The 115,343-nt window shown below is 67.7% G+C and carries 103 protein-coding genes (1 of these 103 only partly in view); 73 read left to right on the top strand and 30 right to left on the bottom strand.

Annotated features, from left to right (window positions below; all coding sequences use genetic code 11):
• On the top strand, positions 1-39 hold the 3' end of the coding sequence (locus JE033_RS02135; protein ID WP_090148477.1) for a YceI family protein. Its footprint begins 519 nt before the window's first position; 39 of the gene's 558 nt are visible here — the last part of the coding sequence; its start codon lies off the left edge, out of view; the stop codon is at positions 37-39.
• Positions 40-95: 56 nt separating this feature from the next.
• On the opposite strand, the gene JE033_RS02130 is transcribed toward JE033_RS02135, so the two are convergent.
• The 3 genes from JE033_RS02130 to JE033_RS02120 are packed head-to-tail and all read right to left on the bottom strand — an operon-like array spanning position 96 to position 2,902.
• Positions 96-1,163 (bottom strand): FUSC family protein, encoded by a 1,068-nt coding sequence (locus tag JE033_RS02130; RefSeq protein ID WP_090148481.1) that lies wholly within the window; start codon positions 1,161-1,163, stop codon positions 96-98.
• Complete coding sequence (locus tag JE033_RS02125) at positions 1,160-2,209, bottom strand: phosphatase domain-containing protein (RefSeq protein ID WP_346728705.1); 1,050 nt, start codon at positions 2,207-2,209, stop codon at positions 1,160-1,162. The genes JE033_RS02130 and JE033_RS02125 overlap by 4 nt, the downstream gene beginning before the upstream one ends.
• 9 nt (positions 2,210-2,218) lie before the next feature.
• Complete coding sequence (locus tag JE033_RS02120; protein WP_090148486.1) at positions 2,219-2,902, bottom strand: DedA family protein; 684 nt, start codon at positions 2,900-2,902, stop codon at positions 2,219-2,221.
• A gap of 263 nt (positions 2,903-3,165) precedes the next feature.
• On the opposite strand from JE033_RS02120, the gene JE033_RS02115 reads away from it, so the two are divergent.
• The 4 genes from JE033_RS02115 to cydC all read left to right on the top strand — a co-directional run bounded on the left by JE033_RS02115 (position 3,166) and on the right by cydC (position 9,182).
• Positions 3,166-4,620, top strand: coding sequence for a cytochrome ubiquinol oxidase subunit I (locus JE033_RS02115; RefSeq protein WP_090149712.1), 1,455 nt, complete (start codon positions 3,166-3,168; stop codon positions 4,618-4,620).
• Positions 4,621-4,629: 9 nt separating this feature from the next.
• Entirely contained in the window at positions 4,630-5,658 is a 1,029-nt protein-coding gene (gene cydB / locus JE033_RS02110) for a cytochrome d ubiquinol oxidase subunit II (protein WP_090148489.1), read from the top strand.
• A 105-nt stretch (positions 5,659-5,763) separates the two neighbouring features.
• Complete coding sequence (gene cydD / locus JE033_RS02105) at positions 5,764-7,470, top strand: thiol reductant ABC exporter subunit CydD (RefSeq protein WP_200329164.1); 1,707 nt, start codon at positions 5,764-5,766, stop codon at positions 7,468-7,470.
• Positions 7,470-9,182, top strand: a complete 1,713-nt coding sequence (cydC, locus tag JE033_RS02100) for a thiol reductant ABC exporter subunit CydC (RefSeq protein WP_234037056.1) — start codon at positions 7,470-7,472, stop codon at positions 9,180-9,182. The genes cydD and cydC overlap by 1 nt, the downstream gene beginning before the upstream one ends.
• Here cydC and JE033_RS02095 read toward each other — a convergent pair.
• Complete coding sequence (locus JE033_RS02095; RefSeq protein ID WP_200329162.1) at positions 9,157-9,975, bottom strand: aminotransferase class IV; 819 nt, start codon at positions 9,973-9,975, stop codon at positions 9,157-9,159. The two genes, cydC and JE033_RS02095, sit on opposite strands and share 26 nt — an antisense overlap.
• A complete protein-coding gene (locus JE033_RS02090) occupies positions 9,972-10,694 on the bottom strand; it encodes a maleylpyruvate isomerase N-terminal domain-containing protein (RefSeq protein WP_200329160.1) in 723 nt (240 codons plus the stop codon). Before JE033_RS02090 ends, JE033_RS02095 begins: the two co-directional genes overlap by 4 nt.
• 34 nt (positions 10,695-10,728) lie before the next feature.
• On the opposite strand from JE033_RS02090, the gene JE033_RS02085 reads away from it, so the two are divergent.
• Positions 10,729-12,147 (top strand): anthranilate synthase component I family protein, encoded by a 1,419-nt coding sequence (locus tag JE033_RS02085; RefSeq protein ID WP_234037055.1) that lies wholly within the window; start codon positions 10,729-10,731, stop codon positions 12,145-12,147.
• Positions 12,148-12,168: 21 nt separating this feature from the next.
• Here JE033_RS02085 and JE033_RS02080 read toward each other — a convergent pair whose 3' ends face one another.
• The gene (locus JE033_RS02080; RefSeq protein WP_200329158.1) at positions 12,169-12,708 is read right to left on the bottom strand and encodes an SRPBCC domain-containing protein; all 540 of its coding nucleotides are present in this window, start codon (positions 12,706-12,708) and stop codon (positions 12,169-12,171) included.
• Between the two features lie 248 nt (positions 12,709-12,956).
• On the opposite strand from JE033_RS02080, the gene leuS reads away from it, so the two are divergent.
• The 4 genes from leuS to holA all read left to right on the top strand — a co-directional run bounded on the left by leuS (position 12,957) and on the right by holA (position 20,390).
• A complete protein-coding gene (gene leuS / locus JE033_RS02075; protein WP_200329156.1) occupies positions 12,957-15,497 on the top strand; it encodes a leucine--tRNA ligase in 2,541 nt (846 codons plus the stop codon).
• A 265-nt stretch (positions 15,498-15,762) separates the two neighbouring features.
• On the top strand, positions 15,763-16,797 hold the full coding sequence (locus JE033_RS14605) for a ComEA family DNA-binding protein (RefSeq protein WP_234037054.1): 1,035 nt from the start codon (positions 15,763-15,765) through the stop codon (positions 16,795-16,797).
• Positions 16,794-19,349: a ComEC/Rec2 family competence protein gene (locus tag JE033_RS02065; RefSeq protein ID WP_234037053.1), complete on the top strand. Its 2,556-nt coding sequence runs from the start codon at positions 16,794-16,796 to the stop codon at positions 19,347-19,349. Before JE033_RS14605 ends, JE033_RS02065 begins: the two co-directional genes overlap by 4 nt.
• Positions 19,350-19,358: 9 nt before the next feature.
• Entirely contained in the window at positions 19,359-20,390 is a 1,032-nt protein-coding gene (gene holA, locus JE033_RS02060) for a DNA polymerase III subunit delta (RefSeq protein WP_200329154.1), read from the top strand.
• A 74-nt stretch (positions 20,391-20,464) separates the two neighbouring features.
• Here the strand turns inward: holA and rpsT are convergent, their stop codons facing one another.
• Complete coding sequence (rpsT, locus tag JE033_RS02055; protein ID WP_200329152.1) at positions 20,465-20,725, bottom strand: 30S ribosomal protein S20; 261 nt, start codon at positions 20,723-20,725, stop codon at positions 20,465-20,467.
• Positions 20,726-20,895: 170 nt separating this feature from the next.
• Entirely contained in the window at positions 20,896-21,813 is a 918-nt protein-coding gene (locus JE033_RS02050) for an MOSC domain-containing protein (protein WP_200329150.1), read from the bottom strand.
• 92 nt (positions 21,814-21,905) lie between these two features.
• Here JE033_RS02050 and lepA point away from each other — a divergent pair, with 92 nt between their 5' ends.
• The 6 genes from lepA (at position 21,906) to JE033_RS02020 (ending at position 29,075) form a co-directional block, all read left to right on the top strand.
• Positions 21,906-23,759, top strand: a complete 1,854-nt coding sequence (gene lepA, locus JE033_RS02045; protein ID WP_090148513.1) for a translation elongation factor 4 — start codon at positions 21,906-21,908, stop codon at positions 23,757-23,759.
• Positions 23,756-24,682, top strand: coding sequence for a DUF1990 family protein (locus JE033_RS02040; protein ID WP_234037052.1), 927 nt, complete (start codon positions 23,756-23,758; stop codon positions 24,680-24,682). Before lepA ends, JE033_RS02040 begins: the two co-directional genes overlap by 4 nt.
• 48 nt (positions 24,683-24,730) lie before the next feature.
• Positions 24,731-25,957 carry a radical SAM family heme chaperone HemW gene (gene hemW, locus JE033_RS02035; protein ID WP_090148518.1) on the top strand — a complete coding sequence of 409 codons (1,227 nt, stop codon included), beginning with the start codon at positions 24,731-24,733 and terminating at the stop codon, positions 25,955-25,957.
• A 143-nt stretch (positions 25,958-26,100) separates the two neighbouring features.
• A complete protein-coding gene (gene hrcA / locus JE033_RS02030; RefSeq protein WP_090148521.1) occupies positions 26,101-27,138 on the top strand; it encodes a heat-inducible transcriptional repressor HrcA in 1,038 nt (345 codons plus the stop codon).
• Positions 27,139-27,192: 54 nt separating this feature from the next.
• On the top strand, positions 27,193-28,296 hold the full coding sequence (gene dnaJ / locus JE033_RS02025) for a molecular chaperone DnaJ (protein ID WP_090148524.1): 1,104 nt from the start codon (positions 27,193-27,195) through the stop codon (positions 28,294-28,296).
• Between the two features lie 2 nt (positions 28,297-28,298).
• On the top strand, positions 28,299-29,075 hold the full coding sequence (locus JE033_RS02020) for a 16S rRNA (uracil(1498)-N(3))-methyltransferase (protein ID WP_200329148.1): 777 nt from the start codon (positions 28,299-28,301) through the stop codon (positions 29,073-29,075).
• Between the two features lie 16 nt (positions 29,076-29,091).
• On the opposite strand, the gene JE033_RS02015 is transcribed toward JE033_RS02020, so the two are convergent.
• A complete protein-coding gene (locus JE033_RS02015; protein ID WP_200329146.1) occupies positions 29,092-30,480 on the bottom strand; it encodes a cation:dicarboxylate symporter family transporter in 1,389 nt (462 codons plus the stop codon).
• A 183-nt stretch (positions 30,481-30,663) separates the two neighbouring features.
• On the opposite strand from JE033_RS02015, the gene JE033_RS02010 reads away from it, so the two are divergent.
• The 8 genes from JE033_RS02010 (at position 30,664) to era (ending at position 36,840) form a co-directional block, all read left to right on the top strand.
• Positions 30,664-31,197: a hypothetical protein gene (locus JE033_RS02010; protein ID WP_200329144.1), complete on the top strand. Its 534-nt coding sequence runs from the start codon at positions 30,664-30,666 to the stop codon at positions 31,195-31,197.
• Complete coding sequence (locus JE033_RS14870) at positions 31,194-32,021, top strand: ATP-binding protein (protein ID WP_200329142.1); 828 nt, start codon at positions 31,194-31,196, stop codon at positions 32,019-32,021. The genes JE033_RS02010 and JE033_RS14870 overlap by 4 nt, the downstream gene beginning before the upstream one ends.
• Positions 32,018-32,740, top strand: coding sequence for a response regulator (locus tag JE033_RS02000; protein WP_200329140.1), 723 nt, complete (start codon positions 32,018-32,020; stop codon positions 32,738-32,740). The genes JE033_RS14870 and JE033_RS02000 overlap by 4 nt, the downstream gene beginning before the upstream one ends.
• 31 nt (positions 32,741-32,771) lie before the next feature.
• Entirely contained in the window at positions 32,772-33,122 is a 351-nt protein-coding gene (locus tag JE033_RS01995) for an HIT domain-containing protein (RefSeq protein WP_090148539.1), read from the top strand.
• A gap of 79 nt (positions 33,123-33,201) precedes the next feature.
• Positions 33,202-34,158 (top strand): PhoH family protein, encoded by a 957-nt coding sequence (locus JE033_RS01990; RefSeq protein WP_234037196.1) that lies wholly within the window; start codon positions 33,202-33,204, stop codon positions 34,156-34,158.
• Positions 34,155-34,616 carry an rRNA maturation RNase YbeY gene (ybeY, locus tag JE033_RS01985; RefSeq protein ID WP_090148542.1) on the top strand — a complete coding sequence of 154 codons (462 nt, stop codon included), beginning with the start codon at positions 34,155-34,157 and terminating at the stop codon, positions 34,614-34,616. Before JE033_RS01990 ends, ybeY begins: the two co-directional genes overlap by 4 nt.
• Complete coding sequence (locus JE033_RS01980) at positions 34,613-35,902, top strand: hemolysin family protein (protein WP_090148544.1); 1,290 nt, start codon at positions 34,613-34,615, stop codon at positions 35,900-35,902. Before ybeY ends, JE033_RS01980 begins: the two co-directional genes overlap by 4 nt.
• A complete protein-coding gene (gene era / locus JE033_RS01975) occupies positions 35,899-36,840 on the top strand; it encodes a GTPase Era (protein ID WP_090148546.1) in 942 nt (313 codons plus the stop codon). Before JE033_RS01980 ends, era begins: the two co-directional genes overlap by 4 nt.
• 50 nt (positions 36,841-36,890) lie before the next feature.
• Here era and JE033_RS01970 read toward each other — a convergent pair whose 3' ends face one another.
• A complete protein-coding gene (locus JE033_RS01970) occupies positions 36,891-38,711 on the bottom strand; it encodes a DUF2207 domain-containing protein (RefSeq protein WP_200329138.1) in 1,821 nt (606 codons plus the stop codon).
• Positions 38,712-38,917: 206 nt separating this feature from the next.
• Between JE033_RS01970 and leuA the strand changes: the two genes are divergently transcribed.
• The 7 genes from leuA (at position 38,918) to JE033_RS01935 (ending at position 48,410) form a co-directional block, all read left to right on the top strand.
• Positions 38,918-40,687 (top strand): 2-isopropylmalate synthase, encoded by a 1,770-nt coding sequence (gene leuA / locus JE033_RS01965; protein WP_200330967.1) that lies wholly within the window; start codon positions 38,918-38,920, stop codon positions 40,685-40,687.
• Between the two features lie 226 nt (positions 40,688-40,913).
• Positions 40,914-41,546: a Holliday junction branch migration protein RuvA gene (gene ruvA, locus JE033_RS01960; protein ID WP_200329136.1), complete on the top strand. Its 633-nt coding sequence runs from the start codon at positions 40,914-40,916 to the stop codon at positions 41,544-41,546.
• On the top strand, positions 41,543-42,547 hold the full coding sequence (gene ruvB, locus JE033_RS01955; RefSeq protein ID WP_200329134.1) for a Holliday junction branch migration DNA helicase RuvB: 1,005 nt from the start codon (positions 41,543-41,545) through the stop codon (positions 42,545-42,547). The genes ruvA and ruvB overlap by 4 nt, the downstream gene beginning before the upstream one ends.
• A gap of 113 nt (positions 42,548-42,660) precedes the next feature.
• Positions 42,661-43,107 carry a preprotein translocase subunit YajC gene (gene yajC, locus JE033_RS01950; protein ID WP_234037051.1) on the top strand — a complete coding sequence of 149 codons (447 nt, stop codon included), beginning with the start codon at positions 42,661-42,663 and terminating at the stop codon, positions 43,105-43,107.
• 60 nt (positions 43,108-43,167) lie between these two features.
• Positions 43,168-44,955: a protein translocase subunit SecD gene (gene secD / locus JE033_RS01945; RefSeq protein WP_200329130.1), complete on the top strand. Its 1,788-nt coding sequence runs from the start codon at positions 43,168-43,170 to the stop codon at positions 44,953-44,955.
• Positions 44,956-44,957: 2 nt separating this feature from the next.
• On the top strand, positions 44,958-46,004 hold the full coding sequence (gene secF / locus JE033_RS01940; protein ID WP_200329128.1) for a protein translocase subunit SecF: 1,047 nt from the start codon (positions 44,958-44,960) through the stop codon (positions 46,002-46,004).
• A 159-nt stretch (positions 46,005-46,163) separates the two neighbouring features.
• The gene (locus JE033_RS01935) at positions 46,164-48,410 is read left to right on the top strand and encodes a bifunctional (p)ppGpp synthetase/guanosine-3',5'-bis(diphosphate) 3'-pyrophosphohydrolase (RefSeq protein ID WP_090148569.1); all 2,247 of its coding nucleotides are present in this window, start codon (positions 46,164-46,166) and stop codon (positions 48,408-48,410) included.
• Here JE033_RS01935 and JE033_RS01930 read toward each other — a convergent pair.
• Together JE033_RS01930 and JE033_RS01925 are read right to left on the bottom strand one after the other, a co-directional pair.
• Complete coding sequence (locus JE033_RS01930) at positions 48,407-48,976, bottom strand: hypothetical protein (RefSeq protein ID WP_200329126.1); 570 nt, start codon at positions 48,974-48,976, stop codon at positions 48,407-48,409. The genes JE033_RS01935 and JE033_RS01930 overlap by 4 nt on opposite strands.
• 213 nt (positions 48,977-49,189) lie before the next feature.
• Positions 49,190-50,425 carry a DUF349 domain-containing protein gene (locus JE033_RS01925; protein ID WP_200329124.1) on the bottom strand — a complete coding sequence of 412 codons (1,236 nt, stop codon included), beginning with the start codon at positions 50,423-50,425 and terminating at the stop codon, positions 49,190-49,192.
• Positions 50,426-50,590: 165 nt separating this feature from the next.
• Between JE033_RS01925 and JE033_RS01920 the strand changes: the two genes are divergently transcribed.
• From JE033_RS01920 to JE033_RS01870, 11 genes are all read left to right on the top strand, one after another.
• The gene (locus JE033_RS01920; protein WP_200330965.1) at positions 50,591-51,877 is read left to right on the top strand and encodes a replication-associated recombination protein A; all 1,287 of its coding nucleotides are present in this window, start codon (positions 50,591-50,593) and stop codon (positions 51,875-51,877) included.
• Between the two features lie 268 nt (positions 51,878-52,145).
• The gene (gene rpsD, locus JE033_RS01915; RefSeq protein ID WP_090148577.1) at positions 52,146-52,775 is read left to right on the top strand and encodes a 30S ribosomal protein S4; all 630 of its coding nucleotides are present in this window, start codon (positions 52,146-52,148) and stop codon (positions 52,773-52,775) included.
• Positions 52,776-52,932: 157 nt separating this feature from the next.
• On the top strand, positions 52,933-53,148 hold the full coding sequence (locus JE033_RS01910) for a hypothetical protein (protein ID WP_090148580.1): 216 nt from the start codon (positions 52,933-52,935) through the stop codon (positions 53,146-53,148).
• 53 nt (positions 53,149-53,201) lie between these two features.
• Positions 53,202-55,856: an alanine--tRNA ligase gene (gene alaS, locus JE033_RS01905; RefSeq protein ID WP_200329122.1), complete on the top strand. Its 2,655-nt coding sequence runs from the start codon at positions 53,202-53,204 to the stop codon at positions 55,854-55,856.
• A 2-nt stretch (positions 55,857-55,858) separates the two neighbouring features.
• Complete coding sequence (ruvX, locus tag JE033_RS01900; protein ID WP_200329120.1) at positions 55,859-56,347, top strand: Holliday junction resolvase RuvX; 489 nt, start codon at positions 55,859-55,861, stop codon at positions 56,345-56,347.
• Positions 56,344-57,441, top strand: coding sequence for an endolytic transglycosylase MltG (gene mltG, locus JE033_RS01895; RefSeq protein WP_200329118.1), 1,098 nt, complete (start codon positions 56,344-56,346; stop codon positions 57,439-57,441). The genes ruvX and mltG overlap by 4 nt, the downstream gene beginning before the upstream one ends.
• Entirely contained in the window at positions 57,442-58,305 is an 864-nt protein-coding gene (locus tag JE033_RS14865; protein ID WP_200329116.1) for a shikimate dehydrogenase, read from the top strand. It begins immediately after the preceding gene.
• A 32-nt stretch (positions 58,306-58,337) separates the two neighbouring features.
• Complete coding sequence (gene aroC, locus JE033_RS01885) at positions 58,338-59,534, top strand: chorismate synthase (protein ID WP_200329114.1); 1,197 nt, start codon at positions 58,338-58,340, stop codon at positions 59,532-59,534.
• A gap of 13 nt (positions 59,535-59,547) precedes the next feature.
• Complete coding sequence (locus JE033_RS01880) at positions 59,548-60,363, top strand: shikimate kinase (protein WP_200329112.1); 816 nt, start codon at positions 59,548-59,550, stop codon at positions 60,361-60,363.
• The gene (aroB, locus tag JE033_RS01875) at positions 60,360-61,439 is read left to right on the top strand and encodes a 3-dehydroquinate synthase (protein WP_200329110.1); all 1,080 of its coding nucleotides are present in this window, start codon (positions 60,360-60,362) and stop codon (positions 61,437-61,439) included. The genes JE033_RS01880 and aroB overlap by 4 nt, the downstream gene beginning before the upstream one ends.
• Positions 61,440-61,644: 205 nt before the next feature.
• Positions 61,645-64,242 (top strand): DUF11 domain-containing protein, encoded by a 2,598-nt coding sequence (locus JE033_RS01870; RefSeq protein WP_200329108.1) that lies wholly within the window; start codon positions 61,645-61,647, stop codon positions 64,240-64,242.
• Positions 64,243-64,369: 127 nt separating this feature from the next.
• Here the strand turns inward: JE033_RS01870 and JE033_RS01865 are convergent, their stop codons facing one another.
• Positions 64,370-65,779, bottom strand: coding sequence for an AAA family ATPase (locus JE033_RS01865; RefSeq protein ID WP_200329105.1), 1,410 nt, complete (start codon positions 65,777-65,779; stop codon positions 64,370-64,372).
• 56 nt (positions 65,780-65,835) lie between these two features.
• Here JE033_RS01865 and JE033_RS01860 point away from each other — a divergent pair, with 56 nt between their 5' ends.
• Together JE033_RS01860 and JE033_RS01855 are read left to right on the top strand one after the other, a co-directional pair.
• Positions 65,836-67,827 (top strand): vWA domain-containing protein, encoded by a 1,992-nt coding sequence (locus tag JE033_RS01860; protein WP_200329103.1) that lies wholly within the window; start codon positions 65,836-65,838, stop codon positions 67,825-67,827.
• Between the two features lie 98 nt (positions 67,828-67,925).
• Positions 67,926-68,789, top strand: coding sequence for a hypothetical protein (locus JE033_RS01855; protein ID WP_370567882.1), 864 nt, complete (start codon positions 67,926-67,928; stop codon positions 68,787-68,789).
• Between the two features lie 6 nt (positions 68,790-68,795).
• On the opposite strand, the gene JE033_RS01850 is transcribed toward JE033_RS01855, so the two are convergent.
• Positions 68,796-69,362, bottom strand: coding sequence for a thioesterase family protein (locus JE033_RS01850; protein WP_200329099.1), 567 nt, complete (start codon positions 69,360-69,362; stop codon positions 68,796-68,798).
• A 131-nt stretch (positions 69,363-69,493) separates the two neighbouring features.
• On the opposite strand from JE033_RS01850, the gene efp reads away from it, so the two are divergent.
• Entirely contained in the window at positions 69,494-70,057 is a 564-nt protein-coding gene (gene efp / locus JE033_RS01845) for an elongation factor P (RefSeq protein ID WP_090148613.1), read from the top strand.
• A gap of 6 nt (positions 70,058-70,063) precedes the next feature.
• Entirely contained in the window at positions 70,064-70,480 is a 417-nt protein-coding gene (nusB, locus tag JE033_RS01840; protein ID WP_090148616.1) for a transcription antitermination factor NusB, read from the top strand.
• Between the two features lie 108 nt (positions 70,481-70,588).
• Here the strand turns inward: nusB and JE033_RS01835 are convergent, their stop codons facing one another.
• Positions 70,589-71,419: an endonuclease domain-containing protein gene (locus JE033_RS01835; RefSeq protein WP_200329097.1), complete on the bottom strand. Its 831-nt coding sequence runs from the start codon at positions 71,417-71,419 to the stop codon at positions 70,589-70,591.
• Between the two features lie 313 nt (positions 71,420-71,732).
• Here JE033_RS01835 and pyrR point away from each other — a divergent pair, with 313 nt between their 5' ends.
• The 9 genes from pyrR (at position 71,733) to JE033_RS01790 (ending at position 82,644) form a co-directional block, all read left to right on the top strand.
• Complete coding sequence (gene pyrR / locus JE033_RS01830) at positions 71,733-72,341, top strand: bifunctional pyr operon transcriptional regulator/uracil phosphoribosyltransferase PyrR (RefSeq protein WP_200329095.1); 609 nt, start codon at positions 71,733-71,735, stop codon at positions 72,339-72,341.
• Positions 72,338-73,309, top strand: a complete 972-nt coding sequence (locus JE033_RS01825) for an aspartate carbamoyltransferase catalytic subunit (protein WP_090148620.1) — start codon at positions 72,338-72,340, stop codon at positions 73,307-73,309. The genes pyrR and JE033_RS01825 overlap by 4 nt, the downstream gene beginning before the upstream one ends.
• Positions 73,306-74,706, top strand: a complete 1,401-nt coding sequence (locus JE033_RS01820) for a dihydroorotase (RefSeq protein WP_200329093.1) — start codon at positions 73,306-73,308, stop codon at positions 74,704-74,706. The genes JE033_RS01825 and JE033_RS01820 overlap by 4 nt, the downstream gene beginning before the upstream one ends.
• Entirely contained in the window at positions 74,703-75,257 is a 555-nt protein-coding gene (locus JE033_RS01815) for a hypothetical protein (protein ID WP_200329091.1), read from the top strand. Before JE033_RS01820 ends, JE033_RS01815 begins: the two co-directional genes overlap by 4 nt.
• A 35-nt stretch (positions 75,258-75,292) precedes the next feature.
• On the top strand, positions 75,293-76,498 hold the full coding sequence (gene carA, locus JE033_RS01810) for a glutamine-hydrolyzing carbamoyl-phosphate synthase small subunit (protein ID WP_200330963.1): 1,206 nt from the start codon (positions 75,293-75,295) through the stop codon (positions 76,496-76,498).
• A 4-nt stretch (positions 76,499-76,502) separates the two neighbouring features.
• Positions 76,503-79,793: a carbamoyl-phosphate synthase large subunit gene (gene carB, locus JE033_RS01805; RefSeq protein ID WP_090148625.1), complete on the top strand. Its 3,291-nt coding sequence runs from the start codon at positions 76,503-76,505 to the stop codon at positions 79,791-79,793.
• A complete protein-coding gene (gene pyrF / locus JE033_RS01800) occupies positions 79,790-80,659 on the top strand; it encodes an orotidine-5'-phosphate decarboxylase (protein WP_200329089.1) in 870 nt (289 codons plus the stop codon). The genes carB and pyrF overlap by 4 nt, the downstream gene beginning before the upstream one ends.
• Positions 80,660-80,730: 71 nt before the next feature.
• Positions 80,731-81,615 (top strand): guanylate kinase, encoded by an 885-nt coding sequence (gene gmk, locus JE033_RS01795; RefSeq protein WP_200330954.1) that lies wholly within the window; start codon positions 80,731-80,733, stop codon positions 81,613-81,615.
• A gap of 27 nt (positions 81,616-81,642) precedes the next feature.
• Complete coding sequence (locus JE033_RS01790) at positions 81,643-82,644, top strand: DMT family transporter (protein WP_336661945.1); 1,002 nt, start codon at positions 81,643-81,645, stop codon at positions 82,642-82,644.
• On the opposite strand, the gene JE033_RS01785 is transcribed toward JE033_RS01790, so the two are convergent.
• On the bottom strand, positions 82,641-83,291 hold the full coding sequence (locus tag JE033_RS01785; protein ID WP_370567933.1) for a DNA-3-methyladenine glycosylase: 651 nt from the start codon (positions 83,289-83,291) through the stop codon (positions 82,641-82,643). The genes JE033_RS01790 and JE033_RS01785 overlap by 4 nt on opposite strands.
• A gap of 177 nt (positions 83,292-83,468) precedes the next feature.
• Here JE033_RS01785 and JE033_RS01780 point away from each other — a divergent pair, with 177 nt between their 5' ends.
• Complete coding sequence (locus tag JE033_RS01780) at positions 83,469-84,038, top strand: DUF308 domain-containing protein (RefSeq protein WP_336661947.1); 570 nt, start codon at positions 83,469-83,471, stop codon at positions 84,036-84,038.
• 15 nt (positions 84,039-84,053) lie between these two features.
• Here the strand turns inward: JE033_RS01780 and JE033_RS01775 are convergent, their stop codons facing one another.
• Both JE033_RS01775 and JE033_RS01770 read right to left on the bottom strand, forming a co-directional pair.
• Complete coding sequence (locus JE033_RS01775) at positions 84,054-84,593, bottom strand: YaeQ family protein (RefSeq protein ID WP_200329084.1); 540 nt, start codon at positions 84,591-84,593, stop codon at positions 84,054-84,056.
• A gap of 11 nt (positions 84,594-84,604) precedes the next feature.
• A complete protein-coding gene (locus tag JE033_RS01770; RefSeq protein WP_200329082.1) occupies positions 84,605-87,091 on the bottom strand; it encodes an ATP-dependent DNA ligase in 2,487 nt (828 codons plus the stop codon).
• A 69-nt stretch (positions 87,092-87,160) separates the two neighbouring features.
• Here JE033_RS01770 and JE033_RS01765 point away from each other — a divergent pair, with 69 nt between their 5' ends.
• The 3 genes from JE033_RS01765 (at position 87,161) to JE033_RS01755 (ending at position 90,533) form a co-directional block, all read left to right on the top strand.
• Positions 87,161-88,186 carry a Ku protein gene (locus JE033_RS01765; RefSeq protein WP_200329080.1) on the top strand — a complete coding sequence of 342 codons (1,026 nt, stop codon included), beginning with the start codon at positions 87,161-87,163 and terminating at the stop codon, positions 88,184-88,186.
• A gap of 95 nt (positions 88,187-88,281) precedes the next feature.
• Positions 88,282-88,827, top strand: a complete 546-nt coding sequence (locus JE033_RS01760; protein WP_090148643.1) for a PadR family transcriptional regulator — start codon at positions 88,282-88,284, stop codon at positions 88,825-88,827.
• A 5-nt stretch (positions 88,828-88,832) separates the two neighbouring features.
• Complete coding sequence (locus JE033_RS01755; protein WP_200329078.1) at positions 88,833-90,533, top strand: AarF/UbiB family protein; 1,701 nt, start codon at positions 88,833-88,835, stop codon at positions 90,531-90,533.
• Here the strand turns inward: JE033_RS01755 and JE033_RS01750 are convergent.
• The gene (locus JE033_RS01750; protein ID WP_200329076.1) at positions 90,530-91,690 is read right to left on the bottom strand and encodes a Cmx/CmrA family chloramphenicol efflux MFS transporter; all 1,161 of its coding nucleotides are present in this window, start codon (positions 91,688-91,690) and stop codon (positions 90,530-90,532) included. The genes JE033_RS01755 and JE033_RS01750 overlap by 4 nt on opposite strands.
• 285 nt (positions 91,691-91,975) lie before the next feature.
• Between JE033_RS01750 and JE033_RS01745 the strand changes: the two genes are divergently transcribed.
• The 3 genes from JE033_RS01745 (at position 91,976) to JE033_RS01735 (ending at position 93,612) form a co-directional block, all read left to right on the top strand.
• Positions 91,976-92,617, top strand: coding sequence for a phosphatase PAP2 family protein (locus tag JE033_RS01745; protein WP_200329074.1), 642 nt, complete (start codon positions 91,976-91,978; stop codon positions 92,615-92,617).
• 56 nt (positions 92,618-92,673) lie between these two features.
• Positions 92,674-93,087, top strand: coding sequence for a Rid family hydrolase (locus JE033_RS01740; protein ID WP_200329072.1), 414 nt, complete (start codon positions 92,674-92,676; stop codon positions 93,085-93,087).
• Positions 93,088-93,192: 105 nt separating this feature from the next.
• Positions 93,193-93,612 carry an arsenate reductase ArsC gene (locus tag JE033_RS01735; RefSeq protein ID WP_090148656.1) on the top strand — a complete coding sequence of 140 codons (420 nt, stop codon included), beginning with the start codon at positions 93,193-93,195 and terminating at the stop codon, positions 93,610-93,612.
• Between the two features lie 46 nt (positions 93,613-93,658).
• On the opposite strand, the gene JE033_RS01730 is transcribed toward JE033_RS01735, so the two are convergent.
• Both JE033_RS01730 and JE033_RS01725 read right to left on the bottom strand, forming a co-directional pair.
• The gene (locus tag JE033_RS01730) at positions 93,659-94,240 is read right to left on the bottom strand and encodes a DapH/DapD/GlmU-related protein (protein ID WP_090148659.1); all 582 of its coding nucleotides are present in this window, start codon (positions 94,238-94,240) and stop codon (positions 93,659-93,661) included.
• Positions 94,237-95,160 (bottom strand): helix-turn-helix domain-containing protein, encoded by a 924-nt coding sequence (locus tag JE033_RS01725; protein ID WP_200329070.1) that lies wholly within the window; start codon positions 95,158-95,160, stop codon positions 94,237-94,239. Before JE033_RS01725 ends, JE033_RS01730 begins: the two co-directional genes overlap by 4 nt.
• Before the next feature lie 183 nt (positions 95,161-95,343).
• Here JE033_RS01725 and JE033_RS01720 point away from each other — a divergent pair, with 183 nt between their 5' ends.
• Both JE033_RS01720 and JE033_RS01715 read left to right on the top strand, forming a co-directional pair.
• On the top strand, positions 95,344-96,378 hold the full coding sequence (locus tag JE033_RS01720) for an alcohol dehydrogenase catalytic domain-containing protein (RefSeq protein ID WP_200329068.1): 1,035 nt from the start codon (positions 95,344-95,346) through the stop codon (positions 96,376-96,378).
• 106 nt (positions 96,379-96,484) lie between these two features.
• On the top strand, positions 96,485-97,132 hold the full coding sequence (locus JE033_RS01715; protein ID WP_200329066.1) for a LysE family translocator: 648 nt from the start codon (positions 96,485-96,487) through the stop codon (positions 97,130-97,132).
• 21 nt (positions 97,133-97,153) lie between these two features.
• Here the strand turns inward: JE033_RS01715 and JE033_RS01710 are convergent, their stop codons facing one another.
• The 6 genes from JE033_RS01710 to JE033_RS01685 form a co-directional block, all read right to left on the bottom strand.
• Positions 97,154-97,843, bottom strand: coding sequence for a response regulator transcription factor (locus tag JE033_RS01710; protein WP_200329063.1), 690 nt, complete (start codon positions 97,841-97,843; stop codon positions 97,154-97,156).
• Positions 97,840-99,057 carry a sensor histidine kinase gene (locus JE033_RS01705; protein ID WP_200329061.1) on the bottom strand — a complete coding sequence of 406 codons (1,218 nt, stop codon included), beginning with the start codon at positions 99,055-99,057 and terminating at the stop codon, positions 97,840-97,842. The genes JE033_RS01710 and JE033_RS01705 overlap by 4 nt, the downstream gene beginning before the upstream one ends.
• A gap of 64 nt (positions 99,058-99,121) precedes the next feature.
• Complete coding sequence (locus JE033_RS01700) at positions 99,122-99,943, bottom strand: ABC transporter permease (protein ID WP_200329059.1); 822 nt, start codon at positions 99,941-99,943, stop codon at positions 99,122-99,124.
• Between the two features lie 27 nt (positions 99,944-99,970).
• Positions 99,971-100,873 carry an ABC transporter ATP-binding protein gene (locus tag JE033_RS01695; RefSeq protein WP_200329057.1) on the bottom strand — a complete coding sequence of 301 codons (903 nt, stop codon included), beginning with the start codon at positions 100,871-100,873 and terminating at the stop codon, positions 99,971-99,973.
• Positions 100,874-100,970: 97 nt separating this feature from the next.
• Positions 100,971-102,335 carry an FtsX-like permease family protein gene (locus JE033_RS01690; RefSeq protein ID WP_200329055.1) on the bottom strand — a complete coding sequence of 455 codons (1,365 nt, stop codon included), beginning with the start codon at positions 102,333-102,335 and terminating at the stop codon, positions 100,971-100,973.
• Positions 102,332-103,075, bottom strand: a complete 744-nt coding sequence (locus JE033_RS01685; protein WP_200329053.1) for an ABC transporter ATP-binding protein — start codon at positions 103,073-103,075, stop codon at positions 102,332-102,334. The genes JE033_RS01690 and JE033_RS01685 overlap by 4 nt, the downstream gene beginning before the upstream one ends.
• A gap of 248 nt (positions 103,076-103,323) precedes the next feature.
• Here JE033_RS01685 and JE033_RS01680 point away from each other — a divergent pair, with 248 nt between their 5' ends.
• From JE033_RS01680 to JE033_RS01640, 9 genes are all read left to right on the top strand, one after another.
• Complete coding sequence (locus tag JE033_RS01680) at positions 103,324-103,533, top strand: heavy-metal-associated domain-containing protein (RefSeq protein WP_200329051.1); 210 nt, start codon at positions 103,324-103,326, stop codon at positions 103,531-103,533.
• A gap of 125 nt (positions 103,534-103,658) precedes the next feature.
• The gene (locus tag JE033_RS01675) at positions 103,659-104,486 is read left to right on the top strand and encodes a hypothetical protein (RefSeq protein ID WP_234037050.1); all 828 of its coding nucleotides are present in this window, start codon (positions 103,659-103,661) and stop codon (positions 104,484-104,486) included.
• A 48-nt stretch (positions 104,487-104,534) separates the two neighbouring features.
• Positions 104,535-106,802 (top strand): cation-translocating P-type ATPase, encoded by a 2,268-nt coding sequence (locus JE033_RS01670; RefSeq protein ID WP_200329047.1) that lies wholly within the window; start codon positions 104,535-104,537, stop codon positions 106,800-106,802.
• A 49-nt stretch (positions 106,803-106,851) separates the two neighbouring features.
• Positions 106,852-107,124 carry a YHS domain-containing protein gene (locus tag JE033_RS01665; protein ID WP_090148678.1) on the top strand — a complete coding sequence of 91 codons (273 nt, stop codon included), beginning with the start codon at positions 106,852-106,854 and terminating at the stop codon, positions 107,122-107,124.
• Positions 107,125-107,285: 161 nt separating this feature from the next.
• Positions 107,286-108,437 carry an FAD-dependent oxidoreductase gene (locus tag JE033_RS01660; RefSeq protein WP_200329045.1) on the top strand — a complete coding sequence of 384 codons (1,152 nt, stop codon included), beginning with the start codon at positions 107,286-107,288 and terminating at the stop codon, positions 108,435-108,437.
• Positions 108,438-108,480: 43 nt separating this feature from the next.
• On the top strand, positions 108,481-110,598 hold the full coding sequence (locus JE033_RS01655; protein ID WP_200329042.1) for a heavy metal translocating P-type ATPase: 2,118 nt from the start codon (positions 108,481-108,483) through the stop codon (positions 110,596-110,598).
• Positions 110,577-110,888, top strand: a complete 312-nt coding sequence (locus JE033_RS01650; protein WP_090148682.1) for a metal-sensitive transcriptional regulator — start codon at positions 110,577-110,579, stop codon at positions 110,886-110,888. Before JE033_RS01655 ends, JE033_RS01650 begins: the two co-directional genes overlap by 22 nt.
• Positions 110,889-111,114: 226 nt before the next feature.
• Complete coding sequence (locus tag JE033_RS01645) at positions 111,115-112,536, top strand: MFS transporter (RefSeq protein WP_200329040.1); 1,422 nt, start codon at positions 111,115-111,117, stop codon at positions 112,534-112,536.
• 44 nt (positions 112,537-112,580) lie between these two features.
• Positions 112,581-113,078 carry a universal stress protein gene (locus JE033_RS01640; RefSeq protein WP_090148684.1) on the top strand — a complete coding sequence of 166 codons (498 nt, stop codon included), beginning with the start codon at positions 112,581-112,583 and terminating at the stop codon, positions 113,076-113,078.
• Positions 113,079-113,238: 160 nt separating this feature from the next.
• Here JE033_RS01640 and JE033_RS01635 read toward each other — a convergent pair whose 3' ends face one another.
• The 3 genes from JE033_RS01635 to JE033_RS01625 all read right to left on the bottom strand — a co-directional run bounded on the left by JE033_RS01635 (position 113,239) and on the right by JE033_RS01625 (position 114,961).
• A complete protein-coding gene (locus JE033_RS01635; protein ID WP_200329038.1) occupies positions 113,239-113,835 on the bottom strand; it encodes a dihydrofolate reductase family protein in 597 nt (198 codons plus the stop codon).
• Positions 113,836-113,923: 88 nt separating this feature from the next.
• Positions 113,924-114,682, bottom strand: coding sequence for a hypothetical protein (locus JE033_RS01630; protein ID WP_200329036.1), 759 nt, complete (start codon positions 114,680-114,682; stop codon positions 113,924-113,926).
• A 51-nt stretch (positions 114,683-114,733) separates the two neighbouring features.
• A complete protein-coding gene (locus JE033_RS01625; RefSeq protein WP_200329034.1) occupies positions 114,734-114,961 on the bottom strand; it encodes a hypothetical protein in 228 nt (75 codons plus the stop codon).
• Positions 114,962-115,343 lie beyond the last annotated feature (382 nt).

Below are 115,343 nucleotides of genomic sequence, written 5' to 3'. Positions count from 1 at the left end.
ACGATCACGCTCGATGTGCAGGCGGCGCTCGTCAAGTAGCCGACGACACTGCTGGAATCGCCGTCACCGCGGAAGCGGGGCGGCGATTCGTCGTTTCAATCGAGTTCGCCGGTGATGCGCCCGCGCACGCGGCGCAGATCCTCCAGCAGAGAGCCGATGAGTACCCAGTGCTGCTCATTCGGCCTCGGGATGGTGAGGGGAGTGGTCAGCGCGAGTGGCTCGACCGCGCCCTCGCCCCTCGTGCCGCCCTCGACGAGGAGCTCGAGATCGTGCGCGGCACGTCGCATCTCCTCCGCCATGCCGATGACGAAGGGGTCGTCGGTGAGCTCGGGGGCGTAGAGATCGGCGAGCGCGCGAGCCATGCCGACGATCTGCGTGACGATGCGCTGCAGGCGCTCGAACTGTGCGTCGTCCTCCGCGAGACCCTCGCGATAGCGCCGACTGCGAGGATTGAACCTGAGGCTCTCGCGGGCCTGGCGCAGGAGGGCGTGGACGCGGGTGCGCTCCTCTTGCAGCCCCCTGGCGTCGGCGAGCATCTCGGCGAGCCAGGGCCGGTTGCGCGGTTCGTCGAGCGCGTCGGCGATGCGACGCAGCACCTCGGCCGAGTGCTGCGTGAGGTCGACGATCGCGAGATGCACCGAAGACGTGCGCACCGGTGCGACGACGAGCGCATTCAAGGCCACGCCGATCGCGGCTCCGATCGCTGTCTCGATGAGGCGCTCGGCGCCGTAGTGCAGTTCGAGGCCGCCGAGCGCGATCATGAGCAGAGCGCTGATCGCGACCTGATTCGCGGCCGAAGGCGTCATGCGCAGCAGCCACCCGACGCCCATCGCGACGATGATGGCCGCGATGAACAACCACGACTGCGGACCGAAGAGCGCGCCCGCGCCGATGGCCACGCCCACGCCGACGAGCACGCCGACGACGCGCTCGATTCCGCGGGTGAGCGACTGATCGACGTTGTCCTGCATGACGATCAGCGCGGCGATCGCTCCGAAGATCGGCAGCTGCTCCGGAAAGATCGCGAGGCAGATGAACCAGGTCAGGATCGCCGCGGCGGCGCCCTTGGCCAGCTGCCACCAGGCGGGCCGCACCGACACCGTGAACCGCCCGGTGAGATCGCGCTCGAACCGGCGCCACGGGCGGGTCGCGGGTCCGGTCACAGAAGTCCCAGCTTGCGCAGCTCCTCGCGCAGTGTTGCCCCGTCTGGGCCGTACACCCAGGGCACGCCGCTCGTGCTCCGGTGCAGCCGCGCCTTCGAGCGCCCGCCGGCGAGCACCGCTTCGCCGACGGAGAGCTGACGGATGAGCACCGCCGCGACGCTCTCGGGGTGGGCGGTCGCGAATTCGTGGTACAGCGCCTCGTCGTGCTGCCCGTCGTCGCCGATCAAGATCCAACGGATCCCGGGGAACTCTCTCACGATGCGTCGCAGTTCGCGTCGTTTGTGCTCTCGGCCGCTCCGGAACCAACGATCATGCGTCGGGCCCCAATCGGTGAGCAGGAGCGGCCCCATCGGATAGAGATTGCGCGCCAGGAAGCGGCTGAGCGCGGGCGCTGCGTTCCAGGCCCCGGTCGAGAGGTAGACGACGGGGGCGCCGGGATGCTCGGCCATCAGGTGATCGAGCATCACCGCCATGCCGGGTGTCGCCGAACGCGCATGCTCGTCGAGCACGAAGCTGTTCCACGCCGCTACGAACGGGCGGGGGAGAGCGGTGAGCAGGATGGTGTCGTCGATGTCGGAGATCACCCCGAACTCGGCCTCCGGCGCCACCACGTTCACGGGGGCATCGGCCGCCTCGCTGTCGCCGGCTTGAAGGGTCACGGTGTGCCAGCCCCGTTCGAGCTGCACCGGCACGATGGCATCGATGACCCCGCCGCGATCCGCCGTCACTTCGGTGACGGGCTCGCCGTCGATGAGCACGCGCACCGTCTGATGCGGCACCGAGAGGCTCGTGAAGGTGCGCCAGCCGCGCACGCGCGATACCTCGGCCACGTCCGGCCGGAAGCGGGTGTGCTCGCGACTCTCCGGCTTCAGGTACAGCACGCGTCCGAGCACGCGCACCCATTCGGTCGTGCCGTAGCCGATGTACGGAATCACGGAGGGCTTCTTCCCGCGCGAGATCGCTCGGCGGGCGCGGCGCCCGTGCAGCCAATCCTCCAGGCGAGCCGCGAAGCGGGGTCGAGGGTCTGGCTGGGGTGGCGAAGTCACCAGGACAGTCTAGGGCGTCGGGGTGTGCGGATCCTCAGACGATTCGTCTGCGCCGGCGACGTCGAGGTGGCGTTGCTCGCGGCGCAGGAACCACTTCTTGATTCCCCAGATGGCGAGTGCGACAGCGGCGGCGAGACCGGCGAAGACGAACCCGGCGCCTTTGACGCGTGCTGCGAGTTGGTCGTATCCGGCGGCGGCGCCGACGCCGAGCGAGACGACGATCAACGACCAGACGATGCTGGCCGCTGCGGTCCAGACCAGGAACCGGCGATAGCGCATTCCCGCCATGCCGGCGGTCAACGGCACGAGCGAGTGCAGCACCGGCAGGAATCTCGAGAGGAACACCGCGACCCCTCCGCGTTCCCCGAGGTAGTGCTCGGCGATGCGCCAGTTGCGCTCGCCGAGTCTCCGTCCGGCACGGCTGGCCCGGATTCGGGGTCCGATCCATCTGCCGAGGAAGAAGCCGATGCTCTCTCCGGCAACGGCGCCGAGGATCAGGGCGATGACGAGCCAGATGAACTGAGCGGGCGTGGTCACTCCGATGGCGGACACCAGCGCGATGGTGTCTCCAGGCACGATGAGGCCGACGAAGATCGACGTCTCGAGCATCATGCCGACGCCTGCGAGCAGCGTGCGCAGGACCGGGTCGAGGTCGCGGATCCATTCGATCAACGTGCTCAGGAAGTCGGTCACGCCACCGAGTGTAACGACGACGTCGCAAGGAACATCGGGCACGGGCGGGTGCGAGGTCGTTTCGACGTCGAGAGATATACCGTTCGGCGCCGAGTGAAATATGCTTCGAAGCCGAACCAGATTCGCAGGAAACTCACAGAAACGGTAAAATCGAGTCAGTCGGCATCCGGCCGATGGCTCCGGCGAGAATGACATCTCGTAGCGGACCTCACTAAGGGAGTGCACCCTTGGTGGGGCGCGCGACCTTCGTTCTGGAGCGTGACATGAACGAGTTCTTTGATCCCCTGACGCTATCGCGATGGCAGTTCGGGTTGACGACGCTGTACCACTTCATCTTCGTTCCGCTGACGATCGGCATGTGCCTGCTCGTCGCCATCCTGCAGACCGCGTGGGTGAAGACGGGCAAGATCAAGTACCTGCGCCTCACCCGTCTGTTCGGCAAGATCTTCCTCATCAACTTCGCGATGGGCGTCGTGACCGGCATCGTGCAGGAGTTCCAGTTCGGCATGAACTGGTCGAACTACTCCCGCTTCGTCGGCGACATCTTCGGCGCCCCCTTGGCGATGGAAGGCCTCATCGCCTTCTTCTTCGAAGCGACCTTCATCGGGCTGTGGATCTTCGGGTGGGACAAGCTGCCGAAGAAGATCCATCTGATGACGATCTGGTTCGTCTGGCTCGGCACCGTCGCCTCGGCCTATTTCATCCTCGCTGCGAACGCATTCATGCAGAATCCTGATGGATTCACCATCAACGAGGAGCGCGGGCGAGCCGAACTCGACAGCATCGGCGCCGTGCTCACGAACCCGGTCGCCGTGACGCAGTTCCCGCACACCATCTTCGCCGCCGTGATGTTCGCGGGAGTCGTCGTCGTCTCGACCGCCGCCTGGCACCTGCGTCGTGGGCAGTACCTCGACGAGATGCGGACAGCGCTCCGCTTCGGCGCGTGGACCAACATCGCCGCCTTCATGGGCGTCGGGCTCACGGGCCACTCGCTCGGCATGGTCATGACCGAGACGCAGCCGATGAAGATGGCCGCTGCGGAAGCGCTCTACGAGAACGCCTCCGGCGCTGACGCGTCGTTCTCCGTGTTCAGCCTCGGCACCCCCGACGGGGCCCACGAGATCTTCTCGATCCGCATCCCCTATCTGCTGTCCTTCCTCTCGAACGGCACGTTCAACGGGTCCGTCGAGGGCATCCGCGATCTGCAGGCCGAATACACCGCGCAGTACTGCGGCGCCGATTCGCTGCTCACGTGCCCGACCGACGGTCAGTTCGCACCCATCATCTGGGTCACCTATTGGGCGTTCCGCTGGATGATCGGCCTCGGCGCACTCGCTGCGCTCGTCTCGGTCGTCGGGCTCTGGATCACCCGGAAGAGCATGGACCTTCCCGACTGGGTGTGGAAGGTCGCGATCTGGACCGCGCCGCTCCCGATGCTCGCCTCGCTCGTGGGGTGGGTCTTCACCGAGATGGGCCGGCAGCCGTGGATCGTCTTCGGCGTGATGACCACCGAACAGGGCGTGTCGCCCGGAGTTCCCGGATGGGCGGTGCTGATCTCCCTGCTCGTCTTCACGATCGTGTACGGCGCCCTCGCCGTCGTCGAATTCAAGCTCATCACGAAGGCGGCGAAAGAGGGCCCGCCCGAGATCGCGCTGAGCTCGGACGCCGACGGCAAGCCGGGCGACGCCGACCACCAGCAGCTCGCCACGGTCTACTAGGAGACGGACATGGAACTCACCACACTCTGGTTCTTCATCGTCGGGGCGATGCTCATCGGCTACTTCGTGCTCGACGGATTCGATTTCGGCGTTGGCATGTCGCTGCCGTTCCTCGGGAGGGACGACCGCGACCGGCGTCTCATCATCAACACGATCGGTCCCGTCTGGGATCTCAACGAGACGTGGCTCATCGTCGCGGGCGCCTCGCTCTTCGCCGCGTTCCCCGAGTGGTACGCGACGATGTTCTCCGGCTTCTACCTGGCGCTCCTCGTGATCCTCGTCGCCCTGATTCTGCGCGGGGTCTCGTTCGAGTACCGGCACCAGGGCAAGGGTCGCGAATGGACCCGGTGGTTCGATCAGTTCATCTTCTGGGGTTCGGTGGTGCCGCCGCTCCTCTGGGGCGTCGCGTTCGCGAACCTCGCCCAGGGGCTCCCGATCGCGCCGATGGAGAACGGCGGCTGGATCTACCAGGGCACACTGCTCACTCTGCTGAACCCCTACGGGCTGCTCGGCGGACTCACGATGCTCCTCATCACGTTCGCGCACGGTCTGGTGTTCATCTCGCTGAAGACCGCGGGTGACATGCGAGTGCGAGCTCGCTCGCTCGCCACGAAGGTCGGTGCCGCGGCGATCATCGCGGGAGCGACGTTCCTCGGATGGACGATCATGCAGCACACCGATAGCCCGACGCTGTGGGTGATCGTGCTCTGCTCAGCGGTCGCCGCACTCGCGCTCATCGGGGGTTGGGCCGCGAATCTCGTCGGACGAGAAGGGTGGGCCTTCACCGGCAACGCGATCGCCATCGCGTTCGCTCTGCTCGCGATCTTCATGGCGATGTTCCCGAATCTCATGGCATCGAGCATCGACCCCTCGTACTCCATGTCGATCGTCGGCGCCGCGAGTTCGCAGAAGACGCTCGAGCTCATGACGTGGGTCGCGGTCTTCACCCTTCCGCTCGTGCTCGCGTACCAGGCGTGGACGTACTGGATCTTCCGGAAGCGGTTGACCCGTGAGGCGATTCCCGTAGGTGCGCACTGACTCGGTGCGCAGGGCCCGGGGTTTCATCTGATGTGACTCCCCGGGCTCCCGTAGACTGCCTCGAGCGGTTGTGACTTCCGCCGCCCATCGACACTCAGGAACCTCGTGAAACCCTTCGACCCGAGATTGCTCCGGTATGCGCGCGCTGCGCGCGGCGTGCTGATCATCGGCGCCGGGCTCGGTCTGCTGCGCACCTGCGCGGTGCTGGCCTGGGCGTGGTGCCTGGCGCAGGCGGTCACCGCTGCAGCTCTTCCCGTAATGGACGGCATTCCCGGGGTGCGGGGCAGAATCGACGAGGGAGCGTTCGATACCGGTCAGCTTCCCTGGCTCATGCTCGGCGCGCTGGTCGCGGTGTGCGTGCGTTCCATCGCCGGTTGGGGCATGGACGCCGTCGCGGCGCGCGGTGCGGTCCGCGTGAAAGCTCAGCTCCGAGCGGCGGCGCTCGATGCGCTCGACGCCCGCTCGCCCCAGCGGGATGACGGGCCGGGCGACGCCGAACTGGCGACGTCGCTCGGCCGCGGGCTGGACGCGCTCGACGGCTACTTCTCCGGGTACATCCCGCAGCTCCTGCTCACGGGTGTCGCCACTCCCATCCTCATCCTCGCCGTCCTGCTCGCAGATCCGCTCAGCGGCCTGATCGTGGTCGTGGTGTTCCCGATCATCCCGGTCTTCATGATCCTCATCGGTCTTGCGACGCAGGCAGTGCAGGATCGGCAGTGGGAGCAATTGCAGCGCCTCTCATCGTCATTCCTGGACGTCGTTGCCGGCCTCGCCACTCTGCGGATCTTCGGCAGGCAGGGCCGGCAGGTCGCGCGCATCACCCGCGAGACCGATGAGTACCGCTCGCGCACCATGAGCGTGCTGCGCGTCACCTTCCTCTCGGGATTCGTGCTCGATCTCGCCGGCACCTTCTCGATCGCGCTCGTCGCGGTGACGGTCGGAACCCGGCTGGTGAGTGGCGAGTTCCCCCTCGGGCTCGGCCTCTTCGTGCTGCTGCTGCTCCCCGAGACCTTCGTGCCGATCCGGCAGGTCGGTGCTGCGTTCCACGCGTCGACCGAAGGCCTGGCGGCTGCGTCGCGGGTCTTCGCGATCATCGAGGCGGCTGATTCGCGCCCGAACGGGGCAGCATCCCCTGAGGGCGGTGACGCTCGCGACGCGCGGCGCTCGGCTGACGGGCGACAGCCCGGACTGAGTTTCGACGCGGTCAGCGTCGTCAGGGGAGGCCGGCGCGTCGTCGGCCCCGTGTCGTTCGATGTCGCTCCAGGAGAGATGGTGGCGATGTCCGGACCATCCGGCGCCGGAAAATCGACGTTGGTCGCGGTGCTGCTCGGCTTCGTCGAGCCGATCCGCGGGCGTATCGTCGCACCCGGTGCGCTCGCGTGGTCGGGCCAGCGTCCCGGCCTGCTGCACGGCAGCATCGCCGAGAACGTGGCGCTCGGGTCGGACGAACCCGATCGCGCGCTCGCGCGGCGCGCGCTCGACGCCGTCGGTCTCGAGCACCTCGACCTCGGCCTCGAACTGGGCGTCGCAGGCGCCGGCGTGTCCGGTGGTCAGGCCCAGCGCATCGCCGTGGCCAGGGCGCTGTATCGAGCATGGCGGCTCGACTGCGGCGCGCTCGTGCTCGATGAGCCCAGCTCTGCCTTGGACTCGTCGAGCGAGGCGTTGGTGTGCGCCGCTCTTCGCGCGGAGGCGGATGCCGGGCGGGCCGTGCTCGTCGTCAGCCATCGGGAAGCTGTGCACCGGGCAGCCGATCGCGTGGTGCGCATCGATGCGAGTCATCCGGAGCCGAGCATTGCGGGGGTGGACGCCTGATGCGCGCGATGCAGACCGAAGCAGTCACCCGTCGGCAGCGGCGGGCGGTACTCGATCGGGCCATGCCGAGCCGGTCGCGGCGTCTTCCCGGCATTCTGCTCGGAGTGATGGCAGATGCGAGCGTCGTCGGCCTGCTCGGGCTGAGCATGTGGCTGATCGTGCGGGCGGGGGAGCAGCCCCCGATCCTCCATCTCACGTTCGCGATCGTCGGCGTGCGAGCGCTCGCGATCGGTCGCGCCGCCTTCCGGTACGCCGAGCGGCTCACGAGCCACGATGCGGCGCTCGCTCAGCTCGCCGTGCTGCGGTCGCGCACCTTCGCGTCACTCGTGCCGAGGGTGCCGGGCGCACTGGAATCGCACCGGCGGGGAGAAGTGCTCGCAGCGTTCGTCGACGACGTCGACCAGCTGCAGGACGAAGCGCTGCGGGTGCGCCAGCCGCTCATCGTGAGCGGCATCGTCACAGGTCTGAGCGTGATGGTCGTCGCACTCATATCGGTGCCGGCCGCGCTCGTGCTGCTCGGCGCGCTCGTGATCGGCGGCGGCGTGGCAGTCGCGCTGGCGAACCGGCTCTCCGGCGCGCAGGATCGGGAGCTGAGCGCCGCACGAGCCGCAGTCGTCGACGCGCTGCTCGAGCGCTTCTCCGCGGGCGAGGTGCTCCTGGCCTTCGACGCCGTCGAGATGCAGCGCGCGCGGATCGCCGCTGCCGAGCAGCGCCTCGCGACCCTCCAGCTCCGCCGCGCGCGCTCGGCCGGCCTCACGGCTGCCGTCCTCGGGTGCGCTGCTGGAGCGGCCTCGCTCCTTGCAATCGTCGCGATGCTGCCGACGTTGGGCGATGGGCTCTCCGCGCCGCTCTTCGCTGCTGCCGTCGTCGTTCCCGCCGCCGTCTTCGAGGTCTTCGCGCAGGTTCCCGCAGCTCTGTCTGCCAGGCGCACGGTGCAGGCGAGCGCCGATCGCGTCGCCGATCTCACGGAGGGCGCGTTGCCGAGCGAACTCGTCGCCGACTCGGGAGATGCCGATGAACCGTCTCCGGTGGGGCGCGAAGCGGTTCGCGCCCCCGTCGGAGCGCCGCTGATCGAAGTGCGCGGGCTCGCCGCCAGGTACCCGGGGGCCGCGAGCGATGCGATCAGCGGCGTCGATTTCGTTCTCGATGCGGGCGAGACGCTCGTCGTTCGCGGCGCGAGCGGAGCGGGCAAGAGCACCCTCGCGCTCGCTCTCGTGAGATTCCTCGAATCGCGCGGGGAGTACCGCGTGCGAGGCCTCGATGCACGGGCGCTGCCTGCCGACGCCGTGCGCGAGATCGTGGGTCTCTGCGAGCAGCGGCCGTACCTCTTCGACTCCGATCTGCGCCAGAATCTCAAGTTCGCCCGCGACAGCGAGGAGCGCGGTACCGCGAGTGACGACGATCTCTGGGCGGTGCTGGATCGCGTCGGTCTCGCCGAGTGGGCGCTCGAGCGCGGCGGCCTCGATGCGCGGCTGGGTGCGGACGGAGCATGGATCTCCGGCGGTCAGGCGCAGCGGATCGCGCTCGCTCGCGCCATCCTGGCCGATTTCCCGGTCGTCGTGCTCGACGAGCCGACCGCGGGCGTCGATCGCGAGCTCGCCGACCGACTGGTGCTCGACCTGCTGGGGGCAGTGCCCGATGATCGGGCGGTGATCCTCATCACACATACCGAGCTGCCGCAGGAGATCAGCGCCTCGCGCGTGGATCTGTGATCGGCTCCCAGCGGCGATCGAGCATCTCGCGGAAGTGCGCCAGTCGTTCCTGATCGTGCGGTGCGCAACGGGCACCGTCGAGGTGCGACACCGGTCGGATGCCGTGGAGGGCGTTGACGGCCCAGACCTCGTGGTGCAGCAGCTCGTTCAGCGTCGCGACCCGCGGCTCGAGCTCGGCAGCTTCGCGGATGAGCGCTTCCGTGATCGACGGGACGCGGTCGGGGAGTGCAGAAACGGCGCCCCGGTGCGTTTCGCGGTTCCACCAGATCAGGCTGGTCGTCGCTCCCTCGAGCACGCGACCGTCGCGATCGAGGAGGAGCGGCTCGGCCCCGAGCTCGTGCCTGAGTGCGGCGTAGCTGGCGATGTTGGGCCCCTTCCGGCGAGCGCGCGGCAGCGGCCCGCTCGGACACGATCGGAGTGCGATCGTGAGCTGCAACTGCGGCAGTTTCCGGATCGCGAGAGCGAGTCGGGGTTCGCGAATACTGTCGTTCGGGCCGGGTTCCCATAGTTCGAACCGAGGAAACCCGTCACCGCTTCTCGCGAGTCGGCTCCGCGCCGAATCGAGAAACGCGGAGACGCGACCTCTGACCTCCGCGGGGTTCGCCTCTGCCGACGCGTCGAGCCAGGCGGCGTGGGCCGTCTGCGCGAAGCGCTCGAGGTGGCGCGCGAAACCGCGCACCGCTGCGTCGACGTGTGCGCCCGCTTCACCGCCCCTGACCGCTCCGCGCACGCGGAACGAGTCGGCGGCGAGAAGCCTGCCCGTGGCCCCGTCGGTGCCGCTCTCCGGGGTCACCGATCCCGGTCCCGGCTCTGGGCACTCGTGCTGCGATCTTCACGCGGGCGCGCGAGCACGGAATAGCCCGATCGAAGCTCCCCGCGTCCCGTAAGGGCGCGCAGCACCTCCCGGCCGTCTCCGTTGCCGACCGCGAGGGCTCCGGCGAGCCGCATCGTGCTCAGAAGCGGAGCGGTCGGAGGCTCGGCGAACTCGTCGGGCGGGCCCGTTCGGGTGCTCGCGGTGTCAGACGCGGCACGCACCGCCTCGCAGATGTCGAGGCCGTGCACGATCAGCTCGAAGGTGCGAGTCCGCAGGTACGCGCTCAATCGCATCCCGCCGACGACCGTGCTGACGATCGGGTCTCCGGCGTCTCGCACGGCGCCGAGTACGCGAGCAGCGATCTCGGCGAAGCGCAGAGCCGGGTCCTCGCCGAGCGCCGTGCCCGCCTCGACGCCGCGGGCGCTCACCGAAGCGCCGCTCGCCGCAGTCGCGCCGGACGCACGGGCGAAGTACTGCTCGGCGCCCCCGACGGCATCGACCTCGAGCGGTGCGGCGAGCCCCCGCTCGACCGTGAGGAGCGCGCGACTCGTGTGCCCGACGAGCGCGCGCAGATCCCAATCGCCGAGTCCAGGGGAACGCCAGCGAGTATCCGGCACGCCGTCGACCACGCTCACGGCCCACGCGGTGGCAGCAGCGAACTCCGTGCGCGACTCAACGATCCCGTCTCCCTCGTGCATGTCGTGAGCGTAGCACCGGCGGTACGCTGAGACGATGCCCGATCCGATGCGTGAACCGGTCGCTCGCGCCGTGCGTGCGCGCGTGAGCGCCGTCGAGATCGCACGCCGCTTCGCCGACACCGGGTCGCCCTGGTTCTGGTTCGACGGAGCCGGGGCAGCACCGGGGGAGCCGCGGGTGTCGACGCTCGGGATCGCGGGCGAGGTGCGCCTCGCCGCCCCGGGAGGCGAACGTGCCTTCCTCTCGGATCTGCGGGACGAGTCGGACGCCGTGTCGCCCGCCGGTGACCACGCCTCGGACACCGCTGGAGACGCGCCGGTATGCGGCGCTCGTCGGGCAGCCGTCGGTTTCGCAGGGGGATGGGTCATCGCGCTCACCTACGAATTCGGCGTCGCGCTCCTCGGGCCGGCCGTGGCGTCGGACGTGGAGCCCGGGACCCCCGCCGACCCTGCCGCCGTTGCGCTCCGGTGCGATGTGGTCGTGGCCGTCGATCACGACTCCGGAGCCGTCGAATTGCGCGGACCGAGCACCGCCGCGGTCGATGCGTGGCTCGCGGAGCACGGAGAGCATCTGCGCGCCCGGGAGCGAGGAGCGGAGATGCCGGCGCCGGCGTCTGATCCCGAAGCATCCCCGGCCCAGTGGCGCAGCGGGGATGCCGACTACGCTGCGGCGGTCGAACGCTGCCGGGACGCCATCCGGGCGGGCGACGCCTACGTGCTCTGCCTGACCGACACCGCCGAGGCCACGGGGGTGTTCGACGCCATCGAGGTGTACCGACGCCTGAGCGGGTCAGGAGCGCCGGTGCGGGGCGGAATCGTCGACGCGGGCTCGCACGTGCTCGTCAGCGCGAGCCCGGAGCGGTTTCTCTCGGTCCGCGGTGCGACGGTCTCGACGCACCCGATCAAGGGCACCCGTCGTCGAGGAGGGTCGCCGAGCAGCGATCGTGCGCTCGCGGCAGCACTCGCGGCCGATCCGAAGGAGCGCGCGGAGAACCTGATGATCGTCGACCTGATGCGCAACGACCTGAGTCGCGTGTGCGAGCCGGGCTCGGTGCGCGTCGACCGGTTTCTCGATGTCGAGACCCACGCTCATGTGCATCAGCTCGTGAGCACGGTCTCCGGCACCTTGGCGGGCGGCCAGGGCATCTGGGACGCCATCGTCGCCGCGTTTCCCGGCGGTTCCATGACGGGTGCCCCGAAGCTCCGGGCCGTGCAGCTGCTGCAGCGGTTGGAGGGCGGGCCGCGCGGGTTCTACTCCGGGTGCTTCGGGTGGATCGATCGCCGGGGCGACGCGGAGCTCGCGATGACGATTCGCAGCGTCGAGATGCGGCGGGGCGATCGGCCTGTGGTCGCTGTCGGCGCCGGGGGAGGCATCACCATCGATTCAGTCGCCGCCGACGAGGTCGCGGAGAAGCACCTCAAGGCCGCCGCGCTGCTCTCTGCGCTCGCCCGCTGATCGGACTCGGGCGCGGCCCGCTCAGACCTCGCGCTCGACCAGTGCCGCGAGTGCCGCGGTCACCATCGTCCAGCCGTCGACGAAGCCGAGCTCCTCATGCCTCGCGCGGTCGTCCGCGCTCGCATGACGCGCCGTGGCCCGGTACGCCGTGCCCTCCGGGTGGTCGGTGAGGGTGAACTCGGCGGTCACGGCAACGGGTGCCGGAGCAGCGGGCCGCCACTGGGCGTCGAGCGCATTCGTGAAGACGATGCGCCTCGAGGCCTCGACGGTCACGAACACGGCATTCATGTGCGGCTCGAAGGCCCTTCCGTCCTCGCTCATGCTCGTGATGAGCGCGCCGCCCGGCACGAGTTCGAGCCGTTCGACGCGTGCCGTCATGGGGGCGGGGATCCACCAGCGGGCCAGGCGATCCGGATCCGTCCACGCGCGCCACACGATCGCACGGGGAGCGCGGATGATGCGCGTGATCGAGAGATCGCGCTCCGCATCGAATGCGGCGGCGAAGGGCGTCTCGACGGGCGACGGCTCGATCGTCTCATCGGGCTGTGGCGAGAGTGACATGCGAGCTCCTCTGCTGCGCGCCCGGCTCGCGCACCCGAGTGGGCGGCGGATCGCCGGGGTGCTGCCCAGTATGCGCCCAGCGCGGTGACCCCGCCACCCCGCCGGCGCGCGACGCCTCGACGCTCCGCCGCCGGCGCCGTCCCGCTCAGCGCGCGGGCGCTGGGCGCTCCACCCGCTCGGTACCGGGTATTCTGGTCGGAAGTGTGCGCTCGCGAACGCGGGCGATTCGAACCGAGATCGAGGTATGTGTGACCGAGCAGCAGGAGCGCGACGCCGAGGGCTATGACTTCCAGGCGATCCAGGACCGCTGGCTTCCCGTGTGGGACGAGCTGAAGCCGTTCGAGGTCGACACCGAGGGAGCCTCCGCCCCCGGGGCAGCGCGCCCCAAGAAGTACGTGCTCGACATGTTCCCGTACCCATCGGGCGATCTGCACATGGGGCACGCAGAAGCGTTCTGCTTCGGCGACGTGCTCGCACGCTATTGGCGCGGACGCGGCTACGACGTGCTGCACCCGATCGGGTGGGACTCCTTCGGGCTGCCCGCCGAGAATGCGGCCATCAAGCGCGGGGTGGATCCCCGGGAGTGGACGTACGCCAACATCGCGCAGCAGAAGGCCTCGTTCCGGCTCTACGCGCCCTCCTTCGATTGGAGCCGCGTGCTCCACACGAGCGACCCCGAGTACTACAAGTGGAACCAGTGGCTCTTCTTGAAGATGTACGAGAAGGGTCTCGCCTACCGCAAAGCGAGCTGGGTCAACTGGGATCCGGTCGATCAGACCGTGCTCGCGAACGAGCAGGTGCTCGCGGACGGCACCTCCGAGCGCTCGGGCGCCATGGTCGTGAAGAAGAAGCTGACGCAGTGGTACTTCCGCATCACCGACTACGCGGATCGCCTGCTCGACGATCTCGACGCGCTCGAGGGTCAGTGGCCCACCAAGGTGCTCAACATGCAGCGCAACTGGATCGGGCGCTCGCGCGGGGCCGAGGTCGAGTTCGAGATCGAGGGCCGTGAGGAGAAGGTTCCGGTCTTCACGACGCGCCCCGATACGCTGCACGGCGCGACCTTCATGGTGGTCGCCCCCGACGCCGACCTGGCGGCGGAGCTCGCGTCGGGCGCCTCGGAAGAGGTGCGCAGGAATTTCCAGGAGTACCTGGCCCAGACGCAGAAGCAGACGGAGATCGAGCGGCAGAGCGCGGATCGTGAGAAGACCGGCGTCTTCCTGGACCACTTCGCGGTGAACCCGGTCAACGGGGAGCGCATTCCCGTGTGGGCCTCCGACTACGTGCTCGCCGATTACGGGCACGGCGCGATCATGGCGGTACCGGCGCACGATCAGCGAGACCTCGATTTCGCGCTGAAGTTCGACCTGCCCGTGCGCGTGGTCGTCGACGTGCGCGACGCCGACGGCGCCGCCCTGCCCGATCCCGCGGAGAGCGGCGTCGCGACGGCCGGCGAAGGGGTGCTCGTCAACTCGGGCGAGCTCGACGGGCTGCCGAAGAACGAGGCGATCGCCCGCGCGGTCGAGGTGCTCGAGGAGCGCGGCACCGGTCGCGCGTCGACCACGTACCGGTTGCGCGACTGGCTGATCTCGCGGCAGCGCTACTGGGGCACGCCGATCCCGATTCTCCATCACGAGAACGGCGAGATGCGCCCGGTCGATTCCGAGGCGCTGCCCGTACAGCTGCCGGCCTCCGAGGGGCTGGACCTCAAGCCGAAGGGAGCGTCACCGCTCGGTGCCGCCACGGAGTGGGCGACGGTCGTCGATCCCGAGACCGGCGAGACCTGGACGCGCGACCCCGACACGATGGACACCTTCGTCGACAGCTCGTGGTACTACCTGCGCTTCCTGTCGGCGAACGATGCGACGCAGGCGTTCGACCCGGAGCTCGTCAACGCCTGGGGACCGATCGACCAGTACGCGGGCGGTGTCGAGCACGCGATTCTGCACCTGCTGTACTCGCGCTTCATCACGAAGGTGCTGCACGATCTCGGTTACCTCGACTTCGACGAGCCGTTCACCGCGCTGCTGAACCAGGGCATGGTGCTGCAGGACGGTGCGAAGATGTCGAAGTCGAAGGGCAATCTCGTCGAGTTCGCGAGCGAGCTGAAGGCGCACGGGGCCGACGCGTTGCGCGTGACGCTTGCGTTCGCGGGGCCGCCAGAAGACGACATCGACTGGGCGGACGTGTCGGTGCAGGGCTCGGCGAAGTTCCTCGCCCGGGCTTGGCGCGTCGTCGACGACGTGCAGACGGCGGGGGCGCCGCGTGAGGCAGCGTTCTCCGAGGGCGACGCCGGGCTCCGGAGAGCCACGCACCGCCTGCTCGCCGATGCGCCGGGGCTCATCGAGGCCTACAAATTCAACGTAGTCGTCGCGCGCCTCATGGAGCAGGTGAACGTGACCCGCAAGGCGATCGACTCGGGCGTCGGCGCCGCGAACCCCGCGGTGCGCGAGTCGGCCGAGGCGATCACCGTCATCCTCTCGCTCTTCGCGCCCTACGCCGCCGAGGACATGTGGGCGAAGCTCGGGTTCGAGCCGAGCGTCGCGCTCGTGGAGTGGCCGGTCGCCGATGCGGCACTGCTCGTCGAGGACGAGGTCACGATGGTCGTGCAGGTGGACGGCAAGGTGCGGGATCGCCTGACGCTCCCAGCGTCGGTGTCTGAGGCCGAGGCCGAGGCGGCTGCCCGTGCGTCGGCCGCGGTGCAGCGCGCGATCGGTGATCGACAGGTCGTCAACGTGATCGTGCGCGTGCCGAAGATCGTCAGCATCGCGACGAAGCCGGCCGCCTAGCGCGGGCTCCCGCTCTCTTTCCTCCTTCGCGCTGCGAGCGGGGTCACTGTTGGTGCGTGTCGGACCCATGACACGCACCAACAGTGACCCCGCTCGCATGGGATGGGATGGATGGGATGGATGGGATGGGATGGATGGGTGCGTCGGGTGAATGATGGAGCGCGTACTCCGCTCACAAGGGGGCGCCAGCGGCCGTAGGTGCTGACCTTTCCACTGCTGGCGACGAAGCGGCAGCGCGGGCGCCCTCGCGACCTAGCGTGTTCGCATGCGGAAGCACGAAGCACCCGATGGCACTGGTGGGCCCGCCGAGCCCGGCGAGTCCGGCGAGCCCGGCGAAGCGGGCGAAGCAGTCGGTGAAGCGGTCGGTGAAGCGCTCGGCGAAGCCGTCAGTGAAGCGGGCGGCGACGCCGACCTGAACACGCGCCCACTCCTCTCCAGTGAGGCAGTGCTGTCGCGGGGGCATTGGCAGGCGAGCGACCGGACGAACGCGCGGGCCGCGCCGGCGCTCCGGTGGGTGCCGAGCACGAGGATCGGGGAGCGGATACGCCGCGGGATCGCAGTGCCAGTGACCGTCGGAGCGCTGGTGTTCGTCGCGGCCATCGCGGTGGCTATCGGCATCACGATGGCTCGGGGCCACGGGGTGGCCACCGAGGGCGCGGATGCTGCGGCGAGCTCGTCTGAGGCTGCGGGCGAGCAGCCGGGCGGCGGGGCGACGAGTGGAGCCGAATCCGGGCCGGTGCCCGAGCACGGCGACGGCGGCGGCGCAGATGCTTCGCGGGCGGATGTGCTGGTGCACGTGGTGGGAGAGGTGCACCGCGCCGGGGTCGTCGAGCTCCCGGCGGGCTCCCGGGTTGCCGATGTGATCGACGAGGCCGGCGGAGCGACCGATGCTGCGGTGCTCGACGTCCTGAATCTCGCTCGGACGGTTGCAGACGGCGAGCAGCTGATCGTGCCCGACGCCGCGCTGGCCGCGGCTTGGAGGGCGAACCCATCGGGCGCGGCCGGGAACAGCGCCGCCGCGGGCGAGGCTGACACGAGCGCTGCTGGCCCGAGCCCAGGAGGGGTGCCTGGCGCGACGACGGGCGGCAGTGGAGCTGGAACTGGAGCGGGCGCGATCGCCCTGAATACTGCCGCGGTCGCCGATCTGGAGACCCTTCCCCGTATCGGTCCGGCCCTCGCGCAGCGCATCATCGACTGGCGCGATGCGAACGGCGGGTTCACCTCGGTGGATCAGCTGCTCGAAGTGCCCGGTATCGGGGCGAAGACGCTCGACGGGCTGCGAGACCTCGTGGTGCTATGAACGACGCATCTCGATCACCGTCGGGCCGTTGGCGCATACTCGCCCCCGCGGTCCTGGCGTGGGCACTCGTGGCGAGCGCCATCTTGGTCCCGGGCTGTGGCCGGTGGCTCGCAGTCACGGCGTTCGGCATCGGCGTCGTCGCGATCGGCTGCGTTCGTGCACGCGGGCGCGCGGTCGTCCTTCGCTGTGCGGGGATCGCCTGTGCGATGCTCGTCGTGCTCGGGGCGCGGATCGATGCGCTCGAGCAGGTGCGCGAGGATCCGCAATTCGCGCGTACCGCAACGAGCGGGCGTGCGACGACGCTCGACATCGAGCTGCGAGGTTTCCCGAAGACATCGATCGACGAGCGCGGTCGACGGTCGTCGTGGGCGCCCGCGGTCGCGCGCTCGGCCAGCGGCGACATGCCCGTCGTGCTCTGGTTCGCGGCCGACTCGCCCCGCTCCGACTCGCTCCGCTCCGACTCGCCCCGCTCCGACTCGCTCCGCTCCGGTGCTGAGGAACCGGGTGACCGCAGTGGTGACGCGAACCTCTGGGGGCCGGGGACGCTCGCGCTGGCGTCTGGCACGCTCGTCTCACTCGACGCCGGTTCGTCTGCCAGGTACGGAGTCCGTGTCACATCCTTCGATGTCGTCGCGACGGACGGCGCAGACAGCGCATCGGCGACGATTCGCGCCGTCACGACGCACGCTGCAGCCCGTCTCCGCGCCGGCCTGCGCGAAGCGGCGGCCGGCGTGCCCGGCGCCGAACTGGTGCCGGGGTTCGCCGTCGGCGACACGTCGCTCGTGCCGGAGCACCTCGATCAGCAGATGCGGGAGAGCTCGCTCACTCACCTCGTGGCGGTGTCCGGCGCCAACTGCGCGCTGGTCGTGGCCGCCATCTTCACGGTGTCGGGCTGGCTCGGCGTACCGCGTCGCGCCCGGATCGCGCTGGCAGGCTCGGCGTTGGCCGGCTTCGTGGCCGTCGTCGGGCCGGATCCGAGCGTGCAGCGGGCGGGAGTGATGGCCGCGGTCGTGCTGCTCTCATCGTTCGGGGGGAAGCGCGCCATCGCGCTTCCCGGTCTCGGACTCGCCGTCCTCGCGCTGCTCGTGCACGATCCGTGGCAGGCGCTCCAGCCGGGATTCGCGCTCTCCGTCGCGGCGACCGCGGGAATTCTGCTGTGGGTTCCCGACGTGATGCTGCTGCTGGGGCGCGTGTTCCCGAGCCCTCAGTGGGTCAGGCTTCCCGTTGCCGTCGCGATCGCCGCGCAGTTCGCGTGCGGGCCGCTGTTGCTGCTCGTGCAGTCCGGCTTTCCCGCAGCTGGACTCGTCGCAAACGTGCTCGCAGCCCCGGCTGCCCCCTGGGGTACGGGGCTCGGGCTGCTCGCGCTCCTCGCGGCGCCGCTTTTCCCCGAGGTGTCGCACGCCTGCGTGTGGCTCGCCAGCATGCCTGCCAGCTGGGTCGTCGCAACCGCAGAGGTCACGGCTGCGGTCCCGGGAGCGAGGTGGGCGTGGCCAGGCGGGTGGGGAGGCGCCGCGCTGCTCGCAGGCGTCGAAATCGCCGTACTCGTCGCCTGGTGGCTCCTCGAGCGTCGATTCGGCGAGCACGCTGACCGGGATCCGGGTGCGCCTTCCCCTGGCGCACCAGTGACGAGCGGGAGAACCCCGTGGGGGTGGAACGTGCCGCGCCCGCGCCGCACCGTCGTCTGGATTGCGGCGCTGCTCTGCGGTGCGCTCGGAGCATTTCTCGGGCCGACGCTCATCGCCCCGACGACCGCGCGGCTCACGACTCCGCATACCTGGAGCGTGGTCGCGTGCAACGTCGGCCAGGGTGACGCGCTGCTGCTGCGAGACCCAGGGGCCCCCGACACTGTGATGCTGGTGGACACCGGCGACGACCCCGAGCGGCTCGACTCGTGCCTGGAGCGATTCGGAGTGCACCGCATCGCGATCCTCGTGCTCACGCATGACGACCGGGACCACGTGGGCGCGCTGAGCGCGATCGTCGATCAGGTGGATCGCGCGCTCATCGCACCGAGCAATCGCGAGGACGGCGACGTACGCCCAGTACTCGCCTCGCTGCAGACGGCAGGTGTGAGCACGCAGGTGGGTGGGAGCGGCATGATCGATGCGCTCGGAGGTCTGCACTGGGAGGTGCTGGCGCCTGAGCCGGGGGCGACTCCCGCCGATACGAACAGCGCGAGTCTCGTCCTGCGCGTGGAGGCGGGGGCGACGTCGGTGCTCCTGCTCGCCGATACGGGAGAGGATGAGCAGCTCGCGCTGCAACGGACGGGCGCCGATCTCGACGTCGACGTGGTCAAGGTGGCGCATCACGGCTCTTCGGATCACGATTCCGGCATCTTCACCGCAGCTTCTGCCGAGGTCGCACTGATCTCGGTCGGTGCGGACAACGGGTACGGGCATCCGACCGCGTCCGTCATCGAGGGTCTCCGCCGCACCAGCACCACCGTTCTGCGGACCGACGAGCTGGGGTCGATCGCCGTGAGCGGCGATCCAGGCGCGCTCGACGTCTGGGCCGAGCGCGGAGCGTCGAGCGAGGAGCAGAGTGAACGGTAGTCTGGACGGGTGGCACAGGCACGGAAGGCAGCTCCGCGAGCGGCGTCTGCGAAGACGAAGATCCCGCAGCTCGATTGGAGCGAGGCGCAGCCGGCTGCGGTCGTGCTGATCTCCGGCCCCGAGGCGTTTCTCGCGGATCGAGCGGGGCAAGCGATCCGCGCCGCACTGCTCGAGGTGAACAGCGATCTCGAGGTGCACGACGTCGACGCCGCCTCGTACACGGCGGGCGAGCTGTTCACGATCGCGAGCCCGTCACTGTTCGCAGAGCCGCGGTTGATTCGCGTCGAGGGCGTCGAGAAGTGCTCCGACGCCTTCCTCGAAGACACGAAACGATACGTCGCAGAGCCGGCGGACGGCACGACACTGGTGCTGCGCCACGCCGGCGGTCAGCGCGGCAAAGCGCTGCTCGATCTCGTGCGCGGCGGGGCCGGCGGCGGTATCGAGGTGGTCTGCGCCGAGGTGAAGAAGGATCAGGATCGCCTCGCGTTCGTGCAGGCCGAGTTTCGCCGACTGGGCGCCCAGGTCACCCCGGGGGCGGCCCGCCAGCTCGCAGCCGCGTTCTCGGGCGGGATCGGCGAGCTCGCCGGCGCGATCGGGCAACTCGTCTCGGACGTCGGCACCAGAATCTCCGAGGATCAGGTCTCACGCGCCACCGAGGGCCGCGTCGAGACGAATGCGTTCAGAGTGGCCGACGCCGCGACGGCCGGTCGTGCGGCCGACGCTCTCGTGCTGCTCCGCCAGGCGTTCTCGACGGGAACCGATCCGATCCCGATGCTCGCCGCACTCAATATGAAGGTGCGCGCGATGGCCCGCGTCTACGGCGCCGGCGGATCCGGGGGACAGCTCGCGAAAGAGCTCGGCATGGCTCCGTGGCAGGTCGATCGGGCGCTGCGCGAAGTGCGCGGCTGGCGCGAAGAAGATCTCGCTCGTGCGATCGATCTCGCCGCAGAAACCGAGTGGCGGTTGAAGGGCGGGAGTCGGGACCCCGAGTACGCGCTCGAGAAGTATCTCTTGTTCGTAGCGAAACGCGGGCGCGTGTAGCACTGCCGGTGCAGTGCGCCAGCGCACGAAAAAGGCCCCGCCGAAGCAGGGCCTGAATCGATCGCGAATGCGAGTTAGAGCGATGCCACCTGAGCGGCGAGCTTCGACTTGCGGTTCGCGGCCTGGTTCTTGTGGATGACGCCCTTCGAGGCGGCCTTGTCCAGCTTGCGGCCGGCGGTCTTCAGCTTGGCCTCGGCTACCGACTTGTCGCCGGCTGCGATCGCCTCGCGAGCTGCGCGCACGACGGTGCGGAGTTCGCTCTTGTACGCCTTGTTGCGCTCGGTCGCCTTGCGGTTGGTCTTGATGCGCTTGATCTGCGACTTGATATTTGCCACGTTGAGATGTGTCCTTTAGATCCGGTTGACGGGTTGTTCCGCGCGGTGAGAGAGGGCACCTTACGGGTGGTGTGGTAAGAACCACACGCAAGCCAAGAACCGAGTCTAGCAGAAGCTCGGCGTCGATCCCAGTGGCCGTGCGGTCGCGGCATCGGCGCGCCGCGGCGGGACTACAGCGCGCCCGCGATCAGCTCGACGTCGTCGCCGACCCGGATGTCGCCCCAGGCGGCGCTCCCGAGCTCGGTTCCGGCAGGCATCGGGGCCGGAAGCTCGCGGGGGAGCAGGAGCGTGCCGAGCGTCGGCTCCCGTTGCCCGATGCGCTGGGTCAGGGTGGTGAGCACCCGTGCGTCACGTGCGCCCGTCTCCGGGTTCGCATGGGTGGCGAGACACCGGACGATGGGTTCTGCCGTGCGGAACTCGAGTTCGCCGATGCGCACCGCCCCGCGCCACTTGAGCTCCTCCCATGCCTTGACGCCGTCGATGACGATGTTCGACCGGAAGCGGCGGTCATCGAGTGCGGGGTCTGTCCCGCTGGAAGGATCGGGATCGCCCCCGGAGGCGGCGAGTTCGGGGGTGCCGCCGTCGGTTCGCTCGATCACTGCGCTGAGTGCGAGTACGCTGGCGCGGCCGTGCAGCGACACGTAGCCCTGCTCGCGATCCTGGAACCGCGCGTGCTCGCCGTCGCCGACGAGTTCGAGCGGCAGCCTGCCGGGGCGCTGCAACCGCTTCCCCTCACGCGTGCCGAGCACGAACTCGGTCACCGCATCGGAGAGGTGCTTGCGGCCGGCGTCATCGAGCGCGGCGGAGACCATGACGGAGGTGCCGCTGAAGATGGTGACGCGGCGCTCGGCAGCGTCGAACTCGAGTCGCAATGCGGCGAGGGCCGGGAAGTCCTGGAGCGCCAGGCCCTGCGCCTTCGGCCAGTAGTCGAGCCCGTCGCGCTGTTCGGGAAGCGCTGCCTCTGCGAAGCGGAAGGCGAGCACCCGGTCGCCGACGATGCGCCCGTCGCGCTGCACGGTGAGTCGTTCGCGGCGTTCCGGAGTGAATCCTTTGACGGGGTAGCGATACAGGGCGACGACGCGAGGCATCTGCATATTCTCGCAGGAACGGCCGGACTCGGGGAATGCGGCGTCGTGTCCGGCGCACGAACCCGCTCCCGCGCGTGCGATAATTGCGAACAATGTCTCCACGCAGCCTGAACCCTCCAGTACCGGCGTCGACCGACCCCGCGAAGATTCGCAACTTCTGCATCATCGCGCACATCGACCACGGGAAGTCGACCCTGGCCGACCGCATGCTTCAGGTGACGGGCACCGTTCCCGATCGCGAGATGCGCGCGCAGTACCTCGACCGCATGGATATCGAGCGCGAGCGCGGCATCACCATCAAGTCGCAGGCGGTGCGCATGCACTGGGCGACCGATGCGGGCGACTTCGCGCTCAACATGATCGACACCCCGGGGCACGTCGACTTCAGCTACGAGGTCTCGCGCTCGCTCGCGGCGTGCGAAGGGGCGATCCTGCTCGTGGACGCCGCGCAGGGCATCGAAGCGCAGACGCTCGCGAATCTCTACCTCGCCATGGAGAACGATCTCGAGATCATTCCGGTGCTCAACAAGATCGACCTGCCTGCGGCCGATCCCGAGCGCGTCTCGCGTGAGATCGCCGACCTCATCGGCGGCCGTCCCGAAGACATCCTGAAGGTGTCGGGGAAGACCGGCGCCGGTGTCGAAGAACTGCTCGACAGCGTGGTGCATCGGATCCCGGCTCCGGTCGGCAGCGCCGATGGGCCGCCGCGCGCGATGATCTTCGACTCCGTCTACGACCCGTATCGCGGTGTCGTCACCTATGTGCGCATGATCGATGGCAATCTGTCGCCGCGCGAGAAGGTGCAGATGATGTCGACCGGCTCGGAGCACGAAGCCCTCGAAGTGGGCGTATCGGCACCCGAGCCCACGCCGACGAAGGGACTCGCCGTCGGCGAGGTGGGCTACCTCATCACGGGTGTGAAAGACGTGCGGCTCTCCAAGGTGGGGGACACGGTAACCGCGAAGCGCAAGCCTGCGACCGAGGCGCTGCCCGGCTACACCGACCCGAAGCCGATGGTCTTCTCGGGGCTCTACCCGCTCGACGGGAGCGACTACCCCGTGCTGCGCGAGGCGCTCGACAAGCTGAAGCTCGAAGACGCTGCGCTGCAGTACGAGCCGGAGACCTCAGTGGCTCTCGGCTTCGGATTCCGCTGCGGATTTCTCGGGCTCCTCCACCTCGAGATCATCTCCGAGCGCCTGCGGCGGGAGTTCGATCTCGACCTCATCGCGACGGCTCCGAGCGTGATCTACCAGGTCACGACCGACGACGGGCGCGAGATCACCGTGACGAATCCGTCGGAGTACCCCGATGGCAAGATCTCGAGCGTGCGCGAGCCCGTCGTGAAGACGGCCATTCTGGCGCCCAAGGACTACGTCGGCGCGATCATGGAGCTCTGCCAGAGCCGCCGCGGCAATCTGCTGGGAATGGAGTACCTGGGCGAGCGCGTCGAGCTGCGCTACAGCATTCCGCTCGGCGAGATCGTCTTCGACTTCTTCGACCACCTGAAGAGTCGCACCCAGGGCTACGCGAGCCTCGACTACGAGCCGATGGGCGAGCAGGAGGCGGACCTGGTGAAGGTGGACATTCTGCTACAGGGCGAAGCTGTCGACGCCTTCAGCGCGATCGTGCACCGCGACAACGCGTACTCGTACGGCACGATGATGGCCGAACGCCTGCGCAAGCTCATCCCGCGCCAGCAGTTCGAAGTGCCGATCCAGGCCGCGATCGGCGCGCGCGTGATCGCCCGCGAGACGATTCGCGCGATCCGCAAGGACGTGCTGGCGAAGTGCTACGGCGGCGACATCAGTCGCAAGCGCAAGCTGCTCGAGAAGCAGAAAGAGGGCAAGAAGCGCATGAAAATGGTGGGCCGCGTCGAGGTGCCGCAGGAGGCCTTCATCGCCGCGCTCTCCGGGGATGTGGAGGGGAAGGAAGGGGGCAAGCGATGAGCAAGGATCAGCCGGCCCGCCGCAGCAGCCACGTGGAGATGCCGGTCGCTTATGCGGCCGTCGGAGCTTCGAAAGACCCCGACATCGTTCGGTTCCCGCCCGAGGGCATGACCCCGTACGAGGAGGAGCTCCGCCTCGGAAGCGGCCAGGAGCGATTCTTGATCGCGTCCAGCCTGCTGATGACCTGGGGCGCGCAGCGCGGATCCGGCGTGCGTGTGACCGACATCGTTCGAGGCGCTGGTTCGGAATACGTGGGCCCGAGCTTCAACGGTGACGGAATGCCGGAGGCCGCTGGTGAGGTCGAGGAGCAGTTCGGCCCAGACGGCGAACCGTACATCGTCGCGGGAACCACCGCGGTGCTGCACTTCGAGGGGCAGGATCCCCGAAACGTGCTCGTGGTGTACACCGTGGACGAGGAGCGCCGCGTCGGGTTCGCGTGGGGGACCGGTGACGAAGCCGGCGCTGTCGGCGAGCAGCTCTTCCTGATCGAGTTCCGCGCCGACGACACGGTGTGGGCCGTCGCCCGCGGGTTCGTCGCAGCGCCGAAGAACGGTTTGCTCGGCCTGCGCGGCCGCGCCGACGTCCGTGCCGCGCTCGATGCCGTCAAGCGCGGGATCGCCGCGCTCGCTCCCGGTGCTCAGCCCGTTCCGGATCTCGGCCCGGCCGTGCAGGCGGAGACCCCCGCGGCGGAGCCAGCTGTCGATGCGGCGCCGGATGCCGAGCCTGAGGCTGTGCCGGAGCCTGTACAGGCGACCGAGCCCGAGGCTGCGCCCGAGCCCGAGCCTGAGGTTGTGGCCGAGCCCGAGGTTGAGCCTGTGCAGACGTCGGATGGGATCGCGGAGCAAGACGACGCCCCCGGCCATCTGCCGGGCGCCGACGCGAACGGCCCGACTCACCAGCGCCGACCCAGTAGACGGTCGTGATGAGGGGGCTGTTCTGCCCCGAGTGGAACGCAGGATCAGGAGACCGCCGTGCCGAGCGCACTGCCTGAGGGAGACCCCGCCCCGGAGGACGGCGCGCTCCCACCCGAGGTCGCGGTCGGCGCGCATGCCCGCAACTTCGGCGTGTACGTGCACGTGCCGTACTGCCGAGTGCGATGCGGATACTGCGATTTCAACACGTACACGGCCAGTGAGCTCGGCGGCACCTCGCGGGGCGACTACGCCGCGCAGGTGGAGCAGGAGCTGACCCTGGGCGGCCGCGTGCTGCGACTCGCCGGGCTTCCGGAACGGCAGGTATCGACCGTGTTCTTCGGCGGGGGCACGCCGACGCTGCTGCCGGCCGACGATCTCGCTCGCATGCTCGGGCGCATCCGGGCGGAGTGGGGGCTGGCCGACGGGGCTGAGGTGACGACGGAGGCGAATCCCGACTCGGTCGACGCCGAGTACCTGCGAACACTGGCCGATGCGGGATTCACGCGCGTGAGTTTCGGCATGCAGTCCGCCGTGCCGCACGTGCTCGCGACGCTCGACCGCACGCACACCCCTGAGCGCGTGCCGCTGGTCACGCAGTGGGCGCGCGATGCCGGGCTCCAGGTGAGCGTCGATCTCATCTACGGCACGCCGGGCGAGAGCCTCGCCGATTGGGAGCGCTCGATCGACGCAGCGCTCGCCTGCGAGCCCGACCATATCTCGGCCTACGCGCTGATCATCGAGCGCGGCACGAAGCTCGCCGCGCAGATCCGACGCGGGGAGGTCGCCGCCCCCGACGAGGACCTGCACGCCGATATGTACGAGCTCGCCGACGCCCGCTTCGCCGAGGCGGGTTTCTCCTGGTACGAGATCAGCAACTGGTCGCGCTCGCCGGAGACGCGGTCGCGCCACAATCTCTCGTACTGGACGGGTGAGGACTGGTGGGCGGCCGGCCCCGGAGCCCACAGCCACGTGGGCGGAGTGCGGTGGTGGAACGTGAAGCATCCGGGCGCATACGCGCAGCGCATGGCGCAGGGCGTCTCGCCCGCGCATTCGCGCGAGACCCTGTCGGAGGAGGCCCGGAGAGAGGAGCGCATCCTGCTCGAGACCAGGATCGTCGACGGGCTTCCGGCTGACGTGCTGAGCGCCGACGAACGTCGCTCGATCCCGCAGCTCATCGCGGACGGGCTCCTCGACGGGAGGGCCGCGATCGCCGGACGCCTCGTTCCCACCCTGCGCGGGCGACTGCTCGCCGACACCGTCGTGCACCGACTGCTGGGCGGCTGATCCCATCCCCGTCGGGGCTGTGGGGCGCCGCTCATGGACCCCTCGCACGGCCGTGTTCGCTGGGAGCGGTAGCGGTCGCATGCCACCGTGCCTGCGCTAGACTTGGCACTCGGAACAAGTGAGTGCCAGGGTCAGGAGGGGCGATGGTTTCGGAGCGCAGCCTCGCGGTATTGCACGCGATCGTTGGCGATTACGTGTCGTCGAACGAGCCCGTCGGGTCGAAGGCGATCGTCGACCGCCACAGCTTCGGCGTCTCCGCAGCGACCATTCGCAATGACATGGCCCTGCTCGAGGAAGACGAGCTCATTGCGCAGCCGCACACGTCCTCGGGCCGCGTGCCGACGGACAAGGGGTACCGGCTCTACGTCGACACGCTCGCACGCATTCGTCCGTTGAGTTCGGCGCAGCGATCCGCGATCGAGCGCTTCCTCGGCGAGTCGTCGGATCTCGACGACGTCATGGCGCGCACGGTGCGCATGCTCTCCCAGCTCACCAACCAGGTCGCGGTCGCGCAGTACCCGTCGCTGCGCCGCACGGTCGTGCGTCACATCGACCTCGTCGCGATCGGCGAGGATCGGGTGCTCAGCGTCCTGATTCTCGGCAGCGGAGTGGTGGAGCAGCAGGTGGCCCTCCTTCCGGCCTCGCGCGTCACGGAGGCGTGGGTGCACGGCCTCCGGCAGCGCATCGCCGATGCGGCGGTGGGCAGCGACGTCGAGACGGCTGCGGGTGCGGTGACGCGTCTCGTGGAGGATCTGCCGCTCTGGTCGCAACCAGACGAGTCCGATCTCGTGCGCCGCGTGCTCGCGGTGGTGTCGGGGCAATTGCAGGCCAACCGCAATGACCGCATCGCCGTTGCTGGCGCCGCGAACCTCTCCCGACCCGATGGCGAGTTCGCCGGATCGCTGCCCGTCGTGCTCGAAGCCATTGAGGAGCAGGTCACCCTGCTTCGACTTCTCGGCGAGCTGGTGCACGACGACCGCGATGTCTCGGCGTCGATCGGTCGTGAGAACGAGGCCTACGGGCTCTCAGAGACCTCGATCATCGCGTCGAAGTACGAGGACGGCATCGCGATCTCGAAACTCGGCGTATTGGGGCCGCTGCGTATGGACTACGCCGGCAACATCGCCACAGTGCGCGCGATCGCGCGCTACCTCAACCGATTCTTGGGGGAGGAGCGGTAGCCGCCGCTCCTCCTGCCCACCCGACGACACCCCCTACCTGAGGAGCGATATAGCGTGGCCGATCATTACGAGACCCTCGGCGTTTCCCGCGAAGCGAGCGCCGAAGAGATCAAGAAGGCCTACCGGCGGCTGGCACGCCAGTTGCACCCGGATGTGAACCCGAGCGAGGACGCGGCCGAGCAGTTCAAGAGCGTGACGCATGCGTACGACGTGCTGAGCGACCCCGAGCAGCGGCAGCACTACGACATGGGCGGCTCGCAGGGGGGCGCCGCCGGGTTCGGCGACATCTTCGAGACCTTCTTCGGCGGCGCCGGATTCGGCGGTGCGGGTCAGCGCGGTCCGCGTTCGCGCTCGGAGCGCGGAGACGACGCGATGATCCGGGTCGACGTCTCGCTCGAAGACGTCATCTTCGGCACGCAGCGCGAGATCACCGTGAACACGGCGGTGCTCTGCGAAGTCTGCCAGGGCAGTTGCTGCCAGCCGGGCACGCATCCCGTCACCTGCGACGTCTGCGGTGGTCAGGGACAGGTGCAGCGCCAGGTACGGTCGCTCTTCGGCAATGTGGTCACCATGCACCCGTGCGGCAGCTGCCAGGGGTACGGCACCATCATCGAGCATCCCTGCGTGCAGTGCGCGGGCAAGGGGCGCGTGCGCGAGCGCCGCACCTTCCCCATCGAGGTTCCCTCCGGCATCGACACCGGCACGCGCCTGCAGATGCGCGGCGGCGGCGAGGTGGGCCCCGGTGGCGGGCCGAACGGCGACCTGTTCATCGAGTTCCGCGTGATGCATCACGACATCTTCAGCCGTGACGGCAATGATCTGCTGTGCACGATGCAGCTCTCCATGACCGATGCGATTCTCGGCGCCGATGCGAAGCTCGCGGGCCTCGACGGCGAGGTCGAGGTCGAGGTCGAGCCGGGGGTGCAATCCGGAGACATGCTCACGGTTCGCGGTCGCGGGATCCAGGGACTGCGCAGCACGACGCGCGGTGATCTGAAGATCGCCGTGCAGGTCGCCACGCCGACGAAGCTCTCGAATCGGGAGAAGGATCTGGTGCGGCAGCTCGCGTCGCTGCGCAAGGACGATGCTCCGCACCTCGGCGAATTCCATCAGGGCTTCTTCGGCAAGATTCGCGACCGCTTCTTCCGTCAGGGCTGAGCGTGGCCAACCTCTACTACCGCGAAGACCTCGACGCTTCCGACATCGTTCCGGGGTCGCTCGTCGAGGTGAGCGGTGATGAGGGACGTCACGCCGTTCGCGTGAGCCGCCTGCGCGTCGGCGAGCGGACGGCGATCGGCGACGGTGCCGGCGCACTGGGGGAGGGCGCGGTCGAGTCGGTCGCGAAGGATCGCTTCACCGTGCGCATCGATCGCGTCGTTCCGTCAGCGCCGCCCGCCGGTCCGCGTCTGGTGCTCGTGCAGGCGCTCGCGAAGGGCGACCGAGACGAGCGAGCCGTGGAGCAGGCGACCGAGTTCGGCGTCGATGCCATCGTGCCGTGGCAGGCCGCGCGTTCCGTCTCCCGCTGGGATGGCTCCGGTGCCCAGGAGAAGATCGCGAAGGGGCTCGCGAAGTGGAGGCGCGTCGCGCGAGAGGCGTCGAAGCAATCGATGCGCGCGCGCATTCCCGAAGTGCGCGAGCCGGTTTCGCTCGACGGGTTGCGCGAGATCGCGAGCCGCGAGCAGGAGACGGTCGTCGTGCTGCACCCGCGCGGCACCTCTCGGGTCTCGACGTGGGCGCGGTCCGCAGCCGAATCCGCGCACCCGGCCGATGAGCTGCTGCTCGTCGTCGGACCGGAGGGCGGGTTCGCCGGCGACGAGCTCGACGGGTTGGAGGAAGCCGGAGCATCGATCCTGCTCCTCGGCGACACGGTGCTCCGAACGTCCTCCGCCGGTCCCGCTGCGCTCGCGGTGCTGAATGCGGCGTTCCAGCGCTGGTGAGCCGGGCCGCCGCTGATCAGCGCCGCCGGAAGCGAGGATCCGCCTCGACGCGTGCGTGGGAATCCGAGCCGGCCGAGGCGCCGTGATTGTCGCCGGTGAGGGTCGTCTCATCGAATGGCGCCTCCCCGCGGAGCACTCGATGCACGCGCTGCATATCGACCTGCTTCGTCCATGATCCGAGGAGCAGCGTCGCAACAGCGTTGCCGGTGAAGTTGGTGAGCGCCCGCCCTTCCGACATGAAGCGGTCGATGCCGACGATCACGCCGACCCCGTCGACGAGCTCAGGCCGGTACGCCTGCAGTCCGCCCGCGAGTGTCGCGAGTCCCGCGCCCGTCACACCGGCGGCTCCCTTCGAAGCGATGATCATGAAGACGAGCAGCCCGATCTGCTCGCTGAGGCTCATGGGGTCGCCCATTCCGGCGGCGATGAAGAGCGAGGCCATGGTCAGGTAGATCGCGGTGCCGTCGAGGTTGAACGAGTACCCCGTGGGCACCGTGATGCCGACGACGGGTTTCGAGACTCCGAGGTGTTCCATTTTCGCGATCAACCGCGGCAGGGCCGATTCGGATGACGACGTGCCCACGATGAGCAGGTACTCGCGTCCGAGGTACTTCATGACTGCGAAGATGTTGACGCGCGTGACCGCATAGAGCAGGGTACCGAGCACTCCGACGATGAAGACGATGCAGGTGATGTAGAAGCCGAGCATGAGCACTCCGAGACTCCAGATCGCTGCGATCCCGGTTTTCCCGACGACAGCCGCGATGGCCCCGAATGCTCCGAGCGGGGCGAGCCAGAGGATCATGCTGAGAATGCGGAAGACCAGCGTCTGCAGGTGCTTGATGGCGTCCATGATGGGCGTCGCGCGTTCGCCGAGGCCCTGGAGCGCGAAACCCGTGAGGAGAGCGATGAAGAGGACCTGGAGCACGCTCTCGCCCGTGAACGCGGAGAAGAACGTCGTCGGGATGATGCCGAGCACGAAATCCTGTGTGCTGCTGCTTTCGCCCGTGACCGTGTACTCCGCTCCCTGCATGTCGAGGCCTGTTCCCGGGTGGAGCAAATTGCCGACGACCAGGCCGATCGCCAGAGCGAAGGTGGACATGGTCATGAAGTAGGCGAGGGCGAGCCCGCCGATCTTTCCGACCGTCGCGGCCGTGGCGATGGAGCCGACGCCGATGACGATGGTGCAGAAGATGATCGGCGCGATCATCATCTTGATGAGTCCGACGAATGCCTTGCCGAGTGGTTCGAGACCGACGGCGAAATCGGGCGCCACGAGCCCGATCACGGCTCCGAGCACGACCGCGACGATCACGGCGACGTAGAGCCAAGTGTGTTTGTCCCACCCCCTCCGGCGGGGTTTGCGCGGTGCCGATCGGGATCCGGTGAGTGCTGTCGCGGCCATGCTGCTCCTTCTGAGAACGCCGTTGTCCATGTCGATCGCATCCGGCGTGCCCCTCCGGCAGCACCGCGATGCGCTGATCACGCTAAGCCGCTCGCGCGGTGCCCGGGCGTTTCGGGCTTATCGGACCTGCAATCGAGCGGTAGCGCGTGCCCGGCTCGACGTAACCGTGCGACAATGTGACCTATGAGTCACGGTCGACCATCGAGCGCGACGTCGCGCGTATTCGTCATCCTGCTCGGCGGAGCGCTCACCGTGAGCGTCATCGTCACCGCAGTCCTCATGTGGGATAGCCGGCGGGCCGAGTACCGGCGTACTGAGCGCGCCACCCAGGCTCTGGCAGTCGCAATCGCCGCGGCGCCCGAAACTGCTGAGGCGCTGGCGGGGCCGATCGAATCAGAACGAGTGACAGCCCTGCAGCAGCGGATGTCGGAGCTCCGACGGGACGTCGGAGTGAGCTACGTCACGGTGATGGATGCCAGGGGAAGACGGTTCACGCACCCCGATGCGGAAGAGATCGGGAAACGGTACCGCGGCACCATACCGGACGGGCCGGAGCGCTTCACCGAGCGCTGGACGGGGACGCTCGGCCCGTCGATCCGCACGATCGCTCCGGTCGCTGGGCCATCCGGGTCGACGATCGGATGGGTATCGGTCGGAATCACCGTGACCTCGGTCGCTCAGGAGATCTCACGCGGATTCCCCTCGCCCTTGCCGTGAGCGGAGCCTTCGCCGTGACCGGCGGCGTCGCAGCATTCGGAGCCGGAAGAATCACACGCCGCATCACCGGCGACCTGTCGGCCGAAGCGGTGCGCGACGCGATCATCTCTCACGATTCGCTGCGGACGCTCAGCGAATCGCTCAGGGCGCAGACCCACGAGCACGCGAACCGCCTGCACGCCGCGATCGCCCTGCTCGAACTGGGGCGGAAGGACGAGGCCGTCGAGATGCTCGCGGCGACGGCGCATCGCAGCCAGGAACTGGCCGACCTCGTGGCGGCGCCTGACGCGCTCGAACCGGCCGTCAGCGCACTGATCGTCGGCAAAACGGCGCAGGCCGCCGAGCGGGGCGTCTCCATCGCCGTCGATATCGACCCGGAGCTCCCGGATCTTCCGATCGGGGCGATGGAACTCATATCCGTCATCGGCAACCTGCTGGACAATGCGATCGACGCGGCCGCGACGAGCAGCATTCGCTCCCGAGAGGTCGCGCTGCGGATGCGCGCGGGCGCTCCTGGCGAGGGAGTGATCGACGTCTCGGATTCGGGTGATGGCTTCTCCGGTGAAGCTCGAAGCGGCATGTTCGAGTGGGGCGTCTCGACGAAGCGGTTATCGACCGACCGCGAGGTGGAGGGGAGGGGCGTCGGACTCGCGCTCGTCGCTCGCATCGTGCATGAATGCGGCGGCACCATCATCGCCCGTGAATCTCCGACGACGTTCACCGTGCGGTTGCCGTCAGCGCGCACGGAGCGCTCGCCCCGACGCGCGGCATCGACCGCAGCGCCCGCGACGCCCCCGGGCTCCCCTCCGGAAGCACGCCCATGACGAGCAGCGTGCGCGACGGGTGCGAGCCGATTCGCGTCATCACCGTCGACGATGATCCGCTCGCACTCGAACTCCATCGTGCGCACCTGGCGCGAGCGGGCGGGTTTGAAGTCGTCGCACAGTGCTCCGGTGCGCGCGCTGCCGTCGTCGCTCTCACACGTTCGACGCATCGCGCGGATCTCGCACTGCTCGATGTCACGATGCCCGATGGCACCGGTCTCGATGTACTCCGCCACGTCCGTGCGCGAGGCGTGCGCACGGACGTCATCGCGGTCAGCGGAGTGCGCGACGTCGAGGTGGTGCGGGAGATGGTGGCGCTGGGCGCCGTGCAGTATCTGATCAAGCCCTACACCTACCCGCTCTTCAAAGCCAGGATCGAGGCGTTCCGCGAGTATCACCGTCGGTCTCTGGCCGCGGGTCGCACGGCGACGCAGCACGACGTCGACGGGATGTTCGCCTCATTGCGCACGGCCCAGACCACGCCGTTGCCGAAAGGGCTCGCGACGCACACCCTGGAGCAGGTCTCTTCCGCGCTTCGATCCTGCGGGACCTGCACCGCCCACGAGATCTCACGGCGACTCGGGATCTCGCGAGAAGTCAGCCGACGGTATCTGGAGTACCTCGCGGAGATCCGCCGAGCCGAGCGGCGCGCCCGGTACGGCGCTCGTGGCCGCCCGCAAACCGAGTACCTCTGGAACGCCGAGGTCGAGCGGCACTGACCCCGCGGCCGCCAGCGTCTACACTGGAACCATGGCAGCAGACACCGTGTTCGCGAAGATCGTTTCCGGCGAGATCCCCGTCGAGATCCTCGCGGAAACCGATCGGGTGCTCGCGTTCCCCGATATCAGCCCGCAGGCACCGGTGCACATCCTCGTGATTCCGAAATCGACGGCGTACGCGAACGTCGCCGAACTGGCCGCCGCCGAGCCCGAGACGCTGGCCGAGATGGTCGCTGTCGCCCGGAGTCTGGCGGAGGAGCACGCCAACGGCGAGTACCGTTTGATCTTCAACAGCGGGGCGACCGCCGGCCAGACGGTGTTCCACGTGCACGCCCACCTGCTGGCAGGCAACCTCGAGGAGCGATCGCTCGGTGCCTCCTGAACTTCCGATTGATGCCGAGTCCGCCACGGGGGCGAGTGACAGCGCACGCACGGGCGATCCCGAGCTCCAGCGGACGGTGATGCTCGCGGGGGTCGATCTCGCCTCGTTCCTCGGGCACCGGGATCAGCTGATCGCCGACCTCGAGGCGCAGCACCCGGAAGTGACGTTCCATGCGCGGGATCAGGTGCTGACCCTGCGCGGCCCGGCCGGCGCCGTGCGCTCGGCTGAAGAGGTGGTCGAAGAGATTCTCGAACTCGCGAGGCGCAGCGGTGCGGTCACGCGACGCGATGTGCAGGAAGTGACACGAATGGTGCATGACGGACAGGGGCCGACGGCGGCGCAGATGCTGAGCGAGCCGATCGTCAGCGTGCGAGGGCATGCGGTTCGGGCGCAGACCCGTGGCCAGCGAGCGTACGTCGACGCGATCGACTCGCACACGATCGTGTTCGGCGTCGGGCCGGCCGGAACGGGGAAGACGTACCTCGCGATGGCGAAGGCCGTGCAGGCGCTGCAGCGACGCGAAGTGGCCAAGATCATCCTGACCCGCCCCGCCGTCGAGGCCGGCGAGCGACTCGGATACCTGCCCGGAACGCTCGAAGACAAGATCGACCCGTACCTTCGGCCGCTCTTCGACGCGATCGGATCCATGATGGACGCCGACGTCGTGCCGAAGCTGCTCGCGAGCGGAACGATCGAGGTCGCGCCCCTCGCCTACATGCGCGGCCGTACGCTCAACGAATCGTTCGTGGTGCTCGACGAGGCGCAGAACACCACGCCCGAGCAGATGAAGATGTTTCTGACGCGACTGGGCTACGGTTCCAAGATGGTCGTGACCGGGGATGTCACGCAAGTCGACCTGCCGATCGCCACCAGCGGTCTGCGCGCCGTCAAGCGCATCCTCGGCGACGTGGAAGACATTCACTTCGCCGAGCTCGGCTCCGACGACATCGTCCGGCACAACCTGGTGAGTCGCATCGTCGACGCCTACAGCGCGTTCGACCAGTCCGCGCAGCGGCAGAAGGGAGACGCCTCGTGAGCGTCGAGATCAACAACGAGTCGGGTATCGAGGTCGAGGTCGGCCGCGTGCAGCGACTCGCGGCGTTCGTGCTGGAGTCGCTCTACGTGCACCCCGACACCGAAGTGGGCGTGATGTTCGTGGACGAGGCGTCCATCGAGCGGTTGCACGTGCAGTGGATGGACGAACCCGGCCCGACCGACGTGCTGAGCTTTCCGATGGATGAGCTGCGGCCCGGCCGGGTCGATGCGCAGACGCCGGCCGGCCTCCTCGGCGACATCGTCATCTGCCCGCAGGTGGCGGAGGTGCAGGCGGAGGCAGCTGGGCATGATCTGCAGCAGGAGATCTCCGTGCTGCTCACGCACGGCATGCTGCATGTGCTCGGGTACGACCACGGAACGCCGGAGGAGGAAGCCGAGATGTTCGGTCTCCAGCGCGATCTGCTGCTCTCCTTCGCCATGCGCGAGCGCTCTCGATGAGCCTGCCCCTGGCACTGCTCTTTCTCGCGGCAGCCGTCGTGCTGCTCTCCGTCGGCGGGCTGCTCGCTGCCACCGACGCCGCGCTCGGTGTGCGCTCGCGGGCCGAACTGATGGCATTGGCCGACGAGTCTCCGCGCTCGGGGGCGGCGATCCGGGCCATCGCCGAGGATGAGGGCCGTCACGCCAACGCGCTCGGGTTCACCCGCGTCTTCGCGGAGACGCTGTCCGCCGTGCTCATCACCCTCGTGCTCGCATACTCGCTCGAAACGCTCTGGCTCGAACTCGTCATCGCCACCCTCGTGATGACGGCGGTGACGTTCGTGCTCGTCGGGTCGAGCCCGCGCACGGTCGGCTCGCATCACGCCGATGCCGTCATCCGCTTCGCCGCGCCCCTCTTGCGCGGACTCCGCCTGCTGCTCGGCCCGCTGGCATCGGGGCTCATGCGATTCGGCGATCGTGTGACACCGGGCCGCGGTGCGAACCGCCGTATCCGAGACGAACAGCAGCTGCTCTCGATGGTCGATCAGGCCGCGGAGCAAGCGGTGCTCGAGAGCGACGATCGCGACTACATCCACTCCCTCGTCGAATTCGGCGAGACCCTGGTGCGCGAGATCATGGTTCCGCGCATCGACATGATCACGGTCGACGCTGATCAGAGTGTCCGCGAAGCGCTGGAGCAGTTGCTCGCCTCGCGGCACTCCCGGGTGCCCGTGGTCGACGGCGACGTCGACGACGTCGTCGGCATCGCTTATCTGCGCGACGCGAGCGGCTTCGTCCTGCGCCGGCCGGAGGAATCCGAGCAGGCGCCGATCACGCGGATCGCGAAGCCGGCGATCTTCGTGCCGGAGGTCCAGCGAGCCGACGATCTCCTGCGTCAGATGCAGCGGGAGTCCAATCATCTCGCGCTGGTGGTGGACGAGTACGGCGGAATCTCAGGTCTCGTCACCCTCGAGGATCTCATCGAGGAGCTGCTCGGCGACATCTCGGACGAGCACGATCGCGATGTACCGGAGATGACGATGCGTGCAGACGGGTCGTTCGTCGTCGGGGCGCGCCTATCGGTCGGGGAACTCGGCGAATTGTTCGGCCTGGAACTGGAAGACGAGGACGTCGACACCGTCGGCGGTCTTGTGGCCAAGACCCTCGGACGTCTGCCAGAGCCGGGGGACGCCGTCGTCGTGGCGGGCATTGAATTGACCGCGATCGACACGGAGCGCCGTCGGCAGCGACTGCTCACGGTCGAGGCGCGTTGGATCGGGGAAACCGAAGGAGAGGACGGCGCATGAGCCAGCAGGAGCACATCGACGGCGGTACCGAGCAGGGCGATGCCCAGGAGAGCGGGTACCGCGCGGGGTTCGTCTCGTTCGTCGGGAGACCCAACGTCGGCAAGTCGACGCTGACGAACGCCCTCGTCGGTGAGAAGATCGCGATCACAAGCCCGAAACCGCAGACGACGCGTCGCGCCATACGTGGCATCGCCCACCGCGAGGACGGGCAGCTGATCATCGTCGATACTCCGGGGCTGCACCGGCCGCGCACCCTCCTCGGCGAGCGTCTCAACGCTCTGGTCGAGGCGACCCTCGGCGACGTCGATGTGATCGGGTTCTGCGTCCCGGCGAATGAGAAACTGGGGCCGGGAGATCGCTTCATCGATGCGCGACTGAACGATTTCCCTCGCGCCAAGAAGGTGGCCGTGCTGACGAAGGTCGACGAAGCGTCGAGCAGCGAGATCATCGATCAGTTGACGCGACTCGGAGAACTGCGCGAATGGGATGCGGTCGTGCCGATCTCGTCGGTGACGCGCGAGCAGCTGGACGTCCTCGCAGACGTGCTGCTCGGATTGATGCCGATCTCGCCTCCGCTCTACGAGGCCGAGCAGACGACCGATGAAGGCGAAGACGACCGGATCGCGGAACTCATCCGCGAGGCGGCGCTCGAAGGGGTTCGCGACGAGCTCCCGCACTCGCTGGCGGCCACCGTCGAGGATCGCGAAGAGCGGGAAGACGGCCTGCTCGAGATCTACGCGAATCTGTACGTCGAGCGCGATAGCCAGAAGGGCATCATCATCGGCCACCGCGGCTCGCGCCTGCGCGACGTGGGGGAGCGGGCGCGACACGAGATCGAAGCGCTGCTCGGTCGTCGCATCTACCTCTCGCTGCGAGTGAAGGTGCTCAAGGAATGGCAGCGGGATCCGAAAGCGCTGGGCAAACTCGGCTTCAACTGATCCGCTCGGGCTGGCAGGCGACTGAGCCGGCAGACTGCCAGACCGTCCGGTCACCTGCCGCCGGAGAATCCGCCGCCGCCACCGCCGCCGGCGAATCCACCACCGGTCGACCCGCCCGAACTGCTCGACGTGTAGCTGACCGATGAACTCAACGAGTTCGTGAACTGCGAGATCGTGCTGCTGAACGACGAGACGCCGGCGAGTCCGATCCCGGGGTACCAGAGCGGCACGTATCCGCTGCGCTCCTCGTACGCGACCTGGAGCACGCGAGTCCATTCCTTCTCGAGGCCGAAGATCATCGCGTACGGCAGAAGCCGTTCGTAGAGGTGCACGACATCGACGGAGCCGTCGGCCTGACGCTCGGCGCCGCTGTGCGACTGCAGCACGCGCAGCCGATCGGCCTCGGCGACCCTGATGAACTCCCGGACTCCCAGCAGGTACTCGCGCGTCTCGGCGCCGAGCGGCGTGTACACGCGCTGCTTGACGATCGACGCCAGCGCCGTGATGAGCGCCACGACGCCCATCAGGATGAAGACCGCGGGGAGCGCGTTCCCGCGCAACGCGAAGGCCGCGACCGTGAACCCGCCGAGCACGAGTACGAGCGCGACGGCGATCCAGCCCCATCGGCGGGCGGCGCGGCTGTGCACCTTCTCGAAGTACCCGCGATCCTCCGCCGCCTTGCGCCCCTCGGTCTGCAACTCCTGCATGCGCTTGCCGAATTTCTCGTTGCTCTTCGGCAGCGGAAACGCGGCCCCGGGCGTCGGCTCGGGGAACAGCGCGTGCAGAGCGCGTGCATCGAGCGGATCCGCCGTGCGGGCCGGATCGACGAGACGCAGCACCGGCTGCGCATCTTTCGGTCCGAACAGCCCCTGCTCCGGCTCCCCGTCCTCGATGCGCAGGGCGCCGCGCACCGCGAGATGCACGAGCTGGGCAGGCGCCGAGGGCGTCGTGACTCCCGCGATCGGGCCGGCCAGGAGCGGCGGGAGCGCGTCGGGCACGTCGTATTGCGCCACCACCGTGCCGCGCCCCGACTTTCGCCGACTGCGCATGCGGATCGCCGAACCGGCGGCGACGCCTGCCGCAGCGAGGGCGCCGCCTCCGATGAGGAGGGGAAGCGTGTCGAGCGCGAAATTCGGCAAACGGCTCGACGGCTGCACGACCGCGCCCGATTCGAGTCCGATGGCGACGGTCACGCCCTCGCGGGCGCCGAGTTCGACTCCGCTGACCGAGTACTCCGAACCGCTCGCTGCGCGGCTGATCTCGCACTCGTCGGTCGACCCCGGCGCGCCAACATAGCAGCGGGCGTTGCCGTTGACGCGATCCGCGAGGCCGGGACCGAACCCGACCGTCGCGCTGAAGCTGCCGATCGGCTGCTCGTGCTCGAAGTCGACGAGGTCCCAGTTGAATTCGTCTGCGGCGCCGTCCTCTCGGGCGAGCACGACGTCTCGGAGCGTGTACGAGATCACATACGTCTGCTCGCCTCGGACGAACCGGTCGTCTCCGGTGAGCACCGCCACGAAGCCGTCGTCCTCTTCGATCTCGAAGGGCACCGGCGCACCCGACGCGTCGGTGACCGAGAAATCGGACGGGTCGGTCGGGCTGCCCTCGTAATCCTCGGGCAGCCCTCGCACGATCCCTCGATTCTGGTCGAAGTCGGGGAACTCCGCCACGAGCGTCTCGGTCACCTCCGCGACCGCGCGGCCCTCGGAGTCCGTGTCGATCTCGTAGGCGACGTCCCAACTGCGATACGAGAAGTCGGAGACGTCTGCGGCCGCGGGAGTCGCAGCATGAGGGAGTGCCCATGCTGCAGCCGCCGCCAGGATCGCGAGGGTGCCGATGACGCGACGGGAGGTGCGAGTGCCTGAGGTCATGAGCATCAGGCTAGGGCACGCCCGTGCGCAGCGCACAGCGCCGCACGAACCGGCGCGGCAGCTGCTAGAGTGAGCGGCATGCTGTTCGGCTCGCTTCTCCTTAGCTGCCGCGACGAGTCCTCGACTTCGAACTAATCAGTCTCTGGCCTCCCTCGTCGCGGTGTTCGTGTTTGGCTGAGCAAGACCACGACGAGAAAGACGAGTCCATGCAGAACCTGCAGCAGCCCTCCGGGATGCCGACCCACCGGTACCGCCCGTTCCACGAGATCATCTCTGTCGATCTCCCCGATCGCACGTGGCCTTCGAAGCGCATCACGGAGGCGCCGCGCTGGTGCGCCGTCGACCTGCGCGACGGCAACCAGGCCCTGATCGATCCGATGAGCCCCGAGCGCAAGCGCATCATGTTCGATCTGCTCGTCAAGATGGGGTACAAGGAGATCGAGGTCGGCTTCCCGTCGGCGAGCCAGACGGACTTCGACTTCGTGCGGCACCTCATCGAAGACGACGCGATTCCGGGCGATGTCACCATCCAGGTGCTGACCCAGGCGCGCGAGCACCTCATCACGCGGACGTACGAGTCGCTCATCGGCGCCAAACGCGCCATCGTGCACCTCTACAACTCCACGAGCATCCTGCAGCGCGATGTCGTGTTCCGGTCCGATCGTGCAGGCATCAAGCAGATCGCCGTCGACGGCGCGAAGCTCTGCCGGTCGAGCGAGCACATCTGCGCCGACACCGAGGTCTTTTACGAGTACTCGCCGGAGTCGTACACGGGTACCGAGCTCGAGTACGCCGTCGAGGTCTGCAACGAGGTCCTCGAGGTGCTCGAGCCGACACCGGAGCGCAAGGTCATCATCAATCTCCCCGCCACCGTGGAGATGGCGACACCGAACGTGTACGCCGATTCGATCGAGTGGATGAGCCGCCACCTCGCGCATCGCGAGAACGTCATTCTCTCGCTGCACCCGCACAACGACCGCGGCACCGCGGTCGCAGCAGCCGAGCTCGGCTACCAGGCGGGGGCCGATCGCATCGAGGGGTGCCTCTTCGGCAATGGCGAGCGCACCGGCAACGTCGACCTCGTCGCGCTCGGCATCAACCTGTTCACGCAGGGCATCGATCCGCAGATCGACTTCTCGCGCCTCGACGAAGTGCGTCGCACCGCCGAGTACTGCAACCAGTTGCGGGTGCCGGAGCGCAGTCCGTGGGCCGGAGACCTGGTGTACACCGCATTCTCCGGATCGCATCAGGACGCGATCAAGAAGGGCTTCGAGCGGATGGCGAAGGACGCCGAGGCGGCCGGGACGAGCGTCGACGAGATCGAGTGGGCCGTGCCCTACCTGCCCGTCGACCCGAAGGACCTCGGGCGGTCGTACGAAGCCGTGATCCGGGTGAACTCGCAGTCGGGCAAGGGAGGCGTCGCCTATCTGCTCAAGACGGACCACCATCTCGACCTGCCGCGGCGACTGCAGATCGAGTTCAGCTCGGTCGTGCAGAGCGTGACCGATTCGGCCGGCGGCGAGATGTCGAGCGACGAGATCTGGCGCATCTTCCAGGACGAGTATCTGCCGGCGCAGGTCGACGATGCCGAGACGTGGGGGCGGTACAAGCTGTTCCGCACATCGGCGACGAGCGCCGGCGACGGCGTCACCGAACTCGTCGTGGACTCCCGCGTCGGCTCAGAGGATCAGCGACTCACCGCGCGCGGCAACGGACCGGTCGACGCGTTCCTCAACGCGCTGAACGAGGCCGGGCACTCCGTGACGCTCTTCGACTACGTCGAGCATGCCATGAGCTCTGGCGGCGACGCCGTCGCGGCGTCCTACGTCGATCTCGAGGTCGACGGGCAGCGCCTGTGGGGCGTCGGCATCGACGCGGATACGAGCCGAGCGACGCTGGAGGCGATCGTGAGCGCGGTCAACCGCGCGGTTCGCAACCGGGCCCGCGAAGGCGTGGCCGCGTCGGCTACCGCCTGACGCGCTGGCGGCCGCCGTCGATCGCGGCCGATCGCCGTCGATCGCTGCCCATCGCCGCCGATCGCCGTCGATCGCTGCGAGCGGGGTCACACTTCGTGCGTGTTGCAGGTGAGACACGCACGAAGATCGACCCCGCTCGCACGGCGCGGAGGGCAGTTTCGTAGATATGTTCGAATCCTCGGTGTGGCGAGTCCCGCGACTGGCGCCCGTCTTCTAGGGTGATCATGTGATTGCTTCGATTCGCGGGCCCGTGCTCGCTGCGGGTGCCGGCTGGGTCGTCGTGGAGCTCGGAGGGCTCGGCATGCGCGTCGAAGTGCCGAGCGGCCGGGTCACCGCGGCTCTACCCGGAGACGAATTGCACCTGCAGACCTCGCTCATCGTGCGCGAGGACTCGCTGACGCTGTTCGGATTCGCCACCGAGGCGGAACTCGACGTGTTCGGGCATCTCATCGCCGTCTCGGGCGTCGGCCCGCGCAGCGCGCTCGGCGTGCTCTCGGCCCTGACTCCGGCTGAGATCGCGGCGGCCGTGGCCGCTGACGACGAGAAGCCGTTTCGCAAGGTGTCGGGCATCGGCCCGAAGACGGCGAAACTCATCACGCTCTCACTCTCGGGCAAGCTCTCGCACCTCGCTTTCGAATCCGGCCCGGCCGCCGCCGGCATCGTCTCGCCCTCTGATGCCATCGCAGACGGCGTGCGCGCTGGACTCGTCGGCCTCGGGTGGGGGGAGGCGGAGGCCGGCCAGGCCGTGCAAGACGCACGAGATGCCGGTGCGTCGGATGACAGTGCAGGCCTGCTCAGGGCGGCACTGGCGCTCCTGCAGGCGGGTCGCAGCGGACGAGGATCGCGAGGCGTTCGGTGACCGGAGAGCTCTCCGCGCAGGCCACGGCGGCCGAACAGGGATACGAAGGCGCGCTCCGACCGACGAGCCTGGCCGAGTTCGTCGGTCAGTCGAAGGTGCGGCGTCAGCTCGGGCTGCTGCTCGATGCGGCGACCATGCGACGGCACACGCCCGACCACATCCTGCTCGCCGGCCCCCCGGGTCTCGGCAAGACCACACTGTCCATGATCGTCGCCACGGAGCTCGAGAAGCCGCTGCATCAGACGTCGGGGCCGGCGATTCAGCATGCTGGCGATCTCGCGGCAGTGCTCTCGGCGTTGACGCCGGGGGAGGTGCTCTTCATCGACGAGATCCATCGGATGGCTCGCAGCGCCGAGGAGATGCTCTACCTCGCGATGGAGGACTTCAAGGTCGACATCATGGTCGGCAAGGGGGCCGGTGCGACGTCGGTGCCGCTGGAACTCTCTCCGTTCACGCTCGTGGGGGCCACGACGCGAGCCGGTCTGCTCCCGAACCCGCTCCGCGACCGATTCGGATTCACCGCGCACCTCGAGTTCTACTCGGATGATGAGCTCGCGAAGGTGGTGGGCCGCGCCTCGAAGCTCATCGAATTCGCGCTCTCGGAGAGCGGCGTCGATGAAATCGCGCGTCGGTCGCGGGGCACCCCGCGCATCGCGAATCGGCTCCTGCGGCGTGTGCGCGACTACGGCCTCGTGCACGACCTGCCCGGGGACACCTCGACCGTGCAGGCGGCGCTCGCCCTGTACGACGTCGACGATCACGGGCTGGACCGACTGGATCGCGAAGTGCTCAGCGCCGTAGTCGAGCGATTCAACGGCGGCCCCGTCGGGCTCTCGACGCTCGCAGTCTCCGTCGGCGAGGAGGCCGAGACCATCGAGGCGGTCGTGGAGCCGTTCCTCGTGCGCACCGGTCTGCTCTCCCGCACTCCCCGCGGGCGGGTGGCCACTCGAGCGGGGTGGGAGCACCTGGGCAAGGTGCCTCCCGGGCTCCCCGCAGAATAACGTGGGGTGTTCTCAGCGGCGACCCGGTAAACTGATCGAATCTGTGCCTCAGGAGAGGCACGAATTCGCCTGTTGAAAGGACCCTTGTGCCTCTGGACCCGATCACAATTGTGATGTTCGCGCTGATCGCGCTCTTGATCTTCTTCATGTTCCGGAACGGCAAGAAGCGCCAGGCCGCCCAGCTCGAGCTGCAGAACAGCGTTCGCCCCGGTGCGGAGGTCATGCTGCAGTCCGGCATCTTCGGCACGATCGATTCGATCGACGAAGAGGACAACAAGGTCACGCTGCGCAGCGGCACCTCGACGTTCGTCGTCCACCGCAACGCGGTATCGCAGGTCGTCACGCCGGTCGACGCGCCCGTCGAGGCGGAATCCTCCGGGCTCGCGCCCGATGACGACCCCGCATTCGGGGAGCGCTTCAGCTCGACCGACGCGGCTCCGGTCGCCGACCCGTTCGCCCCCGGCGACGTCGCACCGGCGCCCGAAGCCGATCCCCGTCGCGAAGGCGACAATGACACCGACGTCGATGGACAGGGAAACGGCTCGGCCCCGAAGGCCTGAACCGATGGCCGCGGCGTCGCCGCGGCCATCCCCTTCCACGTTTAGAGAAAGCAGTCTGTCTTGGCGTCTTCACCCGCCGTCCGGAGGGCACGTCGTTCCCTCATCCTCCTTCTCGTCTTCATCGTCGGTCTCGCTGGGTTGATCGCGTACGGCGTGTTCAACAGCAACGCGACGTGGACACCGAAGCTCGCGCTCGATCTGCAGGGCGGCACGCAGGTACTGCTCGCAGCTGAGCAGACCGGTGGCGAAGCGGTGGCCGGTGACCAGCTGCAGCAGGCGGTGTCGATCATCCGGCAGCGCGTCGATGCGGCAGGCGTCTCCGAGGCGGAGATCACGACGCAGGGGAGCCAGAACATCTCGGTCTCGATCCCGGGCAAGGCCGACGAGGCGACGCTGCAGCGCATCGAAGCGTCTGCGAACCTGGATTTCCGACCCGTGCTCACCTACGGCATCGGCGCGAATGTCGACGAAGCGACGGCGGAGCCGGGCGCGGACGGCGGCGAGACCCCTGAAGACGCGGGTTCCGAGGACGCTGCGTCGGAGGACGCCGCCTCGCAGGACGCTGCGGCCGATGACGAGGCGCCGTACGACGAGAGCCTCGACCCCGAGTCGATTCCGGAGAGCGCTGGCGACGTCGCCTGGATCACGCCGGCACTGCAGGAGAAGTTCGACGCGTTCACCTGCTCCTCGGATGCGGCGCTCGACGCGGGCAACGCCCCGGAGGATCGCCCCCTGATCACGTGCGACGACTCGGGAGCCGCCAAGTACATCCTCGGACCCGTCGAGCTCGACGGCTCCGTGATCACCGACGCGGTCGCTCAGGTCGGCACGACATCGACGGGCGCATCGACCGGCGAGTGGGTCGTCCAGATCACGATGAACAAGAAGGGCACCGAGGCCTTCGGCAAGATCAGCACCCGTCTGTTCGGCGCGCCCGAGCCGCAGAATCAGTTCGCCTTCGTGCTCGACGGCCGAGTGCTCTCCGCCCCGACGATGCAGGCGCAGATCCTCGACGGCCGCCCCTCGATCAGCGGGCAGTTCACGCAGGAATCCGCGAGCGCGCTGGCCGACCAGCTGAAGTTCGGCGCACTGCCGATCGACTTCACCGTGCAGAGCCAGGAAGACATCTCGGCGACCCTCGGCACGAGTCAGCTCTCCGCGGGTCTGCTCGCGGGACTGATCGGGCTGCTGCTGGTCGTCGTCTACTCGGCGTTCCAATACCGGGCGCTCGGTTCGCTCACGATCGCCTCGCTCGTCGTAGCCGGCGTCCTGACGTATCTGCTCCTGACGTTCTTCTCCTGGCGTCAGGGATACCGCTTGTCGCTCGCGGGCGTCGCTGGCATCATCGTCGCCGTCGGATTCACAGCGGACTCCTTCATCGTGTACTTCGAACGCATCCGAGATGCGCTGCGCGATGGGTTCTCGATCGAGAGCGCGGTCGAGCACGGGTGGAAGAAGGCGTTCCGCACCGTCCTCGCCTCAGACGGCGTGAACTTCCTCGCCGCAGTCATCCTCTTCATTCTTGCCGTCGGCAACGTGAAGGGCTTCGCGTTCACGCTCGGCCTGACCACACTCGTCGACGTCATCGTCATCGCATTCTTCACCCACCCCGTGATGACGCTGCTCGCGAGGACCCGCTTCTACCAGGGCGGGCATCCCTTCTCCGGTCTCGATCCGCAGAAGCTCGGCGCCGTGTACCGAGGTCGCCTGCAGTTCCGTGAGCCCGAGGTCTCGACTCGAGGCGCAGGCAAGAAGAACTCCCGCAGCCAGGCCGAGGCCGCACGACGACAGACCATCGCCGAACGCAAAGCCCTCATGGCCGACGCTTCAGCCGGAAAGGAGAGCTGACCATGGCTCGCTCATTCGCCGAGTTCGGCAACGCGCTCTACACCGGTGAGAAGTCGATCGACTTCGTCGGACGCCGCAAGACGTGGTACGTCATCTCGATCGTGCTGATCATCATCTCGATTGCGGGCCCGTTGCTGCGCGGCGGGTTCACGTTCGGCATCGAGTTCACCGGAGGCAGCCAGTTCCAGGTGCACCTCTCGGAGGAGCAGGATCGCGACCCCGCAATCGCCGAGGCCGCCGTGCAGGAGGTGCTGCCGACGAGCGTGCCCCGTGTGTCGCAGGTGGGACCCACCGACATCCGGGTGCAGACGGAGGCCCTCTCCGACGGCGAGGACCGGGCCGCGGCTGAGGCCATCGCCGGGAGCTACGACGTGCCGGTCGAGGAGGTGACGACTTCGTACATCGGTCCTGCCTGGGGGCAAGACATCACGCGTCAAGCGGTGATCGCACTGCTGGTCTTCATCGTCTTCGCGGCGCTGGTGATGGCGATCTACTTCAGAACCTGGAAGATGTCTCTGGCCGCGATCATCGCGCTGCTGCACGACCTGGTGATCACCGCGGGCATCTACGGCATCTCCGGGTTCGAGATCACGCCGGCGGCGATGATCGGCTTCCTCACGATTCTCGGGTACTCCCTCTACGACACCGTCGTGGTGTTCGACAAGATTCGCGAGAATACCGCGCCCGGCGAGCTGAATGATCGGCGGACGTTCGCCGAGTCGGTGAATCTCGGCGTCAATCAGACGCTCGTGCGGTCGATCAACACGTCGGTCGTCGCGCTGCTCCCGGTGGCCTCGATCCTCTTCATCGGCGCCTTCGTGCTCGGCGCTGGAACGCTGCGAGACATCTCGTTGGCGCTCTTCATCGGTATTTTCGTCGGTGCGTACTCGACGATCTTCATCGCATCTCCGGCCTATGCCCATCTTCGCGAGAGCGAGCCGGGCATCAAGAAGCGGGACGCCAAGGTGCTGCGCGTGCGCGAGCGCGACGGCGCGCCGTCCGAGGCCGAGGCAGCCGTCGACGAGGCGGATGCCGCTTCCACGCGGTAGATTTCCGGAGCGCGAGAGATGAGGCCGGGGACCTTCGAGGAGACGCATTGCGTCCGCTTCGAGGGGCTCCGGCCTTCGTCGTACTCGAGGGCCGTTCCACTCGCTTTGCTCTGCGCCTCGCGCCGGGTGTAGCGTTCAACCATTCGAGTGAGGTGATCCGTGGCAACGCAAGATACGACGACGAGCGGCACGACAGCGCTTCGGCGCCTCGTGCCGAGAATTTTCTCCCGCGGGAGCGCCCCGGGCGCAGTCGATCAACTGATTCGCACGGTGCGCGGCAACCATCCGCGCGCCGACCTCACGGTCATCGAGCGCGCCTACGCCGTGGCCGAGCGCGCGCACCGCGGGCAGAAGCGGCGGAGCGGCGAGCCGTACATCACCCACCCGATCGCGGTGGCGCAGATTCTCGCTGATCTCGGTATCGCACCCAATGTGATCGCGGCAGCGCTGCTCCACGACACGGTCGAGGACACGGAGTACACGCTCGACCAGCTCACCGAGGAATTCGGCGACGAGATCGCCATGCTCGTCGACGGCGTCACGAAGCTCGACAAGGTCAAGTACGGCGACTCGGCGCAGGCGGAGACCGTGCGAAAGATGGTCGTGGCTATGTCGAAAGACATCAGGGTGCTCGTCATCAAACTCGCAGACCGTCTGCACAACGCGCGTACCTGGGGCTTCGTCTCGGGCGACTCCGCGAAGCGCAAGGCGCAGGAGACGATCGAGATCTACGCGCCGCTCGCGCATCGACTCGGCATCCAGTCGATGAAGACCGAGCTCGAAGACCTGTCCTTCGCCGTCCTCAAACCCAAGCTGTACGCCGAGATCCAGAACCTCGTCGAGCAGCGGAACCCGCAGCGCGACGAGCTCGTCGGCATGGTGATCGGTTCGATCGAGGGCGACCTTCGCGAGTCCAAGATTCGGGGCGAGGTGACGGGGCGGCCGAAGGAGCTGTACTCGATCTATCAGAAGATGATCGTGCGCGGGCGCGAGTTCGATGACATCTACGACCTCGTCGGGATCCGCGTCCTCGTGAACTCGATCCGAGACTGCTATGCGGTGCTGGGCGCCGTGCACGCACGGTGGACGCCGATTCCGGGTCGCTTCAAGGATTACATCGCGACGCCGAAGTTCAACCTGTACCAATCGCTCCACACGACGGTGATCGGCCCGGACGGCCGTGCCGTGGAAATCCAGATTCGCACGGTCGAAATGCACCAGCGCGCAGAGTACGGCGTCGCCGCGCACTGGAAGTACAAGCAGCGGCAGCAGAATCAGAGCCAGTCGTCGAACGACATGGCCTGGCTGGCGCACATCTCGGATTGGCAGGCCGAGACGGAGGATCCGAGCGAGTTCCTCGACGCGCTGCGCTACGAGATCGGCGCGAAAGAGGTCTACGTCTTCACGCCGAAGGGTCGGGTGATCGGTCTCCCCGAAGGCGGAACGACGGTCGATTTCGCCTACGCCGTGCACACCGAGGTGGGTCACCGCACCATGGGAGCGCGGGTCAACGGCCGGCTGGTGCCGCTCGAGACCGCTCTGCAGAACGGCGACGTGGTCGAGGTGTTCACCTCGAAGGATCCGAACGCCGGGCCCAATCAGGACTGGCTCAGCTTCGTGCAGAGCAAGCGTGCGCAGAACAAGATCCGGCAGTGGTTCACCAAGGAGCGCCGCGAGGAAGCCGCCGAGACCGGCAAGGTCGAGATCACGAAGGCGCTGCGCAAGCAGGGTCTGCCGTTGCACCGGGTGATGAACTCATCGGCGCTGCAGCAGATCGCTCTGCAGCTGCGCTACCTCGACGTGACTGCGCTCTACGCCGCGGTCGGCGAGGGGCACGTATCGGCGCAGTCGGTCGTGGAGAAGGTGACGGCGCTCGTATTCGACGAGCAGACGTCCACCGAGCCGGCGCTCGCCACGCTCCCGATCATCGAGGCGCCGCGCGCTCCGAAGACCACGGACTCGAGCGGCGTCGTGGTCGCCGGCGCATCGGACGTGCTTGCGAAGCTCGCGAAGTGCTGCACCCCGGTTCCGGGCGACGAGATCCTCGGATACGTGACAAAGGGGCAGGGCGTCTCGGTGCACCGCGTCGATTGCCATAACTTCATCACGCTCCGGGAGCAGGAGGATCGCGTGGTCGGCGTGCAGTGGGCGCCGACGTCGAAGAGCGTGTTCCTCGTGCAGATCCAGGTGGAGGCGCTCGACCGCTCCGGATTGCTCTCGGACCTGACGCGGACCCTGTCCGAGCACCACGTCAACATCCTCTCCGCGTCGGTGAACACGTCGAGCTCGCGACTGGCGATCAGCAAGTTCGTCTTCGAGATGGCGAACGCGACGCATCTCGACCATGTGCTGAACGCCGTGCGGCGCATCGACGGCGTCTACGACGTGTACCGCATCACGAACTAGTCCGATCCAGGTGCGCGCGCCGGTGCGCTTCCGCCGATGTCGCAGCCGGTGAGTTCGTGCAGCCGCGCGGTGGCGATGCGCCGATATCGCCTGCCGCCCGCGTCGAGGGCTGCTCGCACGGCAGGGGTGCCGCCCGGATGCTGGAGGAGGAGGAGCCGACACGCGACGCGTTCGGCGTGAGTGAGCGGGGTGGGCGATCGCAGGAGATCGCACAGAGTCCGCGTCCGTGTCGTCACGCGCCCGTCGCCGATGCGGATGAAATCGTCGGGTGTGAGCGAGTGCTCGTGCACGGCGATGCCGGGCGCGGGGTTCGCGGGCGGACGTCTGCGCCCGATCGTCGAGCATCTCAACGGACTTCCCGGGTGTCGCGCCGTACCCCAGACCCACGCAGCGGTGAGCCCGATCGCGACGTACTTCTCTCCCAGCCAGGGCGCGAGCGCGGCGAGTCGCACCCGCGGAGTCTCCGGCCAGGCGACGGGCCGGAGCCCCGGGCCGCAGGGCACGAGGGAGCCACGAAGCCGCTCCGCGGAACGAATCGCCTGCGCCCACTCGTGCGTGTGAGGCACGGCGAGTCGTGGACGGCGCCCAGCGGGCGCCGTCCACGAGAGGGAGACCGGCGGTTCGTGTGGCGAAGCTGCCGCATCGGGCGAACAGTGCTCACACGCGTGAGGGCGCGTCATGCCTCCATCGTGGCGGACCGCTGCTCGATGCACCCCGGGCGCTGCTCGATCTGTGGATAACTCGCCCGACCCGGTCCGTGAAGACGGGCTGACCGAAGTTCAGTCGCCGATCGCTGCGAGCCACGACTGCTGCGTCGCGAGCTTCTCCTCAGCATCCTTCACCTGACGCGCGTCGCCCGCTGCTCGTGCAGCCTCGAGCTCCGCCGAGAGTTCGGCGATCGAGGCCTCGAGCTGACCGCGAAGGCCCTCGCTGCGAGCCTTCGTCTCCGGGTTCGTCTTGCTCCAGTGCTCGTCCTCGAGATGCTTGACGTGATCCTCGATCTTGCGGAGACGTCCCTCGATGTCGCGAAGCGCCTCACGCGGCACGCGCCCGAGTTCGTCCCAGCGCAGCTGGATCGCCGTCAGCTGCTTGCGCGCTGCAGCGTGGTCCTGCACATCGAGAATGGGTGCGGCCTCCTCGAGCAGAGCCTGCTTCGCCGTCAGGTTCTCGGCGTACTCCTCATTCGTCTGGGCGGCTTCCGCTGCCTTGGCCTCGTACAGCAGGTCGCCGGCGGCCTTGAATCGCGCCCACAGCTGATCGTCGAGCTTGCGACTCGCGCGACCGGCAGCTTTCCAGTCGTCGAGCAGAGCGCGGTAGGCGGGGATTCCCTCGACCCCGCGAGGTGCGAGGGCTTCGGCAGCTGCGATGATGCGCTCTTTGCGCTGCTTGACGTCCTTGTTCGTGGCGTCCATCTGCGCGAAGTGCGCCCGGCGCGCCGAATCGAAGGTCTGACGAGCGGAGCGGAATCGCTTCCACAGCGCGTCGGCCTGCGACTTCGGAATCTGCGGACCGCTTCGCTGGGCCGTCTGCCAGTCGGTGAAGAGCTGCTCGAACGCCTGGCTCGTATCCTTCCAGCGGATCGAGGCTTCCGGCTGGGCCGCGAGTCGCTCGGCCTCCACCGCGATGGCTTCGCGCTGCGCGAACGCCTCAGCCCGGGCCGCTTCGCGCTCCGCGTTCTGCTTCTCGCTGAGTTCCGCCGTCTTCGATCCGAGCTTCTCCACTCGCTCGCGGAGCGCCGCGATGTTGCCCACCGCTGCGGGCTCGACGAGCTGCTCGCGGAGCTTGGCGACCGTGTCGGCGGCTGATGCGTCGGCAGTTCCACGTGCGATGCGTGCTTCGAGGAGCGTGACCTGACCGGCGAGATCCGCGAACTTGCGCGTGAAGTACGCGAGCGCCTCTTCCGGGGTGCCGTCGGGGAAGGACCCGACGACGCGCTCCGCATCGCCGTCGCGCACGTAGACGGTGCGGTCCTCGTCGACTCGTCCCCAGGACGTTTCGTTGCTCGCTTCGCTCACGATTGTGCTCACCTGTCGTGTGTGGGGTCGGCGAACCGACCGGACGGAATTGTCACCACCACTATGCCACAGTGCCGGGCTTCGAGCCCGGGGATCCCGGGTCAGTACGATGGAGGTGTGGATTCGAGACCTGCGCCCGCGCACACCGCCCCGCTCGCGGTGCGAATGCGGCCGCAATCGCTCGACGAAGTCGTGGGGCAGCAGCATCTGCTGAAGCCCGGCTCGCCGCTGCGCACGCTCGCCTCGGATGCCGCCGGGGGCGGGGGAGCGGTCTCCGTCATACTCTGGGGTCCGCCGGGAACGGGCAAGACCACGCTCGCTCAGGCGATCGCGCACTCGAGCGGCCGGCGTTTCGTCGAGCTCTCGGCCGTCACCGCCGGGATCAAGGATGTGCGCACGGTGATGGAGCGCGCGCTCAACGACCGGGATCTCTACGATATCGCCACCGTCCTCTTCCTGGACGAGATTCACCGGTTCACGAAGGCTCAGCAGGACGCGCTGCTGCCCGGCGTCGAGAACGGCTGGGTGACGCTCGTGGCGGCGACGACCGAGAATCCATCATTCTCAGTGATCAGTCCGCTGCTCTCGCGATCCCTCCTGCTGACGCTCGAGCCGCTCGCCGATCCTGACCTGCGGCGCCTCCTCGAGCGTGCGGTCGAGGATCCACGCGGCCTCGGGGCTCGGGTGGAAGTGACCGATGACGCGTACGAGGCCCTCGTGCAGGTCGCCTCCGGTGACGCGAGGCGCGCTCTCACCGGCCTCGAAGCCGCTGGAGCGTCGGCCACGGCGAGTGCGGAAGACGACGCGACCCCGGTGGTGACGGGGGAGACGGTCGCGATCTCGATCGATCGTGCGCTGCTCAGATACGACAAGAACGGCGACCAGCACTACGACGTGATCAGCGCCTTCATCAAATCCATGCGCGGGTCCGATCCCGATGCGGCGATCCACTACCTGGCCCGCATGATCGAAGCAGGCGAAGATCCCCGCTTCATCGCGCGCAGGCTCATGGTGCACGCGGCCGAAGACGTCGGCATGGCGGATCCCCAGGCGCTCCGCGTCGCGGTCGCCGCTGCCGAGGCCACGCAGCTGATCGGGCTTCCGGAAGCGCGGATCCCGCTCGCGGAGGCGACGATCTACATTGCGACGGCGCCGAAGTCGAACGCGGTGATCACTGCGATCGATGCGGCGATCGCGGACGTGAAGGCGGGACGATTCGGGCTCGTGCCCACGCATCTGCGCGACGCCCATTACCCCGGGGCGAAGCGCATGGGCCACGGGAAGGGCTATCGGTATCCGCACAGCGATCCGCGCGGGGTGTCGCAGCAGCAGTACCTGCCCGACGAGCTGCGCGGCAAGGTGTACTACCAGCCGACGCAGCACGGGAACGAGCGCGAGGTGTCGGATCGTCTCGAGAAGATCCGCCGAATCACACGGGGCGGGGGCGAGTGAAGCCAGCAGGCGGGTCGCGACGCGCATCAGGGCGCGGAAGGTGATAAGCTAGCCGCTGGCCAACACCGCCCCCGCTGCTGGCTGCACGCGGGGATCGGATGGCAGTCGCCCTGTAGCCGGGTTTCTGCACTGGTCGTTCCCTCACCGAACAACGGTTCGTTGCGTCGCGTGCATCACTGGTTGATGCGGGCGCAGCCTGGCCGAGAGAACCTGCGCGATCCGAACTGCAGATCGCGCTGTCGCAATTCAGAAACCCGAAAGGATCCACGTGTCGACTACGTCGCGTACCCGTTCCCAGACCCGCCTGTCGCGCTCGCTCGGCATCGCGCTGACCCCGAAGGCAGCTCGCTACCTCGAGAAGCGCCCCTACGGCCCCGGCCAGCACGGTCGCACCAAGCGCAAGAGCGACAGCGACTACGCTGTCCGCCTGCGTGAGAAGCAGCGTCTCCGCGCCCAGTACGGCATCCGCGAGAAGCAGCTCACCATCGCCTTCAAGGAAGCCCGTCGTCAGGACGGACTGACCGGTGAGAACCTGGTCGAGCTGCTCGAGATGCGTCTCGACGCGCTCGTGCTGCGCGCCGGCTTCGCCCGCACCACGGCGCAGGCCCGTCAGATGGTCGTGCACCGTCACATCCTCGTCGACGGCAAGATCGTCGATCGCCCCTCCTTCCGCGTGAAGCCGGGTCAGCTCATCCACGTCAAGGCGCGCTCGGAAGCGATCGAGCCGTTCCAGGTCGCAGCTGCCGGCGGTCACGCCGAGGTGCTCCCGAACGTTCCGAGCTACCTCGAGGTCGAGCTCGACAAGCTCCAGGCTCGCCTGGTGCGTCGCCCGAAGCGCGCTGAGGTCCCCGTGACCTGTGAAGTGCAGCTCGTGGTCGAGTACTACTCGGGTCGCTAAGCACTCGAAAGCGAAACGGGGCGTCGGATTCCATCCGGCGCCCCGTTTGCTGTGTTCGGGGCACGATGTGCGACAGGGGCCACCCGCTAAGCTTGTCGAGTGCTCGAGCATGCGTGGCCGTGCGGCCGTGCATCGACGCAGACGGGAGGATCGAAACATGGGCAAGCTATTCTGGCTGGTCACCGGAGTCGTACTGGGGTTCGTCGGTGCGCACTTCGTCAATCAGACGGCCGAGGGGCGCCGATTCTTCGCACGGGTCAACCGAGGCGTGGATGAACTGGGCCGCGCGTTCGCCTCCGGGTACCGCGACGCCGATGCCGACGATGAGACCGAGGCCGAGGCGCTGCGCGCAGCATTCCGCGAACGCGCCTGATCCTCGCCCCATCTCACGCACCCACCAGATCGACCTCCAGAGAAAGACCACGGATGAAGACCGCCGAAATCCACCGTCGTTGGCTTGACTTCTTCGAGAAGAAGGGGCACACCGTCGTCCCCTCCGCGTCGCTCGTGAGCGACGACCCGAGTCTGATGTTCACGGTGGCGGGAATGGTGCCGTTCGTGCCGTACCTCACCGGCCTCGTGCCTGCGCCGTTCGCTCGTGCGACGAGCGTGCAGAAGTGCATTCGCACCAATGACATCGAAGAGGTCGGCAAGACCCCGCGACACGGCACCTTCTTTCAGATGTGCGGCAACTTCTCCTTCGGCGATTACTTCAAAGAGGGAGCGATCCGCTTCGCCTGGGAACTGCTGACCACCAGTGAGGCCGACGGCGGGCTCGGGTTCGACCCGAAGGATCTCTGGGTCACCGTCTACGAGGAGGACGAAGAGGCGATCGCGCTGTGGCGCGAGCATTCCACACTGCCCGATGAGCGGATTCAGCGCCTCGGCAAGGACACGAACTACTGGTCGACCGGCCAGCCGGGCCCTGCCGGCCCCTGCTCCGAGATCTTCTTCGACCTCGGTCCCGAATACGGCATCGACGGCGGTCCGGCGACCGATGACGATCGCTACGTCGAGATCTGGAATCTCGTCTTCATGCAGTACCAGGTCGCAGATGTGCAGTCGAAGACCGATTTCACCATCGTGGGCGAGCTGCCCAAGAAGAACATCGACACGGGCCTCGGTCTCGAGCGCGTCGCCTTCATCAAGCAGGGCGTGCAGAACATGTACGAGATCGATCAGGTGCGCCCGGTGCTGGATCGCGCGGCCGAGATCGCGGGCAAGACCTACGGCGAGCACCACGCAGACGATGTGCGCCTGCGGGTGATCGCCGATCACGTGCGCAGCGGGCTCATGCTCATCGCAGACGGCGTCACGCCCTCGAACGAGGGGCGCGGCTACATTCTGCGACGACTCCTGCGGCGCGTGACGCTCTCGATGCGGCTGCTCGGGGTCGAGGGGCCGAGCTTCTCGGAGCTCTTCCCGGTCTCCCGCGATGCGATGCGAGAGGCGTACCCCGCAGTCGCCGAGGATTTCGACTTCATCGCCCGTGCGGCGTACGCGGAGGAGAAGACCTTCCTGCGAACGCTCGCGTCCGGCATTCAGATCCTCGACTCCGCGGTCGACTCGGCGAAGACGGCCGGCGCAGCGGTGCCGGGCGACACCGCGTTCCTGCTGCACGACACGCACGGCTTCCCGATCGAGCTCACGCTCGAGATCGCGGAAGAGGCCGGAGTGCCGGTCGACGCCGAGGTGTTCACATCGCTGATGCAGGAGCAGCGCGACCGTGCGAAGGCCGATGCGAAGGCGAAGAAGGGTCAGCGAGCCGACCTCTCCATCTACAAGGAGCTTCGCGGTCTGGGCGAGACGCTGTTCACGGGGTACGACGAGCTCGTGCACGAGAGCCGTGTGCTCGGCATCGTGGTGGACGGCGCGCCCGCACGTGAGGCCAATGAGGGCGATATCGCCGAGCTCGTGCTCTCCGAGACGTCGCTGTTCGCGGAGTCCGGTGGTCAGGACGCGGATCAGGGGCACATCGTCGGCGATGGCTTCGAAGCGGAAGTGCTCGACGTGCAGAAGCCGGTGGCCGGGCTGATCGTGCACACGGTGCGCGTGGAAGTCGGCACGATCGGACTCGACGCGCGTGCGGAGACCCGAGTCGACGCCGACTACCGACGGGGGGCCACCCAGGCGCACTCCGGCACCCACATCGTGCACGCCGCGCTTCGCGACGTCATCGGACGAGGCGCCCACCAGACGGGGTCCTACAACAAGGCCGGGTACCTGCGCCTCGACTTCTCGCACACCGAAGCACTGTCGAGCGAGACGAAGAGCGAGATCGAGGAGATCTCGAACCTCGCGATCCGATCAGACTACGAGGTGGTGACGCGCGAGATGCCCCTCGACGAGGCGAAGGCGCTCGGCGCCATGGCGCTGTTCGGGGAGAAGTACGGCGACCGCGTGCGCGTCGTCGACATCGGCGGCCCGTGGTCGCGAGAGCTCTGCGCGGGAACCCACGTCTCCAGCTCCGCGGAGATCGGGATGATCAATCTCATCTCCGAGAGTTCAGTGGGATCCACGAACCGACGCGTCGAGTCGCTCGTCGGGATCGAGGCGTTCCGCAACTTCGCTGCGGAACGCGCGATCGTGCAGCAGCTCACGGGCGGGCTCAAGGTGCCCCGCGGCGAGCTGGTCACGAAGGTGCAGGACCTGGGCGCGCAGTTGCGCGCCGCCGAGAAGAAGATCGCGGCGCTCGAAGCGGAGAAGCTTCGCGAGCGCGTTCCGCAGTTGCTCGCCGACGCCCTGCAGCTCGGCGGGCTGCGCGCGGTGCTGGCCTCCGTCGGCTCCGTGGGCTCCGCCGACGACATTCGCGGGCTCGCGTTGACGATTCGAGAGCAGCTCGGAGGGCAGCCGGGCGTCGTCGTGCTGGCGGGCGAGACCGGGGGGAAGCCGGTCGTCATCGCCGCGACCACCCCAGCGGGTCGCGAGGCCGGGGCGAAGGCGGGCGCGCTGGTGCGCACCGCAGCGCAGGTGCTCGGCGGAGGCGGCGGAGGCAAAGACGACCTTGCTCAGGGCGGCGGCACCGACGTCTCGCAGATCGACGCTGCCCTTGCCGAGATCCGGCGCAGCCTGGGCGGCTGAGCGTGCGGGTCGGAGTGCGCATCGGCGTGGACGTGGGCAAGGCTCGTATCGGCGTCGCCCGCAGCGATCCTCACGGGATGCTGGCGACGCCCGTCGAAACCGTGCCGCGCGCGGCCGATGACCTCGCAGATATCGCGCGGATCGCCGACATCGTGACGGAGCACGACGCCCTCGAAGCGGTGGTCGGGCTTCCGCTCAACTTGCGCGGAGAGCGCACGCCGTCCACGGATGACGCCGCGCGCTTCGCCGAACGACTCGCCGCGCGATTGAGCGTGCCCGTGCGCCTCGTCGACGAACGGCTGTCGACCGTATCGGCACAGGCGCATCTGCGGGCTGCCGGAAAACGCACGAAACAGAGCCGATCGATCATCGATCAGGCCGCAGCGGTGGTGATCCTGCAGCACGCTCTCGACATCGAACGATCGAGCGGGCACGCACCGGGTCACGCCGCGGAAGTGAAGACGACGGGGACCGGGGAGGCCACCGAATGAACGCACGCACGCGCGACGACCGGCGACGCACGGGCCGGCGAGTACTCATCTCGCTGCTCGTGACACTGCTTCTCCTCGGGGGCCTGGCAGGCGCTGGAGCGTATCTGTGGTCCCATTACGGTGACGGGATCTCGCAGGCCCTCGGGTGGACCACGAACGATTACGAGGGCGAAGGCTCGGGCGAGGTCGTCGTAGTGATCACGGAGGGCGAGATCGGTGAGGACATCGCCGCTTCGCTGGAAGAAGCCGATGTGGTGAAGACCGCGGACGCCTTCTACAGCCTGCTGCTCGAACAGCCCGAAGAGGTGGCGTTCCTGCCGGGTTCGTACAAGGTGAAGTCGCAGATGAGCGCGCAAGCCGCGCTCGACGCACTGCAGAACCCCGACAACCGCATGGCCTTCACCGCGATCATCCCGGAGGGCAAGACGGTCGAACAGACGCTCGAACTGGTGGCTGCGGGCGCGAGCATCCCCATCGAGGAGCTTCAGGCGGCCACAGAGGACGTCGCCGCGTACGGACTCCCCGAGGGAGTGGACAGTCTGGAAGGCTGGCTGTTCCCGGCGACGTACGAGTTCGAGGAGGACACCACCGGAGCTGAGGCCATTGCGGAGCTCGTGAGCACCCAGATCCAGGTGCTGGACGAGATGGGCGTCGCTCCGGAGTCCCGCGAGGCCGTGCTCACCAGGGCGTCCATCGTGCAGCGGGAGGGCGGCCGGATCGAGGACTTCCCGAAGGTCGCACGGGTCATCGAGAACCGCCTCGCGCAAGACATGCTCCTGCAGATGGACTCCACCGCCCAGTACGGGTACGGTCAGCACGCCGACGGCAGTGTCTGGTCCACGGATGAAGCGCTCGCGGATGACAACCCGTGGAACACGTACGTCCACAAGGGACTGCCGAAGGGACCGATTGCGAACCCCGGTCGCGACGCCATCTCGGCGGTGCTGAGCCCGCCGGCGGGAGACTGGATCTACTTCGTCGCCGTCAACCTCGAGACGGGGGAGTCGGTGTTCTCCACGACCCAGGAGGAGCACGAATCGGCGATCGGCCAGCTGAACGAGTGGTGTGCCGCCAACCCCGACCAGGGCTGCTAGGTGGTTGTGCGGCTCGCGGTGCTCGGCTCCCCGGTCGCGCACTCGCGATCCCCGCGGATCCACGCAGCGGCGTACCGTGCGCTGGGCCTCGATTGGCGCTATTCGGCCGTACGGTGCGGCGAGGCGGGTCTTCGGGCATTTCTCGACGGAAGGGGCGATGAGTGGCGCGGTTTCTCCGTCACGATGCCCCTGAAGAGCGAGGCGCACCGTCTCGCCAGCACCCTCGACCCGGTGGCGACGGAGAGCGGCGTCGTGAACACGCTGCGGCGTCTCGAAGACGGCGCGTGGTTCGGCGCGAATACCGACGTGCCCGGCCTGGCTGCAGCGATCGCCCGGAACGGGCTGGATGCCCGGCGGACCATCGTGCTCGGATCGGGTGCCACAGCGGTCTCTGCGATTCTCGCCGTTCGCGAACTCGGCGCGGAGCATGTGACGCTGCTTGCGCGCAACACCACGGCGGGGCGGTCGCTCGTCACGCGTTTCGATGGGACTCGAGCCGCAGGCTCGACCGCGCCGATGAGACTCGTGTACGGCGGTTCCGGTGCGGACGATGGCGCCGCAGCGTCGGTCGGAACCGGACAGGAGGCCCCCTCGTTGGTGATCTCCACCCTGCCCGGTCCGGCCGCTGCTCAGATCGGGATCCCCGCGTGGCTCGCGCGGATCCCGCTCTTCGATGTCGCGTACGATCCGTGGCCGTCCCCGCTGGCCTCGCGGTGGCGGGCATCGGCCGGTGAAGCGCATCCGGGAACTGAAATGCTCGTCGAACAGGCGCTCCTGCAGGTGCGCATCTTCACGCACGGTGATCCGGCACTTCCGCTCGCTGACGAAGGGTCCGTGCGCGACGCGATGCGCCGCGCCGTCTGACGTTCGCGGTCGGGTGTGGGAGGATAGCGGGTATGCTGCGTTGGCTGACCGCCGGAGAATCTCACGGCCCCGAACTGATCGCCGTCCTCGAGGGACTGCCTGCTGGCGTCCCCGTATCGCTCGACGGGATCCGTGAAGATCTCGCGCGCCGCAAGCTCGGCTATGGCAGAGGCTCGCGGATGAAGTTCGAGCAGGACGAGCTGAACCTCTCCGGAGGGGTGGTGCAGGGCGTATCGATCGGCGGCCCCGTCGCCATCCGCATCGGCAACACGGAGTGGCCGAAGTGGACCGAAGTGATGTCCGCGGAGGCCACCGAACTGTCCGAGAAGTCGCGCGGCCGTGGTGCGCCGTTGACGCGCCCCCGCCCGGGCCACGCCGACCTCGCAGGTATGCAGAAGTACGGATTCGATGAGGCGCGCCCGGTGCTCGAGCGCGCGAGCGCCCGTGAGACGGCCGCGCGCGTCGCCCTCGGCGCCGTCGCCCGCGCATTTCTCGCGGAACTCGGCATTCGGCTCGTCAGCCACACGATCTCCATGGGCGACGTCGCAGTTCCCGCCGGATCGGCGCTGCCCCGCCCGGAGGACGTCATCGCTCTCGACGCCGATCCGCTGCGCTGCTTCGATGGCGAGACCAGTGCTCGCATGGTCGCAGAGGTCGACGACACGAAGAAGTCCGGCGACACGCTCGGCGGCATCGTCGAGGTGCTCGCCTACGGTCTGCCACCTGGGCTCGGATCGTACGTCCACTGGGATCGGCGACTCGATTCTCGACTCGCCGGTGCGCTCATGGGCATTCAGGCGATCAAGGGCGTCGAGGTCGGCGACGGCTTCGAGACCACGCGGCGACGCGGTTCGGTGGCGCACGACGAGCTGCACCTCGAGAACGGCCGCATTGCTCGCGAGACCACGCGCGCCGGCGGCATCGAAGGCGGTATGACGACCGGACAGGTGCTCCGCGTGCGCGCAGGCATGAAGCCGATCGCGACGGTGCCGCACGCGTTGCCGACGATCGACGTCTCCACGGGAGAGGAATCGAAGGCGCACCACCAGCGCAGCGATGTGTCAGCTGTACCCGCCGCTGGCGTCGTGGCTGAAGCCATGACGGCGCTGGTGCTGGCCGATGCCGTGACCGAGAAGTTCGGCGGCGACAGCGTCGCCGAGACCCGTCGGAACCTCGAGGCGTATGTTGCGGCGATCCCGGAGCGCCTCTCGACCGTCATCGAGTCGTGAGGAATCGCGCACGATGACCGGGCACCGCAGGGTCGCCCGCGATGTCGGGCCGCCAACGCAGAAGCCGAAGCCGACACCTCCGACGAGTCCGCTCCAGGTGATTCCGCAGTCCGTCGCGGAGCAGGCGAAGGCCGATGCGCAGAACGCCGCGGTACCCGGGCGCTCCGGTCCCGCCAAGCACGGCGCTCCGAATGCGGATGCCGGCGGCGCTGCGGCGGGGACCGCTTCCGCGCCGCGTGCGCGCGGACGTCGACGGCGACGTCGGCGACCGGGCACACGGCTTCCCGATCGGGCTATCGTCTTCGTCGGCCCGATGGCAGCCGGCAAGACCAGCCTCGGCAAACGCGTCGCTCGGGAGCTCGGGGTGCCCTTCGTCGATACGGACGCCGTGATCGTGCGGCGCCACGGGGTGATCACCGAGTTCTTCGCGACCCACGGGGAAGCGGAGTTCCGTCGCATCGAAGCCGAGGTGATCGCCGAGGAGCTCGCGGTCGAGGGCTGCCGTATCGTTGCGCTGGGTGGCGGCGCCGTGCTCACCGAGTCCACGCGTGCACTGCTCGCGAATCACCCGGTGGTGCTGCTCATGACCACGCAGGAGGCGGTGCTCCGCACGGCGAACATCGCCCGGAGGCCGTTGCTGCGCGATGACCCGCAGGCCTGGGGCCGCATCTTGAACGAGCGGCGACCACTGTACGAGGAAGTCGCGGATGTGACGTACCGCACCGATCGCGCGACCCAAGAACAACTCGTCCGCCGTGTCGCCCAGTGGGCGCGAGGCGGCGGACGCCACCAGCGGAGCGCCCGCCGAGGCGAGAAGGAGCAGTCATGAGCAATGCAGCGGAGATCTCGGTCACAGGGGAGACCTCGTACACGGTCACGATCGGCCGAGGCGTGGTCGATCGTGTGCCGGAAGCGCTCGGGGAGCGCGTGGCGAAGGTTCTGATCGTGCACACGCCGACCGTCGGCAAGTTCGCGAATGACCTGCGCGAACTGCTGCAGGAGCGCTACACGCAGGTGCTCCTCGCCGAGGTGCCCGATGCGGAATCCGCCAAGCGCGTCGAGGTCGCGGCGTTCTGCTGGCAGATCCTCGGCCAGTCGGACTTCACCCGCACGGACGCGGTGATCGGTCTCGGAGGCGGCGCTGTGACCGATCTCGCTGGATTCGTCGCCGCGACCTGGCTTCGCGGCGTGCGCCTCGTGCAGATCCCCACGACTGTGCTCGGCATGGTCGACGCGTCAGTGGGCGGCAAGACCGGCATCAACACCACCGAGGGGAAGAACCTCGTCGGGAGCTTCTACGCCCCCGCTGCCGTCATCTGCGACCTCGACCTGCTCGAGACGCTGCCGCGCAACGAGATTCTCGCCGGCTTCGCCGAGATCGCCAAGTGCGGCTTCATCGCGGAGCCGGAGATCCTCGACATTCTCGAGCGCGACGTCGACCGCGCCACCGATCCGACGACGCCGGAGTTCCAGCGCCTTGTCGAGCTCTCCGTCGGGGTGAAGGCTCGGGTCGTCTCCGAGGATTTCCGTGAGGGCGGTCTGCGGGAGATCCTGAACTACGGACACACCCTGGGGCACGCGATCGAGCATGCGGAGCGCTACCAGTGGCGGCACGGCGTCGCGATCTCGATCGGGATGATGTACGCGGCCGAACTCGGACGCCTCGCCGGCGCGCTGTCGGATGCGGCGGTGGATCGGCACCGGAGCATCCTCACCTCCCTGACCCTGCCGCTCTCGTATCCGGCTGGCCGCTGGCCGGGGCTCCTCGCAGCGATGCAGCGCGACAAGAAGGCTCGCGCTGGCATGCTGCGTTTCATCGTGCTCGACGAGATCGGCAAGCCGCGCGTGCTGGCGGGAGTCGACGACTCGATGCTGCAGTTCGCGTACCAGGAGATCGCGAACTAGCGACGGTGCTCTGAGTTCGCCTCCTCGCGACCGCCCCGCCTTCCGTGCACGGCCGACGCAGTCGGCGTGCGTAAAAGCGGATGCTCCACTACTGACTTCACCTGAATTGGTCGATCCCCTCCCGATCCGATGAGAAATTGGTCGTTGCGCAGCGTGCAGATCCTTCTGCGCTGCGCGAAGTCCGGTATTGGATCAGAGGATTGACATGCACACGAATAGGGAACACTGGCTTCGTCGGCCAGGACGGGCGGCGGGGGCACTCCTCGTCAGCGCCGTGATCGCGGGGACATCGCTGGTGGCTTCGGCGCCGACGGTGGCCAACGCAGTGGGGGAGTCCGCCGGCGGCGGCTACGCGTCGAGCGGTAGGTACGCCGACACGATCTTCTGGCTCGACATGGCCGGTTTCGATGACGCGCAGGCGAAGTCGGACGCTGGTCAGGACATGCAGGTCGCGCTCGCCGGCGGGTACACGGCGTCGTTCAACATCAAGGACTCCGCGGAGTCGAAGACGGACCATCCGTACACGCACCGCGACATCGTGGCTTCAGCGCTGCCGACGCTCGGCGGCGCGACGGGCGGCGCCCTCGGTGGTGGCACCTACAACGACATCCCCGGCAAGCCGGCCCTGATGACGGCTGGTGAGGGTGAGTGGGGAGCGAATCTGCTGACGCTGCGGGACATCGAGGTGAAGGACGCGGGGGGCAACGTGGTGACGGGCTACGCCCTCGTCGGAGCCGATGCCGAGGTGACCGATGGTCCGCAGTTGGGCGGCGGGGAGACGATCACCTGGTCGTCGGACGTGCCGATCAATGTGATCGACCGCGGGGCGAGGACCAACCCGGCGAACCCGGGCGGCTGCCCCGATCCGATGCCCGGAGAAGGGACCACCGAAGTGCTCTGCGACGGCACGTGGGGTGCGAATGGCGCGACCCTTGCCACGGTCGTCAGTGCGACCGAGCCGTCGTACCTCACCCAGCGACTGGGGGAGACGGTCATCTCCCGTCAGGCCGTCGCGTTCGGCATCATGACGTCGAAGGTGCGCCTCACGAAGCAGGTGGACTCTCGGGTCGCTCCCGATGATTCGTTCACCGTGCAGGCGACCAGCAACGGCAACGTGCTGTCTTCGGCATCGACCGGCACCGGCAACACCGCGACCACCGACGAGGTCGTCGTCCTCTCCAACACGCGCGTCGAGCTCGCGGAGACCGGTGACGGAGCGACGGATCTCAGCGCGTACGAGCCGACGTGGCAGTGCGCGGTCAACGGGGAGCCCGACGCCGCTCTGGCACCCGCAGACGGTGCCACCTCGCTCGTGGTTGAAGCCGGAACCCTTCCTCCCGGGAGCATGGTCGATTGCACCGTGACGAACACGGCGACACCGCCCGACCCTGAACTCGTGATCGAGAAGTCGGCGAATGTGACCGAGCTTCCCGCGTCAGGCGGATCGGTGGAGTATACGATCGATGTGACCAACAACGGCCCCGGTGACTGCACCGTCGAACGGCCCTGCTCGTTCACCGACGACATGTCAGGCGTGCTCGACGACGCGACGTACAACGACGACGCTGCGGCGAGCAGCGGAACCGTCGCGGTCGACGGGTCCGAGCTGACTTGGAAGGGTGCGCTCTTGTCGGGCGAGACCGCCACCGTGACGTACTCCGTGACCGCGGAGCCGAACGAATCCGGCGACTATCACCTCCTGAACACGGTGTGCCTGGACGCCTTCGCCGCTGATCCTGCCTCTCCCTGCGCGACCTCGAGCACCGTGGGGTCCGGGGCATGGGAGGACTGGAAGGAGAGCAACCCGGCGAGCGGCTCCGTCGTGCGCCCCGGCGAGACGATCGAGTACGTGCTCCACTTCGAGGGCACCGGCACGGCCCCGGTCGAACTGCTCCGCGAAGACAACCTCAGCGGCGTGCTCGACGACGCCGAGGTGGTCTCGGATCCGGTCTCCAATACGGAGACCCTGTCGGTGTCGCCGATCACTGATGGACGCTTCACCATCGAAGGCACGCTCCTCCCGGGGCAGCACGCCGAGGTGACTTACTCCGTCAAGCCGAAGCCCGGAGCCGAGCTGGGAGACATGGCTCTGGCGAACTTCCTGGGCGACCCGGGCGATGAAGGATCGACGTGCGCACCCGTCGACGGCGAGCGCGCCGATTGCACGACGCACGGCGTTCCCGGCCTCGGGATCGAGAAGTCGTCGTCGTTCACCGGCGTCGCGGCGCCAGGGGATCGCGTTGACTACACCGTGACGGTGAAGAACACCGGCGGAGTGGCGTTCACCGAAGCTGAACCTGCCGTCGCTCACGACGACCTCAGCGCCGTGCTCGACGACGCCACCTACAACGGGGACGCCGCAGCCGAGACCGGTGAGGTCTCGTACGCGGAGCCGACGCTGACGTGGAGCGGCCCCCTGCCAGTGGGAGCGTCGACATCGTTCACGTACTCGGTCGAGGTCACCGGTGCCGGGGACCTGAGCCTCGTCAACGCGGCGTCGATCCCCGACGAGTTCTGCATCATCGAGGACGCGTGCTCTGCGACGACCACGACTCCGGTCGCGCTCCCCTCCGACCCGAAGAAGGAGCCGACGGAGCCCGGTCAGGATGCACCCGCGAAGCCTGGAACGCCGACGGGGCCCGGTGCTCCGCAGGCGGTCGCAGACAAGCCGCAGGGCTTGGCGACCACCGGCTCGGAGATGACGCCGGTGCTTGGCATGGGGCTCGGACTCGCCGCGCTCAGCCTGGTGCTGTTCCTCGCACAGTCTCGTCTGCGTCGTCTGCGCGGTGACGGACGACACTAATTCCCGGCTTCCGGCGACGCTGTAGCCGGAAGCCGCGACCTCCGGGTGAGAGAACGGGTGCGCAACCCGGCACTCCCATCCGGAGGTCGCGTTCATCTGCGGCAGGCAGACCGCCTGCTCGCGCGGCTCAGGCGATCCGGAAGCCCTGGCCTTCCAGAATCAACGCCAGCACGCGTCGATCCTCACGATGCATGACGCCCTCGACGAATCTCGTGAACGCACGATCGAGGGTGATCTCGCCCGCGCTTCCCGCCACCTTCCGCAGAATGGCGACAAGTGTGCGTGGGGCGATGACGGATTCCTCCAGCCCCGGGCGCCCGTCGATCTCACGCTCCGTGCTCACGTACTCTCCAAAGCCGGAACCATGCTCACCGGCGAAGACCTGCTGGCTGATGAACGCCGCCCGTGCGGCCCGGATCAACTCCTCCGGCGGGACGTGGTCCGGGAGCCCGCCGTGATGATCGGCAACGGCGGCGACGGCGAGCAGGCCGTTCTCCGCCGGGAACGCGGCATAGTCGCACCCGGTATCGGGGTAGTGCACACGGTAGGCGTTCGCCCCGAAGCGGTTCACCAGCTCCGCGCTCAGGCGATCGAGCCCACGGTAGCGGTGCGGCGTCTGCTCGTTCGCCGTGGCGAGCACGGCGAAACCGGATGCGATGGTCACCGGACGCCCCGCGTCTTCCTGCACGTGCAGCACGTCTCCCGGGCGCAACTGCAGAATGCGATTCAAGCGCTTGAGGAACTCGGGCGGCATCGCGTTCACCTCATCGAGGATCACCGGCCGGCCCTCTCGCATGGCGCGAAGCAACGGGCCAGGCGTGAAGACGCTGACGGTCGCGCCGGCTTCGGTGCGGAGCTCATGCGTGCCGATCACTTGCGCACTCGTGATGTCGCCGTATCCCGAGATGAGCTCCGGCTCGCGACCGAGGCCGACCCGGGACAGGTGCTCCGCGAGCGCCGTCTTCGCTCCGCCGGTCTCGCCGACGAGCAAGACCGGCTCGCCCTGCCGGAGCGCTGGCACGGCTTCGCTGATGATGCCGCGCATCTGCTGTGTCTGCAGGAGACCCTCGCGGAGTTGTCGGCGCGCTTCGCGGATACGCACGCTGCCGAGCGCCTCGAGCACGGCATCCCTGCGCTCGACGCTGTCGATGCTCTGCTGCCAGTCGGCATCGGGACGACGCGCGCGCAGCTCGCGCACGCGATCCGATTCGGCCGAGGTCAAGGGTCGAGCGGCGCGCACAGCGCGAGCGATGATGGCGTCTGCGGCTGCGCGGCTGCGCTCCGCCTTCGCCTCTGCGCGACGAGCCAGCGCCGCGATGCGCAGCGAGGCAGCCCGTTCGTCGAGCGCGGACGCGAACAAGCTCTGGTTGGCTGGATCCTGCTCGAGGGCGGTCAAGCGCTGTTCGACGCTCGCCAAGTCTTCCGCATGCGATGCGGAGGCGTCGTCGTCAGCCGCTCTGGCCCGACGGATTCGCCGCAGTTCCGTTCGCAATGCGACGGCTTCGCCGAGTGCGGGGTCTGAATCGACGGAGAGCATGGCGTCACGCTATCACGCGGCACGAAGGCGACTGAGGGCGCGGATAGGGTGTGAGCATGGCCGTGAACGAGCACCTGATGGGCACGGGGCTGCGCGCCCGACTCGAAGGGGTCGGCGCAGTGATCGGGATCCCGGTGCATGTCACGGATGATGAGGTCTGGGAACTCACGGACCGGGAACTCCGGGTCGGTCTCGGCTGGTACGGCGTGCGCGGGCATTCGGAGTCCGAGGCGGTGGCGCTCGCCTTTCTGCATCTCTGGGAGGGGCCTCGGAACAATCGCGTCGAACCCGCCCGCGCTCGTCGACGCGCGTCATTCACTCGCGTTCGGCCCGACGCGACGCCCCTGTTCGATGCGGTGTACCGTGTGCAGGCGATGAGTGAACTGCTCACCGCAATGCCCGGCCTGCGCGCGCCACTGCTGGCGGCGACGTGTCGGAGCGTGCCGTCGGACGTCACGACGTGGCCGCGCCACCTGCAGTGGATCGCCGTCGTCCTGCGCGCTGGAGTCGCAGGCGCCGCCGACGCTCATACAGTGTTGGCGGGCACGCACATCGACGTACGGCGGGCGTGGAGCGAGTTGCTGCCAATCGACGCGCACCGAGATGCGATCGGGCGGGCTGAGCACGAGATGCTGGATCAACTCCGGACGTTCCGGCGCGTGATGGCGCCCGACTCGAAGCGGAGCGCGGTGCTCAGGTTTGAGCGCGCAGTCGCCTGGTTGCTCGGCGCCTACGAGCAACTCGCGGCACGAGACGCCGCTGAACGCGGACTCGACGCGCACAGCGGAGCGGGCGGCGCAGACGACGAGCCGGCACCCGAGACGGCGCTGTCGTCGAGCGGGCAGCACGCGGGAGATGGCGACGCAGATGCAGAAGGAGATGAGCGGGATGGTGACGAGCCCGACCAGGATCCCGACGCATCTGACGGGGACGGCGAGACAGGCGAGACGGAGGAGGAGCGAGCTCGCGCCGGCGATGGTCGCGAGACAGCCGAGGGCGCCGACCTCTTCGCGTCCCAGCAGGCAGCCTTCGTGGAACGGATGCTGTCGACGCCGATGCCCGGCGGCGGGCGCACTGACGATCGCGGGCTGATGCCCGAGGCGCCGCCACCCGCGAACGATTCCGCGCAGCCTGCAGAGCCGCTGCATGGAGCGAGCGGAGGATCGGCGGGCGGGTTCGCCGAGACCGAACTCGCCGACTACCGCGGGCGAGCGGCCTCACTCGCGGACGCGATCGAGCGGATGCGCGCCGTGTGGGCGCAGGTGATCGCCGAGCGTGTGACCTCGCGTCGCGTGCCGGATGCCCGGCCTCGCCCGGAGGGCGATGACCTCGCTGCGGACTCGCTAGCCGCAGCAGTCGCCGAGTCTCGCGCTGGCCAGCGACGGCCGCGCGCCTTCCGTGACCGGGCGATGCGCGCGCGCCGCACGCGCCGCGCGGGAAGCACCGATTACGTGCTGCTCCTCGACCGCTCCGCTTCGATGCAGGGTGCCGCGGCAGAAGCAGCGGCCGACACGATGCTGATCATGACGGAGGCCCTCGCTGGGGTGGCACGTGACATCGAGGCCGCTGAACGCGTCGGGGGAGCTGCACTCGACCTCGACATTCGCACCGCGCTCGTCGTCTTCGACTCAGCCGTCGATGTGGTCAAACCGCTGTCGAGCGGGCTCGATGATTCGGTGCGCCGCGCGGTGCACGGCGCGATTCGCGTTCCGCGCGGGTCCACGAACGACGGTGCAGCCCTGCGCGCAGCCGCGGACCAGCTCGGCCTGGGCGAATCAGAGCACTCGGACGGGGGCGCAGCCAACGGCAGGGAGCGCCGACGCATCGTGATCCTCGTGAGCGACGGAGGGTCGAACGATCCGACCGCGGCTGAGCACGCGTTGCGTCGCCTGCGGTCGGCGGGCGTCGAGGTGCACGGCATCGGGATCGGGCCGGGCGACCTCGAGTCGCGCTACGCCCCGAACGGGCGTACCGTGCTCGACGTGCGCACGCTGCCCGAGGTGCTGCAGAGCCTCGTGCTCGACGAAGTGGAGCGCAGGACCCGCTAGCGTGAAGGTGCGGCTCCCGCGCACCCTTCTGAATCGCCGGGCGTCAGACCGGGGGATCGGTGCCGAGAAATGCGGGAGCGCAGTGAATGGAGATGGACGTGAAGCCTTTCGATCGGCACGGAACGAACGATCGCGTCGAGCTCATTCGCGCGCTGTTTCCCGACTTGGCGAGCGAACTCGACGCAGCCGCGACCCGCCACGCCGCGCCGAGCGCCGCGGCGTCGCTCGATGCGAGCCTCGACGCTGCAGCGGCGAGGCTCATGCCGCACGCGGGATTCGCGGACGTCGCGGAGCCGGAGGGAGCGCGTCGCGCTGAGCAACATTTCGCATCAGCCCGAATCGCCTGCGGGTGGCTCGACATCGAGATGCCGGAGATCGAGGCGTTCGTCGATGCCGGGACCGATATCGGACGACTGGGGAGCGCGCTGGCGGCCGATCCCTCGCTCACCGCGGTGCCGACGCCATTCGGATGCGGAGCTGACGTCTGGAAGACCGCGTTCCAACGCGCGGCCGTCGCGCTCCCTGACGCACCGCACGACGGAAATGCACCGCTCGCCATCGGCTCGTCCGGGGACTCGCCGCTGCTGCTCGCGACAGAGGCCGAACGGGAGTTCGACGCACTCGACACCCCGCCGCCCGGCATCCCCGCGGTACGTGCGCAGGGGCGGGCTTGGACGTTGCGGTTGGTGCCCTCGGGTGCGCGGCCACCGGTGCTCGGGCTCGGGTTCTCGCACGGCCCCCATGTGACGCTGCCCGAGGTGCTCATGCTCCAACTGATGCTGGTCGCGAGCGGATCTCCCCTCATCGACGCGGCGAGCTTCACCTGGTTGGAGGGATCGCTCGCCGGCGGGCGTCTCGCGGCCCGCCACGTGTACGACGAGAGCGAACGGGCGATCCGGATCACCTGCCGGGAAGTCGGGAACCAGGGGCCGCATCTCGGTGCGCGCACTCCATTGGCGTGAGCGCCGCTACTCCCAGACGCTGATGGCGTCGACGCGAGTGGACGGAAGTCGCGTGGATCGCCCCCAGGTGAGCACGTCATCGGGGACGATGAGCTTGCTCGGGTCGGCCCCGCTCTTCTCGATGATCTCGGCGACGGGCACGACGCCGCCCGATCGGCGAAGGATCCGGGCACGCACTACGGCCCGAGCATGAATGTCGGGCCGGCGCTGCGCGTCGGGACGGACGAAGCGCTGCTCCATGTACACCGCCTGGTCATCGAAGCCGAGAATGCGCGACTCGATCCAGAACCGCTGCCACGGGTTCAGCGACTTCCGGTACGAGATCGTCTGCCCGACGACCACGGGGTACCAGCGTTCGCGCGCGAACAGCTGCCAGACCCCGTTGCGCTGGATCAGATCGAAGCGTGCGACGTCCATGATCGAGAGGTACTTGCCGTTGTTCATATGGCGGAGGATGTCGAGGTCGGTGGGCCAGACGCGGAAACGCGAACGCGAGACGCCCTCGAAGCCGAGCTTCGGGCCGCGCCGACCCACGAACCACTGGTGCCAGAGCGTGCGGAAGAACATGTGCATGGGGGAGAGCTTAGAGGGATCGTCAAGCTTGAAACCTCGCCATTGTGCAAAGCATGCAAAAAGCGCGGCATGTATGCTGGTTCGGCGCGTATTCAGGCGCTCGAACTTTATAGAATCCGGAGAATCACTGCATGGCCAGTACGAACGACATCAAGAACGGCACCGTCATCAAAGAGAACGGCCAGCTCTGGAGCGTGGTCGAGTTCCAGCATGTGAAGCCGGGCAAGGGCGGCGCGTTCGTTCGCACGAAGCAGAAGAACGTCGTCTCGGGCAAGATCATCGACAAGACTTACAACGCTGGCGCGAAGATCGAGACCGCGAACGTCGACCGTCGTGATTACCAGTACCTGTACCAGGATGGCGCAGACTACGTCTTCATGGACCAGTCCGACTACGATCAGCTCACCGTTTCCGGTGCCGTCGTCGGCGACGCCGCGAAGTTCATGCTCGAGAACCTCCAGGTCCAGATCGCGCTGCACGAGGGCGACCCGCTGTACCTCGAGCTCCCGTCGTCGGTGGTGCTCGAAGTGACGTACACCGAGCCGGGTCTGCAGGGCGATCGCTCGACCGGCGGAACGAAGCCCGCCACTGTCGAGACCGGTGCAGAGATCCAGGTCCCGCTGTTCCTCGAGACCGGCACGAAGGTCAAGGTCGACACCCGCACGGGTGACTACCTCGGCCGTGTCAACGACTAGTCCTCGGTGTCTGCACGTACCAAGGCGCGCAAGCGCGCCCTCGACATGTTGTACCAGGCCGACCTGCGTGACGAGTCGATCGCGGTGATCGTGAACGCCGAGGCGCAGCGCGCGTCGAGCGAACCCGATCGCGCCGCATCCTGGCTCTACGCGCGTGAGATCGTCGACGGGGTCACCGATCATCGTGATCGCATCGATGAGCTCATCATGAGTTACGCCCAGGGGTGGACGCTCGAGCGCATGCCGCACGTCGACCGTGCGCTGCTGCGGCTCGCATCCTGGGAGATCCTCTTCAACGAGGAGGTGCCGGCGGCGGTCGCCATCGACGAGGCGGTGGAACTCGCCAAGGAGTACTCGACCGACGATTCGGGTCGCTTCGTCAACGGCGTGCTCGGCAAGATCGCGGATCACGCCGACGCCTGACACCTGACGCCGCGCTGCGCAAGATATCCGCGTTCCGCAAGCTATCGTTCAACGCAGCGAGCTTGCAGAACGCGGATTCCTCGCGTCCGGAGGGTCGCGCGCCCGCCGTCAGTGCGCCGCGGCGCGGTGAAGGCCCTGCGCAATCGCTTCCACGAGCAGGTGCTGGACTGCGGGCCAGTCATCGATCACCTGGAAGTACCCCACTCGGATGACCGTGTATCCGAGCAATCGGAGCTGGGCGTCGTGCTCGTTGTCGCGGGTCCGCTGCGGTCCGACGTGAGTGCCGCCGTCGATCTGGAGTACGAGGCGATCCCCGAACAGGAAATCGACGCGATGTCCCGCGATCCAGGCTTGCGAGACGCACCGGACGCGAAGCCACTTGGTGCGCGGCCGCACATAGGTTTCGAGCCCTGAATCAGCGAACGGGTCGAGGGCGGCGAGCACCGCGCGCGCCGACCCCCGCAGGGGGAGACGCGCCATTCGCTGCCTCGTGATGATCCCGCGGTTGGCGGCCGAGTCCCAGACAGCCACCGCGTCTTCGAACGGCAGGCAATGCGCCACGAGGTCGAGCGCGTTCTCGATGGGATCTTCGAGCGAGTGCGGTTCGCGTTGCAGCAGGGGCGCGCGCCAATGGAGGACAGTGCTCCCGGCATCGGTTCTCCCGGGTACGCGCACGGCCGCATGCGACCGATCGTGGTGAGGCACCCACAGGCCTCGCCGTTTCGCCTGGGATACGCAACTGATGATGACGCCATGAGTCGCGGCGTAGACGAGTGCCGGATCGGCATCTCGGCGCGCAATCCAACCCTTCTTCGGCCGAGTGAGCAGCCCTGCACCGACGGCTCGGTCCAGCTGATGCCGCGACCAGCCGGCGTTGAGCAGCAGCGACGAGCGTGTTACGCCGCTCGCAGGAAGTCGCGGAGTGTCTGAACGAGGCATCTGCACAGTTTGTGCGTTCGCGCGCGCCGAGCGACGGTGGGCCCCGAACTGTGGGGATAAGCTCTCGCGTCCGGGGCATTCAGGCATGTGGGGGCGACGAACCGCGGGAACGGTTCGCGCTGCTATCCGCGTGCGGCAAGCAGGTGACCACCCACCCGTCCTTGCGGAACGCTGATGGCGGGTGCGCTGCACACAACGCCGAGGGTCGACTGATGCAGCAGAGACGAAGCACCGCCTCGCATGCGATAGACTGGAGCGGTTGCAAGCTTTTCTTTAAGTTCCGTCCCGTGAGGCGGGGAAGGGGGGCTCGGTTATGGGAACGCGAACAGTACTCGAACGTGCTGAGATCTCGCGCGCGCTGACTCGAATCTCGCACGAAATCATCGAAGCGAACAAGGGCGTCGACGGGCTCGTTCTCGTCGGCATTCCGACTCGCGGAAGCCTGCTCGCCAGGCGCATCGGCGACATCATCTCGCGCATCGAGGGCCATGACGTTCCCGTCGGCAGCCTCGACGTCACGATGTACCGCGACGACCTCGCCCAGCATCCCACGCGGGCCCCGCGCCCGACGGAGATGCCGGCGGCGGGCATCGACGGAGCGACGGTGGTGCTCGTCGACGACGTGCTCTACTCCGGTCGCACCGTGCGCGCCGCGCTCGACGCGCTGAACGACCACGGCCGCCCGCAGGCCGTGCGCCTCGCGGCGCTCATCGATCGCGGCCACCGCGAGCTTCCGATCCGCGCCGATTACATCGGCAAGAATCTGCCGAGCGCGAAGCACGAGCGCATCGCGGTGCGTCTCGAAGAGCACGACGGGAGCGACGAGGTCACGATCACCTCGGAGGACCGAGTCGACGTCCACGCGAGCGGCGACGCCCATGCCAGCGCCGAGCCCGGAGCGAGCACGGAGCCGATCGCATGAGGCACCTGCTCGATACGCGCAGCCTCTCGCGGGATGAAGCGATCCTGATCCTCGACACCGCTGAGGAGATGGCGGCGACGCAGCAGCGCGAGATCAAGAAGCTGCCGACGCTGCGGGGCAAGACCGTGGTGAACCTCTTCTTCGAGGATTCGACGCGCACCCGCATATCGTTCGAGGCGGCGGCGAAGCGGCTCAGCGCCGACGTCATCAACTTCAGCGCGAAGGGTTCTTCCGTCTCGAAGGGGGAGTCGCTGAAAGACACGGCGCAGACGCTGCAGGCGATCGGCGCTGATGGCGTCGTCATCCGCCACCCCGCTTCCGGCGCACCCGCCAAGCTCGCCGCGAGCAACTGGATCGATGCCGGCGTGCTGAATGCGGGCGATGGCACGCACGAGCACCCGACGCAGGCACTGCTCGACGCGTTCACGATGCGGCGCCGCCTCTTCGGTGCGTCGCAGAGCGGTGAGGCGAGCCGCGGCCGCGACCTCGACGGCGTCTCCGTGGTGATCGTGGGAGACATCGCCCATTCCCGAGTGGCGCGATCGAATCTCTGGCTGCTCAACGCCCTCGGCGCGCACGTGAGCTTCGTCGCTCCCGAGACGCTTCTGCCGTACGGCGCCCGCACGTGGCCGGTCACCGTCCATCACTCCTTCGATACGGCGCTGCGCGAGGAGCAGCCGGACGTCGTGATGATGCTCCGCATCCAGAGCGAGCGCATGCACGCGGCGTTCTTCCCGAATGAGCGCGAGTACGCCCGCGTGTGGGGACTCGACGACACCCGGCTCTCCGGTCTGCAGGATCGCGCGATCGTGATGCATCCGGGCCCCATGAACCGAGGCCTCGAGATCTCCTCCGGCGCCGCCGACTCGCACCGTTCGACGGTGCTCGAGCAGGTGGCGAACGGCGTCTCCGTGCGGATGGCGGCACTGTATCTTCTACTTTCCGGCGAGCGAACGGAGCAAGCATGACGCACACGAACCCGGCGAACGGGATTCTCATCCGCGGGGCGCGCCTCGCCGCGGCGCTGACCGAGCGCGGGCAGCAGGTGAGCGACGCCGCCGCTGTCGATCTGCGCATCGCGGACGGCGTGATCGTCGAGCGCGCGACGCAGGCGGCCGGCGGGCTCGCGCCGCGAGACGCGGAGCGCGTCATCGAAGCCGACGGATTCGTCGCGCTGACGGGCCTGGTCGACCTGCACACGCATCTTCGTGAGCCGGGTTTCGAGCAGTCGGAGACGGTGCTCACGGGCACGCGCGCCGCCGCGGCAGGCGGATTCACGAGCGTCTTCGCAATGGCGAACACGCTGCCGGTGCAGGACACGGCGGGCGTGGTCGAGCAGGTGCAGGCGCTCGGAGACGCGGCGGGATACGCGACGGTGCGCCCGATCGGCGCCGTGACGGAAGATCTGTCGGGCGAGCGTCTCAGCGAGATCGGCGCGATGGCCGATTCGCGTGCCGCGGTGCGGGTCTTCTCCGACGACGGCAAGTGCGTGCACGATCCGCTGCTCATGCGACGGGCGCTCGAGTACGTGAAGACCTTCGACGGCGTCATCGCCCAGCACGCGCAGGATCCGCGTCTCACCGAGGGCGCCCAGATGAACGAAGGGGCACTCTCGAGCGAACTCGGCCTCAAGGGGTGGCCGGCGGTCGCCGAAGAGTCGATCATCGCGCGAGACGTGCTCCTCGCCGAGCACATCGGCGCACGGCTCCACATCTGCCATCTCTCGACCGCCGGGTCGGTGGAGGTGATCCGCTGGGCCAAGGCCCGCGGAGTGCAGGTCACCGCCGAGGTCACGCCGCACCACCTGATCCTCACCGAGGAACTCGCTCGCAGCTACGACGCGCGCTACAAGGTGAACCCTCCCCTCCGTCGGGAGGAGGATGTGCTGGCCCTCCGCGCTGCGGTCGCCGACGGCATCATCGACATCATCGCGACCGATCACGCCCCGCACCCCGTCGAGGCGAAGGACTGCGAATGGGATGCCGCGGCCTTCGGCATGGTGGGCCTCGAATCGGCGCTGCCGATCGCGCTGCTCACACTCGTGCAGGAGGCCCACGCGAGCTGGGCCGAGCTCGAAGCGCTGCTCTCGCAGCGTCCGGCGGAGATCGGACGCCTCCAGGGGCACCCGACGGCGATCGAGGTCGGGCAGCCAGCCGATCTCGTGCTCGTCGACCCGTCCGGCACGAGCACGTTCTCGACCGACCATCTGCGCGGCCAGAGCGTGAACTCGCCGTTCCTCGGCATGGAACTGCCCGGGCGGGTGGCATACACTCTGCGACGCGGGTACCTCACGGTGGACGACGGTCGGGTAGTGGCGCCGGAGACCGTCGCTGCTGCCGCACGCCAGCTCGGAGGCGCGAAGTGAGCCGCACCGGCTTCGCCTTCCTGATGATCGCCATCGCCGCGCTCGTACTGCTGGCGATGTGGCTCGGCTGGCGCGGTCGAGCACGTCGGCACCGCGCCTTCGCCGAGCACGGCGATGCTCTCGTGGGAATGGTGCTCGGCACCTTCCCGGGAGTCAGCTACGTCTCGACGACGCCGGTCGGCGCACCGCTCGATCGTCTGTCGATCCCGGGCTTGCAGTTCAAGGGTTTCGCCGACCTCACACTGCGCACCGACGGCGCCACCATCGCCGTCACCGGAGAGCCGGAGGTGCACCTGCCGGCCGAGCGAGTGCTCGGCAGCGGCGTCGCAAGTCGACGAGTCGGGAAGGCCGTCGAGCGCGACGGCCTCTCGCTCCTCCAGTGGCGCGCGGCCGACGGGTCGGAGGTCGAGTCGAGCTTCAGGTTCTCGCAGGCCGCCGACCAGTTGAGGTTCGCCGATGCCGTCGCCCAGATCATCCCCGCCGGTGAGACTCCGCTCGCCACCGGCCCGCACACCCATTCCACTTCCCACACCACCCAGGAGGATGCGTGACTACGAACACGACCGAAGCGACGGCGAACGACGCCGTGGCGCCCCAGGGCGTCACCGCGCCCCCGGCTGCTGCAGTGCCGACGGGCAAGGCAGTGCTGGTGCTCGAAGACGGGCGACGATACGTGGGGCGCGCATACGGGGCGACCGGACGCACGCTCGGCGAGGTCGTCTTCTCGACCGGAATGACCGGGTATCAGGAGACGCTGACCGACCCCTCCTACGCGGGGCAGATCGTGCTCATGACGGCCCCGCACATCGGCAACACCGGTGCGAACGACGACGACATGGAGTCGCGCAAGATCTGGGTCGCCGGATTCATCGTGCGCGATCCCGCGCGCCGCGTGTCGAACTTCCGAGCCGAGCGCTCACTCGACGAGGACCTCGTCGAGGACGGAGTCGTCGGTATCTCGGGCGTGGACACGCGCGCGATCACCCGTCACATCCGATCCGCGGGCGCGATGCGCGCCGGGGTGTTCTCCGGCGCCGACTTCGATCTCTCCGATGATGAGCAGCTCGCGCTGGTGCGCGCTCAGGAACCGATGGCCGGCAAGAACCTGTCGGAGCTCGTCACGACGCCCCAGCGCTACGACGTACCGGCCGCAGCAGGGGTGGATCGCGTCGGATCGATCGCGGTGCTCGATCTCGGCATCAAGCGCGCGACCGTGCACTACCTCTCCGAGCACGGCTTCGACGTGACGGTGCTGCCGGCATCGACGTCGCTCGAGGAGATCCGCGCGATCGCTCCCGACGCGCTCTTCTACTCGAACGGACCGGGCGACCCCGCCGCGAGCGATCTGCAGGTGGACGTGCTCCGCGAGCTGCTGCGCGACGGAGTGCCCTACTTCGGCATCTGCTTCGGCAACCAGCTGCTGGGCCGTGCGCTGGGGTTCGGCACCTACAAGCTGCCCTTCGGTCATCGCGGCATCAACCAGCCCGTCCTCGACAAGCGCACCGGTCGCGTCGAGATCACCGCTCAGAACCACGGCTTCGCCGTCGACGCCCCCATCGAGGGCGAGATCGACGCGCCTGAGGGCTTCGGCCGCGTGCAGGTGAGCCACTTCAGCCTGAACGATCAGGTCGTCGAGGGGCTCGAATGCCTCGACATCCCGGCGTTCTCGGTGCAGTACCACCCGGAGGCGGCCGCGGGCCCGCACGACGCCTTCTACCTCTTCAACCGTTTCCGCGAGCTGGTCTCGAGCCGCTCCACCCGTTCGACCGGCGCACACGCCCAGGAGGCCTGACCCGATGCCCAAGCGTTCAGACATCAACTCAGTACTCGTCATCGGCTCAGGCCCGATCGTCATCGGTCAGGCGGTCGAGTTCGACTACTCCGGCACCCAGGCCTGCCGCGTGCTCCGCGAGGAGGGCGTGCGCGTCATCCTCGTGAACTCGAACCCGGCGACGATCATGACGGACCCCGACTTCGCCGATGCCACCTACGTGGAGCCCATCACTCCTGAGGTGATCGAATCGATCATCATCAAGGAGCGCCCCGACGCGATCCTGCCGACGCTCGGCGGCCAGACCGCGCTCAACGCCGCGATACAGTTGCACGATCTCGGGATCCTCGAGAAGCACGGCGTCGAACTCATCGGGGCGAAGGTCGAGGCGATCCAGCGCGGTGAGGATCGGCAGATCTTCAAGGACCTCGTCATCGAGTCTGGGGCAGAGGTTGCGCGCTCCCACATCGCGCACACGCTCGAAGAAGCGAAGGAGTTCGCGAAGGATCTCGGGTACCCGCTGGTCGTGCGCCCGTCGTACACGATGGGCGGCCTCGGCTCAGGGTTCGCCTACACCGAAGAGGACCTCATCCGCATCGCGGGCGACGGCCTGCACTACAGCCCCACCAGCGAGGTGCTGCTCGAAGAGTCGATCCTCGGCTGGAAGGAGTACGAGCTCGAGCTCATGCGCGATACGGCCGACAACACGGTCGTCGTGTGCTCCATCGAGAACGTCGATGCCGTGGGCGTGCACACGGGCGACTCGATCACCGTCGCACCCGCGCTCACGCTGACCGACCGGGAGTACCAGAAGCTGCGGGACATCGGCATCGACATCATCCGTCGTGTCGGCGTCGACACCGGCGGCTGCAACATCCAGTACGCCGTCGACCCCGCGACGGGCCGCATCATCGTCATCGAGATGAACCCGCGCGTCTCCCGCTCCTCGGCGCTCGCGTCGAAGGCCACGGGATTCCCGATCGCGAAGATCGCCGCGAAGCTCGCCCTCGGGTACCGTCTCGACGAGATCCCGAACGACATCACGCAGAAGACGCCGGCGAGTTTCGAGCCGTCGATCGACTACGTCGTGGTGAAGACGCCGCGCTTCGCATTCGAGAAGTTCCCGGCCGCCGACGACACTCTCACGACGACCATGAAGTCGGTGGGCGAGTCCATGGCGATCGGCCGCAACTTCACCACGGCGCTGCAGAAGTCGCTGCGCTCGCTGGAGAAGCGCGGTTCCTCGTTCCACTGGGGGGATGAGTCGCGCCCCGTCGATGACATTCTCGAGACGATCAAGCGCCCGACCGACGGCCGCATCGTCGACGTGCAGCAGGCGCTGCGGCTCGGCGCGACCATCGAGCAGGTCTTCGAGTCGACCTCGATCGATCCCTGGTTCCTCGACCAGATCCAGCTGATCAACGAGGTCGCCGAGATGGTGCAGCGCTCACCGCAGCTCACACTCGACGTGCTGCGAGAGGCGAAGGATCACGGCTTCTCCGATGTGCAGATCGCGTCGCTTCGCGGTGTCTCCGAGTCGGAAATCCGAGGCCTGCGCCATGGACTCGGACTGCGCCCCGTGTTCAAGACCGTCGATACCTGCGCGGGCGAGTTCCCCGCGCTGACGCCGTATCACTACTCGTCCTACGACTTCGAGACCGAGGTCGCGGCGAGCGATCGCAAGAAGATCGTCATTCTCGGCTCTGGGCCCAACCGCATCGGGCAGGGGGTCGAGTTCGACTACTCCTGCGTGCACGCCTCGTTCGCGCTCTCCGAAGCCGGGTACGAGACGATCATGATCAACTGCAATCCCGAGACCGTGTCGACCGACTACGACACCTCGGATCGCCTCTACTTCGAGCCGCTGACGCTCGAGGACGTGCTCGAGGTCATCCACGCCGAGCAGGCGTCCGGAGAGCTGCTCGGCGTCGTCGTGCAGCTCGGGGGCCAGACGGCGCTGGGTCTCGCGCAGCCGCTCAAGGACGCGGGGATCCCGATCCTCGGCACGACCCCCGAAGCGATCGATCTCGCGGAGGAGCGCGGCGCGTTCTCCCGCATCCTCGACCGCGCCGGTCTGCTCGCGCCGCGCAACGGCACCGCGATCGACGAGGAGGGGGCGATCCGCATCGCCGAGGAGATCGGGTACCCCGTGCTCGTGCGCCCGTCGTTCGTGCTCGGCGGCCGCGGCATGGAGATCGTGTACGACACCGAATCGCTTCGCGGGTACTTCGGCCGCATCGAGGGCCACGCGCTCGTGGGACCGGGCCACCCGCTGCTCGTGGATCGGTTTTTGGACGACGCGATCGAGATCGATGTCGACGCGCTCTTCGACGGCGAGCAACTGTACGTCGGCGGTGTGATGGAGCACATCGAGGAGGCCGGCGTGCACTCGGGAGACTCCAGCTGCACGCTGCCTCCCGTGACGCTCGGCCACGACCAGATCGCGCGCGTGCGCGAGGCGACGCTCGGCATCGCCGAGGGGATCGGCGTGCGCGGGCTGCTCAACGTGCAGTTCGCCATCGGCCAGGGCGTGCTGTATGTGCTCGAGGCGAACCCGCGCGCATCGCGCACCGTGCCCTTCGTCTCGAAGGCGCTCGGCATTCCGCTGGCGAAGGCCGCTTCGCGGGTCATGGCCGGCGAGACGATCGCCGAACTGATCGAATCGGGCCTGCTGCCGGAGCGCGACGGTTCGCGCGCGCCCATCGACGCGCCCATCGCGGTCAAGGAGGCGGTGCTGCCGTTCAAGCGCTTCCGCACGCACGAGGGACTGGTGGTCGATTCGCTGCTCGGACCCGAGATGCGCTCGACGGGAGAGGTCATGGGCATGGACCGCGACTTCCCGACCGCGTTCGCGAAGAGCCAGGCCGCTGCGGGCAGTGCGCTGCCCGAGAGCGGGACGGTGTTCCTCTCGGTCGCCGATCGTGACAAGCGCTCGATCGTGCTGCCAGCGCTCCGACTGCAGGAGCTCGGCTACCGCATCCTGGCCACGCAGGGCACCCAGGTGGTGCTCGGCCGCAACGGCATCGCCTCTGAGGTCGTGCGCAAGCACAGCGCGGTCGCCGAGGGCGACACGATCGTCGATCTCATCAACCGCGGCGAGATCGACATGATCATCAATACGCCGTCGGGCAGCTCAGCCCGGGCCGACGGGTATGAGATCCGTGCGGCGGCGGTGGCGGCGGACAAGCCGATCTTCACCACCGTCTCGGAGCTCTCAGCTGCGGTCGGGGCGATCTCCGCGCAGCGGAGCGGGTTCGATGTGAAGTCGCTGCAGGAGTACCAGATCGACCGCGACGCCGCTCTGGCCGCTCGATGACGCACCGTTCGTTCGGGGACCGGCTCGCGGCGGAGTTCGCCGCGGGCCGGCACCTGTGCGCCGGCATCGACCCGCACGGCCCGCTGCTCGCTGACTGGGGAGTCGGTGACGACGCCGCAGGCGCCGAGCGCATGGGGCGCGACGTCGTTGCGGCAGCCGCCGGCGTCGCCGCCTGCGTGAAGCCGCAGATCGCGTTCTTCGAGCGCTTCGGCTCCGCGGGGTTCGCGGCACTCGAGCGCGTATTCGAGGACGCGCGAGCCGCCGGCCTGCTCGTGGTGGCCGACGTGAAGCGCGGCGACATCGGCTCGAGCTTCGCGGCGTACGGCGACGCCTGGCTGGCACCGGGGTCGCCGCTCGAGGCGGACGCCATGACGGTGGTCGCGTATCAGGGGTTCGGGACGCTCACGTCGGCGCTCGAACGCGTGGAGCGCGACGGGAAGGGCCTGTTCGTGCTCGCAGCCACCTCGAACGCGGAGGCGGCTGAGGTGCAGCAGGCCCGACGCGCCGATGGTCGCAGCGTCGCTGCGGCCATGGTGGAAGACGCGACGGCTTGGAACGCAGCGCACTGCGGCGAAGGGGGAGTGGGCAGTGTCGGCGTCGTGCTCGGCGCGACGCTCGATCTCGCAGCGTTCGGAATCGATACGGCTGAGCGCCCAACGGGACCGGCGCTCCCCGTCCTCGCACCCGGATTCGGGCATCAGGGGGCACGTATCGAAGAAGCCGGCGCCATCTTCGGGGGCATCGGGCACGCGCTCCTCGCAAACGAGTCGCGCAGCATACTGAACGGGGGGCCGAACGGGCTGAGCGAGCGGATTCGCGAGCGTGCAGCAGCGGTTCGCTTCGCATTGAGCGGCGAACCGGCCTAGGCTATGACGCATTGCGCACTGGACGCACATGGAGACGACGAGGGAGTGACACGGTGACGACTGCTCGGACGATGCCAGAGGTGGATCGTGTGGCGGCGAACCGTGCTGCGATCGCAGCACGACAGGCGCGTGCCGACTTGAAACGGCGACTGCGTTCGGGCGAGGTCTCGCCGTTCCGCGTGCTCGAGCAATCCCGCCTCCCCGACACACCGGCTGCGTCGCTGCGCATCACCGATTTCCTGCTGTCGTTCCCGGCCATCGGCTCGGTCAAAGCCGAACGGGTGCGGGAAGAACTGGGCATCTCCGAACGCAAGCGGCTCGGAGGCCTCGGCAAACTGCAGCGCGACCGTCTCGAGTCGTTCGTGCGGGAACGCACGGGCAGCGGCCGCATCGGGCCCAGGCCACCGCTGACCGTGCTCGCGGGGCCGACGGCGGTCGGCAAGGGGACCGTCGCCACCTACATTCGCGAGCACTACCCAGAGGTGCAGCTCTCCGTCTCCGCGACGACGCGTGCTCCCCGCCCGGGCGAGGAGCACGGCAGGCACTACTTCTTCGTCGATGACGAAGGCTTCGATCGGATGCTCGCCGCAGACGAACTGCTCGAGTGGGCGACGGTGCACAATCAGTCGCGGTACGGCACCCCGCGGCGACCGGTGCTCGAAGCCGCCGAGCGCGGAGCGCTCATGCTGCTCGAGATCGATCTGCAGGGGGCGCGACAGGTGCGCGCGAGCATGCCCGAAGCTCGACTCGTGTTTCTCGCTCCTCCCAGCTGGGACGAGCTCGTCGAGCGTCTGGTGGGGCGCGGCACCGAAGACGAGGCGGAGCGAGAGCGGCGCCTCGAAACCGCGAAGGTGGAGCTCGCCGCGGCCGACGAGTTCGACGAGGTGATCGTCAACGACGAAGTGCCGCGCGCTGCGGCGCGTCTCGTCGAACTGATGCGCGGCGACGACGGATAACCGACGCGCAAGCGCTAGGGTGGACCTGTGCATTCGAGCCTGATTGACATCGCCCGGCACATGGGGGGTCTCGGTCTCACCGACGCAGTCTCCGAAATGACCTCGCTCGACCCGAGGCAGTTCATCGGCATTCCGCTCGCCCTCGTCGGTGCCGCACTGCTCGCATTCGGAGCGCAGTATCAGTCGCGCGGTCTGAACAAGGTCGAGCGGATCACCGGGCAGAGCGCCGGCGCGGGGCTGTCGTTGCATCACGTCGCGAGCCTCCTCCGACGCCCGTCCTGGGTCGTCGGAACCCTCCTGCTCGGCCTCGCGGTCGTGTTCCAGATCGGATCGCTCTCGCTTTCCCCGCTGATCATCGTGCAGCCCATCGGCGTGGTCGGGCTCGTGATCACATCGATCCTCAATTCGCGCGTCAGCGGCGTGAAGCTCGGGAAGCGCGTGAAATCGTCGATCGGCCTCGCCGTGCTCGGCATCGTCGTCTTCGTGAGCATCGCGGCCTTCACTGCCTCGGATCAGCCCGTGACCGACAGCAAGCTCATCGAGATCCTCATCACATTCGGGGTGGTGTTCGGGGTCATCGCCGTGCTCACCATCATCTTCCGCCACCGAGGCGTCGCGCTCATCTACATCGTGGGAGCCGGGGTGCTCTACGGATTCGTGGCGACATTCGCGAAGTCCGTGATCGGACGGCTGCAGCAGGGCGAGTTCGAATGGCTCACCTGGGCCTGCGTGGCCGCCCTGCTCGCGGGTGCGCTGCTGGGCCTCGTCTTCGTGCAGAACGCCTACTCATCCGGGCCGCCCGATCTCGTCGTCGCGGGACTCACGGTGATCGATCCGATCGTCGCAGTGCTCATCGGCATCGTCGTGCTCGACGAAGCGGCCGGGGCGCCAGGCTGGGCCATCGTCGCGTTCATCGCATCCGGTGCCGTGGCCATCATCGGCGTCGTCGGGCTCGCGAAGTTCCACCCCCAGACCGGCGCGTCAGCGCTCGCAGCACTGGTGAAGCCCGACCCGGACGAGACGCGCTAGAGCGGTCTCGTCGGTTTCGGCGCGCCTCTGCCCGGTCGAAACGCGGAGACGGTGGGGTCCCCGGGAAGCCAGAATCGCCAGGGGAAGTCAGGACCGCCGGCATCGCCGGCGACGCCGACGCGCGGTCCGGCGGCTATCTCGGGTGCCGGGTGCTCGGGGAGTTCGAGGCTGAACGGGTCTGCGAAGAGCTGCAGGCCGTCGTGCGACTCACGGCGAATGCCGAGCGCCTGGGCGACATTGCCCGGTCCGCGTGCGAGATGCACGGGTCGAATCTCCGCTCCCGGTCGTCGGGCTGTGCGTCGCTGCGCGGCGAGTTGCGCGCCGGCGACGACTTCCCCGGCGCGCACGAGCACTCCGGAGGCCATGCCCTCCGGAGAGCACACGAGGTTCAGCGCGAAGTGCATGCCGTAGCTGAAGTACACATACGCGTGCGCCGGTGGGCCGAACATCGAAGCGTTGCGCTCCGTGCGCCCGTTTCTCGCGTGCGAACCGACATCGTGCACTCCAGGCATTCCCGAACCGTGATACGCCTCCACCTCGGTGATTCGAATCGTCACCGAACCGTCGGCGGAGTGCGCGCTCAGCCGGGCGCCGAGCACCTGCGGGGCGACCTCGAGGGCCGGCCGGGAGAAGTCTTCACGAATCATCATCACCATTCTGCCGTTGCCGCGTCCCGCTGCGCGACGGCCTACGCCGCTGGCGATCACCGACGATATGCCTGGAGAATCCGAAGGCGGGCGACGTACAGTGGAGTGATGGGTGCGGTTCCGGCACGAGCTCCGGTGGCCGCCCGCTCACACACTCAGTCGATCTCGGAGGTCTCCGTGTCCCAGCCCCACATGCCAGTGCCGATGGGCGCAGGTTCGAGCGGGCCGGGCAGCGCCCGCCGCGCCTCTCCGAAGGGAACGGTCATCGCGATCGGTGCGATCGTGGCGCTCATCGGGCTCGGCCTCGTCGTCTGGCCCTTCTTCTCGGCGAGCTGGATCCTCGTCGTGCTCTTCGGATCCGCTCTGATCGCCAATGGTGCGGTCCTGCTCGCCCGCGGCGGCACGATCGGCGGCATTCTGCTGATCGTCGCGGGCGTGGTCGCGATGGCCTTCACCGGCGCCACGGCCCGCGCGCTCGTCAGTTTCGCCGGGTTCGGCATGATCGCCTTCGGAGCGCTCTGGCTCGCCGTCGGAATGAAGTTCGCGCGGAGTCGCCCGAGCATCGGCATCGTGCCCGGCGCCGTGCTCGTCGTCGGCGGCGTTCTCGCGCTGATCTGGCCGGGCGTGGCGCTCTCGATCGCTGCGGTCGTCGGCGGAATCGTGCTGACCGCTGTCGGCGTCGCCGTCATCTGGGGTGCGTCGAAGCCGAGACGGGTCGACCCGGGCTCCGCGACGATCATCATCTGAGCGCGCGGGAGTCGTCTATTCGAGGCGGTGCGCCACGATGGATCCTGCGATGTTCACACCGTTCAGGTCGAGATACACCTGGCCCTCGGTGCGCGACACCGTCAGCGTGTTCCGTCGTTCGAGCGCCGAGACCGATTCGGAGACGAGGGCGGGGTCCACGGCGAAGAGATCGATCGCATCGCCTCGATGGATGGTCTTGCCTCGCCAGTTCGCAAGCACCTTCTCGGGATCGCGATGCGTGTAGACGACCGCGCGCTCCGCCGATTTGCTCCCGCCGTGCACACGCGCGGCGTCGGGCGCTCCGACCTCGATCCAAGTGGAAAGCGCACCCGTGAGATCCCGCACGAGCACCGCCGGTTCGTCGGTGGTCGACACGCCACCGCCGAATACGATCCCTTCGGTGTACTCCATGCAGTACGCCAGGATGCGCGTCATCATGAATGACTCGGTCTCAGAGGGATGCCGCGCGACGCGGAGTGTGAACTGCTCGTAGACGCTCCGATCCACGTCGGCCAGGTCCACCTCGAACGTGTGCATCGTCGATCCCATTGCCATAACGTACGAGTCTACGGGTCGGCGACGAACTCCGATGCGTCGCGGTCGTGCCGCCATCCTCGCCAGACCGCGTGACGGAGACGTCCCTCGGGCGTGCGCTCCCTGTAGGTCACCTCTCCGACGGACTCCGGTGCGACCCAGTGCGCTTCGCGGCGAGCGTCGCCCGGCACGTCGATCGCGGGGTCCCGTCGTTCGCTCGTCTCGAGCCGCCGTCGCGCGCGGCGACGCTCGGCGGCGGTGAATCCACTCGCGACGCGGCCGGCGTACTGCAGACCCCCCGCTTCCGGAACGGCGATGAGGAGCGACGCGAAGCCCGTCGGGTCGGCTTCGCTCTCCCGCCACCCGATGACGACGACCTCGGCGGTCTCGAAGAGCGGCACCTTGAGCCAGTCCTGCGATCTCGTCGCGGTCCGGTACGGGCTCGAACGTCGTTTCGCGATGACACCCTCGAGGCCGAACTGCTCGCTCGCGCGAAGCGCAGCGCCTGCGTCCCCGTCGAACGCCGGCGGTACCGACACGACGACGGCGTCAGCCTGGTCCTCCGCGGCATCGGGTTCGGGGCCGAGCGCGTCGATGAGCAGTTCACGACGCGCCTCGTAGGGGAGCGCGCGGCAGTCGGTGCCGTTGATCGCGAGCACGTCGAAGGCGAGATACCGCGTCGGCGCCGAGCGCCGCGCCCTTGCGATCTCGCGAGCGCCCGTCAGGCCCATGCGCTCCTGCAGTTTCGAGAAACTCGGCGCCCCGCTGGTGCCCAGAGCCACGATTTCTCCGTCGATGACGGCTGAGTCGGCCCCGACGGTGTCGGCGACCGCGAGGAGCTCCGGAAAGCTCTCGGTGACGGCCCGTCCGGAACGGCTGGTGATGGTCACGTCACCGCCATCGATCGTGACGATGGCCCGCATCCCGTCCCACTTCATCTCGAACGACCAGTCGTCGGCGTCGAGGCGGTCGAGTTCGGCGGCAGAGGATCGCGTGGCGAGCATGGGATGCACCGCGGTGGGCAGCGGGGCGCTGACGGGGGCGCGACGCTGCGTCGGACGGGGTTTCGCCGATCCGGTGTCTGCCTTCCGATGGATCATCCACTGCGGGGGATCGAGTTGCGTGCGGAACAGCACGTAGGTGCGCGTACCGCCGATGCCCGTCGCCGCAGTGCCAGTGAGGGTCGCGATCACTTCGTCGTCTCGCCACTTCTCGAGGACGAAGGTTCCGGAGTCCCAGATTCGAACGGTGCCCGCCCCGTACTCGCCTTTCGGGATCGTGCCTTCGAAGTGCCGGTACTCCATCGGATGATCCTCGGTCGGCACCGCGAGGTGGTTCTGCTTCGGGTCGGTCGGCACTCCCTTCGGGAGCGCCCAGCTCACCAGCACGCCGTCGTGCTCGAGGCGGAAGTCGAAGTGCAGGCGCCTGGCCTCGTGACGCTGGATGACGAAGACCGATGCACCGGCGTCGTCCCCGGTGTCGCCGCGTGCTGCGCGCTCCTGCCGCTCGCCTCGGCGCACCGCTTCCGGTACGGGTTCAGGTGTGCGCTTCGCGTCTCGTTTCGAACGGTACAGCTCGAGACGCTCGGATGTGCGCACCGAGGAACTCGACCGGGTGAGGTCCGCCAGCGGGTCGCCCCGCCGTTCGACGCGATCGAGCACCTCCCGGAAGTCGAGGTGGCGCAGGTGCGGCGACGCGAGCTCGCGCCACGTGCGCGGCGCGGCGACCATGGGCCGGGCGCGCCCGCGGAGCGAATACGGTGCGATCGTGGTCTTATTGGCGTTGTTCTGACTCCAATCGACGAAGACCTTGCCGCGGCGCAGGTCCCGCTTCATGCTGCTGATGATCTCATCGGGATGATCCTTCTCGAGCGCGCGCGCGAGCTCGCGCGCCACGGCGGAGACATCCTCCGAGGTCTGCGTGCCATCCAGCGGCGCGTACACGTGTATTCCTTTGCTGCCGCTGGTGACGGGCACCGCATCGAGCCCCATCCCGGCGAGGATGTCGCGGGCGAGAACAGCCACCCGTGCGCACTGCCGCAGATCGACTCCCGGGCCGGGATCGAGATCGAGCACCATGCGGTCGGGGTCGCTCCGGGTGCTCGGCCCTTCGCCGCGCGGAGCGGAGGAAGTCGAGGTGAATCTCCACTGGGGCACATGGATCTCAAGTGCTGCGAGCTGGGTCAGCCAGACGAGCGTCGATTCGTCGTTCACGAGCGGATACGCGTTGCGGTGGTCCCGATGATCGATGCTGCCAGTCGCCACCCAGGAGGGAGCGTCTTCGCCGATGTCTTTCTGGAAGAAGCTGCCGGCGTCGCCGTTCTCGCCCACGCCGTCCGGCCATCGCTTGCGCGTCGCCGCGCGGTCGCGGCAGTGAGGGATCATCGTCTCCGCGATCGCGCTGACGTACCCGAGCACTTCGCCCTTCGTCGTGCCGCTCGCCGGATACAGCACCTTGTCGAGGTTCGACAACCGAATCGAGCGCCCGTCGATGCGCACGGTGTGCTGTGCAGCGGCCATGGCTACAGCATTCCTCCGCCGAGGCACAAGGCGTAGCCCGTTGACACTCGATTCGGCTCTACTGTACGTATGAGAGCCATATGGACCGGGGCGATCACCTTCGGGCTCGTCAATGTTCCGGTGAAACTGTTCAGTGCGACCGAGGATCACGACGTGGAACTGCACCAGGTGCACGCGCGTGACGGCGGGCGCATCCGCTATCAACGGCGCTGCGAGGTATGCGGCGAGACCGTCGAGTACGCCGATATCAATCGCGCCTACGTCGAGGACGATGAGACGGTGGTCCTGACGAAGGACGAGCTCGACGCGATCCCGCAGGAGCGCAACCGCGAGATCTCGGTCGTCGAGTTCGTACCCACCGACCAGCTCGACCCCATCATGTTCGAGAAGAGCTACTTTCTGAGACCCGCCGGAAAGTCGTCGAAGGCCTACGTGCTCCTGCGGCGCACGCTCGAGCAGACCGATCGCACTGCGATCGTGCAGTTCGCGCTGCGTCAGAAGACCCGCATCGCCGCTCTCCGAGTCCGCGACGATGTGCTCGTCGTGCAGAATCTGCTCTGGCCCGATGAGGTTCGAGAAGCCGAGTTCCCCGAGCTCGACGAGCGGGTCCGCATCACGGCGAAAGAGCTGCAGCTGTCTGCAGCGCTCGTGAAGAGCTTCTCAGGAGACTTCGACGCCACCGACTTTCACGATGAGTATCAGGAAGAGCTGCGAAAACTCGTCCAGGCGAAGCTGGCCGAGGGAGACGCGCTGGATACCGATGCCACGTTCGGCGCTTCTGAGGACGACGAGGGGAGCGACGCGGAGGTCATCGACCTCATGGCCGCGCTGAAGGAGAGCGTGCAGCGCTCACGGGCGTCGAAGAAGCGCGGACGCGGCGGGGCGGCCGGCGCGAAATCGAGTGGTGGGGCGGCCGGTGCCGGTGCGAAAGCCGGCGGTGGGGCGAAGAAGACGACGAGGAAGGCGACGCCGAAGCGGAGCGAGAGCAAGGCCACGACTGGAAAGCAGACCACGGCGAAGAAGCGGACCGAGAGAAAGAGCGCCCCGAAGAAGCGCACGTCGCAACGGAAGTCGCCCAAGCGCGATGCGGCGTAGCCCGCGGTGTGCAGCTTGACATGTATCGTTCAGCATGTCGGCGTATGTTGTTGACTATCGCTCACGAACGTCGCACGACAGACACGGAGGACGCCATGCATCAGTCATTCAACTCATTCGGATTCGGCTCTGGATCACCGGGGGAGTCGCTGTGGGAGGCGATGGATCAGCTCCGCACCGGGTTCGAGAAGCGCGCTGGGTCACGCATGGCGCGCGGTGACGTGCGCGCCGCAGTGCTGTCGCTGCTCGCCGAGGAACCGATGCACGGCTACCAGATCATCCGCGAGATCGAGCAGCGCAGCGGCGGCTCCTGGAAGCCGAGCGCTGGATCGGTGTACCCGACGTTGCAGATGCTCGCCGATGAAGGCCTCATCTCCGCAGAGGAGTCGAACGGTCGCAAGACGTACGCGCTCACGGACGCGGGTGGAGAAGCCGTGGCCGCAGGCGAGGCGAAAGCTCCGTGGGACACGGCTTCGGAGAGCGCCCCCAAGCGCCACGGAGCCCTCGCGCAAGCAGGATTCGAACTGGCGCAGGCGGCGGCCCAGGTCGGTCGATCGGGGAGCACGGAACAGATCTCCGAAGCGGTCGAGGCGCTCGAAGAGACGCGTCGACGCCTGTACAGCATCCTCGCCCAGGGCTGAGCGGGGTGTCGTTCGAGGCCTCGAGCGGCGACCTTCCGACCGAGATCGATCAGGTCCGCTATCGACGCATCCTCCGCTTCGCATCGCGGCATCTCGCTCACGCGTGGTGGTACGAGCTGGTGCTCCCGCGGCTCGGCTTGCAGCGGATCACCGAGCGCACGCGCCCGCGCCGCATGCGGCGGTTCGCCCGGGCATTCCACGGCCTCGCCGTGGAGCTCGGCGGACTCATGATCAAGGTGGGTCAGTTCATGTCGTCTCGGCTCGACGTTCTTCCGCCCGAGATCACGGCTGAGCTGGAGGGACTGCAAGACGAGGTGCCTGCCGAGGCGTTCGCAGACATCCGCGATCTCGCGGAGCGGGAGCTCGGCGTGCCGCTCGCGACAGTGTTCGCGGAGGTCGAATCCGCGCCGCTCGCCGCAGCTTCGCTCGGCCAGGCCCACGCCGCGATCCTCGCCCCCGCCCTCGCAGCCGACGTTGGATTCTCCCGAGCCGTGCTCAAAGTGCAGCGTCCCGGGATCGACGGCATCGTCGCGGTCGACCTCGCGGCGCTCCGCAAAGTCGGTCGGTGGCTGAGTCACGTGCGGCTGGTCTCCCGCCGGGTCGATATGCCGGCGCTCGTCGAAGAGTTCGCAGTGACGAGTCTCGAGGAGATCGACTACCTGCAGGAGGCCGCCAATGCTGAGCGCTTCCGTCAGAACTTCGCGGCGCACGACGGCGTCGCCGTTCCCGAAGTCGTCTGGGAGCGGACGAGCCGACGCGTGCTCACGCTCGAAGATGTTTCTGCGATCAAGATCTCAGATGTCGACGCGCTCAGAGCGGCCGGCATCGAACCGCACGACGTCGCGCTGCGGTTCGCGACGGTGATGTTCGATCAGCTATTCACGCATGCCTTCTTCCACGCCGACCCGCACCCGGGCAACGTCTTCGTCACACCGCGAGATGACGCTGAGCCGGGGGAGTGGCGACTGACGTTCATCGATTTCGGCATGATGGGCGAAGTGCCAGCGGGAACCCGCGGCGCTCTGCGATCACTGCTGATCGCAGCTGCGACGAGAGACGGTCGCGGACTTGTGGCAGCGATGCGCGAGGTGGGGGTGCTGCTGCCCAACGCCGACGCCTCCGAGCTCGAGCGGGCCATGACGCAGCTGTTCGCGCGATTCGGAGGCATGGGGTTCGCCGAACTCCGAGATGTCGACCCGCGCGAGTTCCGTGACTTCGGCCATCAGTTCAGCGATGTGATCCGCACGCTCCCGTTCCAGCTGCCCGAGAACTTTCTGCTCATCATCCGAGCGATCTCGCTCACGTCGGGCGTCTGCAGCACCCTCGACCCGAAGTTCAATCTCTGGGATGCCATCGAGCCCTACGCGCAACAGCTCATCCGTGAGGAGCGCGGCAACGTCATCGCGGATGCTGCGAGTCGTGCGCTGGACGCAGCACGCGCCTTCATGCTGCTCCCCTCGAGAATCGGTACCACACTCGACCGGATCGACAGTGGCGACCTCGAAATACGCGCGCCGCAGCTCGAACAGCGCTTGACCCGCGTCGGAACGACCGGCCGGAGCCAGACGCCCGCCATACTGTTCGGGTCAGTCCTCATCAGCGGTGCGCTGATCCGCGACGCCGACGCTGCGCTGAGCACGGTTCTCCTCTTCGCATCGATTGTGCCGCTCGCATGGATGATCGGAAACGGGTTCAGGCGGCGCTAGAGGTCGAAGCGGCCGCGCGTCCACAGCAGGGCGATGCCGAGGGCGCTGCCGGTCAGCGCCATGGCGATCCATACGGGACCAAGCGCGCCCGTCCCTGCCGCGAGCGCAGCGCCGCCGAGTATCGGTCCCGTTGCGGCACCGATATTCAGCGCTGCAGTCGCGTACGCGCCGCCCATCGTCGGCGCTTGCGCGGCCGCGGAGAGAACGCGCGCGATGACCGTACTGCCGACCGCGAACGAGAGCGCCCCCTGCGCGAGCACGAGAGACACCAGCACCACCGGGAGCGTGGCCATCGATGCCATGGCGACCCACCCGATCACCAGCAGCGGCCCGCCGATGGCGAGGACGGCGCGGGGGCGCTGATCCGAGAAGCGTCCAGCGGTCACGACCCCGATGAACGATCCGATGCCGAACATCACGAGGGTGACGGGAACCCAGATCTCGGACAGCTGCGCCGTCTCCGTCACCAGGGGTGCGAGGAACGTGAACACCGCAAACGTCGCACCATTGATCAACGCCCCGAGCACCATGGGCAGCAGGAGTCGCGGCGTCGACAGCAGGGCGAGCTCCGCCCGGAGGCTGGGCGAGATCGACGCAGCGGTGGGCTGCGGCGGGCGATTCGCGATCCCTCGCGCGACCCCCACGGCCGCGGGAGCGCAGAGGATGGCGACCGCCCAGAACGTCGCACGCCAGCCCAGTGCCGCGCCGAGCAGAGCTCCGGCGGGGACTCCGGCCACAGTCGCGATCGTTGTACCGGAGAGCAGGATCGATACGGCGCGTCCGGTGCGATGCTTCGGCACCAGCGCGGCAGCCGCGCCCAGCGCCACGGCGAGAAAGCCAGCGTTGGCGAGCGCGCTGAGTACTCGGGTGAGCACAAGCAGCGAGAAGTGCGGCGTCAACGCTCCGACGACATGGCACGTGGCGAAGGTGAGGAGGCAGACGAGCAGGGTGAGTCGAGGCGGCCAGCGGCGAGCGAGGGCTGCCATCAGCGGCGCGCCGATCACCATCCCGACTGCGAACGCGGAGGTCAGGAGGCCAGCAGTGCCGACCGGGATGTCGAGATCAGTCGCAATGGCGGGGAGCAACCCCGCCAGCATGAATTCTGAGGTGCCCATGACGAAGATGGCCAGGGCGAGCATGTAGAGAGCGAACGGCAATGAAGACTCCGAGGTGAGGGATCAAGAAATGGGCTTCTTGTCACCGCGGCCAGCACCCCGGGGTCGAGCAGACATGCACCTGCGCGCAGCGTCGGCGTCGTTATTCGTGGTGCACGGGGCTGGCGGTGTGACCGGCAACCCCCGACTCATCCGATTTCGGGCTCGACATGTCTCAGACTCTACATGCGATGAACCAGGCGCGGTTGCAGAAACCGGTACGCGGGTGCCACTGTCATGGCACCCGGGACCGATGCCTGCCAGCGTCTCGTCGAAGACAGTGGAGTGATGCACTCCTTGCCCGCTCGCACACCGATCCTTCCGATACTCTTGACGGCCGTTCTTGCCGGATGCGTACTGCTGATCCCGACATCCGGAGAGAGCCTCAGCGTCGTCGTCACCCGAACGGCAGCTGAAGCGGGTGCGTCACTCCCAGGGGCAACGTTCGTCTCAGACGCCGCACTTGCAGTTCTGGCCGCCGCGACCGCAGGTGCGATGGCGTTGGCGTGGATGAAGCGACCGGCGTCTCGCGGTGCAGTGGTCGCGAGCGCGGCCGGAGTGATGGCAGCATACGCGGGGAGCGAGCTGCTCAAGCTCGTGTTCGCTCAAGCGCGTCCCTGCACGAGATGGATGAGCGTGGGCGAGTGCCAGGTCACCGACTACTCCTTCCCGTCGAACCACGCGACCCTCGCATTCGCCGCCGTATGGGTGATAGCGGTGGCAAGCGTCAGCGTGAGCAGCGCCTTGAGTGCGATAGCGATAGCCGCGGTGGTCTCAGCCGGGCGCCTTCTCGAGGGCGTCCACTACCTGCACGACGTTGCCGCTGGCGCCCTGGTCGGGATTGTCGTACCGGCGTGCAGCCTCGGGGCGTGGTCACTCCTGCGGGGCGCCCGTGCGCGCATCGCGCATCGGCGTTTCGCCGTTCGCTGACGAGTGCTCAGACCTGCGAAGATGGGTCGAACCGTCTCCCACCCGAAAGGTCTGGCGTGCCCCGAGCAGTTACCCTGATCCGATCCTCCTCGCTCTCCGATGCCGCTGAGTACGCATACGCCGCGACCGCACCGGCAGATGCCCGATTGATCTTCCTCGCGGGTTCCTGCCCGTTGCAGGCGGACGGAACGACGGCAGGGATCGGTGACGTTGCGGCGCAGGCCGCCAAGTGCATCGAGAACATGCAGGTCGCGCTCGCCGAGGCCGGTGCAGATACTCGAGACGTGATCAGCACTCGCGTCCTGGTCGCTTCGGCGCAGCAGTCCGACCTGGTCGCGGCGTGGGAAGTCGTCCGTGACGCATTCGGAGACCATGATGTTCCGAGCACTCTTCTCGGCGTGACCGTTCTGGGCTACGACGATCAGCTCGTCGAGATCGAAGCGGTCGCGGCAGTTCAGGACGGATCCTGATCGTCTCCTCGGTACCGCACCGGCGGAGACCGAAGACGCCTTGAACGACGCGCGCCGAGCGTATGCTCCGCCGTCTCCCACCTCCACTCGACCGAAGGCGCCAGCATGATTCACACCCCAGCGAAGCCATCCGTTCTGTTCGTGTGCGTGCACAACGCCGGGCGATCTCAGATGGCGGCCGCCTTCCTCGATCACCTCGCGCGCGGGCGCATCGAGGTGAGATCGGCTGGGTCTGCGCCCGCCGACTCCATCAACCCGGCGGCTGTTGCGGCGATGAGTGAAGTCGGTGTCGACATGTCGACGGCGACTCCGAAGGTGCTGACCCCCGAAGCGGTGCAGGAATCCGATGTCGTGATCACCATGGGCTGCGGGGACGCGTGTCCGATCTTTCCGGGCAAGCGCTATGAGGATTGGCAGCTCGACGATCCCGCAGGTCGCGGAATCGAGGCGGTGCGCCCGATTCGGGATGAGATCCGCGCACGGATCGAAACCCTCATCGCCGAACTCCTCCCCAACGAGCGGTAGCGCTGCACAGCAGCACTGCCAACGGAGCTCGCGCGACCGGCACCCGCTACCCCTGCACGTACTCGTCGACGGCACGAACGACGCGCGCGGGGGAGCCCAGGGCGATGACTCCCGCGGGCACGTCGGCGGTTACCACAGAACCGGCGCCGATGACGGAATCGTCGCCGATCGAGACCCCTGGAAGGACCGTGACGTTGGCACCCAACCACACGTTCCTCCCGATGATGACGGGCGACGGGATCAGATCGCTGCGTCGACTGGGCGCCACGTCATGCTGCAGGGTCGCGATGACGACGTTGTGACCGATCAGGCAGTCATCTCCGATCGAAATCCCGCCCTGGTCCTGAAAACGGCAGCCCGAGTTGATGAACACGCGTTTGCCGAGCCTGATGTTCCTGCCGAAATCAGCGGTGAACGGCGGAAAGAGCGTCACGGTTTCGTCGATGGGCGATCCGGTCAGCTCGGCAAGCAGCGCTCTCACCCGCGCTGGAGGGTGGTAGCCGGTATTGAGCTCACCTGCGATGCGGAGGGACGCTTGACTGGCCTCATGCATGGCCGCGTGCCCGGGCGAACCGCCGGCGATGATCTCGCCCGAATCGAGCGCGTTGAGGAGTTCGTTCAGATTCATTCGGGGTCTCCAGACCAGTGAGCAGGTCTCTGCCCGGCGTCTGCGTCGCTGGGCGTTTGGGGAGCGGGAGGGACGGCGTTCCAATTCGAGAGGAGTTGCAGCCGATCATCGGAAGCCGACCCCGGTTCTGCGGTGTAGACGATGAGGCTGAGGCCCTCGTCGGAGGTGACCGCGAGCTCTTCGTAGAGCAGTGTGAGCTCGCCGACGAGCGGATGGTGGAAGCGTTTGCTGCCGCTCCCATGGGTGCGTACGTCGTGCCTCGACCAGAGCTGGGCGAAGGCCTCGCTCCGCGTGGAGAGTTCTCCGACCAGGTCCTGCAGAGCTCGATCATGCGGGTCGCGGCCGGCCTCGACGCGCATGATCCCGACACACATCTGTGCGAACAGGTCCCAGTCCGGATAGAAGTCGCGCGATGCCGGGTCGAGGAACTGGAAGCGCGCCAGATTCGGAGTTCGCCCGCCGGTTCCGATCACAGGTGAGTAGAACGCTGCGCCGAAGTCGTTCGTCGCGATGAGGTTCTGGTGACGGTCGCGGATGAAAGCGGGGCCGCCGGTGATCGCGTCGAGCGTGCGCTGGAGCGCGAGGCGGGTGGGTTGCTGCGCGGCGGTGTGCCTGCGCGGGCGCCCTGACGCCGGAATGCCGTCGGCCGTCCGGGCGAGATCGAGGAGATGCCTGCGTTCAGTGGCATCCAGAAGCAGGGCTTCGGCGAGTGACTCCAGCACGGCGGAGGACGCGCCGGCGATATCTCCACGTTCGAGCTTCGCGTAGTACTCGACGCTCACATCGGCGAGCATCGCCACTTCGGACCGGCGAAGCCCGGCGACTCGCCGATTCGACCCAGCCGTCAGCCCGACATCCGCAGGTGAGAGGCGTGCACGCCGCGACATGAGGAACTCGCGCACTTCGGCCTTGTTGTCCATACCGTCCACAGTAGGACGCCCGGAGGCAGTGAAGGATGCACCAGTAGTACACCTCTCGCCAGGGCCTTCCCCCGCGGCGGAGAGCAGGCTTCACTGGCACTGCTGCACAACGACTCATCCGCGACTGCGGCGCAGCCGCACCCCGCCTCACCCCGCCTCACCACCCACACGAGAGGACCGCTCATGCGAGCCACCCTGATGTTCAGTGCCGGCGACGTCCGTGTCGTCGAAGTTCCCGAACCCACGCTGCAACGCCCGACCGACGCCATCATCCGGGTGACCTATGCCTGCGTGTGCGGATCCGATCTCCATCCGTATCACTCTCTGGAGGAGACCCCCGGCGGGCGGCGGATGGGGCACGAGGCGATCGGCGTTGTCGAGCAGGTCGGATCGTCGGTCGAACATGTGCGGGTGGGCGACACGGTGATCGTCCCGTTCGCCTGGTCAGACAACACCTGTACCTTCTGCCGCGACGGCGTGACCACCTCGTGCCTGCACGGCGGCTTCTTCGACGGCGCACCCTCGGCGACGCAGGCGGAGAAGCTGCTCGTTCCTCAAGCTGACGGCACCGCGGTCGTCATCCCCGAAGGGACGGAAGAATCGCTGATGCCGTCACTGCTGACGCTCTCCGACGTGTACCTCACGGGGTACCACGCCGCTCGCACCGGCGGAGTCGCGACGGGACACACGGTCGTCGTCATCGGCGACGGCGCCGTCGGTCTCTCCGCGGTGCTCGCATCCCGTCTCATGGGAGCAGCGACGATCATCCTCATGGGCAGGCACGAAGACCGCACCGCCCTCGGGCGCGAGTTCGGCGCGACGCACATCGTCGCGGAACGGGGAGCAGAGGGCATCGCACGGGTGATCGAGATCACGGGCGGGGAGGGCGCGCACGTCGTCCTCGAAGCCGTCGGCCACATGCCGGCGTATGAGCAGGCGTACGGCGTGGTGCGCCCAGGCGGCACGATCTCCCGCGTCGGCGTCCCCCAATACGAAGAAGCGCCCGTGGGCTTCAGATCGTTGTTCGGCAAGAATGCGACATTGACGGGCGGGCCCGCGACCGTCCGGGCGTATATCGAGGCGGCGCTCCCGCAGGTTCTCGATGGGACCATCGATCCCGGCAGAGTCTTCGATCGGGAACTGCCTCTCGATGAGATCGCCGAAGCGTACCGCCTGATGGACTCGCGCGAGGCGCTGAAGGTGCTCATCCGGCCGTGAGGCAAATATCCCCGTCCCCGTGCGACCCATGCTCGGGAATGGGAGACTGGGCGCGGTGCGGCACGGAGGAAACGCTCGCCCAGCCCGAGTCACGAGAGGATCGCGCATGATCTCGCTGTCGGCAGCTGCCGGAATGGCTCTCGTCGAGCTCGGGCTTGCACTGACCCCCGGACCGAACATGATGTACCTGGTCTCTCGCAGCATCAGCCAGGGTTGGCGTGCCGGGATGATGTCGCTCTCGGGGACTGCCGTCGGCTTCGTGGCCTACATGATGATGGCGAATCTCGGGTTGGCCGCAGTGTTCTTCGTCGTTCCCTGGTTGTTCATCGCGCTGAAGGTCGCCGGAGCCGCGTACCTGCTCTGGCTCGCCTTCCAGACGATTCGCCCGGGAGGCAGATCCCTGTTCGAGACCGCAGACCTGCCACGCGATTCATTCGGCAAACTCTTCCGCATGGGTCTGCTGACGAACCTCCTCAACCCGAAGGTCGCGATCCTCTACCTCGCGCTCATCCCGCAGTTCATCGACCCCAGCGCGGGCAGCATCGTCGCACAGGGCTTCCAGCTCGGCGCGATCCAGATTCTCGTCGGCGTCGCGATCAACGGCGCGATCATCGTCGCCGCCGGCTCAGTCGCCACGTTCCTGCAGCGCAAGCCCACGTGGATGCGATGGCAGAAATGGGTCACGGGTACCCTGCTGGGAGCCATCGGCGTGAAGCTCGCGATCGACGCCCCGGCCCCCGCCGCCGCACCGTAGCCCGCCCGCCGGGTTTCGCCGCTACGGTGCTCGCCTCCCGCGCAGCTCATACCCGAGGATCACCGCATGGACGCGGTCACGCAGATGCAACTTGGCGAATATCCGGTTCACGTGCGTCTTCACCGTGGCCGTAGACAGGTGGAGGGCCTCGCCGATCTCGCTGTTCGAGAGGCCGGCGGTGATGCACGCGAAGACGTCGCGTTCCCGTGGGCTGAGTTGATCGAGCGGATCCGCATGCGCGGCGAACCGCGCATGCACATGCGGTGCTCCGCTTGCGGCGTAGTGGTCGATCAGTTGCCGGGTGATCCTCGGCTCGACCACAGCCTCACCCGAATGCACCGTCCGAACGGCTTCCCGTAATCGGGCCGGTGGAGAGCTCTTGAGGAGGAACGCGCTGGCGCCGGCCTCGAGACCGCCGAAGGCATACTCGTCGATGTCGAACGTGGTGAGCACCAGCACCCGCGTCGCAGCGTGCGCGGCAGTGATGATCCTCGTGGCTTCGATGCCGCCCATGCCCGGCATGCGCACATCCATGAGCACGACGTCAGGCTTGAGCTCCCGTGAGCGGCGGATCGCCTCCTCTCCCGAGGCCGCCTCACCGACCACCTCGATATCGTCGGCAGAGTCCAGAACGAGCGCGGCACCCATCCGCACGAACTCTTGATCGTCGACCAAGAGGACCCTGATCCTGGGCGATCTGCTCACGGTCATGGACGCCCTGCCTGATCGATCTGCAGTGTCGCGTGCACCTGCCAACCACCGCCGAGGCTTGGACCTGCTGCGCTGCTGCCGCCGTACGTCGCGGCACGCTCAGCGATGCCGAGCAGCCCCCGGCCGCTGCCCTGACTCGGAGCACGGCCCGCTTGAGGGGCGGCGAGCCCGTCGTCGGCAACCTGCACCGTCACGGTACCGCCCGCGACGTCGATGCCGACCTCTACTCGTGTGGCTCCGATGGCGTAGCGCAGCGCGTTCGTGAGCGCTTCTTGGACGATTCTGTACACCGTCGTCGAGAGCGCAGGATCCTCGGGCAGTGCCGTTCCGGAGCGTGAGAGCGTGACAGGCATTCCGGTGCTGCGAAAGACTTCGATGACGTCCTCCAGATCTGGAGCGTTGTGCCCTGAGCGATGCAGGCTCTCGTCGAGTTTCGCGTCATCCTCGCGGAGTACCTGCAGGACTCGCTTCATGTCGGACAATGCGCTTCGCCCGACGTCGCCCAATCTGCGGAGTGCCACAGCTGACCGCTCGGGGTGCTTCTGCCAGGCGTCTGATGCGCCGTCCGCGAGGGCGATCATCGTCGACAGCGAGTGGGCGACAATGTCGTGCATTTCTGCGGAGATCCGCTGCCGTTCGATGATCCGCGCGGTGCTGAGCCGTTGGTTGACCAGTTCCGTGAGCGCCTCACGGCGCCCGGCCGCGCTGCGTGCGGCGATACCCAGAGCGAGAGCGAGCAACGCCAACGGGTCGAGCAATGAGGGCGTCTGAGGTGCGCCGGTGATCAAAAAGCGAACGAGGGCTCCGAGTGCAGGCACTCCCACGAGGACCGCGTACCCCATGAGTGCGGTCCCGGTGGGCAGCAGAGAGGCGACGGTGTAGAGCGCCACAGCCGCGGGCAGTCCCAGCAGTGCGACCGGGGTGGGGACGAGGGCACCCGCCGTGCTGACGAGCGCGATGGCCACGAGGACCGCCCGCGGATACCGGCGTCGACCGAGCAGCAGGGCGCTCGAGACGATCGCCAGGAGCAGGCCCGGCCAGAGCGGTAGCGCACGCGGCAGCACGAGCACGAGCGCTTGAACCACGAGACACATCACGGCGACGAGGCCGTCGACCACGCTCTGATGTGCGCTGATCCAGCGCAGCATCCGGGAACCGAGGACGCGGTCGACCTCCTCGGCAGCCACCCCCGGCTGGGTTGCATGAGTACTCATACGTTCGCCGACTCCCTCCCGAGCTGTGCTCTCATTCTTCCCCACGCTCGGCCCGGGCACCCGTTCAAGCGTCTCGGCGTTTGAGCGTGATCGCCGCGGCGAGGAACAGCGCCAGCATCCAGATCAGCAGAACGCCATAACCGACCCACGGGCCCATCGGGTCCGTTCCGGCTGGGGCGAGGAGCAGCGAGCCGGCCTGAATCGGGAAGAAGCGGGTGATCTCGGCGCCGTGTGCCGAGAAGATCTGCGGGATCACGGGCACGATCAGCAGGAGCACGAGCGTCGCAAGCACCGCGGCGATGACGTTGCGAATGACGGTGCCGAGCGCGAGACCGATCATGCCGATGGCGGCCAAGTACAGGCCCGACCCGACGACGAGTCGGAGCAGGACGGGTGTGTCCAAGGCGTAGCTGTAGCCACCACCGCCGAGGACGGTCGGTGCGATGGCGGAGCCGATGGCCGAGCTCACGACACCGATGCCGAAACCGATGGACGCGACGATCACCGCCTTTGCGACCAGTGCCGGCGTCCGGCGCGGGACCGAGAGCAGCGTGGTGCTGATCTGCCCGGAACGGTACTCGTTCGCCATCATCAGGACTGCGAGCACGGCGAGGACGACGCCGACATAACCGGTTTTGTCGACGATCATCTCGGGGTAGGGGTCGTAGTCCGCCTGAGGTGAGCCGCGGTCGCGGAAGACGTACGCCCAAGGCATTGCAACTCCGTTCGCGAGCAGGAGCAGGAGGGTGAATCCTGCGAGGATGTGGTTCGAGGCCAGCCCGCGGAACTTGATCCATTCGGAGGCGATAGCGCCGCCGAGGCTGACATTGCGCACCGTTGAATCGCGCGCGGCGCGGGCTTCGGCGGTGCTCGTGGTCGTACTCATGAGGAACGTCCTTTCGAAAGCGGTGAATCAGGCTGAGACATACTCGACGGAGTCTCGGGTGAGCTGGTTGTACGCCTCTTCGAGTGTCTGGCGCAGCGGCGTCAGCTCCGTCAGCAGGACGCCCGCCTCGTGGGCGGCGCGGGCGACTTGCTCGGCGGTGAGGCCCTCCACGTCCAGCAGACCCAGCTCGTTCGAAACGATGGTCACGCCCGGGGCGCTGATCCGGCGAGTGAGAGCTGGGGCATCGGTCGTGCGGACGCGGACGCGGCTGCCGCCCTGCTCGGTGAGCGCGTTGATCGGCGCGTCCGCGATGATCTCGCCGCGGCCGATGATGATGACATGGTCCGCGATGAGCGCGAGCTCGCTCAGCAGATGGGAGGAGAGGAACACCGTTCTGCCCTCGGTCGCCAGACGGGCCAGCAGCTCGCGCACCCACGTCACCCCCTCCGGATCCAAGCCGTTCACGGGTTCGTCGAGGATCAGCGTGCCCGGGTCACCGAGCAGCGCCGCCGCGATGCCCAAGCGCTGGCCCATGCCGAGGGAGAACGTGCCGACCTTCTTTCTCGCGACCGCAGTGAGGCCCGTCGCCTCGAGAACCTCGTCGACCCGCGAGCGCGGGATGCGATGCGTCGCTGCGATCGACGCGAGGTAGTTCGCTGCCGCGCGAGATCTGTGCGCTGCCTTCGCGTCGAGCAGCGCACCCACTTCCCGCAGCGGAGCCGCGAACTCCCGGTACTCGGTGCCTGCGATGAGCGCTCGGCCAGAGGTGGGACGGTCGAGACCGACGATCGATCGCATCGTCGTGGACTTGCCTGCTCCGTTCGGTCCCAGGAATCCCGTGACCTTCCCCGGCTGGACCGTGAAGCTCACTTCACGGACGGCGTGGGTGTCCGCATAGGTTTTGGTCAAAGCCTCAACTTCGATCGTCATGGCGTCGTGCTCCTGTTCGTCTGGGGTGCTTCGTGCTCTCGACGCTACGGATGCGCAGGTGCGAGCGGATGCCAACCCCGGGTTGAACTGCTGCCGATCACAGCTCGCGATCCGGCTCCGAGAGCACGCGCCGCAGCACCGGCGTGGTCGCGACGACTCCCAGCTGCACCATCACCGTGCCGGCGGCGATGCAACCGGCGACCGTGACGATGAACAGCGGGGCGGTGGCCACCGATACCCCCACGACGGGGACGGCGAGCAGGGCGGCGATGCAGGCCGGAACGATGGCCGCCACGAGCAGCGGGGTACTCACGGAGAGGCGCCGCGAGCGCGTCATCACGGCGAGCGGCATGCCGAGGCGGTCGAGACTCACGTACAGGGTTCTTCGTTCCAGCACCGCAGCCGCCTGGGTGACACCGACTGAGCAGGCGACGAGGAGATACGACACGGCGACCGCCGCCACCACCACCAGGCGGATGTCGCCGAAGAAGAGGATGTGCTCCGGCGTCACCGCTTCGGAGAGGCGCTGCACGGTATCGAGAAAGCCCAGCGCGGATCCAGCAGGGACTGCGATGAAGCTGGCTAACGCCACCCCTGACACCTGTCTCCACGCCGCCTGCGGCGACTCGAGCACACCGCGCAGAGCAATCAGAGTTGCTGCATCGTGCGAACGTGCGAGTCTGCGCCGAGCGAGCCGCGCCACGAGGTAGGGGCCCATCGGGTGAAGCGCGGCCATCACTGCGACGAATGCCGCGACGAGTGCCGCCGTGATACCGATGGCTCCCCAACTCACCGACGTCAACTGCAGTACGAGCACCGAGACTCCCACCACGAGCGCCGCGATCACGACGCGCAGCCAGTGCATCCGCGGCGCATCATGGCGCATGCGTACCCCGAGCGGTGAGATCAAGGCTCGTCTCAGACTCGCACCTGCGCTCGTTATCGCGACCACCACGACACTGAGCAGGAGCGCTACGACGAGCGGCGACGAGAGCCATGCGTGATCCGCACCCAGTGGGCTGCCGGCAACCTCGATGTGCGAGAGGAACGGCACGAGCGGCACGTAGAGCATGAGACCTGCGAGAGCGCCCCCGCCCGCGATCAGTGCAGCTTCCACAAGCGCGACTCCTCGCACCCAGGTCGATGAGGCGCCCATCAACCGCAGTGTCGCAAGCCGATCTTCGCGGCGCCTGGCGGAGAGTCGGGCAGCGGTCGCGCCGAGAGTCCCGACGGGCACCACGAGCGCCGCCATCATAGCCGCCGCGAGGACCCGGTACTGCCCAACGCCTTCGGGGTCCGGGGCGTTCCAGTAGGCCCGGGCCAACACGACGACGCTCAGCACCACCGCAGAGATCACGGCATACGCGAGGATCGGCAATGCCGGGAGACCATGCCGAGCGGGCTTCACCAGCAACCACAGCGCGGACAGTCGGGCGTGCACTCGGGCTCGACGAGCGCTCATCGCGTTTCGCGGTGGACGACGCGACCGTCCCGCAGTCGAACCACCCGGGAGCAGCGGCGTGCCACGTCCGCGTCGTGCGTCACGATGATCAGCGCCCGACCCTGTGCTGTGGTCTCGGCGAGCAGTACATCCAGCACCTCCGACGCCGTCTTCGAATCGAGCGCGCCGGTCGGCTCGTCGGCGCAGACGACTGGAGCGTTCGTCGCGCGGGCCCGAGCGATTGCCACGCGTTGCGCCTGACCGCCTGAAAGCTGGCCGATCCTGCGCCCGGCGAGGCCCGAGAGACCCAGGTCCTCCAAGAGGGATGTCGCGCGTTCCATCGCGGCGCGCTTCCCCATGCCGATCAGGAGCAGAGGTATCGCGACGTTCTCCGTCGCCGTGAGTTCGGGGATCAGCATGCCCTGCTGAAACACGAAGCCGAACTCCCGCAGGCGCACCGCCGACCGGGCTGCATCCGACAGGCTCCCGAGCTCTTCGACCCCTTCGCGCGTGCGAAGCGTCACCGTTCCCTCTGCTGGCCTGATGATTCCCGCCATCGCGTAGAGCAGGGTGCTCTTCCCCGATCCAGAGGGACCCATGATCGCCACGGACTCGCTGTCACGCACCTCCACATCGACGCCGTCCAGCGCCACCGCTTCGCCGTAGCGGACGCGGAGGCCCGTGGCAGACACCCGGACTGCTCCCAGAGGGGAGGATTGCTGCGGCGCCGGAAGGGCAGGGGAGAGGGGGTCCACGGTCATGCTTCGACGCTAGGCGAGTCGATGTCGGGACGATGCCAACCGTAGGTTGATTGTTCGGAGACGAGGACGCCTGCAGACCGAGCCATTGACTCGCTACGGCCCCTCCAATCGGGCACGCTCGCCAACGGCCGAGTCCCGCGTACTCGATGCGGCGACGAGCCGCACGCGGCCTTGCAATATACCTATAGGGGGTATATTGTGAGCCGTATTGGTACCCCATAGGGGTATGGAATGAGGAGGCGCAATCGATGAATGTGAACCATTACCAAGTGACCGGCATGACCTGCGGGCACTGCGAGATGTCGATTCGAGAAGAAGTCGAGGAGATCCCCGGCATCGAGGAGATCGCGATCAGCGCACAGACGGGCGAGCTCGTCGTGTCCGGTCGGGGTGAGATTGACGACACGCAGGTGCTTGCTGCGGTCGCGGAGGCCGGTTACACGGCGGTGAGAGCCTGATGCGTGCCGGCGCACGCCTCGCGCTCTACGGTGCGGGGTTAGCAGTGGCCTTCGGCGGTGCTTTCGCGGCCGCCGGAGCCGTCATTCCAGACCGAGTTGTTGCAGGGTGGACGGATAGAGGCGAAATGAACCAGCATGATGCGGGCAAGAGTACGAACGAGGCGCAGACGGAAGAGAGCACCCCGAACGGCGTCTCCATCGAAGCGGGCGGCTTCGTGCTCGCGCCGATAGCCGCGCCAGGAGACGTCGGCGCACGAGGTGAGCTGAGCTTTCAGGTGCAGACACTCTCGGGTGAAGCGGTCACAGAATTCGCTGAAGCGCACGAAAAAGACCTGCACCTCATCGTCGTCCGCGCGGACGGCGCCGAGTTCCGTCACGTCCACCCGCAACTCGATGAGGCCACCGGGACATGGTCTCTGCCGTGGACATGGGATTCTGCCGGCACGTACCGTGTCTATGCCGATTTCACCCCCGCGACGGAGGGAGCAGAGGGAGTCACGCTGACGCGCACGGTAGAGGTCGCCGGCACCTTCTCTCCCGTCACGTCAGAGGTGCGGCGCACTGCAGAGGTCGACGACTTCGACGTCACCCTCGACGGAGATCTCACCGCCGGAACCACGAGTGATGTCACGGTCTCCGTAGCACGCGACGGGAAGCCGGTCACTGCGCTCGAGCCGTACCTCGGAGCATTCGGCCATTTGGTCGCGCTTCGCGATGGAGATCTGGCGTATCTGCACGTCCACGCTCAGGGCGACGCGCCTCGCGTTGGCAGCACGGCAGGCCCTGAAATCGGATTCATGGCCGAGGCGCCCACTGCAGGCCGCTATCTCCTCTACTTCGACTTCCAAGTCGATGGAACCGTGCACACGGCCGAATTCGTCGTCGACGCCGGCCACGGGGAGATGCACGGCGCGAGTGACGAAACCCATTCGGACGATGCCGACGGCCACTGACCCGTTGGGTACGGCCACCGCGACGACAATGCTCAAGGAAGGAAGACGATGAGTGCATCAGCGCCCCCAACAGGCGGGCCCGGCTTCGAGCTGGAGATCGGGGGGATGACTTGCGCCTCCTGCGCGAACCGGATCGAGAAGAAGCTGAACAAGCTCGACGGCGTCGAGGCAACGGTCAACTACGCCACGGAAAAGGCCAAAGTCTCAGTGCCCGAAGGGTACGACCCGGCATTGTTGATCGCTGAGGTCGAGAAAACCGGCTACACGGCCGCTCTGCCCAAGCTGAAGCACGCACCGGCGGGTGCGTCGGAGCCCGCGTCGGATGGGGAGGACACGGAGCTCACCCAGCTGCGGCACCGCCTCATCGGATCGATCCTGCTGACGGTGCCGGTGATCGCGATGGCGATGATTCCCGCTTTGCAGTTCACCTACTGGCAGTGGGCATCGCTCGCGCTGGCTGCACCGGTCATCATCTGGGCGGCCTGGCCCTTCCATCGGGCGGCCTGGACGAACCTCAAACACGGGACCGCCACAATGGACACGCTCATCTCCATGGGCACCTCCGTCGCGCTCCTGTGGTCGTTGTACGCGCTGTTCTTCGGCACCGCCGGTGTGCCCGGCATGACCCATCCGTTCGAGTTCACGATCGCGCCCTCCGACGGAGCGGCGAACATCTATCTCGAAGTCGGAGCGGGTGTCACGATGTTCATCCTCGCGGGTCGTTACTTCGAGAAGCGCTCCAAGCGCCAAGCAGGGGCGGCCTTGCGTGCCCTGCTGGAACTTGGTGCGAAAGAAGTAGCGGTGCTGCGTGACGGTGCCGAGGTGAAGATTCCGACCTCCGAACTGCAGGTCGGCGACGCGTTCGTCGTTCGCCCGGGGGAGAAGATCGCCACCGACGGCATCGTCGTTTCGGGCACTTCCGCCGTTGACGCGTCCATGCTCACCGGAGAATCCGTACCGGTCGAGGTCGGCGAGGGCGACCCGGTGACCGGCGCGACGGTGAATGCCGGCGGTCGTCTGGTCGTGCGTGCGACGCGCATCGGGTCGGACACGCAGCTCGCGCAGATGGCGAAGCTCGTCGAGGACGCCCAGACCGGCAAGGCCGAGGTTCAGCGCCTCGCCGATCGCATTTCCGGCGTGTTCGTGCCCATCGTCATCGTCATCGCTGTTGTCGCTCTCGGTGCATGGTTGGGCGCCGGGTTCCCGGTCACCGCCGCGTTCACCGCAGCTGTCGCGGTCCTCGTCATCGCGTGCCCGTGCGCGCTCGGCCTCGCGACCCCGACCGCGCTGCTGGTCGGCACCGGACGAGGCGCCCAACTGGGCATTCTCATCAAGGGCCCGGAGGTGCTGGAATCGACGCGCAAGGTGGACACGGTAGTGCTCGATAAGACGGGTACCGTCACCACCGGCAAGATGGCTCTTGTCGACGTCGCCACCGAGCCGGGCGTGGAGCGTGCGGATCTTCTCCGCTTTGCGGGCGCGCTCGAGGACGCCTCCGAACACCCGATCGCGCAGGCGATCGCGAAGGCCGCCACTCAGGAGGTTGGCGCGCTGCCGACTCCGCAGGACTTCACGAACGTCGTGGGGAAGGGGGTGCAGGGACTCGTCGACGGCATTCCGGTGGTGGTCGGACGCGAGTCGCTGCTCGCGGATTGGTCGCAGCACCTCTCCCCAGGGGTTGCGCGGGCGAAGGCGCGCGCGGAGAACGAGGGCAAGACGGTCGTCGCTGTCGGCTGGGATGGGCAGCCTCGCGGCATCGTGGTCGTCGCAGACACGGTCAAACCGACCAGCGCTGAAGCGATCCGGGGCCTCAAGGAAATCGGCCTGACCCCGGTGCTGCTGACCGGTGACAACGAAGCTGTCGCTCGACAGATCGCGGCCGAGGTCGGCATCGATGAAGTCATCGCCGAAGTCCTCCCGAAGGACAAGGTCGACGTCATCGTCCGGCTGCAGCAGGAGGGGAGGACGGTGGCGATGGTCGGTGACGGCGTCAACGACGCCCCCGCGCTCGCTCAGGCCGATCTGGGGTTGGCGATGGGCACCGGCACGGACGTGGCGATCGAGGCATCAGACATCACCCTCGTGCGCGGCGACCTGCGGGCCGCCGTCGATGCGATCCGGCTGTCTCGGAAGACCCTCTCGACCATCAAGACGAACCTGTTCTGGGCGTTCGCCTACAACATCGCTGCCATTCCGGTCGCAGCCCTGGGCATGCTCAATCCCATGCTCGCCGGTGCGGCGATGGCGTTCTCCAGCGTCTTCGTCGTCGGCAACAGCCTCCGACTGCGCGGGTTCAGAAGCATCACTGCGCAGTAGCATCCGGAACCATTCCAATCGGCACTCATACGAAAGGCAACAACCCATCATGGCAAACGACACCCAGGCGGCCTCCAGCTGCTGCAGCACCAGCTCATCGAACCCGGCCGCGACGAGCACCGGCCACGACAACCTTCTCGGCGGTGGCGCTGACGACCTGACCACCTGCCCGGTCATGGTCGGGAGCCCCGTCAGCAAGCAGGCCGCCGAGAGCGTCGGCTTGTTCCGCGACTTCGAAGGTCAGCGCTACTACTTCTGCTGCGCCGGCTGCGGCCCCGCGTTCGACGCGGATCCCGCGAAGTTCGCCGCGAACATGGCATAGATCTCGCCCGCGCGCGGGGCGGCCACCGGCGTCGCGGCGTTCTCGTCGCCGTCGTCGCCGGGGCCCTCCGCCGACGTGAAGATCACCGAAGCCACGGATGCCGTCGCGCGCCGTGCGCATGACACCGGCACCGTTCCGCATGACGCTCAGGAGCTCCCCAGATGACCACTTCGCCCCACATTCTCATTCTCGGCGCAGGAGCTGCCGGGGCCGCCGCCGCGCGCGGCCTCGCCGCCCGGAACGACGTACGCGTGACGCTGGTGACGCAAACGGGTGAAGCTCCCTACACGCGGATGCTCATCAGCGGCGTGGCACTGGGGCCGACGCCTCCGGATCTCTTCGCGCTTCCTCTCCCACAGGTCGAGGTCGTCGCCGATACCGTCGTCGACGTGCATCCCTCTGCCCGGACGGTGCAGCTCACCACTGGTGCGCGGCTGCCGTACGACGCGCTCATCGTCGCCACCGGCAGCAGGCCTCGGACCCTCCCCGCTGGCGTCATGCGAGGTGCGACCACCTCAACGGGGAGCCGGGTCAGCACGATGCACTCGTTGGCAGATGCGGTGCGCATCCGTGAACTGCTGACGCGCGGCGGGCGGCCTGCACGCGTGGCGATCTACGGCGGCGGGTTGATCGCGGCCGAGGCGGCATCGCTCCTGCACGCCGCCGGACACCAGGTGGCGGTGATCTCCCGCAGTCACACACCCGGCGTTGGGGCCTTCGGCGCCCTCGTCGCCGAACGCATCGCCGCCGATCATGCCGCTACCGTGCACACCCATTTCGGTCGCACCGTTCAGTACGTGGATCTCAGCGAATTCGGGGTTGGCATCACCCTTGACGACGGCACGCCCCTCGTCGCAGACTTCCTGCTGGTGGCACTGGGCACCATTGCGGCAGCGCCCGCCCCGTGGACTGCAGGGGTCGATGTCGATGAGCGTCTGCGCGCCGAACCTGACCGTGTATACGCCGCCGGAGGTGTTGCCACGCTCCATCACGAATCGTTCGACCCGCGGCGCATCGACCACTGGGAAGATGCCGCCGCCCAAGGAGCTCACGCCGCGAAAGCTGCTGTGAGCGAACTCGGTCTCGGGGAAGACCCGGGCTCGTATCTGCCGCGCAGTCCCTACATGGCGATGATCCATGGTCGGATGGTCTCCGGCGTCGGCTACATCGGCGGTGCCGAAAGTCATCTCGAGGACACCGACGAGTTCGTCGTCCGGCACGAGGCCGGAGGTACGGTGACCGGAGTGACCGGCATCGATGCGGTGGGAACGGTGTACCGGTGGGGGAGTCAACTCCATGGCTCGCCCGCCTGAGATCTTTCCGAGACCGGCCTACTCGCACAACAAGGAGCAGATCATGACCGAACCTCATGCGCACCAGCATCACGATCGTTCCCCTGCCCGCGCCGACGTTCAGGTGGATCACCGCGGCGGCCACGGAGACCACGCCGGCCACGCCGGCCACGCAGACCACGCGAGCCAGTTCCGGAATCTGTTCTGGATCAATCTCGTCATCGCGGTACCGGTTGTCGCCGCTTCTCCGATGTTCGCGATGCTGCTCGACTACGAGGTGCCGGCTTGGGCGATGTGGATCGCACCCGTGCTCGGCACCGTCATGTACGGATGGGGCGGACGGCCGTTCCTCGCTGGGGCATGGAGTGAACTCAAGAGCCGCACACCCGGGATGATGCTGCTGATCGCCCTCGCGATCACCGTGGCGTTCTTCGCGTCATGGGCGGCGACGCTCGGTCTCGTGCATCATGAACTCGAGTTCTGGTGGGAGCTCGCACTGCTGGTCGTCATCATGCTGCTCGGGCATTGGATCGAGATGCGATCCCTCGCGCAGACCACCTCAGCACTCGACTCCCTGGCTGCTCTGCTCCCCGATGCAGCAGAGCGCGTCGAGGGCGACGAAGTGGTCACCGTCGCACCTGCAGCATTGCAGGTCGGCGACGTCGTTGTCGTCCGCCCCGGAGGGAGTGTGCCCGCTGATGGTCGTATCGTCGACGGCAGGGCGGACATGGACGAATCCATGATCACCGGCGAGTCGCGACCGGTCACGCGGACCGTCGGCGACCTCGTGACTGCGGGCACGGTTGCGACCGATTCCGGGGTGCGCGTGGAGATCACCGCGACCGGAGACGACACCGCGCTCGCGGGGATCAACCGTCTCGTCTCCGAGGCGCAGAACTCGTCCTCCCGCGCCCAGCGAATAGCTGACCGCGCCGCGGCGATGCTGTTCTGGTTCGCCCTGGGGGCGGCCGTCATCACGGCGGCCGTGTGGACACTGGTCGGTGACACCGACGCCGCCGTCGTGCGCAGCATCACGGTCCTCGTGATCGCCTGCCCGCACGCGCTCGGGCTGGCGATCCCGCTTGTCGTGTCGATCGCGACCGAGCGGGCCGCGCGCGGCGGAGTGCTCATCAAGGATCGTCTCGCACTCGAATCCATGCGCGAGGTCGACGCGGTGCTCTTCGACAAGACCGGCACTCTGACGAAGGGCGACCCGACGGTCACCCGTGTGGCGCCGGTGGGCGAACTCACCGCGGATCAGGTCCTTGCGCTCGCAGCGTCGGCTGAGGCCGATAGTGAGCATCCGCTCGCGAAAGCCATCGTGGCTTCGGCGAAAGAAGGCGACCTTTCGGTGACCCCGGCGAGCGGTTTTGCATCTTCTCCGGCGGTGGGCGTCACCGCAATGGTCGCGGGCCACGAGATTCGAGTGGGCGGGCCGCGACTGCTCGAAGAGACCGGACAGCCCGAGGTCGCTGACGCCGACGCTTGGCGGGCCGAGGGCGCGATCATCCTCCACGTCCTCCGCGACGGGGTCGTGGTCGGCGGACTCCGCCTGGCCGATGAGATCCGACCGGAGTCCCGCGAGGCCGTCGAAGCACTTCATCGGCTCGATATCGAGGTCGTCCTGATCACGGGAGACGCTGAGGCCGTGGCGACCGACGTCGGGCGCGAGCTCGGCATCGACCGAGTCTTCGCGGGGGTGCGACCCGAGGACAAGGCGGCCAGAGTTTCCTCGTTGCAACGAGAAGGGAAGAAGGTGGCGATGGTCGGCGATGGCGTGAACGATGCGCCTGCGCTGGCGCAGGCCGACGTCGGCATCGCCATCGGCGCGGGGACCGATGTCGCGATCGCATCCGCTGGAGTCATCCTCGCAAGCTCCGATCCCCGTGCCGTGCTCTCAGTGATAGGGCTGTCCCGGGCTGCGTATCGGAAGATGAAGCAGAACCTGTGGTGGGCGGCCGGTTACAACCTCCTCTCGGTGCCGCTGGCGGCCGGTATTCTGGCTTCGGTCGGTTTCGTGCTCCCGATGTCCGTGGGTGCGATTCTGATGTCGCTGTCGACGATCGTGGTCGCGCTCAACGCGCAACTGCTGCGCCGCACTGACCTCACCCCCGCAGCCAGTACACGTTCCATTCTGGAACGGCAGGAAGAAGGAGTTCCATGTCATCGGAGAACGACCTGAGTGCCGGTCACCACGGGTACATCGACGACAAGAATCAGTACCTGCAGCGCATGAAGCGCATCGAGGGCCAGGCGCGCGGCATCGCGAAGATGATCGATGAGGAGAAGTACTGCATCGACATCCTCACGCAGGTCAGCGCGCTCACCCGTGCCCTGCAAGGAGTCGCAACGGGCCTGCTCGACGATCACCTCAAGCACTGCGTCCTCGATGCAGCGAAGCTCAGCGACGACGCCGGCCTGGAGAAGATCAAGGAAGCCACCGACGCGATCAACCGCCTCGTTCGTTCCTGAGGCGGAAGCTCCGCGAGATGTGAGATCCCGCGCTCCGCTTTGCCTGGAGCGACCGGCAACTTCTCGCTGCCCGGAATCGCCATGGAGTGCGTCCCGCGCTCCGGTTTTCGGTGGATCTGCCACTCTCAAGTTTCTGGCTACACCGAGGTTGCTACCCTACCCCCCTAGGGTATAGGTTCGAGACGTTTGACACTCACGTCCAACGCAATCTCGAATGGAGTACACCATGTCCTCGTCACCTCCGACCAGCAGGGCCCGGTGGTGGGGTCTCTTCCTCATCGCACTCGCTCAGTTCATGGTCATCATGGATGCCTCGATCATCGGCGTTGCCCTGCCGCGAATGCAGATCGAACTGGGATTCAGCCCGAACAATCTTTCCTGGGTCTTCAACGCATACGTGATCGCACTCGGCGGTCTCCTGCTGCTCGGCGGTCGGCTGTCCGATCTCTTCGGCCCCCGCCGGATCTTCGCGATCGGCTGGGTGATCCTCGCCATCGGATCCCTCGTCGCAGGCCTCGCAGGCAATGTGCCCGTCGAGCTCATCGGCCGGGTTCTCCAAGGCGCCGGATCTGCGCTCATCGCGCCAGCCGCCCTCACACTGTTGATGATGCTGTTCGGGTCGAACCCGAAAGATCTCACGAAGGCAATGGCGTTCTACGGTGCAGCGGCTCCTGCCGGAGGCACTGCAGGGGTATTTCTGGGAGGCGTGATCACGGAATTCGCCTCCTGGCCGTGGGTATTCCTCATCAACGTGCCCATAGCTGCGCTCGTCCTGCTGGTCATGTGGAAGGTGCTTCCCGGCGGAAAGCTCGACGCTCGCGGATCGGTAGACGTTCTGGGTGCGCTCACCGTGACCCTGGGACTTGCCGCGCTGGTCTACGGCATTGTGCGCGCTGAAGTCGCTGGCTGGGCATCCATGGAGACGTGGGTGGCGATCGGGATCGGCGTGATCCTGATCGGGACGTTCATCATCCTCCAGCGTGTGAAGCGTGAACCTCTGATGCGGCTCTCGATCTTCCGTTCGCCGAATCTGGGCGCCGCGAACCTCGCTCAGGTGCTGCTCGGAGGGGCATGGGTTCCCATGTGGTTCTTCCTGAACCTGTACCTGCAGCAGGTCCTCGGGTTCTCCGCATTCCCGGCTGGCGCCGCCCTTCTGCCGATGACCATTCTGATCATGGTCGGCATGATCATGATCGCCCCTCGGATCATCGCGGCCGTCGGCCCGAAGGTGCCCATCGTGCTCGGGCTCGTCATCCTCGCCGCGGGGCTCGGCTGGATGGCATTCATCCGACCCGACGGAAATTACTGGGTCGACGCATTCGGACCCTCGCTCGTCGTCGCGTTCGGGCAAGCGCTCGCCTTCATTCCCTCGCTGCAAGTCGCGATCTCCGCAGCCCCGCCTGAAGAAGGCGGTCTCGCATCCGGCATTGTGAACACGAGCTACCAGGTCGGTTCGGCGATCGGCCTCGCCGCGGTGTCTGCCGTCGCTGCGGGGTTCGGCGCTGGTCAGATCGGGGACCCGGAAGCGCTCACTCAGGGCTACTCGGCGGCATTCATCGCGGCCGGGATCATCGCCCTCGCCGGTGCGATCCTCGTTTCGAGCTTCTTCCGCACCAAGCGCCCCGCCCGTGCTCTGCCGGTTTCATAACGCAGTTGCGCCTGTATCCGACCACCGAATGAGAGAAGAGCTCCATGACCAGACCACGACTCCTGATCGCCTACGACGGCTCACCCAATGCGAAGTACGCCGTCGAATCCGTCTCCACGATGTTCCCCGGCAGTGAAGCGGTCGTGCTGCATGCACGCCAGCCGATGGAGAGCTTCGCCGCGCACCTCCAAGGTCACACAGCCCTGGAGACGCTCGACGCACTCGATCGGGCGGCACTCGACGCCTCCGAGACGATCGCTGCGGAAGGCGCTGAGCTCGCCGTGGCACGGGGACTGCTCGCCGAGCCGCTCGTGTCCTCCACCGTCGCGAGTGCCTATGAAGCCATCCTCGACGCGGCCGGCAGGCTCGATTCGGACCTCATCGTCATCGGTTCTCGCGGACTGCGCGGTTTCTCAGCCACTGTCCTCGGCAGCACCTCGTCGAATGTGCTCCACCACGCCACGATTCCGACGCTGGTGATTCCGTCCGAAGCGGTGGCGCGAGCACGCTCAGCACAACGGGTGCCAGTCGTTTCCAGCTGACATCCACCCTCGCGCGCCATGTGACGTGTTCCATGGCTATCGCGTCGATGCAGTTCGGTCGGTCGGCCTCTCACATCATTCTCGGTGTGAGACGGGCGGCCGGCCCGCTTCGAATGACTGACCCTGGCGATCCGGCACTGCTCCTCGCTGGAAGCTCCGCTCAGGCGTACTCGGGCGGGCCCAGCACGCGGTATGTCAGCTCGATGACTCCGGTGCCGAACACCTGGGCCTCGAGCAGTTCGAGTCCGAAGTCGGATCCGTCGTGTGGGAACAGGCGCTCGCCCTCGCCGACGATGACGGGAAACTGAACCAGATTCAGCTCATCCACGAGCTTGCTCTCGAGCAAGTGACGAGCGAGTTGCACGCTGCCGACCACGAGCAGTTCTCCGCTCTGCTGGGCCTTCATCTCGCGCAACTGTGCGACGACATCGCCAGAGATGACGGTCGTGTGCCCCCAGCCGGGGTCGACCAGCGTGTTCGAGGCGACGTACTTGGGCGTCGAGCAGATCGCCTCACCGAATCCGCCGTCGTCCGCGCGTACACCCCAGTAAGCCGAAAACATGTCGAATGTCTTGCGGCCCAGGAGGAACGCGTCGGGACGTCTCCATGTCTCGAGAATGGATCGCGTGCTCTCTGCATCACCGAGCGGGAGCGCCCAGCCGCCGCGCGTGAAACCAGGATCTACAACTTCGTTGTTCCCGCCATTCGCCTGCGCGACGCCGTCGAGCGTGACTTGGAGACTCACGGTGATCTTCACGGCATCTTCCTCTCGCGCACTGCAATCATCGTCCGGCTGGGGGTGCCCGTCCGGCGAAACCGCGATGCGGAACGGTGCGAGGTCCCGATCAGGCCAGCCGGTCGACGTTCGCCGTCACCACTGGCAGCAGGATCTTCTCCTCAGCCATGGTGAGGAACGCATCCACGTCGTCGGAGTACACCTGCTCCTCGCCGTCGACCACGTAGCTGCTCTCGCTCTCACCGAAGTATTGCCCGTACGGGCGCGCGTCGAGCGTCACGCTGAATGCGATCTGCGGCGTTGCGCAGTCGTACCGGAGCCCGCTCGGAGCTACGACGCAGGTCGCGTCACCGACCTGCACCTCGTCACCGCTCTTCGGGGTCGCGTTCCGCTCCACGAATTCGGCATCGCCAGCCGCCTCGACACTCGTGGTGAGCAAGAACACGACGCTCTGGTCGGAAGCCCTGAGCTCGTCCACGGGGAAGCCGACCTTTGTGGTGCAGTCGGCCTCGGGTACGGTGACCTCCCGCGTGCCCGCCGCACCGACCTGCAGGATCGACAGCGACCGATCGGTGCCTGACTGCGCGATCTCATCGGATTGCGGGAAGATCGCCGAGAGCGTCGTCTCGTCAGCGAATGCGCATGCCGACGGCCACTGATCGAACGCGAACGCTCCCGAGTCGTCGAGAGGCAGGTCGAGGCTGATCGGCTCACCGACTGTTTCAGGCTGCGACACGATCTCGATCGGATCGACCCCGCCATCTGCGGGCTGTTCGCTCGATGACGGGGCTCCTGAGGAGCAGGCGCTCAGCCCGAGAACGAGTGCCGCAGCACTGATGGACCAGAGTCGAGTACGCGCAGAAGCCATGCCGTCACCCTACCAACGCGCGCCCAGCCGAGCCCGAGGTGGGCAGTCGCGTCAGTCGCCCTCGCGGATCTGCTGTACGAGGTTCTGGACATCGTCTTCGCTCACCTCGACGGACGACTCCGCGAGTCGCCGTCGCAGCATCGCTTCGATGTCATCGGCGTGAGACGCGCCCGCGGTGTCGCGCACCTCCACGGCGATGCCCGCGATCGCATCGACGTCGGATGCACTCGACTCATCGAGCTCGGGCGCGCTGTCTTCCGCCGGTTGCTGGTCACTCATTCTCGGGCTCCTTCGTTCGGCATTTCGTTGCGGGGAGTCATTCGCGCAGCGGAGCGTCCGATGTGACGGCTGTCCAACGCCGGATTCCGATGCGGCTGGGCTTCGAGTGTACGGTCTGCACGGGCCGAATCCACTCGCCTTGATTTCGACGGTGCGACCGGTTATCCGGCGTCGAGTTCTGCGCTCCTCGCCGGGGTTCCTCTCATCGGCGGGCCAGCACAGGTCGACGTCGCGGTTGCTTGTCGGCGGGTCGCTCTTTTCGCAACATGAGATTGCGGTGAGCTTCTGAGCGCGCTGCCACTCGCGATACACGGTAGCGCGGGAGACACCAAGGAGCTGGGCCAGTTCCGCCTGAGTATGAGTACAAGCCGTGGGGCGGCAA

It is taken from the genome of Leucobacter sp. L43 (assembly GCF_016597785.1).
GTDB lineage: Bacteria > Actinomycetota > Actinomycetes > Actinomycetales > Microbacteriaceae > Leucobacter > Leucobacter alluvii.
Note: the sequence above shows the minus strand (reverse complement) of the source record. Positions and strands in the feature narration are given on the sequence as shown.

Excerpts from the sequence above, each read along its gene's own strand:
- JE033_RS02115 (WP_090149712.1), top strand. The coding sequence starts at position 3,166 with ATGAACGAGTTCTTTGATCCCCTGACGCTATCGCGATGGCAGTTCGGG.
- cydB (WP_090148489.1), top strand. The coding sequence starts at position 4,630 with ATGGAACTCACCACACTCTGGTTCTTCATCGTCGGGGCGATGCTCATC.
- cydC (WP_234037056.1), top strand. The coding sequence starts at position 7,470 with ATGCGCGCGATGCAGACCGAAGCAGTCACCCGTCGGCAGCGGCGGGCG.
- JE033_RS02090 (WP_200329160.1), bottom strand. The coding sequence starts at position 10,694 with ATGCACGAGGGAGACGGGATCGTTGAGTCGCGCACGGAGTTCGCTGCT.
- JE033_RS02085 (WP_234037055.1), top strand. The coding sequence starts at position 10,729 with ATGCCCGATCCGATGCGTGAACCGGTCGCTCGCGCCGTGCGTGCGCGC.
- JE033_RS02080 (WP_200329158.1), bottom strand. The coding sequence starts at position 12,708 with ATGTCACTCTCGCCACAGCCCGATGAGACGATCGAGCCGTCGCCCGTC.
- JE033_RS14605 (WP_234037054.1), top strand. The coding sequence starts at position 15,763 with ATGCGGAAGCACGAAGCACCCGATGGCACTGGTGGGCCCGCCGAGCCC.
- JE033_RS02065 (WP_234037053.1), top strand. The coding sequence starts at position 16,794 with ATGAACGACGCATCTCGATCACCGTCGGGCCGTTGGCGCATACTCGCC.
- JE033_RS02050 (WP_200329150.1), bottom strand. The coding sequence starts at position 21,813 with ATGCCTCGCGTCGTCGCCCTGTATCGCTACCCCGTCAAAGGATTCACT.
- lepA (WP_090148513.1), top strand. The coding sequence starts at position 21,906 with ATGTCTCCACGCAGCCTGAACCCTCCAGTACCGGCGTCGACCGACCCC.
- JE033_RS02040 (WP_234037052.1), top strand. The coding sequence starts at position 23,756 with ATGAGCAAGGATCAGCCGGCCCGCCGCAGCAGCCACGTGGAGATGCCG.
- hrcA (WP_090148521.1), top strand. The coding sequence starts at position 26,101 with ATGGTTTCGGAGCGCAGCCTCGCGGTATTGCACGCGATCGTTGGCGAT.
- JE033_RS02015 (WP_200329146.1), bottom strand. The coding sequence starts at position 30,480 with ATGGCCGCGACAGCACTCACCGGATCCCGATCGGCACCGCGCAAACCC.
- JE033_RS02010 (WP_200329144.1), top strand. The coding sequence starts at position 30,664 with ATGAGTCACGGTCGACCATCGAGCGCGACGTCGCGCGTATTCGTCATC.
- JE033_RS02000 (WP_200329140.1), top strand. The coding sequence starts at position 32,018 with ATGACGAGCAGCGTGCGCGACGGGTGCGAGCCGATTCGCGTCATCACC.
- JE033_RS01995 (WP_090148539.1), top strand. The coding sequence starts at position 32,772 with ATGGCAGCAGACACCGTGTTCGCGAAGATCGTTTCCGGCGAGATCCCC.
- JE033_RS01990 (WP_234037196.1), top strand. The coding sequence starts at position 33,202 with ATGCTCGCGGGGGTCGATCTCGCCTCGTTCCTCGGGCACCGGGATCAG.
- JE033_RS01980 (WP_090148544.1), top strand. The coding sequence starts at position 34,613 with ATGAGCCTGCCCCTGGCACTGCTCTTTCTCGCGGCAGCCGTCGTGCTG.
- era (WP_090148546.1), top strand. The coding sequence starts at position 35,899 with ATGAGCCAGCAGGAGCACATCGACGGCGGTACCGAGCAGGGCGATGCC.
- JE033_RS01970 (WP_200329138.1), bottom strand. The coding sequence starts at position 38,711 with ATGACCTCAGGCACTCGCACCTCCCGTCGCGTCATCGGCACCCTCGCG.
- leuA (WP_200330967.1), top strand. The coding sequence starts at position 38,918 with ATGCAGAACCTGCAGCAGCCCTCCGGGATGCCGACCCACCGGTACCGC.
- yajC (WP_234037051.1), top strand. The coding sequence starts at position 42,661 with ATGTTCGCGCTGATCGCGCTCTTGATCTTCTTCATGTTCCGGAACGGC.
- secF (WP_200329128.1), top strand. The coding sequence starts at position 44,958 with ATGGCTCGCTCATTCGCCGAGTTCGGCAACGCGCTCTACACCGGTGAG.
- JE033_RS01920 (WP_200330965.1), top strand. The coding sequence starts at position 50,591 with ATGCGGCCGCAATCGCTCGACGAAGTCGTGGGGCAGCAGCATCTGCTG.
- JE033_RS01910 (WP_090148580.1), top strand. The coding sequence starts at position 52,933 with ATGGGCAAGCTATTCTGGCTGGTCACCGGAGTCGTACTGGGGTTCGTC.
- alaS (WP_200329122.1), top strand. The coding sequence starts at position 53,202 with ATGAAGACCGCCGAAATCCACCGTCGTTGGCTTGACTTCTTCGAGAAG.
- mltG (WP_200329118.1), top strand. The coding sequence starts at position 56,344 with ATGAACGCACGCACGCGCGACGACCGGCGACGCACGGGCCGGCGAGTA.
- aroC (WP_200329114.1), top strand. The coding sequence starts at position 58,338 with ATGCTGCGTTGGCTGACCGCCGGAGAATCTCACGGCCCCGAACTGATC.
- JE033_RS01880 (WP_200329112.1), top strand. The coding sequence starts at position 59,548 with ATGACCGGGCACCGCAGGGTCGCCCGCGATGTCGGGCCGCCAACGCAG.
- aroB (WP_200329110.1), top strand. The coding sequence starts at position 60,360 with ATGAGCAATGCAGCGGAGATCTCGGTCACAGGGGAGACCTCGTACACG.
- JE033_RS01870 (WP_200329108.1), top strand. The coding sequence starts at position 61,645 with ATGCACACGAATAGGGAACACTGGCTTCGTCGGCCAGGACGGGCGGCG.
- JE033_RS01865 (WP_200329105.1), bottom strand. The coding sequence starts at position 65,779 with ATGCTCTCCGTCGATTCAGACCCCGCACTCGGCGAAGCCGTCGCATTG.
- JE033_RS01860 (WP_200329103.1), top strand. The coding sequence starts at position 65,836 with ATGGCCGTGAACGAGCACCTGATGGGCACGGGGCTGCGCGCCCGACTC.
- JE033_RS01850 (WP_200329099.1), bottom strand. The coding sequence starts at position 69,362 with ATGCACATGTTCTTCCGCACGCTCTGGCACCAGTGGTTCGTGGGTCGG.
- efp (WP_090148613.1), top strand. The coding sequence starts at position 69,494 with ATGGCCAGTACGAACGACATCAAGAACGGCACCGTCATCAAAGAGAAC.
- JE033_RS01835 (WP_200329097.1), bottom strand. The coding sequence starts at position 71,419 with ATGCCTCGTTCAGACACTCCGCGACTTCCTGCGAGCGGCGTAACACGC.
- pyrR (WP_200329095.1), top strand. The coding sequence starts at position 71,733 with ATGGGAACGCGAACAGTACTCGAACGTGCTGAGATCTCGCGCGCGCTG.
- JE033_RS01825 (WP_090148620.1), top strand. The coding sequence starts at position 72,338 with ATGAGGCACCTGCTCGATACGCGCAGCCTCTCGCGGGATGAAGCGATC.
- JE033_RS01820 (WP_200329093.1), top strand. The coding sequence starts at position 73,306 with ATGACGCACACGAACCCGGCGAACGGGATTCTCATCCGCGGGGCGCGC.
- carB (WP_090148625.1), top strand. The coding sequence starts at position 76,503 with ATGCCCAAGCGTTCAGACATCAACTCAGTACTCGTCATCGGCTCAGGC.
- pyrF (WP_200329089.1), top strand. The coding sequence starts at position 79,790 with ATGACGCACCGTTCGTTCGGGGACCGGCTCGCGGCGGAGTTCGCCGCG.
- gmk (WP_200330954.1), top strand. The coding sequence starts at position 80,731 with ATGCCAGAGGTGGATCGTGTGGCGGCGAACCGTGCTGCGATCGCAGCA.
- JE033_RS01785 (WP_370567933.1), bottom strand. The coding sequence starts at position 83,291 with ATGATTCGTGAAGACTTCTCCCGGCCGGCCCTCGAGGTCGCCCCGCAG.
- JE033_RS01775 (WP_200329084.1), bottom strand. The coding sequence starts at position 84,593 with ATGGCAATGGGATCGACGATGCACACGTTCGAGGTGGACCTGGCCGAC.
- JE033_RS01770 (WP_200329082.1), bottom strand. The coding sequence starts at position 87,091 with ATGGCCGCTGCACAGCACACCGTGCGCATCGACGGGCGCTCGATTCGG.
- JE033_RS01765 (WP_200329080.1), top strand. The coding sequence starts at position 87,161 with ATGAGAGCCATATGGACCGGGGCGATCACCTTCGGGCTCGTCAATGTT.
- JE033_RS01760 (WP_090148643.1), top strand. The coding sequence starts at position 88,282 with ATGCATCAGTCATTCAACTCATTCGGATTCGGCTCTGGATCACCGGGG.
- JE033_RS01745 (WP_200329074.1), top strand. The coding sequence starts at position 91,976 with ATGCACTCCTTGCCCGCTCGCACACCGATCCTTCCGATACTCTTGACG.
- JE033_RS01735 (WP_090148656.1), top strand. The coding sequence starts at position 93,193 with ATGATTCACACCCCAGCGAAGCCATCCGTTCTGTTCGTGTGCGTGCAC.
- JE033_RS01730 (WP_090148659.1), bottom strand. The coding sequence starts at position 94,240 with ATGAATCTGAACGAACTCCTCAACGCGCTCGATTCGGGCGAGATCATC.
- JE033_RS01725 (WP_200329070.1), bottom strand. The coding sequence starts at position 95,160 with ATGGACAACAAGGCCGAAGTGCGCGAGTTCCTCATGTCGCGGCGTGCA.
- JE033_RS01720 (WP_200329068.1), top strand. The coding sequence starts at position 95,344 with ATGCGAGCCACCCTGATGTTCAGTGCCGGCGACGTCCGTGTCGTCGAA.
- JE033_RS01715 (WP_200329066.1), top strand. The coding sequence starts at position 96,485 with ATGATCTCGCTGTCGGCAGCTGCCGGAATGGCTCTCGTCGAGCTCGGG.
- JE033_RS01710 (WP_200329063.1), bottom strand. The coding sequence starts at position 97,843 with ATGACCGTGAGCAGATCGCCCAGGATCAGGGTCCTCTTGGTCGACGAT.
- JE033_RS01705 (WP_200329061.1), bottom strand. The coding sequence starts at position 99,057 with ATGAGTACTCATGCAACCCAGCCGGGGGTGGCTGCCGAGGAGGTCGAC.
- JE033_RS01700 (WP_200329059.1), bottom strand. The coding sequence starts at position 99,943 with ATGAGTACGACCACGAGCACCGCCGAAGCCCGCGCCGCGCGCGATTCA.
- JE033_RS01695 (WP_200329057.1), bottom strand. The coding sequence starts at position 100,873 with ATGACGATCGAAGTTGAGGCTTTGACCAAAACCTATGCGGACACCCAC.
- JE033_RS01690 (WP_200329055.1), bottom strand. The coding sequence starts at position 102,335 with ATGAGCGCTCGTCGAGCCCGAGTGCACGCCCGACTGTCCGCGCTGTGG.
- JE033_RS01685 (WP_200329053.1), bottom strand. The coding sequence starts at position 103,075 with ATGACCGTGGACCCCCTCTCCCCTGCCCTTCCGGCGCCGCAGCAATCC.
- JE033_RS01680 (WP_200329051.1), top strand. The coding sequence starts at position 103,324 with ATGAATGTGAACCATTACCAAGTGACCGGCATGACCTGCGGGCACTGC.
- JE033_RS01675 (WP_234037050.1), top strand. The coding sequence starts at position 103,659 with ATGAACCAGCATGATGCGGGCAAGAGTACGAACGAGGCGCAGACGGAA.
- JE033_RS01670 (WP_200329047.1), top strand. The coding sequence starts at position 104,535 with ATGAGTGCATCAGCGCCCCCAACAGGCGGGCCCGGCTTCGAGCTGGAG.
- JE033_RS01665 (WP_090148678.1), top strand. The coding sequence starts at position 106,852 with ATGGCAAACGACACCCAGGCGGCCTCCAGCTGCTGCAGCACCAGCTCA.
- JE033_RS01660 (WP_200329045.1), top strand. The coding sequence starts at position 107,286 with ATGACCACTTCGCCCCACATTCTCATTCTCGGCGCAGGAGCTGCCGGG.
- JE033_RS01655 (WP_200329042.1), top strand. The coding sequence starts at position 108,481 with ATGACCGAACCTCATGCGCACCAGCATCACGATCGTTCCCCTGCCCGC.
- JE033_RS01650 (WP_090148682.1), top strand. The coding sequence starts at position 110,577 with ATGTCATCGGAGAACGACCTGAGTGCCGGTCACCACGGGTACATCGAC.
- JE033_RS01645 (WP_200329040.1), top strand. The coding sequence starts at position 111,115 with ATGTCCTCGTCACCTCCGACCAGCAGGGCCCGGTGGTGGGGTCTCTTC.
- JE033_RS01640 (WP_090148684.1), top strand. The coding sequence starts at position 112,581 with ATGACCAGACCACGACTCCTGATCGCCTACGACGGCTCACCCAATGCG.
- JE033_RS01630 (WP_200329036.1), bottom strand. The coding sequence starts at position 114,682 with ATGGCTTCTGCGCGTACTCGACTCTGGTCCATCAGTGCTGCGGCACTC.
- JE033_RS01625 (WP_200329034.1), bottom strand. The coding sequence starts at position 114,961 with ATGAGTGACCAGCAACCGGCGGAAGACAGCGCGCCCGAGCTCGATGAG.